We start from the raw sequence: 113306 nt of genomic DNA, 5'->3' as shown, positions 1-113306 counted from the left end.
GTGCGACGATGGGAATTATGGGGGACAGGGCAACTCTGTTGGAGACAGGGCGGTTTGTGCAGCGGCACGCCGAAAGCGCCGCGGACGTGATGAGTGACGCTGCCATGGAGACCACCGCCATGGACAGCACCGAGACCAGCGACGCCGTCGAGACCGAGGAGCGTCACCGCCGCGCCGCCGAGAACGGCGACACCGCCGCCATGAGCGTCCTCGGTGCCCTGCTGCTGCGCCGCGGCGACCTCGACGGCGCCGAGCCCTACCTCCGCGCCGCCACCGCCGACGGCGACCGCGCCGCCGCCAACAACCTGGGCGTCCTCCTCCACCAGCGTGGATACGCCGACGAGGCCGCCGGCTGGTGGCGTATCGCCGCCGTGGCCGGTTCCGCGGCCGCCGCCCACGCCCTGGGCCGCCACTACCGCGAGCGCGGCGACGAGCCGGCGGCCGAGTACTGGCTGCGCCAGTCCGCCGAGCAGGGCCACGCCCTCGGCGCGTACGCCCTCGCCGACCTGCTGGAGCACCGCAGCGACGTCGGCGCCGAGCGGTGGCTGCGCGCCGCCGCCGAGCAGGGGCACCGCGAAGCCGCCTACCGCCTCGCCCGCGCCCTGGAGCGGAAGGCGGACGCCAAGACCGCCGACGACACCGCCGCCACCACCGGCGGCGAAACCGCCGAGCAGTGGTACCGGCAGGCGGCCGCCCGTGGCCACCGCCGCGCCGCCCTGCACCTCGGGGCCATCCTCGAACGGCGCGGCGAGCTCAAGGAGGCCGGCCGCTGGTACCTGACGTCCGCCAAGGACGGCGAGTCCCGCGCCGCGTGCGCGCTCGGGTTCCTGCTCCGTGACGCCGGCGACGAGGAGAGCGCCGCCGTCTGGTGGCTGCGCGCCGCCCAGGACGGCGACGGCAACGCCGCCAACGCGCTGGGCGCCCTGCACGCCGCCCGTGGCGAGCACCAGACGGCCGAGCGCTGGTACCGCGCGGCCACCGACGCGGGCGATGTGAACGGCGCGTACAACCTCGGGCTCCTGTTCGCCGCCCAGAACCGCGTCTCCCAGGCCGAGCAGTGGTACCGGCGCGCCGCCTACGCGGGTCACCGCGAGGCCGCGAACGCCCTGGCCATCCTGCTCCTCCAGAGCGGCGACCCGAACGGCGCCGAGCCGTGGTTCTCCAAGGCCGCCGAGGCGGGCAGCGTCGACGCCGCCTTCAACCTGGGCATCCTCTACGCGGGTCGCGACGACGACGAGACGGCGCTGCGCTGGTACGAGCGGGCCGCCGCGGCCGGCCACACCGAGGCCGCGCTCCAGGTCGGCATCGCCCGCCTCCGGGACGGCGACGAGCAGGAGGCCGAGCGCCACCTGCGGTGCGCGGCCGGCGGCGGCAGCGCCGAGGCCGCGTTCCGCCTCGCCACCGTGCTGGACGCCCGCCAGGCGCCCACCGGGCCGCCCGCGCTCGGTGAGCCGCAGGCGCCGAAGAGCGAGTGCGAGGAGTGGTACGAGCGGGCGGCCGAGCAGGGCCACCGCCGCGCCCAGGTACGGGTCGGCATGCTGGCCGCCGCCCGGGGGGACACCGCCGAGGCGGCCCGCTGGTACCGGGAGGCCGCCGAGGCGGGCAGCCGCAACGGCGCCTTCAACCTGGGCCTGCTGCTCGCCCGGGACGGCAACGAACGCGAGGCGTCGCTCTGGTGGACCCGCGCCGCCCGGGCGGGACACGGGCGGGCCGCCCTGCGCCTGGCGCTGCTCGCCGCCCGCCGGGGCGAGCTGACCGAGGGCCGCCGCTGGTGCGCCCGCGCGGTCGAGCTGGGCCCCGCCGAGGTCGCCGAGCGGGCCGCCCGGCTCAGCGAGGCACTGCACCAGGAGCTCACGGCGTAGGCACGTGGCCGCCCGCAGCCCAAGGCTCGCTTATGGATTTGCGCTGGTCCACACGGTCCCGTAAGGTTGTGTTCACCGACGCGGGGTGGAGCAGCTCGGTAGCTCGCTGGGCTCATAACCCAGAGGTCGCAGGTTCAAATCCTGTCCCCGCTACTGAAACCGAAGGCCCGGATCCATCAGGATCCGGGCCTTCGGTGTTCCCGGCGCGAGCCGGCCCGTACGAGGAAGCCCCCGGCGCTGATGCGTCCGGGGGCTTCGTCGACGAGCTGCGTCAGGCGGACGCGCAGTCCGGGCAGACGCCGCGGTAGGTGACTTCCACGTCGGAGATCGTGAAGCCGAAGCGCTCGGTGGCCGGCAGGTCGGCCAGCGGGTTGCCCGTCGGGTGGACGTCGCGGATCGCGCCGCAGCGGGCGCACACCAGGTGGTGGTGCGGGCGGTGGGCGTTCGGGTCGTACCGCTTGGCGCGGCGGTCCGTGGACACCTCCAGGACCTCACCCAGCGTCACCAGCTCACCCAGCGTGTTGTACACCGTCGCGCGGGAGATCTCGGGAAGCCGCTCCACCGCGCGGGCGTGCACCTCATCGGCGGTCAGATGAACGTGGTCCCCATCGAGGACCTCGGCCACGACACGTCGCTGGGCGGTCATCCGCCAGCCGCGTCCACGCAGTCGTTCCAACAGGTCACTCATGAAAACCAGCCTAACAGCAGGGGACCTAAGTCCCGAATCGGTGTGGCTTTGGAAGCAGGCTTGACTTAGACAATGTCCATTGTAGGATCGGGGACGGCATTAGCCAAGGGACAGGACTTGCAGGACAACGCAGGACTCACGCAGGAGGCGCACGTGACGCAGGGACCGCTCACCACGGAGGCCGGCGCGCCGGTCGCCGACAACCAGAACAGCGAGACCGCGGGCGTCGGTGGTCCGGTTCTCGTCCAGGACCAACTGCTGCTGGAGAAGCTCGCGCACTTCAACCGCGAGCGCATCCCGGAGCGCGTCGTTCACGCGCGCGGTGCCGGTGCGTACGGCACCTTCACGGTGACCGCCGACGTCACGAAGTACACCCGGGCGAAGTTCCTCTCCGAGGTCGGCAAGCAGACGGAGACGTTCCTCCGCTTCTCGACCGTGGCGGGCAACCTCGGTGCGGCCGACGCGGTCCGTGACCCGCGCGGCTTCGCGCTGAAGTTCTACACCGAAGAGGGCAACTACGACCTCGTCGGCAACAACACCCCGGTGTTCTTCATCAAGGACGCCATCAAGTTCCCCGACTTCATCCACACCCAGAAGCGCGACCCGTACACCGGCTCGCAGGAGGCGGACAACGTCTGGGACTTCTGGGGGCTGTCGCCCGAGTCGACGCACCAGGTGACCTGGCTGTTCGGTGACCGCGGCATCCCGGCGAGCTACCGCCACATGGACGGCTTCGGTTCCCACACCTTCCAGTGGAACAACGAGGCCGGCGAGGTCTTCTGGGTCAAGTACCACTTCAAGACCGACCAGGGCATCAAGTGCCTCACGCAGGAAGAGGCCAACAAGCTCGCGGGTGAGGACCCGGACTCCCACCAGCGCGACCTGCGCGAGGCGATCGAGCGCGGCGACTACCCGTCCTGGACCGTCGGTGTGCAGATCATGCCCGCCGCCGAGGCGGCGACGTACCGCTTCAACCCGTTCGACCTCACCAAGGTGTGGCCGCACGCGGACTACCCGGTCATCGAGATCGGCAAGCTGGAGCTCAACCGCAACCCGCAGAACATCTTCGCCGAGGTCGAGCAGTCGATCTTCTCCCCGGCGCACTTCGTGCCCGGTATCGGCCCCTCGCCCGACAAGATGCTCCAGGGCCGGCTCTTCGCCTACGGCGACGCCCACCGCTACCGCGTCGGCATCAACGCCGACCACCTGCCGGTGAACCGTCCGCACGCCACCGAGGCGCGGACGAACAGCCGAGACGGCTTCCTGTACGACGGCCGCCACGCCGGCGCCAAGAACTACGAGCCCAACAGCTTCGGCGGCCCGAACCAGACCGGCCGTCCGCTGTGGCAGCCGGTTCCGGTGACGGGTGTGACCGGCGACCACGAGGCGCCCGTCCACGCCGAGGACAACGACTTCGTGCAGGCGGGGAACCTCTACCGCCTGATGTCGGAGGACGAGAAGGCCCGTCTGATCGACAACCTGGCGGGCTTCATCGCCAAGGTGTCGCGCGACGACATCGCCGAGCGCGCGATCAACAACTTCCGCCAGGCGGACGAGGACTACGGCAAGCGGCTGGAGGCCGCGGTCCAGGCCCTGCGCGGCTGACAGCACTGGATCGCTTGTCGTAAGCAGAGGGCCGGCTCCCGTCGCGGGGGCCGGCCCTCTCGCTCGTCCGCTAGCCCGCGGTCAGTGTGGCCGCGCGCAGCCGTACGGGCGCCCAGCAGCGGATGATGTCGCGTACGGAGACGATGCCGACCGGCCCGTTGCCGTCCAGCACGATCAGGTGCCGGAAGCCGCCATGTGCCATGGCCTGTGCGGCTTCCTCCAGGGTCCAGCCGGGTGCGGCGAAGACGACGTCGGTGGTGGTGTGCGCGCCGGCCGTCTCCAGGTCGGGGTTCTGGCCGGCTCCCACGGAGACGAGGATGTCGCGCTCGGTGAGAATGCCGAGGCCGCTGGTGTCCTGGTCCAGGACGACGGCAGCGCCGACGCGGCGCGCCGCCATCAGCGCGGCTGCCTGGCGCAGGGTGTGTGCGGGGCCGATGGTGAGGACGACCGTGCTCATGGCGTCACGTACGAGCATGTGCGGAGCCACCTCCTTGGTGAATCCCCATGAGAAAGGATTCACAAGTTCACAAGCGGGGGGACTCTTACAGTGGCAGCCCGCCGGGGCCTCAACAAGAGGGCGTGCACCACCTGGCACCCGGACGCCACAACGGACGGTGGGCGCCGGGAGCCTGACTCCGGCTCAGTACCGCTGGTTCAGGTAACCCAGCAACTCCTCGTGCAGCAGCCCGTTCGACGCCGCCGCGTTGCCGCCGTGCGGGCCGGGCTTCCCGTCGAGGTCGGTGTACGAACCACCCGCCTCCTGGACCACGATCGCGGGCGCCGCCATGTCCCAGAGGGACAGCTCCGGCTCCGCGCAGATGTCCACCGAGCCCTCCGCGACCATCATGTACGGCCAGAAGTCGCCGTAGCCGCGCGTCCGCCAGCACGCGCGCGTGAGGTCCAGGAAACCGTCCAGCCGCCCCTGCTCCTCCCAGCCGCTGAGCGAGGAGTACGCGAACGAGGCGTCCGAAAGCTCCGCCACCTTGGACACCTGGACGCGCGTGGCCGACGTCAGGCTGCGTCCGGTGTACGCGCCCAGCCCCTTCGCCGCCCACCAGCGGCGGCCCAGCGCGGGCGCCGACACCACGCCCACCACCGGCTGGAAGCCGCCCGGCCCGGCCTCCATCAGCGCGATCAGCGTCGCCCACACGGGCACCCCGCGCACGTAGTTCTTGGTGCCGTCGATCGGGTCGATCACCCAGCGGCGCGGGCCGGTGCCCTCCACGCCGTACTCCTCGCCCAGGATCGCGTCACGCGGCCGGGCGCGCTGCAAATGGCCCCGGATCAGCTCCTCGGCCGCCTTGTCCGCCTCGCTCACCGGCGTCATGTCGGGCTTGGTCTCGACCTTCAGGTCCAGGGCCCGGAACCGGTCCATGGTGGCGGCGTCGGCGGCATCCGCGAGGACGTGGGCGAGACGCAGATCATCGTGGTAATCGGCCATGGGGCGACTCTATCCCGGGGGATCGGCTGCTTCAGCAGGGCCTATTGACAGTGCGTGGCCGCCCGTCAACTCTGAGCGCAGAGCCGAGGCGACGGCCCGGGAGGCGACGGCCTGGGAGGCGACGATGCCCACCGCCCGAGAAGCACTGCTCAACGCCGCCATGGCGGCCCTCGGGGGACTGCCCTGGTCGGCGGTCCGGATGGTCGACGTGGCGTCCGCGGCGGGCGTCTCCCGGCAGACCCTCTACAACGAGTTCGGCAGCAAGGAGGGGCTCGCCCGCGCCCTGGTGCGGCGCGAGGCGGACGCCTATCTGTACGGGGTCGAAGGCGTCCTCCAGGAGCGGACGGACGCCGTCGAGCGGCTCGTATCGGTCGCCGAGTGGACCGTCGGCGAGGCGGCCGCGCGGCCGCTGCTGCGCGCCCTGCTCACCGGCTGCTGGGGCGACCGGCTGCCCGCGCCGCGCTCCGCGCCCGCCCGCTTCCGGGCGCCGGCCGGGCCCCCGGCGCAGCGCCGCGCCGACGCCGGGGCGCCGGGCCCCGGCGAGCTGGTGGCGGCCGTACGGGAGCGGTCGCGGGCCGCGCTGGAGCAGGGCCACCCCGGCGGCGGGCACACGGACCGGGCGGCATCCGAGGCGGCATCCGCGGCGGCGGACGGGGGCGCGTACGGCGACGCGTACGGCGACGTGCGTGAGGAGGGTCGTGTGGACGCCCGTGAGGCGGCGTGCGAACTGGCGGTGCGGCTGGCGCTCTCGTACGTGATCGCACCGGGGCCCGGGGACGTGGGCTCCCTGCTGCGCCGGGCGCTCAGTGCGGTGACGAGCCCGACAACTGCAGACCGATGACCCCGACGATCACCAGCGAGATCGAGATGATCTTCAGCGTGGACACCAGGTCACCCAGGAAGATCATCCCGTAGACCGCCGTGCCCGCCGCGCCGATGCCCGTCCACACCGCGTACGCCGGGCCGACGTCCAGCTTCCGCAGCGACAGCGTCAGCAGACCGAAGCTGCCCATCGCGAAGCAGGCGAACGCGACGGTCGGCCACAGCCGGGTGAACCCGTGGGACAGCTTGAGGCAGACCGCGAAGCCCGTCTCCAGAAAACCGGCGATAATCACCAGCAGCCACGCCATCGTCAGTGCCTCCCGCGTCGGTGACCTCGGTGAGTGATGTCGGTGACTGCTTCGTGTCACTTGGTGCGATTATGCACTTACCGGTCCGAGCTATCCGCAAACGTGCGCGGCTCAGTCGCCTTCGCGTCGCTCACGCGTGGCGAGGAGCCGCCGGAGCGAGTACAGCCGCGCCGGATCGGCGTGGCCCTCCGCGACCCACGCGTCCAGGGCGCAGTCCGGCTCGTCGTGGCTGCACGCGCGCGGGCAGCTCTCCGTACCCGGTACGAGATCCGGGAAGGCGTTGATGACCCGGGACGGGTCCACGTGGTTCAGCCCGAAGGACCGCACGCCCGGGGTGTCGATCACCCAACCCTCGGCGCGGTCCAGCGGCAGGGCCAGCGCCGAGGTGGTGGTGTGCCGGCCGCGGCCGGTCACCGCGTTGACGTCGCCGGTCAGCCGCCGGCGGTCCTCCGGCACCAGCGCGTTCACCAGGGTCGTCTTGCCGACGCCCGAGTGGCCGACGAACGCGGTGGTGCGTCCCGCGAGGTACTCACGGACCCGGTCGGCGGCGGTGTGGCCGTCATACAGCTCGTCCTGGCTCGTCACGACGTACGGGATGTCGAGCGCGCCGTACAGCTCCAGGAGCTTCTCGGGCGGGGCCAGGTCCGACTTGGTGAGCACCAGCAGCGGCTCCAGGCCGCCGTCGTACGCCGCGACCAGGCACCGGTCGATCAGCCGGGGGCGCGGCTCGGGGTCGGCCAGGGCCGTGACGATGGCGAGCTGGTCGGCGTTGGCGACGACGACCCGCTCGTAGGGATCGTCGTCGTCGGCCGTACGGCGCAGGACGGAGCCGCGTGGCTCGATGCGGACGATCCGCGCGAGGGTGTCCTTCTTGCCGGACAGGTCGCCGACCAGGGAGACCCGGTCGCCGACGACGGCGGCCTTGCGGCCCAGCTCGCGGGCCTTCATCGCCATGACGACCCGGTCCTCGACGAGGCACGTCAGCCGGCCGCGGTCCACGGTGAGGACCATGCCCTCGGCGGCGTCCTCGTGCTTGGGGCGGATGTTGGTCCGGGGCCGGTTGCCCTTGGGGTTGGGACGGGAGCGGATGTCGTCCTCGTCGGGGTTCTTGCCGTAGCGGCGCATGTCGTATCAGGCCTCGAGCATTCCGAGCATTCCGGTCCACATCTGCGGGAAGTCCGGCAGGGTCTTCGCGGTCGTCGCGACGTTCTCGATCTCCACGCCGTCGACGGCGAGGCCGATGACCGTTCCGGCCGTCGCCATCCGGTGGTCGTCGTACGTGTGGAACACGCCGCCGTGCAGCGGGCGCGGGCGGATGTGCAGTCCGTCCGCCGTCTCGGTGACGTCACCGCCCAGCTCGTTGATCTCCTTGGTGAGCGCGGCCAGCCGGTCCGTCTCGTGCAGCCGCAAGTGGGCGACGCCGCGCAGCGTGGAGGGCGAGTCGGCGAGGGCCGCGACCGCCGCGATGCCGGGCGTCAGCTCGCCGACCTCGCCCAGGTCCACGTCGATGCCGTGGATGGTACCCGTGCCGGTGAAGGTCAGGCCCTGCTCGGTCAGCTCGCAGGAGCCACCCATCTCGGTGAAGATCTCCCGCAGCGCGTCACCGGGCTGGGTGGTGCGCTCGGGCCAGTCGGGGATGGTGACCCGCCCGCCGGTGACCAGCGCGGCGGCCAGGAACGGCTGGGCGTTGGACAGGTCCGGCTCGACGGTCAGGTCGCGGCCGAGGAGCGCGGAGGGGGAGACCCGCCACACGTTCGGCTCGCCGCCCGTCTCGGGCTCGTCGACCTGGGCGCCGACCGCCCGCAGCATGTCGACGGTCATCCGGATGTGCGGCATCGAGGGGAGCCTGGCGCCGGTGTGGCGTACCTCCACGCCCTGGTTGAAGCGCGGCGCGGACAGCAGCAGGGCGCTGACGAACTGGGACGACGACGAGGCGTCGATCTCCACCGGGCCGCCCTCCAGCGCCCCCGCCCCGTGCACGGTCATCGGCAGCGAGCCGCGCCCGTCGTCGTCGATCCGGGCGCCCAGGACGCGCAGGGCGTCGATCACCCCGTGCAGCGGCCGCTCGTAGGAGCGCGGGTCGCCGTCGAAGCGGACCGGGCCGGTGGCGAGCGCCGCCACGGGCGGGAGGAAGCGCATGACCGTTCCGGCATTGCCGACGTCGATCGTGGCCGGGCCGTGCAGGCCCGCCGGGATGACCCGCCACCGCTCGCCCGTGCCGTCGGGGCCCACGCCCTCCTCGATGCCGACGCCCATGGTGCGCAGGGCCTCCGCCATCAGCAGGGTGTCGCGCGAGCGCAGCGGGTGCCGCAGCCAGCCGGGCTCGGAGGCGAGGGCGGCGAGCACCAGGGCCCGGTTGGTGACCGACTTGGACCCGGGCACGGTGACGGTCGCGTCCACGGCTCCGCTTGCGTACGGGGCCGGCCAGAGATCGAGCTGCGCGGGGGTTTCGGTCATGCCCCTCACTTTAGACGGGGCAAGTGGTCACGGCCGATCACGGACCGAGCAGCCAGGGCCCCTATCGGTCCCTATCGGTTCACACGGGCGTGCGGCGGGGGCACGTACGGGCGCTCGGCGCCGCCCCCTGGTGTCACAGGCCGAGCAGCCAGCGACCGCCGCCGATCAGGGAGCAGAGCGAGACGGCGTGGAAGAGGAACAGCCACAGCGCCGCCGGGACGTGCGTGAGCCGCGAGAGCTGGTCGGCGTCCGAATCCGGGGCACCGCCGTGCCGCCGCTTGGCCTGGAGCTCGAAGACCGGCCGTACCCCGCCCAGGAGCAGGAACCACACGGCGCTGTACGCGAACGCCGACTGGACGTCCGGTTCCGTCAGCCACGACACCAGCAGGAACGCGGCCCCCGTCACGACGACGGTGAGCGCCCCGTAGGCGTTGCGGATCATCACCAGCATGGCCAGCAGCAGCGCCGTGGCGATCCACAGCAGCAGGGTGATCCGGTGCGCGGCGAGCAGCCAGGCGCCGCCCAGGCCGAGCAGGGACGGCGCGGTGTAACCGGCGGCCGCGGTCAGGATCATGCCGAGGCCGGTGGGTTTGCCACGGCTGACGGTGAGGCCGCTGGTGTCCGAGTGGAGCCGGATGCCGTCGAGGCGGCGGCCGGTGAGCAGGGCGATCAGCCCGTGGCCGCCCTCGTGGGCGATGGTGATGGCGTTGCGTGAGACCCGCCACACCCCGTGCGGGGTGGTCACGGCGAGGGCCGCCACGGCGGTGACGACGACGAGCCACAGGTCCGGGGCGGGCTGGGTACCGAGGATGTCGGTGCTGGCCATTTCTCGGACGGCTCCTCATGGTGTCAGTGGCACGTGGCAGTGTTGGCGAGTATGTGCGGACGTTATTCGGCGAGTCGTAAGCCCGAGGATCTGACCGGACTCTTCCAGATAGAGAAATGGGAGCCGGAGGAGGCCCTGGCCCCCGACTGGAACGTGGCCCCGACCAAAGAGGTGTACGCGGTCCTCGAACGCCCCCTCAAGGAAAAGGACGCGGATCACCGCCGTCCGGTTCGGCAGCTCCGCGTCCTGAAGTGGGGCCTCGTGCCGTCCTGGTCGAAGTCTCCGGAGGGCGCCGCCCGGATGATCAACGCCCGCGCGGAGACCGTCCACGAGAAGCCCTCCTTCCGGCAGGCGTTCGCCACGCGCCGGTGCATCCTGCCCGCCGACGGCTATTACGAGTGGGTCACCGGGGCCGACGAGCGGCAGTTGGAAGAGCAGGGCAAGAAGAAGCGCCCCCGCAAGCAGCCCTATTTCGTCACGCCCGCCGACGGATCGGTCTTCGCGATGGCGGGGCTGTACGAGTTCTGGCGCGACCCCACCCTGGCGCCCGACCACCCGCGGGCCTGGTGGGCCACCTGCTCGGTGATCACCACCGAGGCCGACACCGACCCCCTGGGCGTGGCCCCGGCGGAGGGCCCGCGCTCGCTGGCCGACATCCACCCGCGCATGCCGCTGATGCTGACCCCCGACCGGTGGGACGCCTGGCTGGACCCGGCCCGCACGGACCCGGACGAGCTGCGCTCCCTGCTCACCCCGCCGCCCGCGGGCCTGATGCGGGCCCACCCCGTCACGACCGCCGTCAGCAACGTCCGCAACAACGGCCCCGAGCTGCCGGTGGAAATCGCCGCCCCCGAGGAGGCAACCCTGTTCTGAGCCCGGCACACGGCAGGATGGCCGGGTGACCACCACCGAAACCGTTCCGACCGGCGTCGGGGACGCCCGTATCAGTTGGTACGAGGCCGAGGGCGCCGCCCGTCTCGTCGTGGCCCTGGGCCACGGCGCCGGAGGGGGCATCGAGGCCCGCGACCTCCAGGCGCTCGCGGCGAGCCTGCCCGCCGCCGGGGTGACCGTCGCGCTCGTCGAGCAGCCCTGGCGGGTCGCCGGCAAGAAGTTGGCACCCGCGCCCAAGCGGCTCGACGAGGGCTGGCGCGACCTGTGGCCGGCGCTGCGCGCACCCGGCGTGCCCGTGGTGGCCGGCGGGCGCAGCGCCGGCGCCCGCGTGGCCTGCCGTACCGCGCGCGAGCTGGGCGCCCACGCCGTGCTCGCGCTGTCGTTCCCGCTCCACCCGCCCGGCAAGCCGGAGAGCTCCCGGGCGGACGAGCTGCTCGGCGCCGGGGTGCCCACGCTCGTCGTCCAGGGCGGCAACGACCCGTTCGGCAGGCCGGAGGAGTTCCCGGCCGGGGACCACGAGCTGGTCGAGGTGCCCTACGGCGATCATGGGTTCGCCGTGCCCAAGCGGGCGCCCCTCACCCAGGACGAGGCCCTGAAGGTGATCACGGACGCGGTCGGGAAATGGGTGCGTGCCGTGCGGGAATGACGGAGGCCCCACCCGGTGTTGTGACGAGCGTCGGTGAGAGAGAAGAGCCAGGAGAGGGAGTCCGTCGCATGGGTTCGACCATCTGCCCGAGCCGGTCGCAGGCCGCCACCGAGCTGGACTGGACCGTGCTGCCGGCGGCCACGACCGCCCCTGGTCTGACGGGCCGCACACCGGGTGGGAAGAATCGGAAGGACCTGTCCCCGGAAGGTCGACTATTCTCCGATTCGAGCGGGTCCGCACTCGGTCTCGCCGCCGCAGCGCTGGAGGAGGTGGGTCCGGTCACTGGGACCGACACAGGGACCGACGACGGCCACGAGGAGACCACGGCCGAGCGTAACGCGCGCTTCGAGCGGGACGCCCTGGAGTACCTCGACCAGATGTACTCGGCGGCGCTGCGCATGACGCGCAACCCCGCCGACGCCGAGGACCTGGTGCAGGAGACGTACGCGAAGGCGTACGGGTCCTTCCACCAGTTCCGGGAGGGCACCAACCTCAAGGCGTGGCTGTACCGGATCCTCACGAACACCTTCATCAACTCGTACCGCAAGAAGCAGCGCGAGCCCCAGCGCAGCGCCGCCGAGGAGATCGAGGACTGGCAGCTCGCCCGCGCGGAGTCGCACATGTCCACCGGTCTGCGGTCGGCCGAGTCCCAGGCGCTGGACCACCTGCCCGACTCCGACGTGAAGGAAGCCCTCCAGGCGATCCCCGAGGAGTTCCGCATCGCCGTCTATCTGGCCGATGTCGAGGGCTTTGCGTACAAGGAGATCGCGGACATCATGGGTACACCCATCGGTACGGTGATGTCCCGACTGCACCGTGGGCGCCGCCAACTGCGCGGCATGCTCGAGGACTACGCCCGCGAACGCGGGCTGGTCCCCGCGGGCGCCGGAGAGTCGTCGAACAACGGGAAAGGCTCGGGCTCATGAGCTGCGGAGAGCCGCACGAGACGGACTGCTCGGAGGTCCTGGACCACCTCTACGAGTTCCTCGACCGCGAGATGCCCGACAGTGACTGCACCAAGTTCGAGGTGCACTTCGAGGAGTGCTCCCCGTGCCTGGAGAAGTACGGGCTGGAACAGGCCGTGAAGAAGCTGGTCAAGCGGTGCTGCGGACACGACGACGTTCCGGCGGACCTGCGGGCCAAGGTCATGGGCCGGATCGAGCTGATCCGGTCGGGTGAGACCGTGCCGGACCACGATGTGACGGCAGCCACCCAGGAGTAGCAGATCCCGGACAGAGGGGTGTGCCGCGTTCGTTCGCGGCGCACCCCTTCTCCGTTTTCCGCGCCGTATGCCTCCCATCACCCGAAGGTGCTAATCGGCTTTGTCCAGCCGCCACGCCGCGGCCAACTGGTTAGCCTGACGGTCCACTTGGCCGACAAGAGACCAAGCCGACAAAGAGACCGACGGGACGGCGGGGAGACGGTGGTGGCGATTCCGGCAGCGGCGCGCGCGTACATCGCCGGAGCCGTGTCGTGCGCCGTGGTGTGCGCGCTCCCGGCGCTCGCCCCGGACGCTTCGACCCCCTGGCGCGCACTGCTCCTCCTCGCCGCGCTCTACGCCCTGTGCGAGTGGCCCGCCCGCTGCCCGCTCCTGGGCAGGCTGCTCGGCGCCGAGTCCGTTCCGGTGGGTGCCGGATCGTTCTTTCCCGTGCTGCTCGCGGCCGCCCTGCTGCTGCCGCCCGCCGCGGCCGCCCTCGCCGCCGTGCCGGGCGCGCTGGTCTCCCACGTCGAGCAGCGGCCAGCCCTGCCGCGCCGGGTCTGGCGTTCCGCGCAGCTCGCCCTCGCCACGTGGGCGGCCGCGCACACGGCGGTGCTCCTCGGCGGGCCCGCCGATGTCGCCGCCTCCGACTTCCCGCACGTCCTGCTGCCCGCCGGCGCCGCCGCGCTCGCCTTCTGCCTGGTGGTCACCGCCCTCGACGGCGGCATCCTGGCCACCGCCGAACGCGTCCCGCTGCCCGCCGCCTGGCGCGGCCTGCTGCCCCGCTCACTCGCCCCGCACGCCCTGCACGGGCTCGCCGGGCTGATGATGGCGGTGCTGTGGCGCAGCCCGTACGGCTGGCCGGCCGCGCTGTTCGTCATGCTGCCCATGTACATCTCCTGCTGGATGTACGCCCAGTACCACCGGGAGCGCGCCGCCCACCAGGCCACGATCCGGGCGCTGGTGCAGGCCGTCGACATCAAGGACGCCTACACCCGGGGACACAGCGAACGGGTCGGGCACGCCTCGGTGCTCATCGCCCGCGAACTGGGCATGGACGAGGCGCGGCTCGATGTGATCCGGTTCGCCGGCATCCTGCACGACGTCGGCAAGCTCGGTGTCCCCACGCGCGTGCTGCGCAAGGACGGGCCGCTGACCCCGGAGGAGCGGCGGGTGATCGAGCTGCACCCGGAGTACGGGCACGAGATCGTGCGCGGCATCGGGTTCCTGGGCGAGGCGCGCGCCGCGATCCTCCACCACCACGAGCGGATGGACGGCAGCGGTTACCCCTACGGCCTGAGCGGCGACCGGATTCCGGAGGCGGCGCGCGTGGTCGCCGTCGCGGACGCGTTCGACGCGATGACGTCGACCCGCTCGTACCGGAGGGCCAGGCCCGTGGCGACGGCGGTGGCCGAGCTGGAGCGGTGCGCGGGGCGGCAGTTCGACCCCCGGATGGTCCGGGCGCTCGTGCGGGCGCTGGACCGGCACGGCTGGGGTACGCCGGTCACGGCGGACGAAACGCCCACCCCGGTCGCGCGCCCCGAACCCGCTCCCGGTGCCGCACCGGTCGCGGGCGCCGCGCCGGGCACCGCCCCATCCCGTTGTGCCACTGCGGAACGGCTGCCCACAACGGGGCAACCCGCCCGGGACGGGGCCCCGTGAAGGCGCGAGCACCCGCGGCCCCCGGCACGCCACGTGTCGTGGCCGTGCTGCTCCGGACCGCCGCCGTCACCGTCGCGGCGGCCGGGCTGGGGTGGACCCTGTGGCACGGGATCGCCGAGCCGGGCACCGCGCTGGCCTTCGGGGTGCTGATCACCGTCGGTGAACTCGCCCGCTGGGGCGCCCGGCCCAGGGTGGGGGCACCACCCGTGCTCGAAGAGCCACGGGGGAGGGAGCCCGCGCCCCTCGCGGCGGCCGGAGCCCTCGCGTACGCCCTGCTCGGCGAGTCCGCCGGGCGGCCCACCACCCACGGCATCGCCCAGATCGTCGCCGTCGTCGTCGCGGGCGCCCTGGTCGGCGCCGTGCCGCAAATCGCCCGGGGGCAGGGGCCGGCCTTCGACCACGTGGCCCGCCGGGTGCTCACGGTCGCCTTCGCCGCCGTCTGCTTCCAGCCCCTGTACAACTCGGGCGAGCTATTGCGGGCCGTTGGACGGGGGCACCATTACGCGCTGTTCCTGCTGGTCCTCCTCGTCCTGACCGCCCTGTGCGACGCGGTGCTCGCCGCCCTGCTGCTGCGCGCCCGCACCGGCCACCCCTACGGCCCGCTCCTCCGCGACGAGCTGCGCGCCCTGCTCGGCATCGGCTCGGCCGTGTGCGCCACCGGAGCCGTGATCGCCCTGGCCGTGGCCGTCGCGGGCCTGTGGGCGCTGCCCGTCTTCTGCGTACCGCTGCTGCTCACCCAGTTGTCCTTCCGCCGGTACGCCGCCGTCCGTGACACGTACCGCCAGACCATCGCCTCCCTCGCGCGTGCCACCGAGATCGCCGGGTACACGTCGCCCGGACACGCCCACCGGGTGGCGGCGCTCAGCCGCGCCGTCGGGCGCGAGCTGGGACTGTCGGGGCCCGATCTGACCGTTCTGGAGTACGCCGCACTGATGCACGACATCGGACAGCTCTCCCTGGTCGATCCCGTACCGGGAGGCGCCACTGCCCGCCTCCCGGAGGCCGAACAGCGCCGTATCGCGCTGCTCGGGGGCGCCGTGGTGCGCCAGACCGGCGTCGCGGCGGCCGTCGCGGTCGTCGTGGAACGGCAGGCCGACCCGTACCGCGAGCAGCCGCTGCCGGCGCGGATCGTCCGTGCGGTGAACGCGTACGACGAGCTGTCCCGGGAAAGCGGGGAGCACGCGGACGGGGCGCTGTGCGCGCTGGAGCGGCTTCGGCTGGGCACCGCGCGGGACTATCACCCGAAAGTGGTGGAGTCACTCGCCAGAGTCCTCGCCCGCGGCGGCGTCACGGGCCCGGCCCCTGGGTAACCCATGGGTAATGAGCGGGTGTGCGACCCGGCATGGTTGGATGCGAACAAGAGGGTGTCCGGGGGCAGAGACCTTCAGCGACCGGCAGACCGGCAGGCGGGAATCGTGAGGATCTTCGGGAAGGTACGGCATCGGCCCTCCGCCTCGTGGCGGCAGGCCACCGACCGCGCGTTCACGCTGATCGGGGACGGGCGGTACGAGGACGCGGGCGCGCTGCTGACGCGTGCGGCGGACCTGGAGCCCTGGCTCTCGGAGTCCTGGTTCAACCTGGCGCTGCTGCACAAGTTCCGGCACGACTGGGAGCAGGCGCGCACCGCGGGGCTGCGGGCCGTGGCCCTGCTCGACAAGGAGACCGGGGCGCCCGACTGGTGGAACGTCGGGATCGCCGCCACCGCGCTCCAGGACTGGCCGCTGGCCCGCCGCGCCTGGCAGGCGTACGGGCTGAAGGTGCCCGGAGCCGCCGCGGCCGGCGGGGAGCCGACCGGGATGGAGCTGGGCAGCGCCGCCGTGCGGCTGTCGCCGGAGGGCGAGGCCGAGGTGGTGTGGGGCCGCCGGCTCGACCCGGCCCGGATGGAGGTGCTCTCCATCCCGCTGCCGTCCTCGGGGCGGCGCTGGGGCGAGGTCGTGCTGCACGACGGGGTCCCCAACGGCGAGCGGACCACGTCGGCCGGGCACAGCTTCCCGGTGTTCGACGAGATCGAACTGTGGGCGCCGTCACCGGTGCCGACCTGGGTGGTGCTCCTGGAGGCGGCCACCGAGGACGACCGGGACGCCCTGGAGCGGCTGGCGGCCGACGCCGGGTTCGCCGCCGAGGACTGGTCGTCGTCGGTACGGCTGCTGTGCCGGGCCTGCTCCGAGTCGCGGATGCCCAGCGCCGAGGGCGAGGGCGAGCACCTGGACCCGCACGACCACAGCGAGCCGGGGCACCCGGGGCCGCTGGGCCACCGGTCGCCGGGCGAGCTGTGGGTGCCGGAGCGCGAGTGCGGCATCGCGGCGCCCGCCGGGCTGGTGCGGGGGCTGCTGGACGGCTGGGTCGCGGACAGCCCGGACAGCCGTGAGTGGCGGGATCTCGAAGAGGTCTGCTGACCCCTGTCACCGGCGGCCCGTAGGCTGTACGGGCACAACGCGGCGTGCTGCACGGGCACGGCACGGCATCGGGTACTCAGGAAGGCGCAGAAGCGGACATGGCGCAGCAGGAGACGGCTCAGCAGGTCGACGACGAGGGCTTCATCGTCGACACGGAGGACTGCGAGGAGCGCGAGCGCGCGTACCGCGAGCGCGGTACGTCCCGCCCGATCACGGTGGTCGGCAACCCGGTGCTGCACAAGGAGTGCAAGGACGTCACCGAGTTCGACGACGAGCTGGCGCGGCTCGTGGACGACATGTTCGCCAGCCAGCGGACGGCGGAGGGCGTGGGCCTGGCCGCCAACCAGATCGGTGTCGACCTGAAGGTCTTCGTCTACGACTGCATGGACGACGAGGGCGTCCGGCACGTGGGCGTGGTCTGCAACCCGGTGCTGGAGGAGCTGCCGGTGGAGGGCCGCGTCCTGGACGACTCCAACGAGGGGTGCCTGTCGGTGCCGGGCGCGTACGCCTCGCTGGCGCGGCCGGACTACGCGGTGGTGCGCGGCCAGGACGTGCACGGCAACCCCATCAAGGTGCGCGGGACGGGATACTTCGCCCGCTGCCTCCAGCACGAGACGGACCACCTGTACGGGTACCTGTACATCGACCGGCTCTCGAAGCGGGACCGCAAGGACGCGCTGAAGCAGATGGCCGAGGGCACCCCTCGCTACCCGGTCGTCCCCAACGACTGATCCGCTGTTCCGGAAGGCCCCGTTCCGGTGACCGGGACGGGGCTTTGGCGTTGCCGCCAATGGGCCGACAAATGACGGGTGTTCCGGCCCCGTTGACGCGCGTCGACCCGCCGGTCAGTCTCGTGGGCGGCGTTCCTTTCGGACATGGAGGCTCGATGCTCGGACGAACCGCACGACTCCTGCTGTCGGTTGTCATGCTCATGGCTGCAACGGTGACCGGGGTGGTCGCCACCGCCGGCACCGCCCACGCCGACGGCTGCTACACCTGGTCGCGCACCCTCTCCCAGGGCGCGTCCGGCGCCGACGTCACCCAGCTCCAGATCCGGGTCGCCGGATACCCCGGCTACGGCGGCGTCCTCGCCATCGACGGCGACTACGGCCCGGCGACCACGGCGGCGGTCAAGCGCTTCCAGGCCGCGTACGGCCTGACTGCCGACGGCATCGCCGGGTCCGCCACCTTCAGCAAGCTCTACGCCCTCCAGGACGACGACTGCACGCCCGTCCACTTCAGCTACAGCGAGCTGAACGACTGCAACACCACCTGGGCGGGCGGAGCGGTGGACGCCGCCACCGCCAAGGCCAACGCTCTGCGCACCATGTGGAAGCTGGAGGCCATGCGCCACGCGCTCGGTGACCAGCCCATCACCGTGACCAGCGGATTCCGGTCGTACGCCTGCAACGACGCCGTCGGCGGGGCGTCCGGCAGCCGCCATCTGTACGGGGACGCCGCCGACCTGGGGGCGGGCCCGCACTCCCTGTGCAAACTGGCCCAGCAGGCCCGCAACCACGGCTTCAACGGCATCCTCGGCCCCGGCTACCCCGGACACGGCGACCACACCCACGTCGACCACCGCGCGAGCCGCTACTGGTCCGCCTCCCAGTGCGGCATCTGACCGGTCACGCCGCCCGGCGGGCGAGCACCGCCCACCCGGCGCCCGCGCCGACCGCGTACCAGAGCAGGTCCGGGGCGTGGAACGACGTGCCGAGGACCAGCGGCGCGAGCCTGCTGTGAGCGGCCAGCGCGGCCGGGACGCCCGTCAACTGGAACAGCTCCACCGCGCACGAGAAACCTAAGCCGACCCCGGCCGCCACCACCGGCCGCAGCCGGGGCGCGGCCGCCACCACCAGCGCCACGACCAGCACCGTGTACAGCGCGTCCCCGGCGTACTTCGCCCACGCGCCCGTCGCCGCGGACCTGACACCCAGGCCCGCGGCGACGGTCAGCGCGGCGGCGGCACAGGCCGCGAGCCGCGCCCGCACCACGTCAGAAGTCCTCGTCCAGGTCGACGGAGCCCTCCACCGCCACCTGGTAGGCGGACACGCGGCGCTCGAAGAAGTTCGTCAGCTCCTGCACGCCCTGGAGCTCCATGAACGAGAACGGGTTCTCCGAGCCGTACACCGGGGCGAAGCCCAGGCGCGTCAGGCGCTGGTCGGCGACGCACTCCAGGTACTGGCGCATCGACTCGGTGTTCATGCCCGGCAGGCCGTCACCGCACAGGTCGCGCCCGAACTGGAGCTCCGCCTCCACGGCCTCCTTCAGCATGTCGGTGACCTGCTGCTGAAGCTCGTCGTCGAAGAGGTCCGGCTCCTCCTTGCGGACGGTGTCGACCACCTCGAACGCGAAGTTCATGTGCATCGTCTCGTCCCGGAACACCCAGTTGGTGCCGGTGGCAAGGCCGTGCAGCAGACCGCGCGAGCGGAACCAGTACACGTACGCGAAGGCGCCGTAGAAGAACAGGCCCTCGATGCAGGCGGCGAAGCAGATCAGGTTCAGCAGGAAGCGGCGGCGGTCGGCCTTCGTCTCCAGCCGGTCGATCTTCTCCACCGAGTCCATCCACCGGAAGCAGAACTGCGCCTTCTCACGGATGGAGGGGATGTTCTCGACGGCGGCGAACGCGGCCGCGCGGTCCTCCGGATCGGGGAGGTAGGTGTCGAGCAGCGTCAGATAGAACTGGACGTGCACGGCCTCCTCGAACAACTGACGCGACAGGTACAGCCGCGCCTCCGGGGAGTTGATGTGCTTGTAGAGCGTCAGCACCAGGTTGTTCGCCACGATCGAGTCGCCCGTGGCGAAGAACGCCACCAGCCGGCCGATCAGGTGCTGCTCGCCGGGCGTCAGCTTGGCGAGGTCGGTGACGTCGGAGTGGAGGTCGACCTCCTCCACGGTCCAGGTGTTCTTGATGGCGTCCCGGTAGCGCTCGTAGAAGTCCGGGTAGCGCATCGGGCGCAGGGTCAGCTCGAAGCCCGGGTCGAGAAGGTTCTTGAAAACAGGGGTGTCGGCACGCAGTGCCGTCGTTGAGGGGCGGTGGTCGGGAGACGGGTGGGCGGAGCTCATTACTGGCAGGCCTCGCAGGACTCGGGGTTTTCCAGGGAGCAGGCGACGGCCTCGGGGTCGGCGGCCTGCTGAACGGGGATGGACGCCTGGGCGGCACGCGCGATCCGGGTCGCCGGGCGCGAGCGCAGGTAGTACGTCGTCTTCAGGCCCTGCTTCCAGGCGTACGCGTACATCGACGACAGCTTGCCGATCGTCGGCGTCTCCATGAACAGGTTCAGCGACTGCGACTGGTCCAGGAACGGCGTACGGGCCGCCGCCATGTCGATCAGACCGCGCTGCGGGATCTCCCAGGCCGTCCGGTACAGCTCGCGCACCTCGGCCGGGATCCAGGTGAAGCCCTGCACCGAGCCGCTCGACTCGCGCAGCGCCTCACGGGTCTGGGCGTCCCACACGCCGAGCCGCTTCAGCTCCTCCACCAGGTAGGAGTTGACCTGGAGGAACTCGCCCGACAGCGTCTCGCGCTTGAAGAGGTTGGAGACCTGCGGCTCGACGCACTCGTACACGCCCGCGATCGAGGCGATCGTGGCGGTCGGAGCGATGGCGAGGAGCAGCGAGTTGCGCATGCCGACGGCGGCGATCCGCTCGCGCAGGGCCGCCCAGCGCTCCGGCCAGGTCAGCTCCACGTCGTAGTGGTCGGGGTGCAGCACCCCGCGCGCCGTCCGGGTCTTCTCCCAGGCGGGCAGCGGGCCGTTGCGCTCGGCGAGGTCGGCCGACGCCTCGTACGCGGCGAGCATGATCCGCTCGGCGATGCGCGTCGACAGGGCACGCGCCTCGGGGGAGTCGAACGGCAGTTGCAGCTTGAAGAAGACGTCCTGGAGGCCCATGGCGCCGAGGCCCACCGGCCGCCACTTGGCGTTGGACCGCCCGGCCTGCTCGGTCGGGTAGAAGTTGATGTCGACGACCCGGTCCAGGAACGTGACGGCCGTACGGACGGTCTCGTCAAGCCGCTCCCAGTCGATGTCCCCGCCGCTGACGAACGCGCCCAGGTTGACCGAGCCCAGGTTGCACACGGCCGTCTCGCCGTCGTCCGTGACCTCGAGGATCTCGGTGCACAGGTTGGAGGAGTGGACCGTGTGGCCCGGCTCGGCGGTCTGGTTGGCCGTACGGTTCGAGGCGTCCTTGAACGTCATCCAGCCGTTGCCGGTCTGCGCCAGGGTGCGCATCATCCGGCCGTACAGGTCACGGGCCGGCATGGTCTTCCGGGCCAGCCCCCTGGCCTCGGCGGCGCGGTAGGCGGCGTCGAACTCGTCGCCCCACAGGTCGACCAGCTCCGGCACGTCGACGGGCGAGAACAGCGACCACTCGGCGTCGGCGTTGACCCGGCGCATGAACTCGTCCGGAATCCAGTGCGCCAGGTTCAGGTTGTGCGTACGCCGGGCGTCCTCACCGGTGTTGTCGCGCAGCTCCAGGAACTCCTCGATGTCCGCGTGCCACGTCTCCAGGTACACGGCCGCCGCGCCCTTGCGCCGCCCGCCCTGGTTCACGGCCGCGACGGAGGCGTCCAGCGTCTTCAGGAACGGCACGATGCCGTTGGAGTGCCCGTTGGTGCCGCGGATCAGCGAACCGCGCGCCCGGATGCGGGAGTACGACAGGCCGATGCCGCCCGCGTGCTTCGACAGCCGCGCCACCTGGTGGTAGCGGTCGTAGATGGAGTCCAGCTCGTCCAGCGGCGAGTCCAGCAGGTAGCACGAGGACATCTGCGGGTGGCGCGTACCGGAGTTGAACAGCGTGGGGGAGGAGGGCAGGTAGTCGAGCCGGCTCATCAGCCCGTACAGGGACGCCACCTCGTCCAGGGCGCGCACCGAGTCGTCCTCGGCCAGCCCGGCCGCCACCCGCAGCATGAAGTGCTGCGGCGTCTCGATCACCTTGCGCGTGATCGGGTGCCGGAGCAGGTAGCGCGAGTACAGCGTCCGCAGCCCGAAGTATCCGAACCGGTCGTCGGCGGCCGAGTCGATCAGCGCGTCCATCCGGTCGGCGTGGGCCGTCACGAACGCGGCCGTACGGTCCGCGATCAGACCCTCCCGGTGCCCCACAGCCACCGACGCCGAGAACGACACCGCGCCCTGCCCGGCCGCCTCCTCCGTGATCGTCCGGGTCAGCAGCCGCGCCGCGAGCCGGGAGTACGCGGGGTCCTCGGAGATCAGCCCGGCGGCCGCCTCGGTGGCGAGCTCGCGCAGCTCCGCCTCGTCCGAACCGGCGTGGCGGCCCCGCAGCGCGGCGGCGGCGACCCGGCCCGGGTCGGTGTCGGGCAGGTCGGCGGTGAGGTCGGTCAGGGTCCGCAGCAGTACGGTCCCGGGTCCGTCCGTCTCCGTCGTGTCCGTGACTGCGACTGCTGAAACCGGATCGGCTGGCGCGATGGTCACGTGGGGGCTCTCCCTCGCTCGGCTCGGGGCCACCGCGGACGCGGGCAGGGGAGCGGGCGCACCCGGGCACAGGGTGCGGGGCACCGCGTCCACCGGCCCATTCCGCGAGGCCCGGACGTCTGGGCACCCGGGCCGGACGGTCCGGGCGCGCTGTCGGCAGGTCTTCGGACTCGTACGTACACAAAGGCACACCAACACACCGTTGCGGGACAGTTCCGGATTTCCACCGGATTCCCCTGCGGCGACAGCGAGGACGAGCATACATGTGGGGGGCGCGAGTTGAGGCACCCCCCACATGTTGTGTCGGTCGCAGCCTCAGAGGGCCAGCGCGTACGTGGGGAGGGTCACGCCCGGGACGGGCCGCACGTCCCTCTCCGGGGTGCGGACGAACCCCAGCCGCTCGTAGATCCGGTGCGCCGCCCGCATGGACGCCTGCGTGGACAGCACCAGCCGCGCGCACCCCTCCACCGCCCGCGCCCGCTCCACGCACGCCCGTACGAGCGCCTCGCCCGCGCCCCGCCGCCGTGCCTCCCGGGCCACCGCGAGCATCCGCAGCTCGGCCTCCCCGTCGCGGGCCAGGTCCGCCCACGGATCGCCGCCCCGCGCGACGAACGTCACCCCGCCCAGCACCCGTTCGTCCCGCTCCACGGCCACGAGCACCTCCGCCCCGGCGGCCCGCCGGGCCACGTCCCGCAGCTCGATCAGGTACTCGTCGCTCTCCCCGAAGGCCAGGAGCCCGTCCCCGAGGTACGCCTGGGCCGTGATGTCGGCGAGCGTCCCGTGTTCCTCGGGCCGTACCGCCCTGATGGTGATGTCCATGGTCCGAGTGTGGAGGGGTACGGCGACGGGCCGCCGCATTTCCGTCCCCGGAAACACGGCGGCCCGTCGTGCGGTCACCCGCTCAGCAGTACGTCAGCAGCACCTCAGCAGCAGCGGAACCCGTCGCGCGGGTCGGCCTCCCGCGCGTCGGTGCGCCTGCGCTCGAACTCGCGCCGGGTCATCACCTCGGCGCCCGGGTCGCAGCGCCGGGCGTGGGCGACGTACGCGTCGTACGCGCCCTCGCCGGACACCTCGCGGACGTACCAGCGCACCCACCTGACGGCGCGTCGCAGGCGGCCGTCCGGCCGTGCGGTCACGGGGGGCCTCACCGCGGTCCTCACCGGGAGCCGGTCCCGGCCGGCACCTCGTCACCGCTGCCACCGTCCTTGCGGATGCCGCCCTCGGGGCCGAGCCCGGCGGCCACCAGCTCGGCCTTCTCCTCCGCCGTGGGGAAGAGCCCGGCGGGCGCGACGAGCCTGGACGGGGTGTACGGGACCTCGGAGAGCTTCACACCGGCCGGGTTGGTGATGGCCTTGTAGCAGACCCGTCCGGCGTCGGCGATCACCACGACGATGAGGAGGGCGAACAGGGCGGAGAGGACGCCGTCGACCGTGGAGTTGGTGACGACGGTGTGCATGTCGTCCATCGACTTCGCGGGCGGCAGCACCTGCCCGGAGTCGATGCCCGCCTGGTACTTGTCCCGCTGGGCGAAGAAGCCCACCCGCGGGTCCGCCGAGAAGATCTTCTGCCAGCTCGCGGTGAGCGTGACCGCCACGTCCCAGGCGAGCGGCACGGCGGTGACCCAGGCCCACTTCAGGCGGCCCGACTTGACGAGCAGGGTCGTGCAGACGGCCAGCGCCACGGCGGCCAGGAGCTGGTTGGCGATGCCGAACAGCGGGAAGAGCTGGTTGATGCCGCCCAGCGGGTCGTGCACGCCCACCCAGAGGAAGTAGCCCCAGCCGCCGACGACGGCCGCGCTGGCGAACCAGACGCCCGGCTTCCAGCTCACCTGCTTGAAGGGCTTGTAGAGGTTGCCGAGCGTGTCCTGGAGCATGAAGCGGCCCACACGGGTGCCGGCGTCCAGCGTCGTCAGGATGAACAGCGCCTCGAACATGATGGCGAAGTGGTACCAGAACGCCTTCATGGTGGCGCCGCCGAACACCGCGGAGAAGATCTCCGACATGCCGAGCGCGAAGGTCGGCGCGCCTCCGGTCCGGGACAGCAGTGACGCCTCCTCGACGTCCGCCGCGGCCTTCGCGAGCTGGTCGGGGGAGATGGTGAAGCCGAAGTTGGACACGGCTTCGGCGGCGGACTGCACCGTGGTGCCGACCACGCCCGCCGGGGAGTTGACGGCGAAGAAGAGACCGGGGTCGATGATGCAGGCCGCGATCATCGCCATGACGGCGACGAAGGACTCGGTGAGCATGGACCCGTACCCGATCATCCGGATCTGGGTCTCCTTCTGGACCATCTTCGGGGTGGTGCCCGAGGAGACCAGGGAGTGGAAGCCGGACAGAGCGCCGCACGCGATGGTGATGAAGACGAACGGGAACATCGAGCCCGCGAAGACCGGACCGTCGCCACGGCTCGCGAAGTCGGTGACGGCCGGCATCTTCAGGGTCGGCATGGCGAGGAAGACGCCGGCGGCGAGGAGCGCGATCGTGCCGACCTTCATGAAGGTCGAGAGGTAGTCGCGCGGGGCGAGCAGCAGCCACACCGGCAGGACGGAGGCGAGGAAGCCGTATATCACCATCCAGATGACCAGGGTGCCCGGCTCCAGGGTGAAGGTGTCGGCGAGGGACGACTCGGCGACCCAGCCGCCCGCGACGATGGCCAGGAGCAGCAGCGCGACGCCGATGACGGAGACCTCGGTGACCCGGCCGGGCCGCAGCACCCGCAGGTAGACGCCCATGAACAGGGCGATCGGGATGGTCATGCCGATGGAGAAGACACCCCACGGCGAGTGCGCCAGGGCGTTGACGATGACCAGCGCCAGCACGGCCAGCAGGATGATCATGATGGCGAAGACCGCGATCAGCGCGGCCGCTCCGCCGAAGGGGCCGATCTCGTCACGGGCCATCTGGCCGAGCGAACGGCCATCGCGGCGGGTGGAGAAGAACAGCGTCACCATGTCCTGGACGGCGCCGGCGAAGATCACGCCGACGATGATCCAGATGGTGCCCGGCAGGTAGCCCATCTGCGCGGCGAGGACCGGGCCCACCAGCGGGCCCGCGCCGGCGACCGCCGCGAAGTGGTGGCCGAAGAGGACCCGGCGGTCGGTGGGGTGGAAGTCGACACCGTTGTCGAGCCGCTCGGCGGGCGTGGCGCGGGTCTTGTCGACCTTGAGCACCCGGTTCGCGATGAAGCGGGAGTAGAAGCGGTAGGCGATGGCATACGAGCCGAGCGCGGCCGCCAGCATCCAGGCGGCCGAGATCTCCTCACCGCGGGAGAGCGCGAGCATGGCCCACCCGGCCGCTCCCGCGAGGGCCACGAGCGACCAGATGACGATCGACCGCGGAGTGAGGCCCGTCCCTGAAGAGTTGGGTGGTGCCGACGGCTCTGGCATGGTGCACGTCCCCTCGCTGATCACCTGTAATGCGCAGGAAATCTAGGGGAGGGTTTCGCGCAGCGTCACCCCCCGTCCGCATATCGGTACGGCAACGCTTTACGGCCCGGCCGCCCGCCGGCACCCGGGGGACTCAGCCGTTCGGCCGCTTGAGCCTCGCCACGAACTTGTACCGGTCGCCCCGGTACACCGAGCGCACCCACTCCACCGGTTCGCCGTTCTCGTCCAGCGAGTGGCGGGAGAGCATCAGCATCGGCAGGCCCACGTCCGTGCCGAGCAGGCCCGCCTCCCTGGGGGTGGCCAGCGAGGTCTCGATCGTCTCCTCGGCCTCGGCGAGGTGGACGTCGTACACCTCCGCCAACGCCGTGTAGAGCGAGGTGTACTTCACCAGCGAACGCCGCAGCGCCGGGAAGCGCTTGGCGGACAGGTGCGTCGTCTCGATGGCCATCGGCTCACCGCTCGCCAGCCGCAGCCGCTCGATGCGCAGCACTCGTCCGCCGGGCGAGATGTCGAGCAGCCCGGCGAGGGTGTCGTCGGCCGTCACGTACCCGATGTCGAGGAGCTGCGAGGTGGGCTCCAGGCCCTGCGCGCGCATGTCCTCGGTGTACGAGGTGAGCTGGAGCGCCTGGGAGACCTTCGGCTTCGCGACGAACGTGCCCTTGCCCTGGATGCGCTCCAGGCGCCCCTCGACGACCAGTTCCTGCAGCGCCTGGCGCACGGTCGTGCGGGACGTGTCGAACTCGGCGGCGAGCGTGCGCTCCGGCGGTACCGGCGTACCCGGGGGCATGGTCTCCGTCATGTCCAGCAGGTGCCGCTTGAGCCGGTAGTACTTGGGCACGCGCGCGGTGCGGGTGGCTGCCCCGCCCTCGGTCTCGGTGCCGCCCCCATCCGTGGCCATGACCCGCCTTCCCGACTCCTGTGCTGTTGCCGTCACCGGCTCCTCCGTCTATTGCGGCTCACATGGTGGCACGGACCGGTCACGGGTCGTCGCCCTCCCTCAGGTGTCGGTCCGGTAACGGACCCGACTGCCCTTCTTATACACCCTTGACACCCCTAAAGGTCTAGGCCAAGCTCCGGGTTACTGGTCTAAACCATTAAAGATCAGGTCCCAGTCCCACGGGCAGCACGGGCAGTACACCGGTATGGCTTCGCGGTGGGGGCAGGGTTTGCAGGCATCCCTGAGGAGGGTGGCGTGAAGCGCAAGCTCATCGCGGCGATAGGCGTCGCGGGCATGATGGTCGGCATTGCCGCGTGTGGCTCGGACGACGGCAAGGGGGGCGGCGCCGGCGCGGACGGCAACAAGACCCTCACCGTCTGGGTGATGGACGGCTCGGCTCCGGACGCCTGGATCAAGAACGTCAACAAGGAGTTCGAGGCCAAGCACAAGGGCGTCAAGGTCAAGGTCGAGATCCAGCAGTGGAACGGCATCCAGGAGAAGGTCACCACGGCCCTCTCCGAGGACACCCCGCCGGACGTCATCGAGCTGGGTAACACCCAGACCGCGGGCTACGCGGCCACGGGCGGCCTCGCCGACCTGACCGAGGACAAGGCCAAGCTCGGCGCCGACGGCTGGAACAAGGGCATGCTCGCCTCCAACGAGCTGGACGGGAAGCTCTACTCCGCCCCCTGGTACGCCGCCAACCGCGTCGTCGTCTACGACAAGGCCGCCTTCAAGAAGGCCGGTGTGACCCCGCCGAAGACCCGCGCCGAGTGGATCGACGGCCTGAAGAAGCTCAAGGCGACCGACCCCAAGACGCAGCCCATCTACCTGCCCGGCCAGAGCTGGTACGTCTACGCCGGCTTCGTGTGGGACGAGGGCGGCGACCTCGCCGTCAAGGACGGCGACAAGTGGAAGGGCAACCTGTCCTCCCCCGAGGCCGTGGCCGCCATGAACTTCTACAAGGAGCTCCAGTCGTACTCGACCGCTCCCAAGGACAAGGACGAGGCGACCCCGCAGCAGTCGACCGACATCGTCCCCAAGGGCGGCGTCGCGTCCTGGATCGGCCTCGGCTGGGAGGCCGGCGGCGCGATCGACGCGATGAAGAAGGCCGGCAAGACCGCCGACTTCGGCTACTTCCCGATCCCGGGCAAGACCGCCGACAAGCCCGGCTCCGTCTTCTTCGGCGGCTCGAACCTCGCGGTGTCCGAGCGCTCGCAGAACAAGGACCTGGCCAAGGAGTGGCTGGCCCTGGCCGCCGGCAAGGAGCACATGGCCAAGTACGCCGAGGCCACCCAGGGCGCGCTGCTGCCGAACAACGACGCGGCGCAGTTCAAGCCCGCCGCCGGTTCGTTCGCCGAGGCGATGGCCAAGGCCGCGCCCGTCGGCAAGATCACCCCGGTCACCCCGGGCTGGGCGAACGTCGAGACCGCCCCGAACCCGATCAAGGACTACATGACCAAGGTGCTCAAGGGTGAGGACGCCAAGAAGGCCGGCGAGGCGGCCGACAAGGTGATCACCGAGCGCGTCAACCAGCAGTAGTCGTACCGGCCGCGGGGCGCCCCAGGGGTGCGACCCGCGGCCGGTCGCCACAGCCGCCCGGTGGTGCGACCGGTATCCCCACGCCGGTCGCACCACCGGGTCATGACCCGGTCAGCCCAGAACCGCGAGGAAGAAGACCATGACCGTGGACTCCCAGGGAGCGGTGAGCGCCGCTCCTCAGGCCGCGCCTCCTCAGGACGCGCCCGGGAGGGCGGCAGGGACGTCGAAGACCCCGCCACCCCCGTCCGGCCCGAACCAAGTCCTCCAGCCTCCTCGCGGCAGACGCTCCCTGCCCCGCGGGGTACTGCCCTACCTGCTGATAGCCCCTGCCGTCCTCTCCATGGCGGTGCTGCTGCTCTACCCGCTGGTCCGCAATGTGATCCTCTCCTTCCAGCAGGTGGGCCGGAGGGAACTGATCACCCGTAAGCCCGAGTGGATCGGCGCCGAGAACTACACACAGCTCCTGGGCGACTCGGAGTTCTGGACCGTCGTGGTCCGCAGCGTCGTCTTCACGGCCGCCAACGTCGTCCTGATCATGACCGCGGGCACCCTGATCGGTCTGCTGCTCAACCGGCTCGGCAAGAGGATGCGGCTGCTGCTGTCGCTGTCGCTGATGCTCGCCTGGGCCATGCCGATCGTCGCCTCCGTCACCGTCTTCCGGTGGCTGTTCGACGAGCAGTTCGGCGTCGTCAACTGGCTGTTGCGCACGCTCGGTTTCGCCGGCTACGAGCAGCACAACTGGTTCGAGACCGGCTTCTCCACCCTCGTCATCGTCACGCTCCTGGTGGTCTGGGGCTCCATCCCGTTCGTCGCGCTCAACATGTACGCCGGTCTGACCACCGTCGGCGGCGAGCTGTACGAGGCCGCCAAGATGGACGGCGCGAACGGCTGGCGGACCTTCTGGTCCGTGGTCTTCCCGAACCTCAAGCCCTTCTTCCTGATCACCACGTTCCTGGAGATCATCTGGGTCTTCAAGGCGTTCGCGCAGGTCTACGCGATGAACCTGGGCGGCCCCGACCGGGCCTCCGAGACCCTCCCCGTCTTCGCCTACATCGAGGGCCAGGGTCAGTTCCACTACGGCGTCGCCGCCGCCATCTCGGTACTGACCATCGTGATGCTGATCGCGGCCATGTCCTTCTACTTCCGCCTGATCCTGAAGCAGGAGGAGGAGCAGTGAGCACCACCACCACACCCGCCCGGGCCCCGCAGGTCCTGCGCCGCAGGAAGCCGCTGCGGCCCGGGACCGTCGCCAAGAACCTCGCCGCGCTCGTCCTCGCCGTGCTGTTCGTCTTCCCGGTCTACTGGATGCTCAGCTCGTCGCTGAAGCCGCAGTCCGAGATCCTCAGCAAGGACCCGGTGTTCCTCTTCGCCCCCACGTTCGAGAACTACCCGACCGCCACCGGCGTCGACCTGTTCTGGACGTACGTGGGCAACAGCCTCACCGTCACGATCGGCGCCGTGCTCCTCGCCCTGGTCGTCGCCCTGGCCGCGAGCTTCGCCATCGCCCGGATGAAGTTCCGCGGGCGCAAGGGCCTGGTGCTGGGCGTGATGATGGCCCAGATGGCCCCCTGGGAGGTCATGGTCATCGTGATGTACATGATCGCCCGCGACGGCGACATGCTGAACAGCATCCCGCTGCTGACCGCCGTCTACTTCGTCATGGTGCTCCCCTTCACCATCTGGACCCTGCGCGGCTTCATCGCCGCCGTCCCGGTGGAGCTGGAGGAGGCCGCCCAGATCGACGGCTGCACCCGGGGCCAGGCCTTCCGCAAGGTGATCTTCCCGCTCCTCGCGCCCGGCCTGATGTCCACCTCGCTGTTCGGGTTCATCACCGCCTGGAACGAGTTCGCGATGGTCCTGATCCTCAACAAGGACAAGGCCGCGCAGACGCTGCCCCTGTGGCTGACCCAGTTCCAGACGGCCTTCGGCAACGACTGGGGGGCCACCATGGCCGCCTCCTCGCTCTTCGCGCTCCCCGTCCTCATCGTCTTCCTCTTCCTCCAGCGCCGGGCCGTCGGCGGCATGACCGCCGGCGCAGTGAAGGGATAACGCCCCTCATGACGACTCTCGTACCGGGCAGCCCCACGCTGACGCGGGACGCCCTCGCCGTCCTCCAGCCCGGCTTCACCGGCACCACCGCCCCCGACTGGCTGCTGCGCCGCATCGGCGAAGGGCTCATGTCGGTGGGCCTGTTCGGGCGCAACATCGCCACGCCCGGGCAACTGACCGCGCTGACCGCCCGGCTGCGCGCCGAGCGGGACGACGTCCTGGTCGCGATCGACGAGGAGGGCGGCGACGTCACCCGCCTGGAGGTGCGCACCGGATCGTCCTTCCCCGGCAGCCTCGCGCTCGGCTCGGTCGACGACACCGGCCTGACCCGGGCCGTGGCCGCCGAACTCGGCCGCCGGCTCGCCGCCTGCGGAGTCGACTTCAACTGGGCGCCCTCCGCCGACGTCAACTCCGACCCGGGCAACCCGGTCATCGGCGTACGGTCCTTCGGCGCCGACCCCCAGCTCGTCGCGCGGCACACCGTGGCGTACGTCGAGGGCCTCCAGGGCGCCGGAGTCGCCGCGTGCACCAAGCACTTCCCCGGCCACGGCGACACCAACGTCGACTCCCACCACGCGATGCCCCGCATCGATGTGGACCTCGACACACTCCACGCGCGTGAGCTGGTACCTTTCCGCGCCGCGATCGCCGCGGGTTCCAAATCGGTGATGAGCGCGCATATCCTGCTTCCCGCGCTCGACCCGGACCGCCCGGCGACCCTGAGCCCGCGGATCCTCACCGGTCTGCTCCGCCAGGAGCTGGGCTTCGAGGGCCTGATCGTCACCGACGGCATGGAGATGCAGGCCATCGCCTCGGCGTACGGCATCGAGCGCGGCTCCGTCCTCGCGATCGCCGCGGGTGCCGACGCCCTGTGCGTCGGCGGCGGCCTGGCCGACGAGGAGACCGTACTGCGCCTGCGCGACGCGCTGGTCGACGCGGTACGGACCGGCGAACTGTCCGAGGAGCGGCTGGCCGACGCGGCGGCGCGGGTGCGCGCGCTGGCGTCGTGGACCCAGGCGCACCGGGCCAGGGGGGACCGGACGGAGCCGGGCGCGGCTTCAGAGGAGGGGACCGCGCCCGGCACCGACATCGGCCTGGTGGCCGCGCGGCGCGCGCTGAGCATCACCGGCTCGCGCGAGCCGTTCACGGCCCCCGCCCATGTCGCCGCCTTCACCCCGGTCGCCAACATCGCCGTCGGCGACGAGACCCCCTGGGGCGTCGGCCCCGAGCTGGCGCGGCTCCTGCCGGGGACGACGACGGGGGCGTACGCCTCCGACGCGGCCGTGGAGCGGGTGCTGCGGGACGCGGGGGAGCGGCGGATCGTCGCGGTCGTCCGGGACGTCCACCGCCACCCGTGGATGGCGGGTGCGCTGGACGCGCTGCTGGCGGCCCGCCCGGACACGGTGGTCGTCGAGATGGGCGTGAACCAGGCACCGCCGCGTGGGGCGCTGCACATCGCGACGCACGGGGCGGCGCGGGTGTGCGGGATCGCGGCGGCGGAGGTCATCGCGGGGGCGTGAGCACATATGCGCGAAGGGCCGGTACCCCGATGCGGGGTACCGGCCCTTTCGCGCGCGTGGCGCAGCGCTCAGATGCCCTGCCAGGAGGGCTTGTTGGCGTACGTGTGGCGGAAGTAGTCGGCGAGCTTCAGCTTGGAGGCGGCCGCCTCGTCGACGACGACCGTCGCGTGCGGGTGGAGCTGGAGCGCGGAGGCGGGTACGAGGGCGGCGACCGGGCCCTCCACGGTCTGGGCCACGGCCTCGGCCTTGCCCTCGCCGGTGGCGAGGAGGACGAGGTGGCGGGCCTCCAGGATGGTGCCGATGCCCTGGGTGATGACGTGGTGGGGCACCTGGTCGATGTCACCGTCGAAGAAGCGCGCGTTGTCGACGCGGGTCTGCTCGGTCAGCGTCTTGATGCGGGTGCGGGAGGCGAGCGAGGAGCACGGCTCGTTGAAGCCGATGTGCCCGTCGGTGCCGATGCCGAGTATCTGGAGGTCCACGCCGCCCGCCTCGGCCAGCGCCCTGTCGTACGCCTCGCACGCCGCCTGGACGTCCTCGGCGGAGCCGTCGGGGCCCATGAAGGCGTCGGGGCTCAGCCCGAGCGGCTCGACGACCTGGCGCAGCACGGTGGAGCGGTACGACTCGGGGTGCCCGGCCGGCAGCCCGACGTACTCGTCCAACTGGGCGACCCGGGCGCGCGAGACGTCCACGGCGCCCGCCCGGACCTTCGCGGTGAGCGCCTCGTAGATCGGCAGCGGGGTGGAGCCCGTGGCCACGCCGAGCAGCGCGTCGGGCTTGCGGCGCAGAAGGCCGGCGATGCCCTCGGCGATGAGCTCGCCGCCTGCCTTGGCGTCCTGGACGATGACAACTTCCACGCTGGGCCTGCCCATCTCGGAGTGACGTATGTGGTATAGACCAATCTAGCAGAATGGCCCTCCCGACTGGCGGCTTCTCGGGCGCCCGTGCTCGACTGTGCGCATGAGCGACCAGCCGGGCCGGATCATGTCCGGGGAGATGGCCGAGCAGCCCGCCGTGCTGCGCCGGATCCTGGAGCAGGGCGCGCCGGCCATCCGTACCGTCGCGGAGGCCGTCAAGGCGCGCGGACCCCGCTTCGTCCTGCTCACGGCACGCGGTACGTCGGACAACGCCGCCCTGTACGCCAAGTACCTGCTGGAGATCCGCCTCGGCCTGCCCTGCGGGCTGACGTCGATGTCGACGACCACCGCCTACGGCGCGAAGCCCGACCTCACCGACGTCCTCGTCATCACGGTCAGCCAGTCCGGCGGCTCACCGGACCTGGTCGCCTCCACCCAGGCGGCCCGGGAGGCGGGCGCGGTCACGCTCGCCGTCACCAACAACCCGGACTCGCCGCTCGCGGCGGTCTCCGAGCACCACATCGACATCCTGGCCGGCCCGGAGAAGGCGCTGCCCGCCACCAAGACCTACACCGCCTCGCTGCTCGCCCTCTACCTCTTCGTCGAGGGCCTGCGCGGCGACGGCGGGGCCGCCACCGCCCGCGCCGTCCCCGGTCTGGCGGCCCAGGTCCTGGACCGCCGCCCCGAGGTCCGCGCCCTGGCCGGCCGCTACCGGTTCGCCGAGCGCATGGTGATCACCTCTCGCGGATACGGCTACCCCACGGCCAAGGAAGCCGCGCTGAAGCTGATGGAGACCAGCTACATCCCCGCCCTCGCCTACTCGGGCGCCGACCTGCTGCACGGCCCGCTCGCCATGGTCGACAACATCTCGCCGGTCATCGCGGTCGTCCCCGACGGCAAGGGCGGCGCCGCGCTCCAGCCGGTACTCGACCGCCTCCGCGGCCGCGGCGCGGACCTCGTCGTCATCGGGCCCCGCCCGCAGGTCGCGGCCGCCTCGGCCGGTTTCGTGCTGCCCACGGAGGGGCTCCCCGAGGAGCTCCAGCCGATCCTGGAGATCCTGCCGCTCCAGCTCCTCGCCTACGAGGTCACCATCGCCCGTGGCCAGGACCCCGACGCCCCCCGCGCCCTCGCCAAGGTCACCGAGACGCACTGACGCCGGCGCGCACCCCGGAGAAAAGCGCCCGTGAAACACCCACGGGCCGCGGCGCCAGGACGGGACCCTCAACCCGTCCGGCACCGCAGCCCGGAGTTGCGCCGGCCGTCGGGTGTGCGGTCCCGCGGCCGTGTGGAGGACTCGGCGCAGTCAGGGCAGAGAGCGCCGGGTACCTCGATCCACCCTCCTGTGCGGGGAGGGCGGAAGCCTTACATGGTTACATGTTCACATCGTCATTGTGGACTAGACCAATCCGGTCTGTCCATGGAACTGAGCATGCGATCGATAATCCATCGCCCATACTCCCTCACCCACCGGCAGAACACCAGGCTCCCGTGCCCGGGTACGCTCGCACATGTGCCCTCCATGAACGACCTCGTACGCCAGCACACCGCTCTGAGTGAGTCCGACCTCGAGTGGCTCCACCTGCTGGTGTCGGAGTGGCAACTGCTCTCCGACCTCTCCTTCGCCGACCTCGTCCTGTGGGTCCCCACCCTGGACGGCACCCGGTACGTCTCCGTCGCCCAGATGCGGCCCAACACCGGCCCCACCTCCTACCAGGACGACATGGTCGGCCACCTCGTTCCGCGCGGCCGCCGCCCCCTGCTCGACGCCGCGCTCGACGAGGGCCGGATCGTGCGCGAGGGCGACCCGGAGTGGCGCGAGGAGGTCCCGGTACGGGTCGAGTCCATCCCCGTACGCCGCGAAGGCCGCGTCCTCGGAGTGATCGCCCGCAACACCAACCTGCTCACCGTCCGCACCCCCAGCCGGCTGGAGCTGACCTACCTCCAGTCGGCCTCGGACCTGGCGCAGATGATCGCCGCCGGCACCTTCCCCTTCCCGGGGCAACAAGTCGACATGGACGCCTCCCCGCGCGCCGGTGACGGACTGATCCGCCTCGACGCCGACGGCGTCGTCCAGTACGCCTCGCCCAACGCCCTCTCCGCGTACCACCGCCTCGGCCTCGCCGCCGACCTGGTCGGCCAGCACCTCGGCCAGATCACCGCCGAACTGGCCCCCTCCCGGGGCCCGGTCGACGAGGCCCTGGTCAAGCTGGCCAGCGGCTACGCCCCGCGCGAGACGGAGGTGGAGGGGAACGGCGGGGTGATCCAGCTCCGGGCGATCCCCCTCAAGCCCAAGGGCACGCGCATCGGTTCGCTCGTGCTGCTGCGCGACGTCACCGAACTGCGGCGGCGCGAGCGCGAGTTGATCACCAAGGACGCCACCATCCGGGAGATCCACCACCGGGTGAAGAACAACCTCCAGACCGTCGCCGCCCTGCTGCGGCTCCAGGCCCGCCGGATGGACTCCGACCGGGGCCGCGAGGCGCTCAACGAGGCGGTGCGGCGCGTCGGCTCCATCGCCATCGTGCACGAGACGCTGTCGCAGAACCTGGACGAGCGCGTCGAGTTCGACGAGATCGCCGACCGGGTCATCTCGATGGTCGCCGAGATCTCTCCCGGCAAGGTCACCTGCCGCCGCAACGGCCGTTTCGGCATCCTCGACGCCGAAGTCGCCACCCCGCTCTCGATGGTCCTCACCGAGATCCTCCAGAACGCCCTGGAGCACGCCTTCGCCCCGGCCGAACACGGCACGGTCGAGGTCTCGGCGGTACGCGGCGACACGCGCGCCCGTGACGCCCGTCTGCTGATCACCATTCAGGACGACGGCGGCGGCCTGCCCGAGGGCTTCGACCCGCAGCGCGCCGGCAACCTCGGCCTCCAGATCGTACGGACGCTGGTGGAGGGGGAGTTGGGCGGTACGTTCGACATGCAGCCCGCCCCCGGGCGCGGTACGCGGGTCGTGCTCGACATCCCGGTGACGCCCCAGAAATAGCAGCGAGCCCCGGACCGTGGGAGACGGTCCGGGGCTCGAACGCTTTGGGTTACTGCTGCGCGCTGCGGCTCGGGAGGCGGGTCAGTGCGTACACGCTGTACGCGCCGCCTGGCTTCAGGCTCGTAGCGGTGGCGTCGCTCAGGCGCTGGCGTTACGCGCCCGGTTCCGGGCGGCGCGGCGCTTCATCGCGCGGCGCTCGTCCTCGCTGAGGCCACCCCAGACGCCGGAGTCCTGGCCGGACTCGAGCGCCCACTGCAGGCACTGCTCCATGACGGGGCAGCGACGGCAGACAGCCTTGGCTTCCTCGATCTGCAGCAGCGCAGGACCGGTGTTGCCGATGGGGAAGAACAGCTCGGGGTCTTCCTCACGACAAACGGCGTTGTGACGCCAGTCCATGGCTGCTACCTCTCCTTGGTGTTGCATGCAGGTTGCTTGTGAATGTGAACGCTTTCACGAATCCCTCAACAAGTGAAGGGCCGACCGCCAGATGAACTGGTGTGGTCCTGGATTTGAGGAGGGGTTCTGGCTTTCACTGGAGGCCGGTGCTGCGGGCCGTCCCGATCGCCATGTAGAGATTCGCAAACCTCGGCGGCGGATACAACCCCTTCCGGAAAGTTTTTTTTGATTCCTCGGTGTCGGCTAGGTCACAGCCGTACTTCTATGGGGTGGACCCTGGCCCATACGTTCGAGATAAAGGACCAAGGGCCCTTCCACTCACACAATCACACGCAGTGCACGACGAACGCCTGTGAACGTCACGCTGCTGCGTAGCCCCAGGTGGTCTCCGTCCATCTGGAAGGGCAGCGGAACCTTCGAATGCAAGGCGAAGTCGGTCAGATCGTGCAGGGAGAGGGCGTGCTTGCCGTGCGGCCCGCGCTCCGGGCTGGACGTCAGGAGCTGGGTCGCGTACCGGGCCACGGAGGCGGTCGACAGCCGGCTCAGCGCGAGCACGTCGAGCGCGGTGTCGAAGGACGCCCGGGGTGACGCGTACACCGGACGATTGCCCAGGTAGGTCCAGGGCGCGGTGTTGCAGACTATCGACAGCGAAAGATCGTGGACCGGGTCGTGGCCGGGGCGCTCCAGCGTGATCACGCCGTTCCTGCGGTGCGGCTCGTCCAGGAACTGACGCATGGCCTGCCGGATGTAGAGCGCGTGCGTCGACCGCTTGCCGCGCTCGCGCTGCTGTTCGACCCGGCCGATCACGCCCGCGTCGAACCCGAAACCGGCACAGAACGTGAACCAGCGGGCGGGAACCGCCTCGTCCTCCGTGCCGGGCGTGCCCGCCGCGAGGCCGAGGCCGACCGTGCGGTCGCGCCGCTCACGCAGCGCGTCCAGCAGGGCGCCGGTCGCCTCGACGGCGTCGTTGGGCAGGCCGAGCGCGCGGGCGAAGACATTGGTGGACCCGCCGGGCACCACCGCGAGGTGCGGCAGCCGGTCGGGGTCGGGGCCGTGGTGCAGCAGACCGTTGACGACCTCGTTGACGGTGCCGTCACCCCCGAGGGCGACGACCAGCTCGACGTCCCGGGACTCGGCCGCCCGGCGGGCGAGGTCACGGGCATGGCCCCGGTACTCGGTCGTGACGGCCTCCAGCTTCATCTCGCTGGCCAGCGCGTGGATCAGCACGTCACGGGTGCGGGCACTGGTGGTGGTGGCTGCCGGATTGACCACGAGGAGTGCGCGCATGCCCGCCAGGTTACCTACCGCGCGGTACCGGAGCCCAGCCCCGGCCCGGTCCGTGGACGGGGCCGGCGGCTACCCTGCGAGGGTGAGCAGTACGCAGCAGACACCCGCCGAGCACCCCTCTTCCGCCTCGCGTCCCGTCCGGGTCACCGCCGCAGCGGCCGTGGCCGGTCTGGAGGCGCTCGCCCTGTTCGCCGGGGGCGCGTACCTGCTCGTGACGAGTCTCACGGGCCGGCCCGACGACCTCACGCAGGCCCTGACGGGCGGTGCCACGCTCGTGGCGCTCGGCCTCATCCCGCTGATCGCCGCGCGGGGACTGCTGCTGTGCCGTAGCTGGAGCCGCGGCCCGGCGATCATCACCCAGCTCATGGCCCTGCCCGTCGCCTGGACGCTCCTCCAGGCGGACAGCGCCGCGATCCCGGGCGGGATCGCCCTGGCGGCCGCCGCCGTGACGGCGCTCGTGCTGCTGGTGCACCCCGCGACGACGAGGGCCCTGGGGATCCGCGGCCGCGCGTGACGCGGGTTACTCCTCGACCAGGAGCTTCTCGCGGAGCTGCGCCAGCGTGCGGGCCAGCAGGCGCGAGACGTGCATCTGCGAGATGCCGACCTCCTGGGCGATCTGCGACTGGGTCATGTTGCCGAAGAAGCGCAGCAGCAGGATGCGCTTCTCGCGCGGCGGCAGGTCCTCCAGCAAGGGCTTGAGGGACTCGCGGTACTCGACGCCCTCCAGCGCCTCGTCCTCCGCGCCGAGGGTGTCCGCGACCGCCGGGGACTCGTCGTCCGTGTCCGGCACGTCCAGGGAGAGCGTCGAGTACGCGTTCGCGGACTCCAGGCCCTCCAGGACCTCCTCCTCCGAGATGCCGAGCCGCTCGGCCAGCTCGTGCACGGTCGGGGAGCGGCCGTGCATCTGGGAGAGCTCGGCGGTGGCCGTGGTCAGGGACAGGCGCAGCTCCTGGAGGCGGCGGGGGACCCGTACCGCCCAGCCCTTGTCGCGGAAGTGGCGCTTGATCTCGCCGACGACCGTGGGTGTCGCATAGGTCGAGAATTCGACGCCCCGGTCGGGGTCGAACCGGTCGACGGACTTGATCAGGCCGATGGTGGCGACCTGCGTCAGGTCGTCCAGCGGCTCCCCGCGGTTGCGGAACCGGCGCGCGAGATGCTCGACCAGCGGCAGGTGCATCCGCACGAGCCGGTTGCGCAGCTCGGCCCGCTCGGGCGAGCCGTCCGGCAGCCCGCGCAACTCGATGAACAGCGCCTTCGCGCCGCTGCGGTCGTGCGGATCGTGCTGGGTGTGCTGCTGCTCGTTCATCCGGTCCGCCCGCTCATCCAAAAGACCGTCCACCGGGTGCGGCCGCGCCTGCTGTTCCGGGATCGAGCTCAACGCCCGCGGGCCGCGCTCCTCGTCTCGCACCGGACCGTCCCCGTTCCTCACGCCGGCCCGGGTCCCGCGCCGCGCTGTTTGTACAGGCTGATGGAGACCGTCCGGTCGTCGGCGACGGACGAGTCGACCTTGCCGGCCAGTGCCGAGAGCACCGTCCAGGCGAACGTGTCGCGCTCCGGCGCCCTGCCGTCCGTCGTCGGCGCCGAGACCGTGACGTCCAGGGAGTCGTCGATGAGCCGGAACACGCAGCTCAGGACCGATCCCGGCACGGCTTGCTGGAGCAGGATCGCGCACGCCTCGTCGACCGCGATGCGCAGGTCCTCGATCTCGTCGAGGGTGAAGTCCAAACGCGCCGCCAGGCCGGCCGTGGCCGTACGCAGCACGGACAGGTAGGCACCCGCAGCGGGCAGCCGGACTTCCACGAAGTCCTGGGTCCCGGGCTCGCCTGCGATCTGGGACACCCTCACCTCCAAGGTGGCACAAGCTCTTTCGGGGGTCGGGAGGGGAAGATCCTCCCCCGAACCGGTGCGGTACGCAGGTATGCGTAGTCCGCGGTGACGCTATCGCGATCCATGGTGCCGTGTCGCCGTCGGCCCCCGGTCCGGCGGCTGTCACTCATGGTAGGCACATGAGTACGCACAGTGGCTAGAGGTCTGCGGGGCCCAATCGCGAGAAACCGGCGGAGGGTTGACGTACCCAGGCCTCACACGATCGAACCGTCGACAAAGCACCAACGCCACTTCTCACCGGGTTCGTAGGTCCGCATCACCGCGTGACCAGTGTCCTTGAAGTGCTGGGTGGCGTGCTGCCCCGCAGAGGAGTCGCAGCAGCCGACGTGCCCGCACAGCAGGCACAGCCGGAGCTGCACCGGGTGCGTACCGTCGGCGGCGCACTCCGGACAGGTCTCGGTCAGGGGGGTGGGCTCGGGCCGTGGCAGTTCGGCCACGTGCGGGCACTCGCGCATGATGGCCAGCGTACTGAGGCGCCGCCCTCGTGGCGCACCGAGGCAGGGGCCTCGGTGGTCGCCGGCCGTGGGTGGCAGGGGGCGGAACGCCTTGCATCCGACCGACCCGGAGTGGGGAGACGATGGACGCACTGCCGTTGGTGGCGCTGGTCGCGGTGAGCGCCGCGATCGCGGGCGCGGCGCGGAGGACGCCGGTGCCGGCACCGCTGCTGCTGGTGGCGGCCGGACTGGCGGCCTCCTACGTGCCGGGGGTGCCCGACTACACCCTGGACCCGCACATCGTGCTGCCGCTGGTCCTGCCGCCCCTGCTGCACACGGCCGCCCTGGACTCCTCGTACCTGGACCTGCGGGCCAATCTGCGGCCGGTCGCCCTGCTGTCGGTCGGGTACGTGCTCTTCGCGACGCTCGCGGTGGGGTACCTCGCGCACCTGATGGTGCCCGGCCTGCCGCTGACCGCCGCCCTGGTGCTGGGCGCGGTGATCGCGCCGCCGGACGCGGTGGCGGCCACCGCGATCGCCCGGCGGCTCGGGCTGCCCGGCCGGATCACCACGATCCTCCAGGGCGAGTCCCTGGTGAACGACGCCACCGCGATCACCGCCTACAAGGTGGCGCTCGCGGCGGCGGTCGGGGAGGGCGTGAGCTGGGCCGGCGGGATCGGCGAGTTCGCCCTCGCGGCGCTCGGGGGCATCGGCGTGGGCCTGGTGCTGATGGTGCCGATCCACTGGCTGCGCCGGTCCCTGCGCGAGCCGCTGCTCCAGAACACCCTCTCGCTGCTGATCCCGTTCGTCGCGTACGCGGCCGCCGAGCGCGTCCACGCCTCCGGTGTCCTCGCGGTCGTCGTGGTGGCCCTGTACCTGGGGCACCGCTCCTGGCAAGTCGACTTCGCCACCCGCCTCCAGGAGGAGGCCGTGTGGAAGATGGTCGCCTTCCTCCTGGAGACGTCCGTCTTCGCACTGATCGGGCTCCAGTTGCCGCACGTGGTGCGCGAGCTCGGTACGTACGGGATGGGGGAGGCCGCGCTGTACGCGGCGGGCGTCTTCCTCGCGGTCGTCGTCGTCCGGTTCGTGTGGGTCTTCCCGGCCACGTATCTGCCCCGCGCCCTGTCCCGCCGCGTGCGGGAGCGGGAGCCGGGCGTGGGGTGGACCTCGCCGGTGATCGTCGGCTGGGCGGGGATGCGGGGCGTGGTGTCGCTGGCGATCGCCTTCTCCATCCCGGTGACCACGGCGGGGGAGGCGTTCCCCGCGCGGAACCTGGTCCTGTTCCTGACGTTCACCACGGTGATCGGCACCCTGGTGGTGCAGGGCCTCACCCTGCCGCCGCTGATCCGGGCGCTGAAGCTGCCGGGGCGGGACGCGCAGGCCGAGACGCTGGCCGAGGCACAGGCGCAGAGCGAGGCCTCGCGCGCCGCCGAGCAGCGCCTGGAGGGGCTCCTCGCCGATGAGCGCAACGCGCTGCCGCAGCCTCTCGCCGACCGGCTGCGCACGGTCCTGGAACGGCGGCGCAACGCCGTCTGGGAGCGGCTGGGCGCGGCCAACCCGGTCACGGGCGAGTCGGCGGACGACACCTACCGGCGGCTCGCCCGGGAGATGATCGAAGCGGAACGCGAGGTGTTCGTCCGGCTCCGGGACGAGCGGCGCATCGACGACGAGATGATGCGGACCCTGCTGCGCCGGCTGGACCTGGAGGAGGCGGCCGCCTACCGGGAGGCCCCCGAGGGCTGACCGGGGTCCGGGTGGCCGGGGGCGTCGGGGCGGCCGGTGATCACCGCCGCGAGGGTGGTTCCGGGCGGGAAGGCGCCCTCCTCGGCGAGGGTGAGGAGCCCGTACAGCATTTTGGCGACATATATGCGCTCGATGGCGAGTCCGTGCCGTGCCTCGAAGTCGGTGGCGAACGCCTCCAGGGCCGGGGTGGTACGGGCGTAGCCGCCGAAGTGGAACCGCTCGTCGAGGCTCCAGTCGCCCCTCGGGCCGCCGAACGCCGCCTCCTGGAGGGTCCGTATCTCCGCGCCCAGGAACCCGCCCCTGAGGACCGGCACACCGATCGCGCGGCGGCCGGCGCCCAGCCCGGCCGCCAGCCCGGCGAGCGTGCCGCCCGTCCCGCACGCGACCGCCGCCACGTCCACGCCGCCGGCGCCGAGCTCCCGCCCCAGCTCCGTACAGCCGCGCACCGCGAGCGCGTTGCTGCCGCCCTCGGGGACGACGCGACTGCCGGGCGGAGCCTCCCGGAGGACGCGCGCCAGCACCTCCGGGTCGCCCTTCGCGCGGTACGTGGCGCGGTCCACGAACACCAGCCGCATCCCGTCCGCCGCGCACCGCGCGAGCGACGGGTTCAGCGGCCGGCCGGCGAGTTCCTCACCGCGTACGACCCCGGTGGTGGGGAAGCCCAGCAGACGGCCGGCGGCGGCCGTGGCCCGCAGGTGGTTGGAGTAGGCGCCGCCGAAGGTGAGGACCGGGCGCCCGGCGGCGGCGAGGAGGTTCGGGGCGAGTTTGCGCCACTTGTTGCCCGGCAGGCCGGGGTGGATCAGGTCGTCGCGCTTGAGCAGCAGCCGCACGCCGTGCCGGGTGAAGCGCTCGTCCTCGACCGGCTCCAGGGGGGAGGGGAGCAGCGGGCCGAGTGAGGACAGGTCGAGCGCGTTCACCCGGCCATTGTCACTTCAGCCTCTCCGCGATGCGTGCCCGCATCGTCTTCATGGAGAAGCCGCGCGGGTCGACCTTGCCCGGCTGCCACTCCAGGTGGCCGATCACCGAACGGGCGGTCCAGCCGTGCCGGCGGCAGATCGCGGCCGCCGCCTTCTCGATCGCCAGCAACTGCGCCTCGGGCCACGGGTCCTTCCCGTCGCCGAGGTTCTCGCACTCGAACCCGTAGAAATGGGTGTTGCCGTCGACGTTCGCCTGGTTGTCGTGCGGCAGCGCCTTCTCCGCGATCACGGCGCGCAGCACGTCGCGGTCGCCCCGGCCGGCGTGGTTGGCGCGGCCGTAGCCGACGAGGTGGACACAGCCGTCCTTGGTGATCACCCCGTGGCAGAGCGGGCCGGGCAGGCCGGGGCGGCCGTCCCGGCAGATGCGGACGGTGTGGTCCCTGCCCTTGGTGACGCTGTGGTGGATCATCACGCCGTGGACCGGCCCCCAAGGGCCCTTGTGGTTGCGGTTGTGGGTGCGCCAGTCGCCGACCTCGACGACGGTGAGGCCTTCGTCGCGCAGCGCGTCGAGAAAGCCGTTCGCGGACATGGGTGGGGCCACGCCGCCTCCTTCGTGTTGTGCCTGCCGAGGTCTTACCCCGGCCACGCGGAGCCGGCGCGGGCGGTCACGGTGTTCGGACGGCGTGCGAGCCGATCCGGACAGCGCCGACTGGGGCTGAGGGGGAGGGGGAAACGCATGTCATGCCCCGTGGGTGACGAAGCAGTCTCGCTCATTTGTGTAATGGCGCCGCCACGGACCGTGCTGAAAGGCTTTTCCTCAGAAGGTCAGTCCATGATCGAGAGGGATGTTCATGTCGGTTGGTCCGGTTGGCCAGGAGACCCGTTCCGAGCAGGCACAGCCGCAGCAGAGCCTCGGCACGGCCGCCGCGCGGAACCTGGCGACCACCACCAAGTCGGTTCCGCAGATGCAGGAGATCACCTCCCGGTGGCTGCTGCGGATGCTTCCGTGGGTGCAGGTGCAGGGCGGTACGTACCGGGTGAACCGGCGGCTCAGCTACTCGGTGGGCGACGGGCGCGTGACGTTCGTGCAGACCGGTGAGCGGGTCGCCGTGATCCCGAACGAGCTGCGGGAGCTGCCGGCACTGCGCACGTACGAGGACGACGCGGCGCTCACGGAGCTGGCGCAGCGGTGCACGCAGCGGGAGTTCGCGCCCGGTGAGGTGATCGTCGAGGCGGGCGCGGAGACCGACCGGGTGTTCCTGCTGGCGCACGGCCGGGTGGAGCAGGTCGGCACCGGGCCGTACGGCGACGAGGCGGTGCTCGGCGTCCTCGCCGACGGCGCGTACTTCGGCGACGGGTGCCTCGCCGACCGGGACGCCACCTGGGAGTGGACGGCCCGGGCCGCGACCGCGTGCACCGTGCTGGAGCTCACCCGCGCCGACGTGACGAACCTGGCGGAGCGCGCCGAGTCGCTGGCGGGCCACCTCCAGGCCCTGGCGTCCCTGCCGCAGCAGCGCACCAACAAGTACGGCGAGAAGGCCATCGACCTGTCGGCCGGCCACGTCGGCGAGGCGGTCGTCCCGCACACGTACGTCGACTACGAGGCCTCCCCGCGCGAGTACGAACTGAGCGTCGCCCAGACCGTGCTGAAGGTCCACAGCCGGGTCGCCGACCTGTACAACCAGCCGATGAACCAGACCGAGCAGCAGTTGCGGCTCACCGTCGAGGCGCTGCGCGAGCGCCAGGAGCACGAGCTCATCAACAACAAGGAGTTCGGCCTGCTGTCCAACTGCGACTACGGGCAGCGGCTCCAGCCGCACGACGGCGTGCCCAGCCCGGACGACATGGACGAGCTGCTCTCCCGCCGCCGCGGCAACAAGATGTTCCTCGCCCACCCGCGCGCCATCGCCGCGTTCGGCCGCGAGTGCAACAAGCGGGGCCTGGTCCCCGGCTCGGTCGAGGTGGCGGGCCACCAGATCCCCGCCTGGCGCGGCGTGCCGATCTTCCCGTGCAGCAAGATCCCGGTCTCCGAGGCCCGCACGACCTCGATCCTCTGCATGCGTACGGGCGAGGACGAGCAGGGCGTCATCGGCCTCCACCAGACCGGCATCCCCGACGAGATCGAGCCGAGCCTGTCGGTCCGGTTCATGGGCATCGACGAGCAGGCGATCATCTCGTACCTGGTCACCGCCTACTACTCGGCGGCGATCCTCGTGCCGGACGCGCTCGGGGTGCTGGAGAACGTGGAGGTCAGCCGCTGGCGGTGACGTCCCCGTGGCGGCGGGGGCGCGGGGCGGACCCGGCCGGCCGTGGACGTGCCCGTCCGGTGATTTCGACCGGGCGGGCACGTTCCCGTGCCCGTGTACGTCGAAAACACTTGCGTAACCACTTCAGTTGAAGCACTATGACTGTCGTGGTCGCGAGCTCCGCTGCCTCACCTGACACAGAGGACATGACGTGCGAAAACTGACCTACTTCGTCGCTTGTTCGATCGACGGCTTCATCGGCGACCCCGGTGGCGACGCCAGCTCCTTCATGCGGTACGTCGACGAGGAATTCCTGGAGTTCCTGAAGAGCGAGTACCCCGAGACCGTCTCGGCCGAGGGGCGCAAGGCCCTGGGGTTCGACGGCCTGGAGAACAAGCGGTTCGACACCGTCGTCCAGGGCCGTGGCAGCTACCAGCTCGGCCTCGACGCCGGCCTCCCCAGCCCGTACGGCCACCTGCGCGAGATCGTCGCCTCCTCCACGATCGAGGAGTCCCCGCACCCCAATGTGGAGATCGTCCGTGAGGGCCTCGTGGAGCGGATCCGGGAGCTGAAGGCCGAGGACGGTGACCTGGGCATCTGGCTGTGCGGCGGCTCTCGGATCGCCGGTGAGCTCGTCGACGAGATCGACGAGCTGGTGATCAAGACCTACCCGCAGGTGTACGGCTCCGGCATGCCGATGTTCGGCAGCGGCTTCGCCGTCGACGACTTCGGCCTGGACGCCGTGCGCGCCTTCGACAACGGGGTCGTGGTCCGCTGGTACAGCAGGAGGAGCTGACCGCCGCCTGTCCGGACCGCCGAAACCGCCATATCCTGGGGCCATGGGCAGCAGCGAAGGACGTGAGACCGTCCACCGCCCGCCGGCAGGGCCTGAGCGTCAGTGCCCGAGCTGCGGACAGCCTGTGGGCACGGTCCTCAAGCGACGCAAGATCCTCGGCGTGTGGGCCCCCGTGTGGGAGCCCGGGCCATGCCACAACCCCGAGTGCGAGCGGTACGCCGAGGCGCCGGAGGACGAGCCGGGCAAGAGCGCCAAGACCGGCTGAAGTCAGGCTCCGGGGGTGACCGGCCGCACGTCGGAGGCGGTCCTACCGCTACAGTCCGCGCCATGTCATCGGAGTCGACGGAAGTCTGGACCGGCTGGTACCGGGACCGCCGCGGTGCGGAAGCGATCACGATCGCGGCGGACGGGCGGCGCATCGCCACCCGCATCAGGGGCGTGGAGTACGCGGGCGCGAGCTTTGACGGGCTGCGCGCGGCGGAGGAGAACGGCGGCCTGCCCTTGGCCGGCTGCGTACTGGAGTGGGACCTGCCGCTGCCGGTTCTCACCGACGGCACCACCCAACACGCCACGCTGAGCTGCCTGTTGGCGCTGGGTGAAGCGCTGTCCGACGGCTCACCCGAGCGAGTGGATCTTCAGTTGACCCTGCACTGCGGGGGAGCGGCGTACGAATCGGGCCTCGCCGGCGGTGACTTCGACCAGGCCCTCGGCCGCATCCTGCGCCAGTTGCCGCCCGGCACCCGGTTCGGCCGCACGTTCCTGGAGGGCGCGGAGGCCGCGGCCTGACGCGTACCGCGCACGAACTGTGGCCTGACGCCCCGTGGGCCCGGTGGGCCGGTCGCGGCTCGCGGCCTGCCCACCGGACAGGTACCGCGCTAGGAGACCCTGGCCAGGGCGGCCGCGAGGCCGTTCTGCCACAGGTAGTCGACGCGGGCGCGCTCCTGGGCGTTCGGCTGGGCGTTCTGGCAGGACGGGCCGGGGCCGCCGCCGGACATCAGCTCACTGCACGGGCCGGAGTAGTGGTCGGGCAGGCCGAGGACGTGACCGGTCTCGTGGGCGGTGACGCGGGTGGAGTTGTAGATCTGGTTCTGCCGGTAGTCGAGGAAGATGTAGCCCCGGCCGTGACCGTCGGTGCTGGCGTACGAGCCACGCGAGTCGTTGCCCTCGTAGTACCGGAAGTCCGGATTGCTGCCCTCCTGGAGCTTCACGTTGCTGACCGAGCTGTTCCAGATCTGGGTGGAGCGGGCTATCTGGGTGCGGAAGCTCGGGGCGTTGGCCGCCGAGTAGACGACGGTGACGGCCTGCGCGCCCGGGTTGGCGGCGCGCTTCTCGGCGACCGACTCCATGACGGCCTCGAAGAACGCCCGGTTGGCCTTGGCGTCCTCGGCGGACCCGGCGTACGCGGCGTACGACGCACCAGTGGTGGGCGCAGGGGCGGCGGTGGCGGTCGCGGCCGGTACGGCGGTCAGGGCGGCGGCGAGGCCGAGGGCAGCGGCCAGCACGGCCTTGGGGTGTCTCATGGGGGGCTCCTCGTGATCCTGAACGGCTGGGTGGGCCGTTCGGTTGGGGAGAGTGTCGGGGAGCCCGCGTGCCGTACGGATGATGTCAACGGGGGATAGCACCGGCGCATCACCCGTCCCTCAACTCGCCTTCCCTCTCTAGTGGTTCGGCCGTCAACCGTCCTACCCTCGGCACATGGAGCTGGAGGTGAGGCACCTGCGGGCGCTGTGCGCCATCGCGGACACGGGCAGCCTGCACAAGGCGGCGCGCCTGCTCGGCGTCAGCCAGCCGTCCCTGACGACCCAGTTGCGGCGCATCGAACACGCCCTGGGCGCGGAGCTGTTCGTGCGCGAGCGCACCGGCTGCCGGCCCACCCCGCTGGGCCACGCCGTCCTCAGCCGTGCCCGCCCCCTCGTGGCCCAGATGGCCGTCCTCGTCACCGAGACCAGGGCGGCCGCCGCACGCGCCGACGGGGCCCGGCTGCGCGTCGGCTCCACCGCCAGCCGGGTGCTGGCGGGCTGGCTGCGGCGGCTGCGCGACCGGCTGCCCGGCACGGACATCACGCTGCACATGGACGTCTCGGCGGGCGCCCTGCTGCGGGCCCTGGCGGCGGGACAGCTCGACGTGGCGTTCGTCCACGAGGTGGAGGGCTGCCCGCTGCGCGTACCGGACGGGCTGGAGCGGCGCGTACTGGTCGAGCGGGAGCCGCAGTTCATTTCCATGGCGCGGGACCACCCGGCGGCCGCCGCGCCCGTCGTGGCCCTCACCGACCTGGCCGGCGACCGCTGGATGGTCGACCCCACCGTGGACGGCGAGTGGGACGGGCTGCGCCGGGTGCTCGCGGCGGCCGGGATCGACCCGCCGGTCCTGCACGGCGACTACCACACGGCCGCCTCGCTCATCGTGGCCGGCGAGGTGGTGGCGCCCTGCCAGCCGACGTCGGGGCCGCGCGACGACATGGCGATACGGCCGTTACGGGGCGACCCGCTGGCGGTGCGCCTGCTGCTCTACAGCCGCCCCGGGGCGGACGCCGGGTCGTCGTACGCGGAGTTGGCGTACGCGGACCTCACGGCCGCCTACCGCGAGGCGGCGCTGCGCACCTCGGCGTACCGGCAGTGGCTGCTGCGCCACGGAAGCCCGCTGGCGCGGGCGGCCTGACCCCCGTACCCCGGAAGGAACCATGGGCCCCCTCACCCTCACCGACGGCCACCTCGTCCTGCGCGAGTGGACCGACGCGGACGTCCCGGCCATGACCGAGCTGTTCGACGAACCCGCCGTCGCCTACCGCACGCCCCTCGCCTCCCCCTTCGACGAGGCGGCGGCGACCGCGTACCTGGCGATGATCCGCCGCACCCGCGCCGACGGCACCCGCCTCCACCTGGCGATCACCCGGGACGGCGGCGCACCCCTCGGCGAGGTCCTGCTGAGCCTCACCCACGGCGCCCTCGGATACGCGATCGGCGCCCCCCACCGCGGCCAGGGCCTCGCCTCCCGCGCCACCCGCCTGCTCACCGCCCACGCCCACGACGTCCTGGGCCTGCCACGCGTGATCCTCCAGATCGAGCCGGACAACACCGCCAGCAAGGCCGTCGCCCGCGCGGCCGGCTTCCGCCTCACCGACGAGCCCCCCGAGACGGCCCAGAGCAACGGCCGCACGTACACCCTGCTGACGTGGGCCCACGACGCCCCGGCGGACCTGACCCGCGGGCGCCGGTCACGATGTACGCCATGACACCTTCCCCTTCCCCGTCCGTCACCGTGCGCCACGCCCGCCCCGCCGACCTGCCCCGCGTCGCCGAACTGGCCGCCGAGCACGCGGCGTACGAGAAGGCCACCCCGCCCGCGCCCGGTCTCGCCGACCGGCTCGCCGCGCTGCTCTTCGCCACCCACGCCCCGCGCCTTCGCTGCCTGGTCGCCGAACGCCCCGGCGACGGCCGCCTCGTGGGCTACGCGACGTGCGCCCCCGAGCTGTCCACCTGGGACGGCCGCGAATACCTGCACCTGGACTGCCTGTTCCTTGAGGTCGGCCAACGGGGCCTCGGGGCGGGCCCGAAGCTGATGGACGCCGTCGTCGCGGAGGCCCGCGCCCTGGGCCTGCCGGAGGTCCAGTGGCAGACGCCCGCCTGGAACGAGGGCGCGATCCGCTTCTACGACCGCCTGGGCGCCCACGCCAAGGAAAAGGTCCGCTACACCCTCCCGGTCACGGACACCCCGTCCGCCCCGGCAGGATGACCGCATGGAGAACCCCGTGGTCACGAGAACCGAACCCGCCCCGCTCGCCGATGAGCGCACCACGCTGACCGGCATCCTTCAGTACCAGCGCGGCACTCTGGTCATGAAGGTCGCCGGCCTCACCGCCGACCAGCTCCGCACCCGGGCGGTCCCGCCGTCGTCCCTCTCCCTCCTCGGCCTCGTCCGGCACCTGGCCGAGGTCGAGCGCGGCTGGTTCGCCAACACGTTCAACGGCGAGAGCCGCCCCGCCCACTGGCCCCGCCGCCCGGACGGCGGCTAGAGGAGTACGCCCGCCACAACGGCCACGCCGACCTCCTCCGCGAGCGCCTGGACGGCACCACCGGCGAGTAGCCCCGGCATCGAGGGACGCACGGCAACGCACGGCGGCCCGGCCATGGCGGGTGCCGCATGGCCGGGCCGTCGTCGCTGCTGTGCTGCGTGGGTGGGCAGCTCAGGCCTTCTTGGTCTCCCAGAAGATCTTGTCGATCTGCGCGATGTAGTCCAGCGCCTTCTGGCCCGTCGCCGGGTCGGTCGACGCCTTGGCGGCCGAGAGGGCCTTCAGGGCGTCGTTGACGAGCTGGTGAAGCTCCGGGTACTTCTCGAAGTGCGGCGGCTTGAAGTAGTCGCTCCACAGCACCGAGACGTGGTGCTTGGCGAGCTCCGCGCGCTCTTCCTTGATGGTGGTCGCGCGGGCCTGGAAGTGCGGGTCGTCGTTCGCCTGCATCTTCTCCTGCGTGGCCTTGACCGACTCGGCCTCGATGCGGGCCTGGGCCGGGTCGTAGACACCGCAGGGGAGGTCGCAGTGCGCGCTGACCTTCACCTTCGGGGCAAACAGGCGGGAGAGCATTGAGCCGTCCTTCCTCGTGATCGTCTTCTCAGGTGGGACATTACTCCGTGACAGACGGGTTTTCGCGAGTGCCCCCATGGGCTTACGACAAAAGTCCAGGGTGACCATGGGACTCGTGGAGGAAGGTCCAGGAGGTGTGCCGGATGACGGAGCAGGAGGGGCGGGGACGCGAGCGGGGGCCGAGGGTGCCGTTCGGGGTCGCGGAGGTGTCGGGGCCGTCGATGGTGCCCACCCTGCACCACGGTGACCAACTGCTGGTGCACTACGGGGCGCCGCTGCGGGCCGGGCACGTGGCCGTGCTGCGGCATCCGTTGCAGCAGGACCTGCTCATCGTGAAGCGGCTGGTCGAGCGGCGGGACGGCGGCTGGTGGGTGCTGGGGGACAACGGGGCCGCCGAGGCCGTGGACAGCCGCGCCTTCGGCCCCGTACCGGAGGATCTGGTGCTCGGGAGGGTGCGGGCGCGGTACCGGGGGATACGGCCCGGGCGTCAGCGGTCGGTCAGGGTGGTGCTCTCCTGGCTGGTGTCGGCGGTGCGGCCGGTGCTCGCCGACCGTTCCGTCTCCAGGCGCTTGCGGGCCCGGTAGGCGGCGACGTTCGCGCGGGTGGCGCAGCGGTCCGAGCAGTAGCGGCGGGACCGGTTGGTGGAGGTGTCCAGGTACGCGTTGCGGCACGGGGCCGCCTGGCACAGGCCGAGCCGGTCGGCACCGAACTCGGTCAGGTGGAAGGCCAGGCCCATCGCGGCGATCGCGGCGTACCCGGCGGTCGCGTTGGAGGGGTGGTCGGCGAGGTGCATGTGCCAGCGCGGCCGGCCCTCGTCGTCGAGGAAATCGTGGCCGGAGATCTGCGGGCTGACCGGGAACTCCAGCAGCAGTGAGTTGAGCAGGTCCACGGCCCGCGTCTGGTCGCCGGCGTCGGCCGCGGTGAAGACCGCCCGCAGCCGCGCCCGTACCGAACGGAACCGGGTGACGTCCGCGTCGGTCGCGCGCCGCGCCATCTGCGAGGCCTCACCGAACAGGTCGCGGACCGCCTCCACCGAGGTGAGGGAGTCCTTGTTGCGCGCCGGCTCCTCGGTGTTCACCAGACGTACGGCGTAGTCCGAGTAATAGGCCAGTTCCACTTGTAGTCCTTACGGTGGTGGTCTACGGTCAGAGCACGGTCTTGTAACAGACAGGTCTGATACGAGGGTATTACGGAGGTCCTGGTGACGGAGACGACTGCGGCAACCGACTGGCGGGCCTGGCAGGAGAGCTGGGACCGCCAGCAGGAGTGGTACATGCCCGACCGCGAGGAGCGGTTCCGGGTCATGCTCGACATGGTCGAGGCCTTCACCGGCCCGGCGCCGAGGGTCCTCGACCTCGCATGCGGTACGGGGAGTATTACGGACCGGCTCCTGAAGAGGTTCCCGGACGCCGTCAGCACGGGCGTCGACCTCGACCCCGCGCTCCTCGCCATCGCCGAGGGGTACTTCGCCGGGGACGAGCGCGTGACCTTCGTACGGGCCGACCTCACGGACCCGGCGTGGGTGAAGGCGCTGCCGTACGACTCGTACGACGCCGTCCTGACCGCCACCGCCCTGCACTGGCTGCGCGTCGAGCCGCTGGCCGCGCTGTACGGGCAGCTCGGCGGGCTCGTCCGCGACGGCGGCGTCTTCATGAACGCCGACCACATGATCGACGAGACCACTCCGCGGATCAACGCCGCCGAGCGCGCCCACCGGCACGCCGCCATGGACCGCGCCAGGGACGCCGGCGCCCTCGACTGGGCCACCTGGTGGGAGGTGGCCGCCAAGGACCCGGTGCTGGCCGAGCCGACCGCCGAGCGGTTCGCGATCTACGGCGAGCACGCCGAGGGCGACACACCCTCCCTGGACTGGCACGCCCGCACCCTTACGGAGGCCGGTTTCGCGGAGGCGCGGGCGGTCTGGTCCTCGCCGTCGGACGCGCTGGTGCTCGCGCTGAAGTAGCGACCGGGCACGAAAGGGGCGGTACGGGACTCCTCCCGTACCGCCCCTTCGTGTGCGGACTACAGCACCTTCGACAGGAACGCCTTCGTGCGCTCGTGCTGCGGCTTGGTCAGGACGTCCTTCGGGTCGCCCGACTCCACCACCACACCGCCGTCCATGAACACCAGCGAGTCGCCGACCTCACGGGCGAAGCCCATCTCGTGCGTCACCACGACCATCGTCATGCCGGACTCGGCGAGGTCGCGCATGACGTCCAGGACGTCACCCACCAGCTCCGGGTCCAGCGCCGACGTCGGCTCGTCGAAGAGCATCAGCTTCGGCTCCATCGCCAGCGCGCGGGCGATCGCCACGCGCTGCTGCTGGCCGCCGGAGAGCTGCGAGGGGTAGTTGCCGGCCTTGTCGGCCAGGCCGACCCGGTCCAGCAGTTTGGCCGCCCGCTCCCGGGCCACGGCCTTCGACTCGCCCTTGACCTGGACCGGCGCCTCCATGACGTTCTCCAGCGCCGTCATGTGCGGGAACAGGTTGAAGCGCTGGAAGACCATGCCGATGTCCCGCCGCTTGAGCGCGACCTCGCTGTCCTTGAGCTCGTACAGCTTGTCGCCCTTCTGGCGGTAGCCGACCAGCTCGCCGTCGACGTACAGCCGGCCGGCGTTGATCTTCTCCAGGTGGTTGATGCACCGCAGGAACGTCGACTTGCCGGAGCCGGACGGGCCGATGAGGCAGAACACCTCGCCCGACTGCACCTCCAGGTCGATGCCCTTGAGGATGTGCGCTGCGCCGTAGGACTTGTGGACGCCTTCGGCCTTCACCATGGCGGTCATGCGGTACCTCCCGTGGCCGGTCGGTTGGACAGGGAGAGCACGTTGGCCTTGATCTTCTGGAACACCGTGGGCGGCAGTTGGCGCGAGGAGCCGCGTGCGTAGTACCTCTCAAGGTAGTACTGGCCCACGCTGAGGATCGAGGTCAGGATCAGGTACCAGGCGGCGGCGAGGAAGAGCATCTCCACCGGGGCGCCGGACGTCTGGCCGATGTCCTGGGCGTTGCGCAGCAGCTCGTAGTACTGCACGGCTGCCACCAGCGAGGTCGTCTTCAGCATGTTGATGACCTCGTTGCCCGTGGGCGGCACGATCACGCGCATCGCCTGCGGGATCACGATCCGGCGCAGGGTCTTGCCGTGGCTCATGCCGAGGGCGTGGGCGGCCTCGGTCTGGCCCTCGTCGACCGCGAGGAGACCCGCGCGGCAGATCTCGGCCATGTACGCGGCCTCGTTCAGGCCCAGGCCCAGCAGCGCCGTCAGGAACGGCGTCATGAAGTCGGCCCACTCGTCCTTGTAGACCGGGCCGAGGTTGATGTACTCGAAGACCAGGCCCAGGTTGAACCAGACGAAGAGCTGGACCAGGACCGGGGTGCCCCGGAAGAACCAGATGTAGAACCAGGCGATCGACGAGGTCACCGGGTTCTTCGACAGCCGCATCACCGCCAGGATGATGCCGCCGACGATGCCGATCGCCATCGACAGGACGGTCAGCAGGAGGGTCTGTCCCATGCCTTCGACGATCCGGTCGTCGAAGAAGTAGTCCGGGACGGCGCCCCAGTTGATCTTGCCCTGCGCGAAGGCGTAGATGATCGCGGCGAAGAGCGCGATGGCGACGACGGCGGTGACGTACCGGCCGTAGTGCCGGACCGGGATCGCCTTGATGGCTTCCGGTCCGGCGGGCGGCGTGGAGTCCTCCGGGCCCGTCTTCTTGATGTCAGTAGTCAAGGTGGTGCCTTTCAGGGGCCTACGTGGCGCTGGTGGCCGGGATTCAGGAACCGCCGTTGATCTTGGCTTCGGTCACCGCACCGGCGGCGACACCCCACTTGTCCAGGATCTTCTTGTAGTCGCCATTGGCGATGACGGCGTCCATCGCGGCCTTGATCGCGTCACGGAGCTGGGTGTTGCCCTTGGCCACGGCGATGCCGTACGGCGCGGCCTCGACCTGCGGGCCGACGATCTGGAAGTCGTTGCCGCCGCCCGAGGTCTTGACCGTGTACGCCGCGACCGGGAAGTCCGAGGAGCCGGCGTCGGCGCCACCGGCGCGCAGCCGGGTCTGGGCCTGCTGGTCGGTGTCGAAGGCCTCGATCGTGATCTTGCCCTTCTTCGCCTTCACGCACCGCGCGGACTCGGCCTTGGCCAGGTCCTCGGAGACGGTGCCGCGCTGCACGACCAGCTTCTTGCCGCACAGGTCGGCCCAGGTCTTGATGCCCTTGTCGGCGCCCTTCTTGGTGTAGATCGACACACCGGCGTTGAAGTAGTCGACGAAGTCGACGCCCTCGCCGACCTTCTTCTTGGTCTCCGAGTCGATGCCCTGCTGGCGGTCCTTGGTGTCCGTCATCGCCGACATCGCGATGTCGTAGCGCTTGGCGCGCAGACCCGTGATCAGGGTGTCGAAGGTGCCGTTCTCGAACACGAACCGCACGCCGAGCTGCTTGCTCATGGCGTCCGCGAGGTCCGGGTCGATACCGACGACCTTGCCGTCCTTGTCCTTGAATTCGACCGGGGCGTACGCGATGTCCGACCCGACCTTGATCTCCCCCTTGTCGCGGATGGCCTGGGGCAGCCGGTCCGCGAGCGGTGCGGGGATCGCGGGCTTGCCGGTGGCCTGGTCCGTCTTGACCGGCTTGTCGGTCTGGTCGCCGCACGCGGTCAGCAGCAGCGAGCCGGCGACCGCGATCGCGGCGACCGCGGCCACCCGGGACGTACCCGACGTCCGGGTCTTCGCGGCGGTCGTACAGCGGGTGGTGCTTGCGGTCATGGTCGGGTTCCTCCGGCGGGTAAGAGGGGGATCCAAAGAGGGGTCGGGCACGCACCTTCGGGTGTCGCGACCTCGTGTGATTCCGCATCTTGCCATTCGGACTGGCCCAAACAGGGGGCCGCGCATGTCAAAATCGGGTAACGGGAGACCCCCGAACCCCAACAGGCCGGTACATCAAGGCCGGACCTTCTACGGGGTTGCCTTCTTCCCGCCGGAAAATCTCCGGTTGATCTCGTCATTTGGACGCGATAGCAGTCGCAAACCAGGTCGCGTACGGATTTGTCCAGAAATCCGGCTATGAGTCATGTCACCGGGTCCCTGCTGTGGCCGGGGTCGAGCCGGACGCGATTTACGGACTCGTCGATGGAGCCGTCTGTCGGGTAAGAAGGACCTTTACACCCCTCATCCGGGGCTCAGGGCGCGTGTGCGGCGCGCCCGACGCGTACGTACCTCCCCCTGCAAGGGCGGGCCAACCGCCTCGCGCAGGCACGGACGCGGTGCCCGCCCACCCCTCCTCAACCAGGAGTGGCCACCCTCGAACGAAATGACTTAAGGGGTCAACAAATGGCAGCGGAGATCGTCAATCCTCGCAGCGACAGTGACAACAGTGCGGAGAGTGCCTCCGACGAGCCCTTCGATCCGGCGTTCGCGCTGCATCGGGGCGGCAAAATGGCCGTCCAGGCCACGGTGCCGGTGCGGGACAAGGACGACCTGTCCCTCGCCTACACGCCCGGCGTCGCCAAGGTGTGCAGCGCCATCGCCGAGCGGCCCGAGCTCGTGCACGACTACACCTGGAAGTCCCAGGTCGTCGCCGTCGTGACGGACGGCACGGCCGTGCTGGGACTCGGTGACATCGGCCCGGAGGCGTCCCTCCCGGTCATGGAGGGGAAGGCGATCCTCTTCAAGCAGTTCGGCGGCGTGGACGCGGTGCCCATCGCGCTCGCCACGACCGACACGGACGAGATCGTGGAGACCGTCGTCCGCCTCGCCCCGTCCTTCGGCGGAGTGAACCTGGAGGACATCTCGGCCCCCCGGTGCTTCGAGATCGAGCGCAAGCTCCAGGAGCGGCTCGACATCCCGGTCTTCCACGACGACCAGCACGGCACCGCCGTGGTCACCCTGGCCGCCCTCCGGAACGCCGCGAAGCTCACCGGCCGCGGCCTCGGCGACCTGCGCGCCGTGATCTCCGGCGCGGGCGCGGCCGGTGTGGCCATCGCCAAGTTCCTCCTGGAGGCCGGGCTCGGTGACGTGGCGGTCGCGGACCGCAAGGGCATCGTCAGCCGGGACCGCGAGGACCTCACGCCGGTCAAGCGCGAGCTCGCCGAGCTCACCAACCGCGCCGGGCTCTCCGGCTCCCTGGAGAGCGCGCTGGCGGGCGCCGACGTCTTCATCGGCGTCTCCGGCGGTACGGTGCCGGAGCCGGCGATCGCGTCGATGGCGCCGAACGCCTTCGTCTTCGCGATGGCCAACCCGAACCCGGAGGTCCACCCCGACGTCGCGCACAAGTACGCCTCCGTCGTGGCCACCGGCCGGTCCGACTACCCGAACCAGATCAACAACGTGCTCGCCTTCCCCGGCATCTTCGCGGGCGCGCTCCAGGTGCGGGCGTCCCGGATCACCGAGGGCATGAAGATCGCCGCCGCCAACGCGCTGGCCGACGTGGTCGGTGACCAGCTCGCCGCCGACTACGTGATCCCGTCGCCGTTCGACGAGCGGGTCGCCCCGGCCGTGACGGCCGCCGTGGCCGCCGCCGCGCGCGAGGAGGGCGTCGCCCGCCGCTGACGCGCCGGTCGGTCCGTCCGAAGGGCCCTGATCCGTCTTCCCAGGGGAGGCGGAACAGGGCCCTTCCGCGTACCCGGATCTTGGACTTTCCGCACAGGTCCTTGGACCGCCCGCGCAATGTTCGCCGCCGCTCTTCCGGAGGTTCACGTACGGCTGCTGTGATGCAGCGCGCCAAGCCACCCCACGGAACAACAGCACACAGGAGGCGCGAGTGAATCTGGTCGTCAACGGAGACGCCGAGAGCGGTCCCGGAGGTACCGCCGAGCCCGTCGGGACCGTCACCGGCTGGCAGGTCGTGCAGGGCGCGCCCGCCCTCATCGCGTACACCCTCGGCGGGGGCTACCCCACCGCCTCCGACCCCGGCCCGGCCCAGCGCGGGAGCCGGTTCTTCTCCGGCGGGAACTCGCCGCGCACCGCCCTCGTGCAGGACATCGCCCTGCCCGCGACCGGGCCCACCGGACACGCCGCCATCGACGCCGGGCAGGTGCGGTACGCCGTGGGCGCCTGGCTCGGCGGATACGCGTCGCAGGAGGACGGCGCCCGGCTGTCGGTGGAGTTCCGCGACGCCAAGGGCACGCCGGTCGCCCTGAGCGTGCTGGGTCCCGTGACGTCCGGGGAGCGCAAGGGGCGCACGGGACTGCTGGAGCGCAAGGCCGGGTCCCTCGTCCCGCCCGGCGCCCGCACCGCGCGCGTGCTGCTCGTTTTCACCCGGACCGGGGGCGGCACGTCGAACGACGGTTACGCGGACGGGATCACGCTCACGCTCACGGGGGTACAGAAATGACGCTCGACCGACGCAGCCTGCTCAAGGCCGCCGGCGCCGCCGGGGCCCTCAACGTCGTGTGGCCGCTCAGCGCCGGCCTCTCGCCCGCCCAGGCGCGCGAAGCCGCAGAGGCGCTCGGCGCCGACTACGACCCGGCGCCCTTCACCCTCGGCGTCGCCTCCGGTGACCCGCAGCCCACGAGCGTCGTGCTGTGGACGCGCCTCGCGCCCGAGCCGCTCGCCGCCGAGCAGAACCTCCCGGACGTCGTCGAGGTCGAGTGGGTGGTGGCCGAGGACCAGGCGCTCAGCCGGATCGTCGCCCGGGGCACCGCGCCCGCCTCCGCGACGCTCGGCCACAGCGTCCACGTACCCGTGGGCGGGCTGGGCGCGGGCCGCCACTACTGGTACGCGTTCAAGGCGCTGGGGAAGGCCAGCCGGGTGGGCCGGACGAAGACCGCGCCGGTCGGCAGCGTCTCGCGGGTACGGTTCGCCACCGCCAACTGCCAGGCGTTCCACGACGGCTACTACGCCGCCCACCGGGGCATCGCCCGCGAGAACGTCGACTTCGTCGTCCACCTGGGCGACTACATCTACGAGCACGGGCCGGTGGGCGGCGACCACGTGCGGGACCACGAGGGGCCCGCGGTGTTCACGCTCGCCGACTACCGGCGCCGCCACGCCCTCTACAAGGGCGACGCCTCCCTGCGCGAGGCCCACGCCGCGCACCCCTGGTTCCTGACCTGGGACGACCACGAGGTCGCCAACGACTACAGCGGTACGGGCGGTGGGGCGCCGTTCATGCAGCGGCGGGCGGCCGCGTACCAGGCCTGGTACGAGAACATGCCGCACCGGGACGGCGGGGAGTCCGCGCTGCCCGACCCGGTGATCCACCGAGCCCGCCGCTGGGGCGACCTGCTGGAGCTGACCGTCCTGGACCTGCGCTCCTACCGCTCCGCCCAGAACCTGGCCAACGGCACCATCCTGGGCGCCGGCCAGAAGTCCTGGCTCAAGACCGGCATCGACCGGGCGCCCGACTCCTGGCACGTGTGGGCCAACTCGATCATGCTGAGCCAACTGCGGGGCCGGCCGGGCGGCTCGTACATGTTCACCGACCAGTGGGACGGCTTCCTCGCCGAGCGCAAGGAGGTGCTGAACCATGTCCACTCCAGCGGCCTCGAAGACCTCGTCGTCGTCACCGGCGACTGGCACTCGGCGTTCGTCGACGACATCCGGGTGGACTTCGACGACACCTCCTCGCCGCTCGTCGGTACGGAGTTCACGGCCCACTCGGTGACCTCGGGCGCGTACTCCGCCGACTGGAACGCGACCAACGGCCCACTGATGGGCCAGGCCAACCCGCACCTGAAGTACTTCGAGGGCAACCGGTACGGCTACGACGTCTACGACGTGACGCCGCAGCGGCTCAGCGCCCACATGCGGGTGATCGCCGACCGCCGCGACCCGCTCTCCCCGGTCACCACGCTCACCACCTTCCACGTGGACCGGGGCAAGACGGGCTCGTACGAGGACCCGGCGACGAAGGGCTCGCCGGCCCAGTGGCGCCGGGACTGACGCACGTCACACCGGTGCGCGGTTCCGCCGCGCACCGGTGCCGCCCTAATCTCAACGTCATGTTCGCTGCCTACGCCGCCCGAATCGACCGCGACCAGCCGCTGAACGGCCTTGAGCTGGGCGAACGCCCGGCCCCCGAGGTACGCCCCGGCTGGACCACCGTCACCGTCAAGGCCGCCTCCCTCAACCACCACGACCTGTGGTCGCTGCGGGGCGTCGGGCTCGGCGAGGACAAGCTCCCGATGATCCTCGGCTGCGACGCCGCCGGCCTCGACGAGGACGGCAACGAGGTCGTCGTCCACTCCGTCATCGGGCAGACCGGCCACGGCGTCGGGCCCAACGAGCCGCGCTCCATCCTGACCGAGCGGTACCAGGGCACGTTCGCCGAGAAGGTCGCCGTCCCGGCCTGGAACGTACTGCCCAAGCCGAAGGAGCTGTCCTTCGAGGAGGCCGCCTGCCTGCCGACCGCGTGGCTCACCGCGTACCGCATGCTCTTCACCAACGCGGGCGTACGCCCCGGTGACTCGGTCCTCGTGCAGGGCGCGGGCGGCGGGGTCGCCACGGCCGCGATCGTCCTCGGCAAGGCCGCCGGGCTGCGGGTCTTCGCCACCAGCCGCGACGAGGCCAAGCGCAAGCGCGCGATCGAGCTGGGCGCGGTGGAGGCGTACGAGCCGGGCGCGCGGCTGCCGCAGCGGGTGGACGCGGTCATCGAGACCGTCGGCGCCGCCACCTGGTCGCACTCGGTCAAGTCGCTGCGGCCGGGCGGCACGCTGGTCATCTCGGGCGCGACGAGCGGCGACCGGCCCTCGCACGCCGAGCTGACCCGCATCTTCTTCCTGGAGCTGAAGGTCGTGGGCTCGACCATGGGCTCCAAGGACGAGCTGGAGGACCTGCTCGCGTTCTGCGCGGCGACGGGCGTGCGGCCGGTCATCGACGAGGTGCTGCCGCTGGACCGGGCGCGGGAGGGCTTCGAGAAGATGGCGGCCGGGGACCTCTTCGGAAAGATTGTCCTCAACCCCTCTTGATGGTCCGTCAGCTCCGCTGATGGGATCTCCGGCACTGTCCACCGTGCCGGAGGTCCCGTCATGCGCACCCTCGCCCTCGCACTCTCCGCCGCCCTGCTGGCCCTCGCCCCGCCCGCCCCGGCGGCCGCCGCCGAGCCCGGCATACCCCGCCTCACCGACGACCGGGGCCGCGTCCTCACGCTGCGCGGCTGGAACGTCGAGGACAAGAGGAACCGCGGCGAGGCGGCGCTGTCCGCCATCACCGAGAAGCACTTCCGCGACATGCGCGCGCGGGGCTTCAACTTCGCCCGGCTGCTGGTCTTCTGGGACGACCTGGAGCCCAGGCGCGGCCAGTACAGCGAGGCGTACCTCCGCAAGATCGAGCGGATCCTGGACTGGGCGGAGAAGCACGACGTCCACGTCCTGATCGACGCCCACCAGGACGTCTTCGGCCCCGCCTTCGGCCACCGGGGCATCCCGGAGTGGGCCACCCGCACCGACGGCCTGCCGTTCACCCCGCACCCGGACGACTGGTTCGCCGAGTACTTCGAACCGGCCGTGCAGCGGGCCTTCACGCACCTGTACGAGGACGAGGACCTCCGTCGCGCCCAGGCACGGATGTGGCGGGTACTCGCCGACCGCTTCGAGCACCACCCGGCGGTGCTCGGCTACGACCTCATCAACGAGCCGATGGGCGAACTGCGCGAGGGCGAGGACCTGCCGGCGGCCGCCCGCCGGATCGAGCACGACCACCTCACACCCATGTACAACCGGCTGGCGGACGCGGTCCGCTCGGTCGACGACGACAACTGGGTCTTCGTCGAGCCGACGCCGATCGTGGGCGAGGGCGTCCCCACGGGCCTGGGGAAGATCAAGGACCCGAAGGTCGTCTACGCCCCGCACTTCTACAACACCGCGATGGAGGCGGGCGCGGACTACGACCCCTCGGCCGGCTGGATCGAGGCGTACGAGGCGGCGGTGACGCGGTACCCGAAGGAGTACGGCGTGCCGATCATCGTGGGGGAGTGGGGCCCGCTGAACAACTCCCTGCCGAACATGGGCCGCTTCTACCGCGAGGCGCTGGCCTCCCTGAACCGCTACAGCTCCGGCTGGGCGGGCTACGTCTGGTGCTACGGCGGCGGGTACTGCGCGGTGGACGGCTCGGGTGCCTGGCGCACCAACAAGGAGCAGACGGCGGCGCCGTACGCGGAGGCGGTGGCGGGCCGGGTGGTCGAGCAGAGCCCGTCCCGGCTGGTGTACGTCGCGGGGCGCGGCGGCGCCACGGTCCTCTCGCTGCCGAGCCCGAGCGGCTGGCGGGTGACGGTGGAGGGGCGGGCGCGCGTGGTCCCGGGCCCGGCCGGGCGGGTGGTGGTACGGGCGGTACCGGGCGCGACGGTCACGGTGACTGTCAACCAGGGTTGACGTCCGGTCATTGTCAACGTAAGTTGACACCATGACCGAAGCGACCGATCTCGCCGCACGCGCGGGCGACCGTGACCCCCGGGTCGGCCTGCGAGCCGTGGCCGCGCTGCGGCGGCTGCTGGAGCAGTTGGAAGCCGTACAGGTCCGCAGCGCCCGGGCCCAGGGCTGGTCGTGGCAGGAGATCGCGGCCGAGCTGGGCGTCAGCCGGCAGGCCGTACACAAGAAGTACGGGAGGCATTGATGTTCGAGCGATTCACCGAGGCTGCCCGGGCCGTCGTCAAGGGCGCCGTCGCCCACGCGGAACGCCAGGACGCCGACTCCGTCACCGACGAGCACCTGCTCCTCGCCCTGCTCGACCTGGAGGGCACCCCGTCGGCCGCCGCCTTCGCCGCGCTCGGCATCTCAAGCCGGCGCGCCTCCATGGAGTCCGCCCTCGCCGAGGCCCGGCGGCGCGGCGGCCTGACCCGGGCGGACACGGACGCCCTGGCGGGCATCGGGATCGACGTGACCGAGATCGTCTCGAAGATCGAGGCGGCCCACGGGACGGGCGCCCTGGCGGGCGACCGCCCGGCGAAGCGCCGCCGGTCGGGCCACCGGCCCTTCACCCGCCCGGCCAAGGACGCGCTGGAGAAGTCCCTCCGCGTCGCCCTCGGCCGCGGCGACCGCCACATCGGCGACGAACACCTCCTGCTGGCCCTGGCGGCCCGCCCGGGCGTCGTCGCCGACGTCCTCGCCGAACACGGCGCGACGCACGGGGCGCTGGAGCGGGCGATGTCCGCGCCGGACGGCGACGCCAGGGCGAGCTGACCGGACGTGGGAGTTGGCGCCCCCACACCCCGGGCGCGGCAGTTGCGCGCCGCGTGGGCGCCCCGGCGGGCCCGCCCAGCCGGGACCGCAAACCGAGGCCTAGGGTCTTTCGTTTGGATCAGGCTGGATCAGCGAGTGGCGTCTGGCGCCGTGCATCGCAAGGCGGAGGAGGGAGCCACTGCGGTGGGGGCACCTCCCGTGCCCGAAGGGCTACGGGGGACATTGGCGACCGACGACCACGCCGCGAGGTGCGGTGTCCAGGCGTCACGAGCCCAGCAAGATCCGAACGAGAGGCCCTAGTCCCGCGCCCCCCGCAGCAGCGCGACGATGTGGGCCGCCGTCGTGGAGAGGTGGCGGCGGGCCTCGGTGAGCTGGGTGGGGGTGACGCCGTGGTCGCGGGCCGCGTCGCGGATGTCGTCGCGGAAGCGGTCCAGCAGGCGTTCCAGGTCGCGGGCCGGGTCGGCGGACGGGCCGGTGTCCTGTGCCCACTCCGGGGTGTCGGCCGGGGCGGGCTTGGTGTGCTGCGGTGCGCCGCCGAGCAGGCCGCCCAGCCTGCCGGCCAGGTCGGCGAGGCCCTGGGCGCCCTCGCCCCGCAGCACCTGGTCCTGGACCTGCTGGACGATCCGCTGCATCTGCTGGCGCGCCGCCTGGGCGTCCTCGCGGGCGCGGCGTGACTCGTCCTTGGCCCGCCGGGCCTGGTCCTTCCACTCCTGCTTGGCCCGGCGCCAGGCCGCCCAGTCGTCGTCAGGGGGCGGTGTGGTGCGCCGGGTCTCGCCCGCCGCCGCCCGCATCTCGCGCCGCAGGGTGCCCGCCGCGCCGCGCACGTCGTCGCGGATCTCGGCGGCGAGCTCGGAGACCGAGTCGCGGATCTCCAGCTCCAGGTCGGCCAGTTCGGCGCTGCGTCCGGCCAGTTCCTCGCGCCCGGCGTCGGTGATCGAGTACACCTTGCGGCCGCCCTCGGTGGCGTGCGTGACCAGGCCCTCGGCCTCCAGCTTGGCCAGGCGCGGGTACACGGTGCCGGCGGAGGGCGCGTACAGGCCGTGGAAGCGCTCCTCCAGCAGCCGGATCACCTCGTAGCCGTGGCGCGGCGCCTCGTCGAGGAGCTTGAGCAGGTAGAGGCGGAGCCGGCCGTGGGCGAAGACGGGGGGCATGTCAGAGCGCCTTTCCGGTGGGGGCTTCCTCGGGCCGGCGGAGCAGTGCGATCGAGCCGGAGACCGTGGTGGCCTTCAGCGTGCCCCTGCCTTCGCCGAGCGTGCCGGTGATCTTCTTGGCGCCCCATTGTCCGCTGACCCGCAGGTCGTCGAACGCGCTGGAGACGGCACCTCCCGTGGTGTGGGCCTCGACCTTCGCGTTCGCGGGGTGGGGCAGCCGGATGGCGACCTCGCCGGAGACGGTGGTGAGCCGGATGTCGGTGGGCTCCTCGGCGGGGTCGAGGTCGATGACCATGTCGCCGCTCACCGAATCCGCCCGTACGGAGGTGCCGGCGCCCTCGATGATCGTGAGGTCGCCCGACACGGAGTTGAAGCGGAGGTCGCCGGTGACCGCCTGGGACTCCACGTTGCCGGAGACGGTGTCGGCGCGGACCGGGCCCGAGAGGCCCACGAGCGTGGTGTCCCCCGTGACGCCGCGTACCTCCGTACGCCCCCGGACGCCCGACACCACGGCCTCGGCGCCGACCACGCCGACCTCGACGTCGGCGCCGGCCGGGACGGCGAGGGAGACGACGGCGCTGCGGTGCCACCCCTTGCGGTCGAGCCACTTGAGGAAGCCCTTCCAGGGCAGGTCCTCATAGGCGATGGTCACGGTGGAGCCCTGCTGCGTGATGATCAGCGGTGGGCCCTCGACCTCGGAGATCTCCACTCGCGTCGAGCGCTCGTCGGTGCCCACGACGTTGACCGTCCCATTGACGACGCGCACGTTGAGCGCCGTCACGGGCTCGTCGAGGGTCAGTTTCGTCGGCTCGTTGACGGACCACTCCGGCATGGGGCCTCCCCGGTACGTGACGCAACATATCGCGTCTCCTGTCGATACACGATATATCGCGGTGCGGTGAAGTCAAGTGCGCCGAAACCGGGCAAATTGGCCTAGCGTAAGGCCCATGAACGCGACTTCCCCGGGCGTGCTGCTGTTCTGCCGGGCCGACACGGCGTCCGTACGGCCCCCGGCCCTGCTGCTGCGCGAGCGGCTGCTCCTCGCCCCGGCCGGCCCCGACTGGAGCGTGCTGGTCCCCGAGGGAAAGCCCTGGCGGGACGGCGCCGAACCGGTCGACCGGGTCGCCGCGGGCTGGGCCGGCGCCCTGACCGTCGGCGTGACGTGGCCCGTGGTCGCCCTGTGGTGGGACGCCGACCGCGCGGGCTGCGTCCTGGCGACCGGCTTCCGCCGCCCCGTCGGCTACACCTGGCTCGCGGACGGCACCCCCGCCGGCGAGGACGAGGCCATGCACACCTTCGCCGCCCGCCTCGGGCTCGACCCCGTCCTGGACATCCGGGACCTCGAACCCCTCACCCGCCCCGACAAGCACGCCGACGCCCCGGCCCGCCTGCTGGGCCTGGCGGCCGTCCTGTCCCGGCACGGCCTCACCCTCCCGCCGGGGCTCACCCCCGGCGAACCCGCCGCGCGCCTGTGGGCCGCCGCCGAGGGACAGGGTGCGGAGGCCGTCGAATGGCACGGCTGGCTCGACGCCGTACGCACCGAACTGGACGCCGTCGAGGAGGGCCCGCTCGGCCCCTGGATCTGCGGCCCGCGCGCCCGCGCCCTCGGCACCGCCCAACTGGCGGCGGGCGTACCCCTGCTCGCCTGGGCGCTCATCCGCCGCAGCCCCGGCTGGGCGGCGGCCGGCGCGCTCCTGATCGCCCAGGGCGCGCTGGGCCTCGCCTACGACCGCCTGCGCGGCCCCCGCCCGCCGACCACCGCTGACTACCGCTGACTACTCGTCGTCGTCCTCGTCGTCCAGCCGCGCCAGCCAGGTGGCCAGACGCTCGACGGGGACCTCGAAGTCGGGGTTGAGGTCGACGAACGTACGCAACTGCTCGGCGAGCCACTCGAAGGTGACCTCCTCCTCGCCGCGCCGCTTCTCCAGCTCCTCGATGCCACGGTCGGTGAAGTACAAGACGTGCTCCCGGGTTCCTGCTCGGTGTTCCCCCTCAGGGTATGGCGTCCCCCGGAGCTCCCCCGCCCCCGGACCTGTCCGGATTTCGGCGCTCCGTGCTCTCGCCCGCGCCTGCCCCCGGCCAGTAGCCTCGATCTTCGGATCGTTTCGGCCCGGGACGGGGCCGACAGGGCCAGACACGGGGGGAGCCGGCGATGGACGGACAGATCCGCAGAATCGAGCTGGACAACGGCGAGGTCGTGTACGCCCGGGTCAGTGCCGCCGCCGGAGGTTACGGCGCGGCCGACCGCGACGTCGGCGTCGGCGACCGGGCGGCGGCGAAGCTGGAGGAGCTGACCGAGCTGATCCAGCGGGTCGGCGGCACCGTGCTGGACGCCGCGTCCGCCGTGAAGCCGCACGAGGCGTCGATCTCGTTCGGCGTGGAGCTGACCGTCAAGTCGGGCAAGGCGATCGCGGTCCTCGCGGAGGGTGAGGCCAAGGCGTCCCTCCAGGTCACGCTCACCTGGCAGCTCGGCGACGGCGACGGTGCCGCGCCCGCCGCCGCGCCCGCGCCCACGAATGGCTGACGCCCACACCGACCTCGACGCACTCGTCCGGGAAGCCACCGTCCGCTTCCTGCCCGCGGACCCGGCCGACCCGCGCATGTGGGGCAGCGGCTTCCTGGTGGCGCCCGGGTGGGTGCTGACCTGCGCCCACGTCCTGCTGCCGTACCTGCGGGACGACCCCGGCCAGGAGTTCCGGGTCGCGGGCTCACCGGCGTACTACGGCATCGACCCCGTACCGGCCAAGCTGGAGCGCTGGCTGGTCAAGGACCCGTGGAGCGAGACGGTACCGGCGGCCCAGGACCTGGCGCTTGTCCGGCTGTCGTCCGGCGACGGCGTCGAGCACCGGTGCGTCTGGCTCAGCGACCAGGCCGTACTGCCCGTCGGCGAGCGCCGGGTGTACGGCTTCCGGCCCGCGGACGACCCGGAGCAGCCCTACGAGATGTGGACCGGGCACATCGCCGACAACGTGTCCGACGGCCGCTGCTCGATCCGGTTCACGCCCATGGCCGAGTTCCCGCCCGGCGTCTCCGGCGGACCCGTCCTCGACCCCGTCTCCGGCGCGGTCGTCGCCGTCACCAAGTTCGGCCGGTACGGCAAGGACGGCGGCGGGGCCGTCCCCGTCGCCGCGCTGCGCGCCTTCGGGACGCTGTACCGGGACGTCATGGCGGAACACGACCTCTGGCACGCCCGCCACGCGGACAGTTTCGGGAGCTGGCTCCACCACCAGGAACTCCTCCTCGGCCAGGAACCCGGCAACGCCGACCTGTGGTCACCGGGCGACCAGGTCACCTCGCTGCGGCTGCTGGCCGGGCTGGCCGACCCGCCCCCGCAGGGTGCCGTCGAGCGGCTCGCGCAGCGCGTGCGCAACGACCGGGCGCCGCTCGCCTACCCGCCGCCCACCGCCTGGCGCGACGGCCACGGCCTGCTGTACGGGCCGCACGGCCGGCCGTTCCCCGCCATCGCGTTCCTGCACTATCTGCGCCTGGTGTCGCTGCTGGTCAAGGACATGGGGGGCAAGGACGCCGCCACCGGGGCCGTGGAGGAGCTGGACGCCTGGATCGTCACGCGCACCCGGCGCGTGACGCCGTTCCAGCACCATCTGGTGACGGAGGCCAGGCTGCCCGACCTGGCGCCGAGCCCGCGCACCGGGCAAGCCGCCGTGGGCGCCGCCCAGATGCCGGACCGGGTCGTCATCCCGTACCCCGCCTCCGGCGACCGGGCCAGCGTGGTGGTGGTCGAGATCGAGCCCTTGCCGTACCGGAACCTGCACTGGCAGATCCGCATCGACGACGGCAGTGGCGACGGCGAGATCTTCGACTCGGAGAAGGACCCGGACGGGGTCGAACAGGCCAGGCTGCTGGAGCGGCTGCGGCGGCCCCTCGACGAGGCGTTCCAGATCGCCGACGCGGCCAACGGCCACCCGGCCGCGTGCGAAGTGGTCCTGCCGGCCGCCGACTTCGACACCCCGGTGCACCGCTGGCAGCTCGCGGAGATGGCCCGGCTCGGCGACGAGGCGCACCTGCCGATGGGCGTGCGCCGCCGCGTCGTCCTCCGTGACCTGGGCCGCCGGGGCCGCACGGACGAGGCGTGGACGCGGCGCTGGGAGGCGGTGGTGTCCGCCGGGCGGCTGTCCGCCGTTCGTACGCCGCCGGGCGGACAGTCGCCGAGGCGGCGGCACTTCACGGACATGGCGGCGTGCGACATCCCGGTGCTGTGCCGCCCGGCGGGCCGGGGCGCCGGGCGCAGAGCCATGGAGATGGCGCTCGAAACCGGCCACGGGATCGTCCTGTGGCACATCGAGGGGCACGCCAGGTCCACCGCGTGCGCCGGCGACTGCGACACCTTCCACCAGCGCGCCGCCGAGCTGCTCGGCGAGACGGCCGCCGCCCATGAACTCCCCGACCGGCTGCGCCGTATCAGAGAAGAGATACACGAAGGCCACGACCAGGAGCACTGGGCCGAAGGGGTCGCGGTCCTCTACGACGACCCCGGCCGGCCGGTGCCCGCGGGACCCCTGGGACTGTGGAGCTCACCGGCATGAAACAGACAGGTAGTTGGCCGGAAATCGGCCATGAGTGGCCGCTCGGCGGGTACGTTTTCAGGGGCCCGCTGTGGGCGCGCCTCGCCCCCGTCGGCCGGAACGCGGGTACCCACCGAACGCCGACGAGGAGCAGGTCATGGACGACTGGCTGATTTACCGGGGGCAGGGTCAGCCGGACCCGGAGCGCATCGGCCGGCTCCCCGACCCGCCGCGCTGGCGCCGCTTCAGCGGCGAACCGCTGCCGCACGAGGCGCCCCCCATCGACCACAGCAGCACCCGGCGGCTGGGCACCCGCGCCCCGCTGCCGATCCAGGACGAGGAAGCCCTCCAGCTCATCAACGCCGCCCTCTACCTGCGGCGCCCGCTGCTGGTGACCGGCGAACCCGGCTCCGGCAAGAGCACCCTCGCCCACGCCGTCGCCCACGAACTGGGCCTCGGCCGCGTCCTCCAGTGGCCGATCGTCTCCCGCAGCGAACTGCGCGACGGGCTGTACGCGTACGACGCCATCGGCCGCCTCCACGACGCCCAGCTCTCCCGGGAACGGGACGACGACGGCCCGGAGGACGACGGCGGCATCGGGCGCTACATCAGGCTCGGGCCCCTCGGCACCGCCCTGCTGCCCGGCCGCCGGCCACGCGTGCTCCTCATCGACGAGCTGGACAAGAGCGACATCGACCTGCCCAACGACCTCCTCAACGTGCTGGAGGAGGGCGAGTTCCGCATCCCCGAACTGGAGCGCATCGCCGACCGCCCCGGGCAGCGCACCGTCCACGTCCTCGACGAGGACGGCAGCCGCGTCCCGGTCACCGAGGGCCGGGTGACGTGCCACGCCTTCCCGTTCGTCGTGATGACCAGCAACGGCGAGCGCGACTTCCCCGCCCCGCTGCTGCGGCGCTGCATCCACCTCAAGCTGGAGCCGCCGCGCAACGAACGCCTCGCCGCCCTCGTCCAGGCCCACTTCGGGGAGGGCGCGGAGGAGGACCACCGCGATCTTCTGGAGAGCTTCGCCGAAGGCGACCACAACGGCGAACTGCGCCTGACCGACCAGCTCCTCAACGCGATCTTCCTCACCCAGTTCGCGGCCCGCGAGGACCACGTCCGGCGCGAGGAGATCGCCGACCTGCTGATGCGCCCCCTCGACCAGCGCCCCCGGCGGTGACCCCGCCGTGCCCGCCGCTCCCTCCCCCGCACCCGGCTCGGCGAGCGGCCTGCTCACCGAGCTGGTCGCGCGGCTGAGGGAGGCCGACCTCGGCCCCACCTGCGAAGAGGTCGCCGACGCGCTCTGGCTCGCCCAGTGGGTCACCCCCACCGGCCGCTCCGGCTCCACCGGCGCCGGCACGGAGCCCGCCCCCCACCCCCCGCCGCCCGGCCCGTCCGGCGACGCCCACCCCCGCCCCGCGCCCCTCCCGCCCGCGCAGCCGCACGAGGAGGCCCCCGGCGGCGCACCGCGCGAGGGCCGCGCCGGGCTGTCCGCCCCGGGCGGCTCGGCCACTCCCGGCGACAGCGGCGACGGCGCCGACGGCGGCGCCCGGGTGTGGGTGCCCACCGCCGCCACCCTGCCCGACCCGATCGCCCTCCAGCGCGCGTTACGCCCCCTGCAACGGTTCCAGGCGCCCCGCGCGCCCGTCCGCCGCGTACTCGACGAACGCGCCACCGCCGACCGGGCCGCCGACACCGGGCTCACCGTCCCGGTGCTGCGCCGCGAACGCCGCCGCGAGGCGCGCGTCCAACTGCTCATGGACGTCTCGTCGTCCACCGTCGTCTGGCAGCAGACCCTGGAGGAGCTGCGCACCGTCTGCGAACGCGCCGGGGCCTTCCGCGACGTCAGCCTCCTGTACCTGCACGCCCACGCCGACGGCACCCCCGGCGTCGCCACCACACCCACCAGGCCCGCCACCCCGCTGCGCTCGCCCGCCCAGCTCGCCGACCCCACAGGACGCAAGCTGACCCTGCTGCTCAGCGACTGCGCCGGGCCCATGTGGCGCACCGGCGAACTGCACCGGCTGCTGCACCGGTGGGCGGCGACCGCACCCGTCGCGGTCGTGCAGCCGCTGCCCCAGCGGATGTGGCGCAACGCGCAACTGCCCGCCTGGCCCGGCGTCCTCCGCCGCCCCGAAGGGGCCGGCGGGCGGCTGACCTTCACCACCCGCGCCGCCCGGCCGCCCGGGGCCGTCCCCGTGCCCGTCCTGGCACCCAACCGGATCGCCCTGGAGACCTGGGCCCGGCTGGTCTCGGCCACCGGACAGCTCTCGCTGCCGGGCGCCGCCGGATGGGTCGGCGCCGGCCCGCCGCCCGCCCCGCCCGGCCCGGCCGCGCGCCCGCACGTGACCCCCGCCGAGCGGGTGCGGGCCTTCCGCTGCCACGCCTCGCCGTCGGCGGTACGGCTCGCCGAGTACCTCTCCCTGGTCCCGCTGGTGCTGCCGGTCATGCAGCTCGTCCAGCGGGCCATGCTGGTCGGCAGCGGACCCGACGTCCTCGCGGAGGTGCTGCTCGGCGGGCTGCTCAGGCGCAGCGACGAGGACCACGAGGGCGACGACGCGACGGAGCCCGCGTACGAGTTCCTCCCCGGCGTACGGGAGGAGCTGATGGCGCGCCAGGAGGCCGGGGACGCCCACCTCGTACTGAAGAAGTGCTCCCAGTACCTGGAACAGCGCTTCGGCACCGGCGTGCGCAACTTCCCCGCCATGGCCGCCGCCTACCTCGCGGGCACCGTGGAGTCGCAGGGCGGGGCCGACGACCCGAGGCTGCGCCGGTTCGCGGTGGTCTCCACCCAGGTGCTGCGCCACTTCCTGGTGCCGCCCCCGGTGTCCACCGCCGCGTCCGGCCCCGCCGACCTGGCCGCCCGCGCCCGCGAGAGCCTGGCCCGGTTCCGCCGCCAGAACACCGCCCGGGACCTCGACGCCGCCGTCCAGCTCCTGTCCGCCGCCGCACGGGCCACCACCGGCCGCGCCGAACAGGCGCCGCTGTACGCGGAGCTGGCCGAGGCCCTGCTGGAGCGCTGGCGGGCCCGCGCCCTCGGCGAGGACCTCCGGGACGCGCTGGCGGCGGCGGAGCGGGCCGTGCCGGAGGCGCCGGGGGCGTACGGGACCCTGGCCCGGGTGCTGCGGCACATGGAGCAGGAGGTGGACGCGGCCGGCGCGGACACGGACGCGGTGCCCGACCGGTTCCGGGAGGAAGCGGGCCGCGCTTCCCAGGGCCGCGCTTCCGGGGGCGGTGCCTCCGGGGACCGCGCTTCCGAGGGCGGCGAGGCGGAGGGCGGCGCGGCCGAGCCCGAGGCGGTGCGCTTCCTGCTGCTGACGTACGCCGAGGAGTGCCTGCGCGAGGCGTACGCCACGGCTCCCGGGAGGGCCGGGAGGACGGCGCTCGCCCATGTCCGGCTCCTCCAGCGGCTGGCCGTCGAGTTCGCCGAGCAGGCCGTCCGGCTGCTCGACCCCGCCCCGGAGGGGCCGGACCAGTGGGCCGCCGGCCTGATCAGCCGGGCCCTCGACGTACTGGACGCGGCCGATCCGCTGCGCCCCCCGGAGGCCGTGCGGTACTTCCGCGGGCTGCTGTTCCTCCACCTGGCCCGCCGGCGCGGGGCCGTCCGCCCCGAAGCCGTCCCCGACCTGGCGCGCACCGCGGCCGACGAACTGAACCACGCGCTCACCGCCCTGGAGCACACGCTCGCGCACCAGGGGGCGGAGAACGGAGAACCGGACTGGACGCCACAGCCCGTGGACCTGTTCACGGGCTGGATGGCGGTCGCCTCCGCCGAGGAGCTCACCGCTTCCGGCGCCACGGTCCTCATGCGGGTGCGGCGCGCCCTGGAACGGGCGCGGGCGGTCGCCGAGCGGTACCCGGCCTGGGAGGGCCGGGACGAGCAGTTGGCGGACTGCCTCCAGCAGACGGTACGGGTCTGGCTCCAGCTCTACGGGCCGGACGACGGGCACGAGCCCGTGGACGAGACGATCGCCATCCTGGAGGAGGCGCTGCGGCTCGCCCCCTCCGGCACCCCGCTGCACCGGGAGGTACTGATCAAGTACGGCAGTACGCTCCTCGTCCGCAAGCCGGCCGAGCTGGAGGAGGTGGAGGCGGTCGTCCGCATCTTCCGCGAGGCGGTCGACTTCGCCTCCGAGGCGTCGGAGGAGCTGGCCACGTACCGCGTCCAGCTCGGCCACGCCCTCTACCAGCGCTTCCGGCTGCGCGGTGCGCTCACCGACCTGCACGAGGCCGACTGGATACTCGGCGCCGGGGCGCGGGGCACCGACGACCCCGGGATCTCCGGCCTCGCCTGGATGCTCCGCGGGGACGTCGCCGTCGAGCTCCAGCGCACGACCGGCGCCACCGTACGGCTGACGGAGGCGGCCGGCCACTTCCACCGAGCGGCCGAGGACGCGCTGGCGACGGGCAACGCCGCCCTGGCCGCGGCCGCGCTGCGCAAGCGGGCCACCTGCCTGGAGGACACGGCGGGGCCGGCACGCGCCCTCGCCGAGTACCGCAAGGCCCTCCGGCTGCTGGAGGGCACCCCCGACGCGGAGGTCCTCACCTCGGCGCTCCAGCACGACATCGCGCGGCTCCGGGCCGGTGAGGCGGAGGAATGAGCGCAGCCCGCGTACCGGGTGACGCACCGCTGCCCGAATTCCCCGCGCTCGCCGCGATGACCGGTGACGACGGACCGGTGACCGGCCACCCGGTACTGGACGCGGTCCTGGCCGTCGTACGGGAGCGGGCCGGTCAGTCCGTCGTCGCCTACTACGACGACGCACCCGACGCCGCGCCATGACCGCCCCCGTACCGGCCGCCACCGAGCCGCTCTGGCCGCACCGGGCGCTGGACACCTCCCGCCTCCGCCCCGTGCCGCTGCGGCAGTTCGTGCTGAAGGTCCACAGCCGCTGCAACCTCGCCTGCACCTACTGCTACATCTACCGCGGCCCCGACACGAGCTGGCGCGAGCGCCCGGCCCGGGTGGACGCCCGGACCATGCGGCAGACCGCCCGGCGCATCGCCGAGCACGCCGCCGCCCACCGACTGGACCGCATCCGGGTCGACCTGCACGGCGGCGAGCCGCTCCTCGGCGGGCCCGGCACGGTCCTCGCCTACGCCCGAGCCGTCCGCGACGCGCTGCCCGGCCACTGCGCGGCGAGCGTCTGCGTACAGACCAACGGCACGCTGCTGACCGAACGGACCCTGGACCGGCTGGCCGCCGACGGCATCCGCGTCGGGCTCAGCCTCGACGGCGGGACCCGGGCCCACAACAGGCGCCGCGTCGACCACGCCGGCCGCCCCTCCTGGCCCGCCGCCGCCCGCGCCGCCCGCCTCCTGGCCCGCCGGGGCGACAGCTACGCCGGGGTGCTGTGCACGGTCGACGTCACGGCCCCGCCCGCCGAGGTGTACGCGTCCCTCGTCGCGCTCGGCGCGCCCCGCGTCGACTTCCTCCTGCCGCACGCCAACTGGGCCTCACCGCCGCCCGCCGTGCCGCCCGCCCGGCCCGGCAGACGGCCCCGCCCGACGCCGTACGGCGACTGGCTGGCCGAGGTGTTCGACCTGTGGTGGCACGGAGGCCGGATGGTCACCCAGGTCAGGGTCTTCGGCGAGATCCTGGCCCTGCTGCTGGGCGCCCCCAGTGCCACCGAATCCGTCGGCCTGTCGCCGATGACCGCCGTCGTCGTCGACACGGACGGCTCCATCGAGCAGGCCGACTCGCTCAAGTCGGCCTACCCCGGCGCCCCCGTCACCGGCCTCGACGTCTTCCGCCACGGTTTCGACCGGGCGCTGCGCCACCCCGGCATCGCCGCCCGGCAGCTCGGCGCGGCCGGGCTCGCCGCCGAGTGCCGGGCCTGCCCGGTGGTGCGGGTGTGCGGCGGCGGCAACTACGCCCACCGGTACGCCCCGCGCACCGGATTCCTGCACCCCAGCGTCTACTGCGCCGACCTCGAACGCCTCGTACGTCATGTGGCGGACCGGCTGTGTGAGCTGGAAGACACCCGTCACTGTTCGCGAACCGGCCCTCACTGACCGGAAACTGACGCACAATCGAATGACTCCAATCAAGACTCGCGCACGAGGCTGACTCATTGAGGGAGACCTCCGCATGACCGAAGACTCCCAGCACATCACGGTGGTCTTCGCCGGACAGAGCGAACGCTGGGCCGCCTGGGTCGACGAGGAACTCCTGACCGCGGGCTTCCGCACCGAACTGGTCCGCTGGGACCCGCTGCGCCGCCCGCCGGAAGGCTCCGCGCTCACCGGGCTGCTCGCCGCGCCGGGCCGCGTCCTGCTCATGCTGGACGACTGGTACCTCCGCTTCGACTCCGGCCGCTACCGCGCCTGGGCCGACGTCCTGCGCGACGTCGTCCCCGCCCACCGCGACCGGTTCGCCGCGCTCAGCGTCACCGCCCGCCCGCTGCCCGAGGCCGCCCGGGCACTCGACCCGGTGGAGCTGCGCGGCGTGGGCCGCGACGAGGCCAGGCGCCGGCTGCTCGGCCTGTTCGGCGTCACCGTGCCCCGCACCACCGGAGTCGCCCTCGAACGCCGGCGCCGCTTCCCCGACGACCTGCCGCCCGTGTGGAACGTCCCCCGCCGCAACCGCGGCTTCACCGGCCGCCGGGAGACCCTGGAGCGGCTCCGCGCCCTGCTCACCGAGGGCCGGGGCGGCGGCACGTCGATCGTCGCCGTGCACGGGCCGGGCGGCGTCGGCAAAACGCAGATCGCCATGGAGTACGCGCACCGGTACGCGGGCGAGTACGACATCGTCTGGTGGGTCCGCGCCGCCTCCAGCACCACCGCCCGGGAGAACCTCGCCGCCCTCGCCGGCGAACTCGGCATCCGGGACGGCGGCGAACTCGGGCCCCTCATCGACGCCGTGCACCGCGCCCTGCGCGCCACCGACCAGCGCTGGCTGCTCGTCCTCGACGCGGCCGAGGACCCCGACCGGCTGGCCGGCCTGCTCCCCGAGGGCGACGGCCACGTCCTCATCACCAGCCACCGGCAGTCCTGGTCGTCCCACGGGGCCGAGCTGATCGAGGTCCCCCGCTTCGAGCGGGTCGAGAGCGTCGCCTACGCCTGCCGGCGCGCCACCCGGCTGACCGAGCAGGAGGCCGACCGGCTCGCCGACGCCCTGGAGGACCTGCCGCTGCTCATCGACCAGATGGCCGCCTGGCTGGACGCCCACCCGACGACCCCGGTGAGCCGGTACGTGGCGGAGATCCGCGACGGCAGCCCCAGCGTCTTCGGTGTCGTGGCGGGCGGCGACGAACCACGGCCCTTCCAGGCCGTGTGGGCCATGGCCGTCAACACCCTCCACGAGGACGCCCCCGAGGCCCACGAGCTGCTGAAGCTGCTCGCCTACTTCTCCGCCGACGTCGTCCCCGTACGCCTCCTCCAGTCCGCGCGCTCCGCCGACCTGCCGCCGCACCTGGCCCGCATGGCGTCCGAGCCCAGTAGCTGGAACTCCGCCCTGCGCACCCTGTCCGAGTCCACCGCCATGTGGCTGGAGTACGAGACCGGCCCGCAGGCCGACACGCTCACCGTCGGCACGCTGCGCATGCACCGCCTCTTCCACCGCTTCGTCCGCGACAGTCTGCCGCCCGAGGACCGCAAGTACGCCTCCCAGACCGCCTGCCGCGTCCTGGTGGCCGCCGACCCGCGCGAGCCCACCCAGCCCCAGCACTGGACCCGGTACGCCGAGCTCATCCCGCACCTGGAGCCCTCCGGCGCGCTGGAGTCCGACGACGAGGACGTCCGCACGCTGGTCCTCAACTGCGTGGAGTACCTGCGGATGCGCGGCGAGGCCGAGGAGGGCCTGCGCATCACCGGCAAGGCGCTCGGGCACTGGTCCGCCGCCTCCGGCCCCACCGACGGCAAGGTGCTGGTCATGGCCCTCCAGCACGCCAACATGCTGCGCGTCATGGGCCGTTACGCCGACGCCGAGGACACCGGCCGGGCCATCCTGCGCGACCTCGCCGCCGCCGGGGCCGACGGGCGGGGCGTCGAGACGCTGCGCGCCGTCAACGGCCTGGGCGGCACCCTGATGGCGCTCGGCAAGTACGACGAGGCGAGCGGCCTGTACCAGCGCTCAGCGGACGACGCGGCCGGGCTCCTCGGCGACCGGGTACCCCTCACCCTGCGGCTGCGCACCAACCTGGCCACCGCCCTGGGGCTCCAGGGCCGGTACGAGGAGTCCCTCGCCCTGCACCGCGAGGTCCTCCGGGCCCGGGTCGCCGTGCACGGCGGAAAGAACCAGCTCACCCTGCTCTCCGCCCTGAACACCGCCTGGGTGCTGCGGCTGCTCGGCCGGTACGGTGAGGCGCTCGCCATCCAGGAGCAGAACAGCCGGCTGCACCGCCAGGTGCTCGACCGCGACCACTCCCAGACCCTCCAGGCCGAACACAACCTCGCGCTGTGCATGCGCCGGGAGGGCCACCTGCCCTACGCCCGCGCCATGATGCGCTCGGTGCTGGAGCGGCTGGTCCGCAGGCGGGGCCGGCACCACCCGGAGACGCTGCTGGTCTCCTCCGACTACGCGATGCTGCTGCGGGGCGCGGGCGAGCCGGAGCAGGCCCTCGCCCTGGCGGAGCGGACGGCCAAGCTGTACGCCGCCCAGCTCGGCAAGGGCCACCCGTACGCGATCGGGGCGCGTGACAACCGCGCGCTCGTCCTCCGCGACCTGGGCGAGCACCGGGCGGCGCACGCGCTTGCGGAGGAGACCCTGGCGCGGATGAACCGGGCGCTCGGCCCGGACCACGTGTGGAGCCTCGGCTGCGCGATGAACACCGCCGGGGCGCGCGCCGCCACCGGCGACGTGGCGGGCGCGGTGGCGCTCGGCCGGGACGCCCTGGAACGGGCCCGGGCGCGAGTGGGGGAGGACCACGTCCTGACGGTCAACCTCCAGGCCGGGCTGGCGCTGGACCTCAGGGCGGCCGGCGCCGCGGAGGAGGCCGGCCGGCTGGAGCGGGACGCGCTGCGGCGGCTCACCGCCACCCTCGGCGACGACCACCCGCAGACCCGGTACATGCGCGACGGCCTCCGCCCGTACTGGGACTTCGAGCCGCAGCCGTACTGACGGCGCGTGTACGCCGGAGGGCCCGGCCCGCGTCACAGGGACGCGGGCCGGGCCCTCCGGTTCGTACGACCGCCGGTCAGGCGTCGAAGACCTCGTTGACGAGCTGGACCTGCTCGGCCTGGTGGCGCTTGGCCGAGCCGACCGCCGGGGACGAGCTGTGCGGCCGCGAGATGCGGCGCAGGCGCTCACCGTGCGGGATGTCGGCGCCGACCGCCAGGTCGAGGTGGTCGATCAGGTTGAGCGCGATGAACGGCCAGGCACCCTGGTTCGCCGGCTCCTCCTGGGCCCAGATGTACTTCTCGGCGTTCGGGTACTTGGCGATCTCGGCCTGGAGCTCCGCACCCGGCAGCGGGTACAGGCGCTCCAGGCGGATGATCGCCGTGTCCGTGACACCGCGCTTGACCCGCTCGGCCTCCAGGTCGTAGTACACCTTGCCGGAGCAGAAGACGACCTTGCGGACCGCGTTCGCGTCCACCGAGTCGTCGCCGATCACCGGACGGAAGCCGCCGGTGGTGAACTCCTCCGCCTTCGACGCGGCCGCCTTCAGACGCAGCATCGACTTCGGGGTGAAGACGATCAGCGGCTTGTGGTGCGGGTTGTGCACCTGCCACCGCAGGAGGTGGAAGTAGTTCGACGGCAGGGTCGGCATGACGACCGTCATGTTGTTCTGCGCGCAGAGCTGGAGGAAGCGCTCCGGGCGGGCCGAGGAGTGGTCCGGGCCCTGGCCCTCGTAACCGTGCGGCAGCAGCAGCGTGACGCCGGAGGTCTGGCCCCACTTCTGCTCGGCCGAGGAGATGAACTCGTCCACGACGGTCTGCGCGCCGTTGACGAAGTCACCGAACTGGGCCTCCCACATGACCAGCGACTCGGGCCGCGCGAGGGAGTAGCCGTACTCGAAGCCCATCGCCGCGTACTCGCTGAGCAGCGAGTCGTAGACGTTGTAGCGGGCCTGGTCGTCGGAGAGGTACTGGAGCGGGGTGTAGTCCTCGCCGGTCTCCTGGTCCACCAGCACCGCGTGGCGCTGGCCGAAGGTGCCGCGGCGGGTGTCCTGGCCGGCGAGCCGGACCGGGGTGCCCTCCATCAGCAGCGAGCCGATGGCGAGGGTCTCGCCCATGCCCCAGTCGATCGTGCCGTCGTCGATGGAGGCGGCACGGCGCTGGAGCTGCGGCATCAGGCGCGGGTGCACCTTGATGCGGTCGGGGATGTTGACCTGCGACTCGGCGATCCGCTTCACGACCTCCTGGGAGACCGCGGTGGTGACGGCGACCGGGAACTCGGCCCGGGCGTCCGGCACGTGCGCCGGGCCGGGCTGCGAGGTGGCCTCGCGGACCTCCGCGAACACCTTTTCGAGCTGGCCCTGGAAGTCCTGGAGCGCCTGCTCCGCCTCTTCCAGCGTGATGTCGCCGCGACCGATCAGCGACTCGGTGTAGAGCTTGCGCACCGAGCGCTTCTTGTCGATCAGGTTGTACATCTGCGGGTTGGTGAACTGCGGGTTGTCGCCCTCGTTGTGACCGCGGCGGCGGTAGCAGATGAGGTCGATCACGACGTCCTTGTTGAACGTCTGGCGGAACTCGAAGGCGAGCCGCGCCACGCGGACCACGGCCTCCGGGTCGTCGCCGTTCACGTGGAAGATCGGCGCCTCGATCATGCGGGCCACGTCGGTCGCGTACATCGACGAACGCGACGACTCCGGGGCGGCGGTGAAGCCGACCTGGTTGTTGATGACGATGTGGACCGTGCCGCCGGTGCGGTAGCCGCGGAGCTGCGACATGTTGAGCGTCTCGGCGACGACACCCTGGCCCGCGAAGGCCGCGTCACCGTGCAGGGCGACGGGCAGGACGGTGAAGTCCGTGCCGCCCTTGTTGATGACGTCCTGCTTGGCGCGGACGACACCCTCCAGGACCGGGTCGACCGCCTCCAGGTGGGAGGGGTTGGCGACCAGCGAGACCTTGATCTGCTCGCCGTCCAGGCCGGTGAAGGTGCCCTCGGCGCCCAGGTGGTACTTCACGTCGCCGGAGCCGTGCATCGACTTCGGGTCGAGGTTGCCCTCGAACTCGCGGAAGATCTGCGCGTACGACTTGCCGACGATGTTCGCCAGGACGTTGAGCCGGCCGCGGTGGGCCATGCCGATGACGACCTCGTCCAGGCGCGACTCGGCCGCGGAGTCGATGACCGCGTCCAGCAGCGGGATGACGGACTCGCCGCCCTCCAGCGAGAACCGCTTCTGGCCGACGTACTTGGTCTGGAGGAACGTCTCGAACGCCTCGGCGGCGTTCAGCCTGCGCAGGATGCGGAGCTGCTCCTCGCGCTCCGGCTTGGAGTGCGGACGCTCGACGCGGTCCTGGATCCACTTGCGCTGCTTGGGGTCCTGGATGTGCATGAACTCGATGCCGGTGGTGCGGCAGTACGAGTCGCGCAGCACGCCGAGGATGTCGCGCAGCTTCATCATGGACTTGCCGCCGAAGCCGCCGACCGCGAACTCCCGCTCCAGGTCCCAGAGCGTCAGGCCGTGCTCGGTGATGTCCAGGTCGGGGTGCTTGCGCTGGCGGTACTCCAGCGGGTCGGTGTCGGCCATGACGTGGCCGCGGACCCGGTAGGAGTGGATCAGCTCGAAGACGCGCGCGGCCTTGGTGACGTCGTCGTCGTGGGACGCGTCGATGTCCTTGAGCCAGCGGACCGGCTCGTAGGGGATGCGCAGCGACTCGAAGACGTCGTCGTAGAAGCCGTTCTCACCGAGGAGGAGGTTCGCGACGATACGGAGGAACTCGCCCGACGCGGCACCCTGGATGACCCGGTGGTCGTACGTCGAGGTGAGGGTCATCACCTTGGAGATGCCCAGCTTGTTCAGCGTGTCCTGGGAGGTGCCCTGGAACTCGGCGGGGTAGTCCATCGAGCCGACGCCCATGATGACCGACTGACCGGGCATCAGACGCGGCACGGAGTGGACGGTGCCGAGGCCGCCGGGGTTGGTCAGCGAGACGGTGACGCCGGTGAAGTCGTCCATCGTCAGCTTGTTGTTGCGGGCGCGGCGGACGATGTCCTCGTACGCCTGCCAGAACTCGAAGAAGCCGAGCGTCTCGGCCTTCTTGATGCCCGCGACGACCAACTGGCGCTCGCCGTTCGGCTTCACCAGGTCGATCGCCAGGCCGAAGTTGACGTGCTCCGGCTTGACCAGGACCGGCTTGCCGTCCTTCTCCCCGTAGGAGTAGTTCATCGACGGCATGGCCTTGATGGCCTGCACCATCGCGTACCCGATGAGGTGCGTGAAGGAGATCTTCCCGCCGCGGGCGCGCTTGAGGTGGTTGTTGATGACGATGCGGTTGTCGAACAGCAGCTTCACCGGGACGGCGCGGACGGACGTGGCCGTCGGCAGCTCCAGCGAGGCGTTCATGTTCTTCGCGACCGCGGCGGCCGGGCCGCGCAGCGGCACGTACTCCGGACCGGAGGGGGCCTCCGCGGCAGGCGTTCGCGCGGCGTCAGCCGCTCCGGTGGAGCCGGTGCTTGCACCGGGCTTGGCGGCGGGCTTGGCGGGCGCGGCGGCCGGAGCCGGAGCGGCGGCGGGCGCGGGCTGCGCGGCGGGGGCCTGGGCCGGGGCCTGGGCGGCGGGGGCGGCAGCGGCCTGTGCGGGTGCCGCTGCTGCCGGCTTCGCCGGGGCCGGGGCCTGGGGCGCGGGCTGCGCCGCAGCCCCCGCGGCTACGGCACCCTCGCCCGCGGGCTTGTCCGCCGAGCCGGACGCGGCGCCCGGCTTGTAGTCGGCGAAGAAGTCCCACCAGGCACGGTCGACCGAATTCGGGTCCTGGAGGTACTGCTGGTAGATCTCGTCGACGAGCCACTCATTGGCACCGAACGCGGCGGCGGGGTTCGAAGGCCCCTGCCCGTCTTGGTCGGTCGAGACGCTTGGGTTACTGGGGGACTGAGACGACACGGCGGCAACCGCCCTCTTCCGCTTCACAAGGTGATGGACAGCGGAAATAAAGGCTACGCCTCCCCGGCCGGGACGTGCAGACCGGGCGTGCCATCGTCGCGTAGATCACATCCGGAGACGTGTTTCGGCGCAGGAAATGGCGGGAAACAAGCGTGGTTGCCTTGCGTATGGGTAGGGGGCAGCGCGGCTGCGCCCCTCGATGGTGCACACCCCTTGACCGGCAACACGCAGAACGCGTGCTTCCGGTTCGAACCCTACGTCAACCGCGCGGCTGAGGGATCCCTGGAAGGGTGACCTGAATGCGGCATCCACGTGCGGATTCGGCCACCCCGATGCGCCCGCCGTGCAGATCGACCGCCCAGCGGGCGATCGCCAGCCCCAGTCCCGTACCGCCGTCGCTGTCCGGGCCGTGCGGCGAGGGGACGCTGCCCCGGTTGAACCGCTCGAAGACCTTGTGCCGCTCCGACTCCGGGATGCCCGGCCCCTCGTCCAGCACTTCCAGGTCCAGTGACTCCGGCAGCGGCCCGCGCCGGGCCCGCACCGTCACGCGGCCGTGCGGCGGGGAGTGCTTCACGGCGTTGTCGATCAGGTTCGCCACCACCTGGTGCAGCCGCTCGCTGTCCGCGTGGGCGGTCAGCTCGGGCGGCGATACGTCCAGGTGGAGGTGGACGTCCGTACGGCTGTGGCTGCCCGACCCGGAGCTGAGCCCGCGCTGCGCGGCGGCCAGGTTGGCCTCCTTCAGCACCCCGGACAGGTACGGCCACACCTCGAAGCGCCGCGACCGGAGCGGTACGACACCGTTGTCGAGCCGTGACAGATCCAGCAGCGTCTCGACCAGCCGGCCCAGCCGCTCGGTCTGCTTCAGGGCGGTGCGCATGGTCTCGGGGTCGGCGGCGGAGACGCCGTCCACCACGTTCTCCAGCACCGCGCGCAGCGCCGCGATCGGCGTGCGCAGCTCGTGCGAGACGTTGGCCACCAGCTCCTTGCGGTGCCGGTCCACCGCCTCCAGGTCGTCCGCCATGCGGTTGATCGTGGAAGCCAGGTCGCCCAGCTCGTCGCGGCGGTCGGCGCCACGGACGCGGCGCGTGTAGTCACCGTGCGAGATGGCCTTGGCGACCGTGTTCATCTCATCCAGCGGCGCGGTCAGGCCGTGCGCCACGAACTGGGTGATCAGCAGTGTGGCGATCACCGAGAAGACGGTGATGAAGCGCAGCTCGGTCTCCGTGCGCAGGGCCACCATCAGCAGGCCGGTCGTGATGAAGACCGACACGACGACGAGGGTGCCCAGTTTGGTCTTGATCGAGATCGAGACCGAGCGCAGCCGGGACCGGAGCGATCTCATGGCGCGGGCGTCTCCAGTGCGTAGCCGACGCCGTGCACCGTACGGATCCGCTCGGCGCCGATCTTGCGGCGCAGCGCCTTGATGTGGCTGTCCACGGTCCGGGTGCCCGACGCGTCCGCCCAGTCCCACACCTCGGCGAGGAGCTGCTCGCGGGAGAGGACCGCGCGGGGCGTGTTCGCCAGGCAGACCAGCAGGTCGAACTCCGTCGGCGTGAGGTGGACGTCGTCGCCCTTGACGCGTACGCGCCGCTGGGCGTGGTCGATCTCCAGCTCGCCGAGGCGCAGGATCCCGCTGCGGGGCGTGACGGCGGCCAGCGCCGCCCGCTCCACCCGGCGCAGCAGCACGTGCACCCGGGCCGCGAGCTCCCGCATCGAGAACGGCTTGGTCATGTAGTCGTCGGCGCCGACCCCGAGGCCGACCAGCATGTCGGTCTCGTCGTCGCGGGCCGTCAGCATCAGCACCGGCACCGGCCGCTGGGCCTGGACCCGGCGGCACACCTCAAGGCCGTCGAAGCCCGGCAGCATGACGTCGAGCACCATCAGGTCGGGCTGCCACGCCTCGGCGGCGTCCACGGCCGCCGGGCCGTCGGTGGCCGTCTGCACCAGGAAGCCCTCGGCCCGCAACCGGGCGGAGATGGCCTCGACGATGGTGGTGTCGTCCTCGACGACCAGCACTCGGCGCTGTGTACCCGGCGCGACCGCCGTACCGGTGTGGCTGGTGTGTGTCTGCTCCATCGCCCCGCCCCTGTCGCGTCCTGCGCGAGCGTGTAGATCCGTGTGTTCGGTCAGCAGCGTAAAGGCACCGACCGGGTCCCGGCTACGCAGGGCGAACGGCGAGGTGGACCACGTCCGGTACGCCCCGGGCAACCGGGACCTCTTCGGTTCTTACCCCGCTGAACCCGGCATTCCGCAATGACTCTTCGAAATCGGCGGACGGCTGGGCGGACCAGACGGCGAGGACTCCGCCGGGGTTCAGCCGGGCCGCGCAGGCCGCCAGCCCGGCCGGTGAGTAGAGGCTGTCGTTGTCCTCCGTGACGGTCCAGTCGGGGCCGTTGTCGATGTCCAGGCAGAGCGCGTCGAAGGTGTCGGGGGAGCTGCGGACGTACTCGACCAGGTCGCCGTGGACCAGCACCGTGCGCGGATCGGCGAGCGCCTCGCCGGAGATCCGGGCCAGCGGCCCCTCGCGGTGCCAGTCGATGATCGCCTGTTCCCGCTCGACGACCGCGATGCGCCCCCAGGCCGGCTCGGCGGCCGCGTGCGCGAGCGAGAACCCGACCCCGAGCCCGCCGACGAGCACGGCGGGGTGCGGGCGCGCCCCGAGCGCCGAGAGCGCGGCGTCGATCAGCAGCCGCTCGGACCGGCCGTCGGAGGTGTCCATCAGGAAGGTGCCGTTGGCGATGATCTCGAAGTCCTCACCGCGCCGGCGCAGCACCACCTCGCCGTACGGTCCCTCGCGGCGGTCGAGCGTCACGGGCGTTGTCGCGGGCGCGGTCACGGGTGTCGTCACAGCCATGATCCTCAGCCTAGCGAGGAGCGGGCCGGTCGCTGTGACCTATGTCATGGACGTGATCGCACATGATCGCGTTGGGTGGGAGCAGGGTTGATCCGGGGGTGTTGTGCAGGGGGTTTGTCGACAGGGAAGGGCGGCCTCGCGGTGCACCAGCTCCGGACGCGCGGGACGAGTGACGGCGTCGAGCTGCTGAAGGGCATCCCGAGCCAGCGCACGGCCACCGCCTCCGTGGCCCCCGCGGTGTCCGCTCCCGCCCGTACGCCCGCTCCGTGGCGGCGGGCCGCGCGGCTGCTGCCCACGCCCACCGGCACGCCGTTCACTTTCGGTTACGCCCTGGTCCTGGTCGCCACCTCGCTCTTCGCCGAGTACGGCGACCCCGGGACCGTCGCGGAACTGCTGCACGCCTCCAGTACCGACGTCGCCCACCTCTCGCGTACGCCGCTGCTGGTGCTGGTCGCCAGCGCGCTGTGGGTGGCGGGCGGGCTGTTCTCGCCGTACGCGATCGGGTTCGTGTTCGTGCTGACGGCGCTGGAGCGCCGGATCGGGGCGTGGCGGGCGGCCGCCGTGTTCCTGGTGGGACATGTGGTGGCGACGCTCGCGACGGAGATCCCGGTCGCGCTGTCCGTGCTGGCCGGGCACCTGCCGGACACGTCCCTGCACCGGCTCGACTACGGCATCAGTTTCGGGCTGATGGCGTCCGTCGGCGCGCTGGCCGGGCTGCTGAACCCGGTGGCGCGCGGGATCGTGCTGGCGTGGGTGTCGGTGATGCTGCTCCAGGACCTGGTGGCGTTCGAGGACCCGCTCACCAATTGGGGGCACCCGCTGGCGCTGGCGATCGGCGTCGGCTGCTGGCCGCTGCTGCGGCGCACGGGGTGGCCGCGCTCCTGAGCCCGTACGCCTCGTACGCCTCGAACGCCTCGTGCGTCCCGTGCGGTCGGCCCCACCCGCTTGCCTCGCCAAAGTGTGACAAATAGTGCATATGTGGTCACGCGCTGCTTCACTGACGCCGGGTGGCCGGTCGCGGCGCCCTCTTCGCCCGAAGGAGAGAGAACACAGCATGAAGATCACGAGCAGCACCCTGAAGCGGCTGGCCATCCCGGCCGTGGTCGCGGGTCTGGCACTTCCCCTGGTGGTCGCCTCACCGGCGTCCGCGCAGCCGGCCGCCTCCACGGTGGTCCGGAGCTTCGGCACGGTATCGGTCAGCGCGCGCGACGGCGGGAACACGGGGGACGTGGCGAACGACGTCCGCTTCTTCGCGTCGGGAACCTTCCTGCACGTCGAGGACGACAACGGCATCACCGCCGGTCCGGGGTGCAGTCAGCTGAGCCCCACGGTCGCCAGGTGCGGCACGCTCTCAGGTGTGACCCGGCTCAGCGCCACCCTTCGCGACGGTGACGACGAGGTGGACGTGGAGGTCGCCCGCAACGCCACGATCGACGCCGGTTCCGGCAGCGACGACGTGACGACCAGCTCCGGCAGCGACACGATCAACATCAGGGACGGTGGCGGCGGCGACGTGGTCGAGAGCTGCGGCGGCGGGTCGGACACCGTCTTCATGGACTCCGTGGGCGACCAGGCCGCGGCGAACTGCGAGTTCGTGAACGACCAGGACTGAGCCCGCTCCATACTTCCGGCTCGCCGCCCCCGCCCGGGGCGGCGAGCCGGAGGCGTTTCGGGGTCGGGGAAGCTTCGCGCGGCTCGCGGGCCCGCTCCGGGGTGCGAAGAGGTGATCGCTCACAGCGAACAGGGTCGGGGAACACTTCGGCTGTCATAAGCATTGAGTGTGTACAGCTCAACTTGACTGCCGAAGGGGAGATCATGGCTTCGACGTCCACACCGCTCACCCTGCCCGTGCTGCCCCTCGACGACGAGGTCGTGCTGCCCGGGATGGTGGTGCCGCTGGACCTGTCCGACACCGAGGTGCGCGCCGCGGTGGAGGCCGCCCAGGCGGCCGCCCGGTCCTCCGGGACGCAAGGGGGCAAGCCCAAGGTGCTGCTGGTGCCGCGCATCGACGGGACGTACGCGGGCATCGGCGTCCTCGGCACCGTCGAGCAGGTCGGGCGGCTCTCCGACGGCGACCCCGGCGCGCTCATCCGCGGCCGTGGCCGGGTGAAGATCGGCGCCGGAACGACCGGCCCCGGCGCCGCCCTGTGGGTCGAGGGCGCGACGGTCGAGGAGACCGTCCCCGACCCGCTGCCCGGCGCGGTCACCGAACTCGTCAAGGAGTACAAGGCGCTGGCCACGAGCTGGCTCAAGAAGCGCGGCGCCTGGCAGGTCGTGGACCGCGTCCAGCAGATCGACGGCGTCTCCGCCCTCGCCGACAACTCCGGCTACTCGCCCTTCCTGACCGTGGCCCAGAAGGTCGAGCTGCTGGAGACCGAGGACCCCGTCGCCCGGCTGAAGCTCGCCACCGAGCAGTTGCGCGACCACCTCGCCGAGCAGGACGTCGCCGAGTCCATCGCCAAGGACGTCCAGGAAGGCGTCGACAAGCAGCAGCGGGAGTTCCTGCTGCGCCGCCAGCTCGAAGCCGTCCGCAAGGAGCTGCGCGAGCTCAACGGTGAGAAGGAGGGCGAGGAGTCCGACGACTACCGCGCCCGCGTCGAGGCCGCCGACCTCCCCGAGAAGGTGCGCGAAGCCGCCCTCAAGGAAGTCGACAAGCTGGAGCGGTCCAGCGACCAGAACCCCGAGACCGCCTGGATCCGCACCTGGCTCGACACGGTCCTGGAAATGCCGTGGAACGAGCGCACCGAGGACAGTTACGACATCAAGGGCGCCAAGGAGGTCCTGGACGCCGAACACGCGGGCCTGGAGGACGTCAAGGAGCGCATCACCGAGTACCTGGCCGTGCGCAAGCGGCGCGCCGACCGCGGCCTGGGCGTCGTCGGCGGGCGGCGCGGCGGCGCCGTGCTCGCGCTGGTCGGCCCGCCTGGCGTCGGCAAGACGTCGCTGGGCGAGTCGGTCGCGCACGCGATGGGGCGGAAGTTCGTGCGGGTCGCCCTCGGCGGCGTACGCGACGAGGCGGAGATCCGGGGCCACCGGCGTACGTACGTGGGCGCCCTGCCGGGCCGGATCGTGCGGGCGATCAAGGAGGCCGGGTCGATGAACCCGGTGGTCCTGCTCGACGAGATCGACAAGGTCGGCTCCGACTTCCGGGGCGACCCGGCGGCCGCACTCCTCGAGGTCCTCGACCCGGCGCAGAACCACACCTTCCGCGACCACTACCTGGAGGTCGAACTCGACCTGTCCGACGTGGTCTTCCTCGCCACCGCCAACGTCCTGGAAGCCATCCCCGAGGCGCTGGCCGACCGGATGGAGATCGTCCGCCTCGACGGCTACACCGAGGACGAGAAGGTCGTCATCGCCCGCGACCACCTCCTGCCCCGCCAGTTGGAGCGGGCGGGCCTGGAGAGCGGCGAGGTGACGCTGGACGAGCCGGCGCTGCGCAAGCTCGCGGGCGAGTACACCCGTGAGGCGGGCGTGCGGAACCTGGAGCGGTCCATCGCCCGGCTGCTGCGCAAGGTCGCCGCCCAGCACGAACTGGGCGAGCGGGAACTGCCCGCCACCATCGGCGAGGGCGACCTGCGCGGACTGATCGGGCGCCCGCACCACGTGCCCGAGTCCGCCCAGGACCCGGCCGAGCGCCGCACCGCCGTGCCCGGTGTCGCCACCGGACTCGCGGTCACCGGCGCGGGCGGCGACGTCCTGTTCGTCGAGGCGTCGCTGGCCGACCCGGAGACCGGCGCGGCCGGGCTGACGCTGACCGGCCAGCTCGGTGACGTGATGAAGGAGTCCGCGCAGATCGCCCTGAGCTTCCTGCGCTCCCACGGCGCCGAACTGGAGCTGCCCGTCACCGGCCTGAAGGAGCGGGGCGTGCACATCCACTTCCCGGCGGGCGCGGTGCCCAAGGACGGCCCGAGCGCGGGCATTACGATGACGACCGCGCTGGCGTCGCTGCTGTCCGGGCGGCTGGTCCGTACGGACGTGGCGATGACCGGCGAGGTGTCACTGACCGGGCGGGTGCTGCCCATCGGCGGCGTGAAGCAGAAGCTGCTGGCCGCGCACCGGGCGGGCATCACGACCGTGATCATCCCCAAGCGGAACGAGGCGGACCTGGACGACGTCCCGGCCGAGATCCTCGACAAGCTGGAGGTCCACCCGGTCACGGACGTCCGCCAAGTCCTGGAGCTCGCCCTCTCCCCGGCGACGACGGCCGCGTCCGCCGAACCCCTGGCGGCCTGACCCGCCACGCGGCCGTATCGGCCGGCCCGCCGCCCGGAACCCCGCCGCGCCCCGCTCGCACGGCGGGGCTCCGGCGCGCCGCGGTGCCTGGCGCCGCCTGCGCCGGGGGCCCCGCCCACTGAGGCGTTACGCGCCCGAGGCCTTCACCGCGCGGTCGTACAGCGTGCGCGCCGCCGCGTCGAAGAGGACCGCCGTCGACTCCGTGTCCGTGTCGCCGCCGCTGAGGACGCCGATCAGGCGGCCGTCCGCGAGCCAGGGGCTGCCGCTGGTGCCGTCGAAGAAGCCGGCGCACTCCATCACCATCGAGCCGGCCAGGTCAGGGTCCCGCCGGGTGTCCGTGGTGCACGAGATGGGGCCGTCGGCCGGATTGTGGTCCTTGTTCGGGTAGCCGGTCACCGTCACGCGCCGCTCCGGGCCCGACGCCCAGTCGGGGCGCGCCGCGCCCACGACCTGCTGCACCTGGCGGCCACGGGCGTCCGGCTCCAGCGTGAGGAAGGCGTAGTCGTGGGCGTCCGCGTCGTCGCCGGCGGCCTTCCACGCGTCGGCCACCTGCACCGTACCGACCTTCCACGTCCCGTACGGGCGGGCGTCCCCGCGGAACCCGGGCGCGAACGAGAAGTCCGTGCTCGCCGCCCCGTCCGCGTACACACAGTGCGCGGCGGTCGCGACGACATTGCCCTTCGGGCTGTCCACCACGCTGGCGGTGCACCAGTGGCCGTCCTCGTCGAGGAGCACCCCGACCGACGGCAGCCCCGGGGACGGCGCCGCCGAGCGCTGCGGTGCCGCCGACGGGGCCGGCGCGGCCGCGCCGTCGGCCACCGCCTCCGGGCGCGGGGCGGAATGGGACGGCCCCCCGCACGCGGTGGCGGTGGTCACGACGGCGGCGATCCACAGCAACGGTCTCTTGCAGCGCATAGGGCCCATCCTTGCCCACGGGTGCGCCGCTCAGTCATCCAGCCATCCCCGCGACGACGCCTGGGCTCCCGCCTGGAACCGCGTGCGGGCGTTCAGCGACTCCAGCAGCCGGCTGATCCGCCGCCGCGCCGTGTGCACATGGACGCCCAGGCGGCGGGCGATCGCCTCGTCCTTCAAGCCCGCCGCCAGCAGCGCCAGCAGCTCCCGTTGCGGTCCGGGCAACACACCGGGCCCGTCCCTCTCCACGCCCAGCGGCGCGGCCCGTTCCCACACCGCCTCGAACAGCGGCACCAGCGCGCCGCACAGCAGCCCGTCGCCGATCACGAGCGCGGACGCCCGCGGACCGGCGGCGTCCACCGGCGGCAGCAGCGTGACGCGCCGGTCCACCGCGACCAGTTGCGCCGGAACGCCCCCGGCGACCCGTACCCGCAGTCCGCGCTCCACCAGGCCGGTCAGCGCCCGCGTCCGCCCCGGGTCGGTGAGCCCGGCCCGGTCCAACACCGCGCGCACCTCCACGCCACGGGCCAGCAGCGACTCGACGTCCAGCGCGGTGAAGGGCGGCCCCTCCAGGCTCCGGTCCAGGATGAGCACCTCCCGTCCGGCGCCGTCCAGCAGTTGCCCGGCCCGCTCGGTGAGGGCCCGGCGCCCCGTCACCACCTCGACGCGCCCGCGCCCGTCCCCCTGGGCGCCGGCGTCCCCCGCGAGCCGGTCGGCGGCCAGCCGTAACCGTGCCAGCTCGGCCGACTTCAGGTGCAGTTCCGCCTGCCGGCGGTGGATGAGCGTGCGGATCGCGGCGGCCGGCGCCGCCGGGTGCGGCAACGCGCCCTCGTGGGACGGATCGGGCGGCCGGGCGAAACCGTGCTCGACGAGCCGGTCCAGCGCCGCGTCCAGCCGCTCGCGCGGCAGGTCCAGCAGTCGCGCCAACTCGTCCGCCCCGTCCGCCTGTTCCTTCAGCAGCGCCTCGTAGGCGCGCTCCTCGGTCCTGCCCAGGCCGAGAGTGGTCAGTTCTCCCTGGATCATGCGTCGGATTCTCACTCCGTCTTCACAGGCCACACAAGTGTGCGTGTCCACTTCTCAACCCCCCTCATCCGTTGCCGCGTTCGACCCGGCACGGCTTGCATGGCCATGACCACCTGAACGGCTGACCAGCACGTGGGAGGGGTACGGACTGTGCGTAAACCCAGCACGCCCGGCACGACCGGCCGGCATCCGGCGAGATCCGGCATACGGGCGGGGGCCCGGGCGGCGGCACTGCTCGCCGCCGCCGGGCTCCTGATCACCGCGGTTCCGGCCTCGGCGGCGACCCCGCCGGCCGCCGAACCGCCCGCCGACGTCATCCCGGGGGCGCGCACCGCGACCCCCGCGCTCGTCGACGGCATCCGGGAGGCGGCGGACGCCAAGGCGAGCCCGGCCGACGCGGCGCGGAAGCACCTGGCCGCCAAGGAGAGCCGCTACAAGATCGCCGAACCGGGGCGTGATCTCGCCCCCGTACACACGCTGAAGCGCGGCGCGGAGGAGACCGTACGGCTCCAGCAGAAGCACCGGGGCGTGCCCGTGCTCGGCGGGCAGTACGTGGTCCGGATGGAGACCAAGGGCGGCGAACGGGTCGTCACCGGCACCTCCGGCAAGTACTTCACGGGCCTGACGACCGGGGTGCGGCCGACCGTGGCCAAGGACGTGGCGGTACGCCGCGCGGTCGCCGCGACCCTGGAACGGCTCGGCGGCCACCGGCTGGCGCTCAAGGACGCCGAAAAGGCCACGCCGCTGCGCGGCACCGCCGGGGACCTGGTGGTCATCCCGCGCGGCGAGGGCGTGCTCACGTACCACGTGACCGTACGCGGTACCCACCCGGTGACCGGCGCACCGGTGCTCCAGCACGTGTACATGGACGCGCGGGCCGGTTTCCCGGTGCTCCAGTTCAGCGGCATCAAGACGATCGCGCCGCCGAAGGCCGGGACGGGAACGGCCGCGAAACAGGCGGGTGACGCCCCGCACCCCGGGACCGCCGGCAGCGGCACGCTGCTCAACGGCGCCCAGGTGGACCTCAACGTCCGCCAGGCGGCGGCCGACCGGTACGTGCTGGCGGACCACGCCCGGATGGCGGCGGGCAGCAAGAACGCCCTCACCACCTGGGACGCCCGCGACAAGGACGTCTTCGAGGTGGTGGGCGGCTGGCCGGCCGACCTCAAGGAGTTCGGCTCGCCGACCGCGCGGTTCGGCAAGGAGGCCACCGACGCGGGCGCGGTCGACGCGCACTGGGCGGCCGGGCAGGTCTACGACTACTACAAGGAGCGCCACGGCAGGGACGGCCTCGACGGGCGCGGCTCGGCCGTCAACTCGCTGGTGGGCGTGACGGAGATGGGCCTGCCGTACGTCAACGCCTTCTGGGACGGCACCAAGATGGTGTACGGCTCCGGCGACGCGGACTACAAGCCGCTCTCCGCCGACCTCGACGTGGTCGGCCACGAGATGACGCACGGCGTCGTCGAGAACAGCGCCAACCTGGTGTACGCGGGCCAGTCCGGCGCCCTCAACGAGGCCGTCGCCGACTACTTCGGCAACGCCATCGACGTCACGCGGTCCGGCATGGCGATGGACCACCCCGACGCGGGCCTGATCGGCGAGGACCTGTGCCGCGCGACGGCGCCCCGTGCCTGTGCGTTCCGCGACCTCAACGACGGCGCCACGACGTCCAAGAGCTTCCTCGGGGCCACCTTCGGCACCGACAACGGCGGCGTGCACCTCAACTCGACCATCTTCTCCGGCGCCCTGTGGGACATGCGCCAGGACCTGGGCGCAGAGCTGGCCGACAAGATCGTGTACAAGGCGCTGACCGAGTACATGACCCCGCTGGACGGCTTCACCGATGGCCGCAACGCGGTCCTCGCCGCGGCGAAGGACCTGGGCGTCACCGGCCAGCGGATGAACACCGCCAAGCGGTCCTTCAACGCCCACGGCATCGTCGCGGGCTGGGAGGAAGCCCTGGGCGTCGACTCCGACGAGCTGTTCGGCAAGCTGAACATCGCCGGCACCGGTGTGCAGGCGGGCGGCGGCTGGTGGACGGTCTCCAAGTCCAACGACGACGGCACCGAGCCGTACTCCGTCTACGCGGGCCGCGCCGACGGCAAGGGCAGCCCGAGGCTGATGAGCCCCAACGACGGCCGCTACCACGTCTACCCGGCGACGGACGGCAAGACCGTCGTCTGGGCGGCGTACGGCGCGACGAGCGTGGACATCCTGTCCCGGCCGATCGCGGGCGGGCCCATCAAGACGCTGTACTCGTCCACCACCTCCGACGTCGCCGGACTGCGGACCGAGAACGGCGTGACGGTCTTCGAGACGCTCGGGCTGTTCTCCCGCCACGTCGTCCACCTGCGCGCGGGTGACCGCGAGCCCACGTACGTGGACGGTGGCGGCGAGGACGTCCTGACCGGGCTCCCGTCGATCTCGCACGGCAGGATCGCGTACGCCAAGCTCTACCCGGAGGGCGGCGAGTACCGGCTCGGCGTGGAACTCCTGGACCTGAAGACCGGGAAGAAGACCATGACCGAGCGGCTGGACGAGCCGCAGACCCTGGGGCAGACCGCCCTCAACGGCAGCCACGTCTTCTGGCTCACCGACGAGAACATCGCCGACGACGGCCAGATGGGCATCCGCCGCGCGAACGTCGACGGCACCGGCTCGTACGACATCAGCGGCGAGGGCAAGCCGGGCGCCCTGATCGCCAACGAGCTGACGGTCTCCGAGTCGGCGGTCACGGTCAACGCCTCCCTGCCGGACACCGCGTACCGCAATGAGACCCTGCCGAAGAACTGGCAGCTCACCACCGACGGCACCCGCAAGGAACGCGTCTCCTGCAACCGCGGCGAGCAGCTCTCCCCGGCGGCGCTCGAAGGTACCCGGGTCGTCTGGATCGACGGCACGACGGGCTGGACGAACCTCGTGACCCGCTCCCGCCCGGCCGGCCTCTGCGGCTGAGACCACTTCCCCTGGGGAACCCTCCGGCGCCCGTCCGCGCCGGGGGGTTCCCGTACTCGTCGGGCGGTCAGCCGTTGGCGAGGGCCTGGAGGCGGTCGTAGGCGCCGTTGAACTTGTTGTGGTCACCGACGATCGGGCCCGTGGAGGTGTACTGCCACATCGTGTAGTACGTCCAGCCGGCCGGCAGTTCGCCCACCGTCGTGTTGTAGCGGGCCACCCACAGCGGGCTGGAGGCGCCGAAGCCGCTGTAATTGCCCGTGCACTGCTTCCACCAGCTCGTGGCCGTGTAGATCACCGCGTCCCGGCCCGTGCGGTACTTGTAGCGGTTCAGGAAGTCGCGGAGCCAGCTCACCATCGCCGACTGGCTCTTGCCGTAGCAGGCCGCCCCGTACGGGTTCCACTCGATGTCCAGCGCGCCGGGCAGGGTCTTGCCGTCGCGCGACCAGCCGCCGCCGTTGTTGACGAAGAAGTCCGCCTGGGCGGCTCCCGTCGTGGTGTCCGGTGTGGCGAAGTGGTACGCGCCCCGGATCATGCCGATGTTGTAGGAGCCGTTGTACTGCTGGGGGAAGTACGGGTTCTTGTAGTACGTCCCCTCGGTGGCCTTGACGTAGGCCCATTTCACGCCGCTGTTCCACAGGGCGGCCCAGTCGACGTTGCCCTGGTGGCTGGAGACGTCCACGCCTTCGGTCTGGACGGCACGGTTGTCGGGCGGCAGGCCGCCGACGCCGTCGTGGGCGGCGACGCCCATGCCCATGTACGCGGTGCCCCGGGCGGGTGGGGCGGGCGGCTTGCGGGCGGCGGTCGCCGCTCCCGGGAGGGCGAGCGTGAGCAGGAGCGGGAGGAGGGCCAGGGTCGCGAGGAGCGTGACGGATCTGTGCACGGGCATGGCGTGCCTCCGAAGGCCTCGGTGGGGGTGGAGCGCGGGGATGGCGGCATGTGTGGCGTGAACATGCCATGCATGACGCTACGCACGTAGAACCGGCCCGTGGAAGAGGGGCTCCGTGCCGCCGTTGGTCTATGCCTGCGAAATACTGGGCGAGCTGCGGCAATGGCCCGCCGCCGAACACAACTTTCAGAGCCGGGAAAGCGCGCGAGGGGTGCTGACGTGCAGGAAAGCCGTACGGGGAATGACGCCGAAGTCGACGAGGAATTCCTCGCCCTGGAGCGTGAATTGGCGGTCTTCCTGCGCCGCGCCCGCGCCTCGTCCGGCGAAATGGCCCGCGAGGTCCACCCCGAACTCGAACCCGCCGCCTACGGTCTCCTGGTCCGCCTGGAGGAGGCCGGCACCCAGCGCGCCACCGAACTCGCCGCGTACTTCGGCGTCGGCAAGGCCACCATGAGCCGCCAACTGCGCGCCCTGGCGGACCTCGGGCTCGTCGCCCGCGACCCCGACCCCGCCGACGGCCGCGCCTCCCTCGTACGCCTGACCGACGAGGGCCGCGGCCGCTTCCGCCGTGTGCGCGACGCCCGCCGCGCCCGCTACGTACGCAAGCTCGCGGGCTGGGACCGCGCCGAGGTCGCCGAGCTGGCCCGGCTGCTGCACCAGCTCAACACCTCGGCCGAGAGCTGACCACATTTTGCGAAGTCGATAACCGGCCGACGGTGGCCGGAAGCGCACCCTCCCCTTCATCATCGACCGATGATCAAGAACGTTCTCGGCGCCACCCTCGCGGGGGCCGTCCTCCTCACGTCCGCCACAGCCGCCCATGCCCGTGATCACGAGACCGACTGGCAGCGCGTCGGCGACGGCATCACCTCGGGCATCAGCGGGATCGCCGTCGACGGCGTACACCACGGCACGGCGGACCTGCTCGCCGTACGCGACAACAAGAAGCCCGGCGAGAACCGGCTCGTCGCCCTGCGCCACCGCCCGGGCGCCCAGCCGCGGCAGCGGCCCGTCGCCTGGGCCGGGGAGCCGGCGGTGGACCTGGAGGCGATCGACGCCGTACCCGGCCGACCGCACGAGTACGTCGCGCTCGCCAGCCGTGGAACGGCGTACCGCATCCACTGGGAGCAGGGGCAGGACACCGCGCGGGTCCTGGCCGCCTTCGCCGTGCCCGGCGGCTCCCCGGACGACAACTACGAGGGGTTCGCCCTCACCGCCACCCGGGGCGGGGAGATCATCGCCGTATGGGCCGACCGGGGCCAGGACGACCGGCCCGCGACGCTGTCCGCGGCGGAATGGGACCCGCGCGACAACACCTTCGGCGAGCGGACCGCCGCGGAGTTCCGCGTGCCCTACCCCGCCCAGGACGTCCGGCACATATCGGATGTGGAGGTGTCGGCCACCGGCCGCGTGACGGTCTCCTCCGCGTCGGACCCGGGCGACGACGGCCCCTACGACTCGGCCCTCTTCGACGCGGGCCGGGTGACGGCTGGCCACGGTGGCCGCGTCCACCTCGCCGTCCACCGCTCACCGCACCGGCTCGCCACGTTCCCCGGCCACAAGATCGAGGCCCTGGCGTGCCTGCCCGGCTCCCGCGAGGGCGTCGTGGGCACCGACGACGAGAACGACGGCGGTGCGGTCACCACCACGGACATCTGCCGCCCGTGACCGAGTGACCGGGGGGCGGCGCCCTCAGAGCCCTCAGAGCTCGACGTGCACCACCGTCGCGTCGTCGTGCCGCTTCCAGCGGTACGCGTACGAGGGCGACGCCTCCAGCTCCCGCACCCGGGAGATCAGCCCGCGCGGGCCCTCCTCGCTCACCACCGCGAAACAGTCGGCCCAGTCGCCCCTCTTGAACACCTCGGTCCAGCGCGTCGCCCCGTCCGTCATGGCGACCAGCGCCCGCACCTCGGCCGACGGGACGCTGCCGGTGACCGCGCGGGCCGCCACCGACGGATCGGCCGCGGCCGTGAAGAAGCCGCCCTCCCTGTTCCGCACGGTCGCGTCCGTGACCGCGTGCGACGCCAGCGAGCCGGGCGGCAACCGGTCGAGCCGGTCGTCCAGCACCGCTCGCACCGCCCCCTCCGGCGACCGGAGCAGCAGCACCGAGTCGGCCAGCACCAGGTACTCGACGCTTTCCGCGTCCCAGCGCGCCACGACCACCGTCGCCTGAGGCGTACGTACGTGAGAAAGGTCACACGTGTCGCGGTGGGCATCCGCGGTGCGCCGAATTGCCTCCGACAGAATCTCGGCCATCGTCAGGTCGGGCCGGGAACCGGACAGTTCGGTCAAGGCGCCACCGAGCCTCGCCGTGAACCAGGGGACCGAGTGCACACAACCGTCATCGTCGAGCGGGGGTGTCACCCCGTCCAGCACCACCAGAGTGCCGCCCTGGCCGGACGCGGGAACCGCCACGGAAGCCCAGTCCTCGTTGGGGCGTTGCGGTGTGCCCGGCACGGAGGAGATCTCGCTGCGCATGCGCCCCAGTCTGCATGACTCCTTCACGCGGCCCACAAAGGGCCGGAATTGGCCTGTACCAGCAGGCCGGAAGGGGGTAGGAGCCGGAATCCGGCCCTCCGGCAAGGTGCGGGCGCGCATCCTGCCAAAGCCCGCGTGGATCTTTCAACCCGTCCCCCCGCGCGCTCATGAGGCATGCGCCCGGGAGAGTTGTTCGCCAACTCAGGATTGTTGTTCACTCGTTCGGGTGGCGGAGTGGCCGACGTGTGCCTCCTTCAACAACAGCGCTGGAATGGTCGAGGCCGTACCAGGGGTTGGAGGGCTGATCGCATATGTGACCGGTCGTCACCTCTGCTTCATGGGCGGACGAGTTCAAGAATGTGAGCACCGGTGCAGAAGCGCAGTGAGACTCCCGGCGATCCCCAGGCACCGGGCGGCCGCGGCGTACGGGTACGCAGCCGGCTCGTCGTCGGGGTCGCCCTGGTCGGGATCACCGTCCTGGGGGCCGGCGCCCCCGCCGTCCTCACCGCCTCCGGCGACCTCACCGACTCCCAGCGACTGGTGACCCTCGCCGAGCTCAACCGGCAGGCGGTCACCCTCGCGCACTCCCTCGCCGACGAGCGCGACGAGGTCACCGCGTACATCGCCGCCGGACGGGCCGCCGCCAAGGGCGGCGAGGAGGGCGGCGAGGAGGGCGGCAGCGGCAAGGGCGCCCCGCCCGCCGTCGACGCCGCCCACCGCGCCCGCGTCGACCGGCAGATCGACGAGATCCACGCCGAGGCGCCCGCCGACCTCCGCCGCGACCTCGCGGGCCTCCCCGCCATCCGGCGCTCCGCCCTCACCGGCAAGGGCACCGCCATGGAGGCCCACCGGGCGTACACCGACGTCATCGCCAAGCTCCACGCCCTGTCCGCCCAGCTCGCCGACAAGACCCCCGCCCGCGCCGCCGACGCGGGCGCCGGCACCCGCGCCCTCGCCGAGCTCGGCCGGGCCGTCGACCAGGCCTCCGCCACCCGGGGCCTGCTCCTCGGCGCGCTCGCCGTCCCCGGCAAGAAGAACACCGGCCTCGTCTACGACCCCGTCACCGGGCAGTACGTCGAGCCGGAGGACCCCGCCGGCGACGAGGCCGACCGCACGCGCGGCCTGCTGAGCGCCGCCGCCCAGCAGGCCCGGGTCCGCGAACAGGCCGCCCTCGCCGACTTCGACCAGGCCGCCCCGCCCGCCGCCCGCGACTCCCTCGCCGCCACGGTCACCGGCCCCGAGGTCAAGAGCGCCGAAACCTCCCTCGCGCGCCTCACCGACCGGCCCGAGCTGTCCAAGGACGAGCGCAAGACCGACCAGGAGAAGCTGCGCGCCACCCTCACCGCCCGCATCGAGCAGATGCGCGGTGTCGAATCCTCCCTCGCCACCGGCGAGGTGCGGCGCATGGAGCAGCTCCGCGACGACGACGTCACCGCGCTCGAACTGCGCATCGCGCTCCTCGGCGGCTGCCTGCTCATCGCGATCGGCGTCTCCACCGCCGTCGCCCGCACCCTCACCCAGCCGCTCGCCGTCCTCCGCATCGGCGCCGCCCGCCTGGCCGGAGCGCCCGAGACGGAGGAACCGGTCCGGTACACCGGCCGCAACGACGAGTTCGCCCAGGTCGTACGCTCCCTCAACACCCTGCACGGCAAGCTCCTCGACCTCGGCGCCCGCGCCGAGCGGCTCGACGCCGAGCGCACCGACGCCGTCGCCGCCCGCGAGGCCCTCACCGCCGAACTGGCGGGGCAGCGCGCCGAGCTGCGCGAGCGGACCGAAAGGATCAGTGCCGAGCTGGAGGCGCTGCGCGGCAGCGTCCACCACACGTTCGTCAACCTCTCCCTCCGTACGCTCGGACTCGTCGAACGGCAGCTCGCCGTCATCGAGAAGCTGGAGGAGCGCGAGCAGGACCCGGAGCGGCTCGCCACGCTCTTCAAGCTCGACCACATGGCCACGGTCATGCGCCGCCACAGCGAGAACCTCCTCGTCCTCGCCGGCCACGAGCACAACCACGCCCACCAGGGCCCGGTCCCGCTGGTCGACGTGCTGCGCGCCGCCGTCAGCGAGATCGAGCGGTACGAGCGGGTCACCATCCAGTCGCTGCCGCCGCACGCCTACGTGGCCGGGTTCGCCGCCGACGACCTGAGCCACCTGCTCGCCGAGCTGCTGGAGAACGCCACGTCCTTCTCGCCGCCGGACGCCAAGGTGCAGCTCTCCGGCTGGCTGCTGGAGAGCGGCGAGGTGATGCTCTCCGTCGAGGACGAGGGCATAGGGATGACGGAGGGCCGGCTCGCCGAGCTGAACGCCCGCCTGGCCGACCCGGAGGCGGAGTCCGCGTCCGCCGCCGACCGGGACGGCGAGGGCCTCGGCATCCGGGTGGCCGCGCTGCTCGCGTCGCGGCACGGCGTACGCGTCCAACTGCGGGAGCACAAGCAGGGCGGCGTGACGGCGGTCGTGGTCCTCCCGCCCGCGCTGCTCCCGGACGCGCCGCCGACCGCCCTGCCCCCGTCGGTCACCGTCGCGGGCACGGCCCCCACGCTGAACCTCCCCGGCTCGGTCGCCGAGGCCAACTCCAACACCCTCCCCGGCGCCCGCACGGCCCGCGACCCGCTGGTCGCCGCCGCCGAAGCGACGCTCGCCGCGACCACGGACGACGCTCCTACGGACGACGCGCCCGAGGAGCCGGAGCCCGAAGAGCCCGACACCGAGCCCGAGCCGGGGGAGACCGAGCCCGACACCGAGCCCGACACCGAGCCCGAGCCCGAGCCCGAGGCTCACGAGCGCGCGGAGGACCCCGAGGGCGACGAGGCCCAGCCGCGCGCCCGCGAGCCCAAGTGGGAGCGCGTCACCGACAAGGGGCTGCCCAAGCGGACGCCCAAGGTGGTGGAGCCGACCGCGCCGGCCGCCGGGCGCAAGGGCGGGGTGGACGCCGAGGCGCTGCGGCGCCGGCTCGGCGGGTTCCACCAGGGCGCCCAGGCCGGCCGCCGCGACGCCGAGGCCGAGATCGCGGAGAGCACCCAGCAGTTGGAAGCGGTACGTACCGAAGAGACGGGGGACACAGTCGAGGAGGCACGCAGTTGACTGCGAGGACCGGCAGTACCACCGGCACCGCAACGTTCGGACTGAGCAGCGAGGCCAAGAACCTGCACTGGCTGCTCGGCAACCTCGTCGAGGAGGTGCCGGGGGTCCGTTCCGTAGCCGTCGTCTCGTCCGACGGGCTGATGCTGCTCTCCTCCGACCCGGCGGACCGCAAGGCCAAAGCCCCGGCCGACCGCCCCCGGTCCGACGGGCCACGCGGGTCGAGCGCCGACCTCGCCACCATCGTCTCCGGCATCGGCAGCCTCACCATCGGCGCCGCCAAGCTCATGGACGGCGGCGGCGTCAAGCAGACGATGGTCGCGATGGAGGAGGGCAGCGTCTTCGTCATGTCGATCAGCGACGGCTCGCTCCTCGGCGTGCACGCCACCCCCGACTGCGACATGAGCGTCGTCGCGTACCACATGGCGCTCTTCGTCGGCCGCGCCGGACACGTACTCACGCCCGAACTCCGCAGGGAGCTGCGCCAGTCGATGGAGAGTGCCGAATGACCTCCGCATCCGCCGCCGGCCGGCTGCCGGTCCGGGGCGGTGGGCGGCGGCCCGCCCGCGTCCGCCCCTACTCGCTCACCGGCGGCCGCACCCGCTTCGGCCACGTCCTGCTCGTCGAGACGTTCGTCGCCGCGCTGGAGGCGCCCGAGGAGCGCAAGGAGCTGACCAACGGCACGCTCGTCTCCCGGGTCATGCCGGAGATGCGGGCCATCGTCGAGATCTGCCGCCGCATGCGTACGGTGGCCGAGATCTCCGCGCTGCTGAAGATGCCGCTGGGCGTCGTCCGGGTGCTGCTCAGCGACCTGGCCGACCAGGGGAGGATCCGCGTGTACGGCACCGGTCACGGCACCGGCCAGCCCGACCGCGCACTGCTCGAAAGGGTGCTGAGTGGTCTCCGTCGTCTCTGAGGCAACTGTCGAGGAAGGCCGGCCGCAGGAAGACGTCCAGTCCTGGCAGCTCGACCACACCCGCGCCCCCATAGCGACGAAGGTCGTCGTCGCGGGCGGCTTCGGCGTCGGCAAGACGACCTTCGTCGGATCGGTCTCGGAGATCACGCCGCTCCGGACCGAGGCGCTGATGACGCAGGCGAGCGAGGACACCGACGACCTGTCCGCGACGCCCGAGAAGCTCACCACGACCGTCGCCATGGACTTCGGGCGCATCACGCTCGACGACGACCTCGTGCTGTACCTCTTCGGTACGCCGGGGCAGCAGCGGTTCTGGTTCATGTGGGACGACCTGGTGCGCGGTGCGATCGGCGCCATCGTGATGGCCGACACCCGGCGGCTGACGGACTGCTTCCCGGCGCTGGACTACTTCGAGAGCTGCGGCCTGCCGTACATCGTGGCGGTCAACCACTTCGAGGGAACCGAGCTGTTCGAGGCCGAGGACGTGCGCGAGGCGCTCACGGTGCCCAAGGACGTACCGATCGTGATCATGGATGCCCGGAAGCGGATCACGGTGGTCGACTCGCTGCTGGCGCTCGTCGCCCGTGCCCTCGAAACCACCCCTGAGTAAGGAAAAGAGACCTTCGATGCGGAAGATACTCATCGTCGGAGCCGGGCAGTCCGGTCTCCAGCTCGCCCTCGGCCTCCAGTCGCAGGGGTACGAGGTCACCCTGATGTCCAACCGCACGGCGGATGAGATCCGGGCCGGCCGGGTCATGTCCACGCAGTGCATGTTCGACACGGCGCTCCAGCACGAGCGGGACCTCGGCATCAACTTCTGGGAGTCCCAGGCCCCGCGCATCGAGGGCCTCGGCGTCTCCGTCGGCGCGCCCGACGCTTCCCGCCCGGTCGACTGGGTCGCCGAACTGGACGGGTACGCCCAGTCCGTCGACCAGCGCGTGAAGATGGCGGGCTGGATGGAGACCTTCGCACAGCGCGGCGGCCAGCTCGTCATCCATGGCGCGGCGGTCTCCGACCTGGACTACTTCTCGCGCACCTACGACCTGGTGCTCGTCTCGGCGGGCAAGGGCGAGCTGGTGTCGATGTTCGGCCGGGACGCCTCCCGTTCCCCGTACAGCGAGCCGCAGCGCGCGCTGGCCGTCGCGTACGTGCACGGGCTCGGCCCGCGCCCCGAGCACCCGGACATGGAGGCGGTGCGCTGCAACCTGGTGCCGGGGGTCGGCGAGCTGTTCGTGATGCCGACGCTGACCACCAGCGGCCGGGCGGACATCCTGTTCTGGGAGGGCATCCCGGGTGGCCCGCTGGACGTCTTCCAGGGCGTCAAGGACCCCTCCGAGCACCTGGCGCTGACGCTGGAGCTGATGGAGAGGTTCACGCCCTGGGAGTACGCGCGGGCCACCAAGGTCGAGCTGACCGATGCCAACGGCACCCTTTCCGGCCGGTACGCCCCGACCGTCCGCAACCCCATCGGGCGCCTGCCCGGCGGAGGCCTGGTCCTGGGCGTCGCGGACGTGGTCGTCGCCAATGACCCGATCACCGGCCAGGGCTCCAACTCGGCCTCCAAGTGCGCCGCCTCCTACCTCGCGTCGATCACCGAGCACGGCGACAAGCCGTTCGACGAGGCCTGGATGCAGCAGACGTTCGACCGCTACTGGGAGACCGCCCAGCACGTCACCAAGTGGACCAACGCCATGCTGGGCGTCCCGCCGGAGCACGTCCTGAACCTCATCGGAGGCGCCGGCCAGCTCCCGCCCGTGGCGCACCGGATCGCGAACGGCTTCAACGACCCGTCCGACTTCGAGAACTTCTTCTACGACCCGGACAAGGCGGGGGCCTACCTGGCGTCCGTCGCGGGGGCGTGACCGGCGGTCAGCCGGTGAGCCATCCGGCCGTGAGGTGCTCGACGGTGGGCGCCACGGTGCCGAAGAGGTCGGCGATGGTCGTCAGGCTCGCCGTCTTCAGCGCGGCGGCGGGCACGGTGCTGCCGTCGGGTGCGGCCAGCGAGCGGGTGGCCGTCGCCTCGGCCACCACGGTGGGCCGGTAGCCGAGGTTGAAGGCGCCCTGGGCGGTGGAGGCCACGCACATGTGGGTCATGAACCCGGCCAGTACCAGGTCGGGCCCGGCGTCCAGGGCGCGCAGCGTCTCCTCCAGATCCGTCTGGTGGAAGGAGTTGGGGAACCCCTTCACCACGACCGGTTCGCCGTCGACGGGCGCCACTTCGGCGCTGATGGCACCGATCTCGGCGCGGATGTCGTACGGCGTGCCCTCGCCCCCGTCGTGGATGACGTGGACGACCGGTGTGCCGGCCGAGCGGGCGGCGGCGAGCAGGCGCGCCCCGGCGGCCAGCGCGGGCCCGGCGCCGTCGAGGGCCATGACGCCCGTGCGGTAGGTGTTCTGGAAGTCGATCAGTATCAGGGTGGTTTCGCCGAGGCGGGGCAGTGTGTTGTCGAGGCCGGTGACGTCGCGCAGCGTCGGGGAGACATTCATGGGTGAACGGTGCCTTTCGGTCGGTCAGGAAGCGGTACGGAAGCGGCGGCGGTAGGCGGCCGGGGTGGTGCTGATCTGCTTGCGGAAGGCGCGGTGCAGCGTTTCCACCGAGCCCATGCCGGTCGCCGCAGCGATCCGCTCCAGCGGCTCGTCGGTGGTCTCCAGCAGGCGGCGGGCGGTTTCGACCCGGGCGGCCTCCACGTAGGCGGCCGGGCTGGTGCCGGTCTCCTGGCGGAAGACCCGGGCGAAATGGCGCTCACTCAGGCACATGCGCTCGGCCAGCGCGGGCACGGACAGGTCGCCGTCGAGGTGCTCGGTGATGAACACGCGCAGCTCGTCGATGTCCCGGCGGGCGGGCGCGGGCCGGCTGAGCGGCACGCTGAACTGGCTCTGGCCGCCCTGCCGCCTGAGGTACATCACCAACTGCCGGGCCACGGCCAGGGCGGGCTCCTCGCCGTGGTCCTCGGCGACCAGGGCGAGCGCCAGGTCCATGCAGGTGCTGATGCCCGCCCCGGTCCACACCCGGCCGGAGCGGACGAAGATCGGGTCGGCGTCGACCCGCACCCGCGGGTACTCGGCCGCCAGTTGTGCCGCGGTCGACCAGTGCGTGGTCGCCCGCCGCCCGTCCAGGAGCCCGGCGGCCGCGAGCACGTGCGCGCCCACGCACACCGACGCGATCCGCCGCGCGTACGGCGCCGTCGCCCTCACCCACTCCACCACGGTGTCGTCGACCCGGGCCACCGGGCCGTCCGGGGAGGGGTCCACCGCGCCGGGCACCACCAGGGTGTCCACCGCGGCCCCCACCTCGGCGAAGGTCAGGTCCGTCACCAGACGCACGCCGGCCGATGTGACGACCGGCCCGGCCTCGGGGCCCGCCAGGCGCACCTCGTACCCCGCCCGGCCGTCGGTCACCCGGTTGGCCAGGGTGAACACCTCGGCCGGGCCGGTGACATCGAGCAGGTCGACATCCGGGAAGACCGCGATGACGACGCGGTGGGAAGTGGGCATGCGTCCATGGTCACGGCGGCGCCCGATGGCCGCAATGACGGCTCTCTGTCACATTCGGCCACCCGCCGCGCCGGGGCTCAGCCCTGGTCGTAGCCCTCGTCGGAGCCGCCCGCCGCGCCCGGGGGCAGTCGCGGCGGGGTGTAGGCGCGCAGGGAGCGGGCCGTGGGGTCGGGGCGTACCGCGCCGAGGAGGGGGTTGGCGGCGATGGGGGAGACCTTGACGCGGGCGCCGGGGCGGGGCGCCTGGATGACGAGCCCGTCGCCCAGGTAGATGGCGACGTGGGTGGCCTTGGGGAAGTAGACCACCAGGTCGCCGGGGCGCAGGGCGCGCAGGGGCACCTTGGGGAGGGTGCGCCACTGTTCCTGGCTGGTGCGGGGGATGGGGCGGCCCGCCTTGGCCCACGCCTGGGAGGTGAGGCCCGAGCAGTCGAAGGACTCGGGCCCCTCGGCGCCCCACACGTACGGTTTGCCGATCTGTCCGGCGGCGTACTCCAGGGCCTCGTCGCCCAGTTCGGAGGGGGTACGGGTGCCGGTCAGCTTGCCGGTGGCGAGGAGTTCGCGCTGGGCGTCCGCCGTTTCGGCCTCCTCCAGGGCGGCCAGCTCCTCGACCTCGTCGTCCGACAGCGCGGCGAGGGTCTCCTCCACCTCCTTGAGGCGGGCGGTGACCTCGTCGCGGGCCTTCTTCTGCTTCTCGGCCAGCGTCTGTTCCCGGTCCAGCGCCTTGCGGGAGGCCGTGGCCAGCTCGTCCGCCCGCTTCTCGCCCTTCTCCAGCCGGGCCACGGTGGCGGCCCGTTCGCGCGCGGCGCGCCGGAGCAGGCGGTGCTGGTCGAGGGCGTGGTCGGGGTCGCGGGCGAGCAGCAGGCGCAGGGAGGAGGAGAAGTCGGTACGGCCCTGGTACTGGGCGCGGGCCAGCCGTCCGGCGTCGACCCGGGCGCGGGCGAGGGAGTCGCGGGTGCGGCTCAGGTCGCCGGTGAGCTTCTTCGTCTCGGCGGCGAGCGCCTTCAGCTCCTCCTCGGTGGCGTTGTACGTCTCGGTCGCCTCCTCCGCCTGCTGGTACAGGGTGCGGAGCTGGGCGAGCAGCTCCGGCACCGTGGACTCCGGTGACTCGGGCGCGGCGGTCGCGGGGCCGGCGGGCAGCGTCGCCAGCAGCGCGGCCACGCACACGGTCCGCAGCAGCCTTCCTGACATGACATCACCTCCGCCCCCATCGTGAAGCGGTGGATGATACGACTAGCGCATAAAATGCATGACTAGGCGGATCGGCCCAATACGGTCACCCGTCCCGGTCACTCCACCGGCAGCGCGTAGAACGTCCGGTCGCGGCGCACGACGACGCCGGCCGCGCCCGCCGCCAGGGCGGTGTACGGGGCCGACGTCTCCTTGCCGCCCGGGTCCTGGACCCCGGCGTCCTGGAACTTCCACAGCCGCCGCCCGTCGCCCGCCCCGAACGCGGTGACCTGCGAGCCGTCCGCCGCGAGCAGGGTGCGGCCGCTCGCGCTCACGGTCACGCCCGGCACGTCACCGCCCGCCGCCGCCTCCGTCCCGCGCCGCCACCGCGCCCTGCCGGTCGCCGGATCGACCGCGTACACCGCCTGGGAGCGGTCCGCGACGTACAGCGTGCCGCCGCGCACCTCGGCGCGCCCGAAGACACCGCCGCCCGCCAACTGCCACAGCGGCCTTCGGGTACGGGTGTCGAACCCGTGCAGGGCGTTGCCGACCGCCGTGTAGAGCCGCCCCGACTCGTCCCCGGACACCGTGGCGCCCGGCCGCGCCCCGCCGAACGGCCGGAACCACTGGCGTGCCCCGGTGGCCCGGTCGTGCGCGTAGAAGATCGCGAGCCCCTTGGCGGCCTTGACCTGCGCGGCCGTGAGCGACCGCGGGTCCTGGCGCACGACGAGGGCGTCCGGCCGCAGCGCGAGCACCTCGTAGGCGGGGGTGTACGGCGGACGGCCGTTGGGGACCTGGACGCGCCACAGCTCCTTGGAGCGCGCGACGTCGTACGCGAAGAGGTACGTGCGGGCCGCCACCGTGCCGGTGAACCACACGACGTCGCCCGCGTGTCCGGCGACCGCCGACAGGCGCAGGCCGCCGGGGAACGGCGTCCGCCCCTCGACCGTGCCGTCCTTCGGCGAGAGCAGCCGGAACCCGTCGGCGCCGACGACGAGCAGCCGGTCGCCACCGACGGTCAGGGCGCGGTGCCCGGAGGCGGCGTCGGCGCGCTGCCAGAGGCGCCGGCCGGTGGCGAGGTCGACGCCCGTGGTGTGGGCGTCGGAGGTCAGGACGAGGGTGCGGTCCCGCCAGACGGCGGCGTTCAGCGTGGAGCGCTCGGTGGCGGGGTGGACGTACGCCCAGCGCGGCTGGGGCGGCACCCCGGACACGGCGGGGCGGGGGCGGGCCGCGGGCCTGGCGTCGGTACGCGGCTCCTCGCCGTCGCCGGACGTGAACGCCAGCACGCCGCCGCCCCCGAGGACGGCTCCCGCCACACCCGCGGCCAGGCCGGTGAACAGCCCGCGGCGGGAGAGCGCGGGGGACGGGGAGGCGGGCGCGGGCGCCGGGACCCGGACCGGTAGCGGGACCGGCAGGGCGGGCGCCGGGGCCTGTGCCTGGACCGGCGGGGCGGGCGGGAGGAGCACCTGCGGCGGCCGGGCCGCCGGCACGAGTTCGGTCGCCGGCGGCTCCCGCCGCACCTGCCGCCCCACCCGCACGGTCCGCCCGTCGAGGTCGGCACCGGGGGAGCCCGCGCCGGGGGAGTCCGCGCCGGCGGAGGCCGCGTCGCCGACACCTGCGCCGTCGGGCCCCACGCCACCGGCACCCGCGTCCGCGGGCCCCACGCCACCGGAACCCGTGCCATCGGGCCCCGCGTCGCCGACCCCCGCGTCGCCGACCCCCGCGTCCGCGGGGCCCGCATCCCCGTCGGCGGCCGCGTCCGTGAGGGCCGTGTCGTTTCCGGGCGTTCCGTGGAGCGGTGCCTCCAGCGCCGCCACCCGTGCCGCCTGGGCGGCGATGGCCGTGGCCAACCGGTCCGGCAGCCAACTGCCTCGGGCCAGGGCGGCCGCGCCCTCCAGGGCCAGCGTCGCGGCGACGCGGCCGGCCGTGGGGCGGTCGTCCGGGGACTTGGCGAGGCACTGGGCGATCAGCGGCCGCAGGTCCTCCGGCACGGCACCGAGGTCCGGTTCGGCGTCCGCGATGGCCGCAGCGTCCGCCAGCGGAGGGGTGCCGGCCGCGGCGTACGCCAGTAGCAGGCCCAGCACGAAAACGTCCGACGGCGGGCCCGGCTCGTGCCCGGCGAGCTGCTCGGGGGTGAGGTAGCCGAGCCGTACCGACAACTGCCCGCCCGCGCGGGCCTCCGCCGACCCCGCCGCGCCCAGCGCGCCGAACGCGGTCAGCCGTGGCCCGTCGGCCGCCAGCAGCACCGTGCCGGGGGCCAGCCCGTGCAGCACCGCCCCGGTCGCGTGCACCCGCGACAGCGTCTCGGCGAGCCCGGCGCCCAGCACCCGTACCGCCTTCTCGGGCAACGGCCCGGCGAGGGCGACCGCTTCGCCGAGGGGCAGCGCGGGTTCGTAGGGCGTCGCCGTCCACAGCCGTGGCCCGTCGACGTCGGCGGCCAGCGGCCGCGGCACCCACCCGCCGGCCAGCCTCTCCGCCGTACGCGCCTCCGCCGCGAAGCGCCGCCGGAACGCGGGCAGTTCCGCGAGCCGGGCCGGCGCCACGGTGACGACGGCCGTCGTACCGTCGTCGGCCCGCGCGAGGTACCGCACCGCGCTCGCGGACTCGCCGAGGCGGGCCAGCACGGTGTACGGCCCGCAGCGGTGGGGGTCACCGTCCCGCAGAGGCTCGATCGGCTGAAGAGGCGACGACGGTTCCATGCGGAAACTCCCCCTTTGGCGGCACGGCGGCGCGAATGCCCGTGATCCTACGACTTCCGGGACCAGGGCCAGTTCAGCTCGCGCCGCTCGCGCCCCTCGGGGGCGTACTCGTACTTCCAGCCGCGCCGGAGCCCGAGCCGCCTGGTGTAGCCGGAGGGGACGCGGCGGTAGGCGTGGACGGTCGGCGGGCCGCCGTCCTCGGCCGGGACGGGGACCGTGTACCACTTGGGCGGGTGGCCGGTGATGCCGGTGAGGACCGGCAGGACCCGGCCGTCCAGGGGGCCGCCGTAGAAGGGGGTGTTCTCGCTTCGCACGACAGCCAGTGTCACAGGAGGTGCGCGGCCTCGCTCACCACGGGGATCACGCGGCGCGCCAGGGTGCCCACCGGGCCCTCGGCCGTCTCCTGCGCCAGCAGCCCCGCCACCGCGCCGGCCGTCTGCTCGTCCGTCGCGGCGGTCGCCGTCAGCAGGGCGACCAGGTGGTCGACCAGCCAGGCGCGCAGTTCGGCGGCGGGCGGCCGCTTGTCCTCGTCCAGCCAGATGAGCGACGCCGCCTCGACCGCCGCGATCCACGTGCGCACCATCATCCGCAGCCTCGGCCCCGGCTCCGGCACGCCCAGGTGGAGCAGGATCTGCTCGGCGGCGGCGCGCCGCACCTCGTCGACGATCGCGGTCGTACGGGACGTCTCGGCGACGCTGCCGCCCTGGAGCAGGGCGCTGAACCCGGCGTCGTGCTCGTCGACGAAGGCCAGGTACCGGTCGAGGACGCGGGCGAGCCGCTCGGTGGGCGGGCCGACGGCCGGTTCGGCGAAGCACAGTTCCAGCTCGTCGGCGGCCGACCGCAGCGCGGCCTCGTACAACTCCTGCTTGCCGCCCGCGAAGTAGCGGTACACCAGCGGCCGCGACACCCCGGCCGCCTCGGCGACGTCGTCGAGCGAGACGTCCTCCGGTGCCCGGTGCGCGAAGAGCGAGAGGGCGACGCCGAGGAGCTGCGTACGGCGCTCCTCGACGCTGAGCCGTCGGTACGCGGGTGCGGGCGTGGCGGCACTGGTCATGCCCGCAGCGTAACTCCGCCCCATCCTCCGTGGTGGGGGGCTTCAGGCGAGGAGGCCGGAACTCTTCCAGAGCCTGCGCCCCACGCCCCGCAGCACGCCGATGTCGTCGAGGAAGTCCGTCAGCCGCTTGGCGCCGGACTGCATGACCTCGCGGCGGTGGCCGCTGGCCCTGACCTGGGCGACCGCCTCGCGCCGGTCGAGGCCGACGTTCTCGTACACCTGGGGGTTGACGAAGCAGACGGAGAAGACCCGGGCTGCCTCGCCGCAGCTCAGCCGGGTGAACTCCTGCTCCCAGCGCGGCGCGGTGACCATCTGGCGGCGCAACTCCTCGCGCGCGTACCGGACGTGCCGGGCCTCCTCCACCACATGGATGCGGGTCACACCGCGCACCAGGGTCTGGACGCGCTCGTCGGGGAAGGTCAGGCGCTGCATCCAGTCGAGGATCTCCTCACCGAGCAGCGTGGCCGCGAACGAACCGGGGGTCGTCGACACGGTCTTCAGGACGCGCGCCATGTTGTGGTAGACGCGCGGCACCTGGTACGCCGGGGCCTGGCCCTTCTGGATCATCCTCGCGAACATCATCGAGTGGCGGCACTCGTCCGCGATCTCGGTGAGCGCGTACCGGACGTGGTTGCTGGTGACCGACTTGTCGTAGATGTGCCGGACCAGGAGCTGCATCAGGATGATCTCGAACCAGATGCCGAGCGAGGCGAGCGACGCGGCCTCGTGCCGGGCCAGGTCCATCCGCTGCTCCTCGGACATCTTCCGCCACAGCGGGGTGTCGTAGAGGGAGACCAGCTCCGGCGGCCAGAACCACTTGCCGTCCTCGATGGGGGCGTCCCAGTCGAGTTCCTTGTCAGGGTCGAAGGAGTGCTTGGCGGACGATTCGAGCAGGCGCTCGGCGACCTGTTCGCGGTCCCGGAGCGGGCCGAGCGCGTCGCTGAGCAGACGTATGTCGCGTTCGGTCACGGTCGTCATGAGCGGGGCACCTCGCGCAGTTGGTGTTACTGGGGGTCATCCCTTATAAGACTGCGTGTCAGCAAGGCCGTCAATCCCCTGTGCCCGACTTGTTGACCCGGCGTCTACCAACGTGTGAGCCTGCCAACTACCCGTCAGCGCACAGGCGAAGGAGCCGTCCGTGTCGACGCATGACCTCTACAGCAGGGACCCGGGAGACTCGATCTGGCAGGTGCCGGCCACCGGATCGGCCCGCTTCAGTTGGGAGTACGACGACGGCCGCGACCGGTTGCTCGCCCTCTACCAGAAGGGCAAGGACAAGCAGTGGGACGGCGCCAGGCGTATCGACTGGGACCTGGAGGTCGACCCGTACGACCCGCTCGGCACCCCCGACGAGGCCCTGACGCTGTACGGGACGCGCCACTGGGCCAAGCTCACCGACAAGGACAAGGGTGAGCTGCGCAAGCACTACGCCTCCTGGCAGTTCAGCCAGTTCCTCCACGGCGAGCAGGGCGCCATGATCTGCGCGGCCCGGATCGTGGAGTCCGTCCCCGACATGGACGCCAAGTTCTACTCCGCCACCCAGACCATGGACGAGGCCCGCCACGCCGAGATCTACGGGCGCTTCCTGCACGAGAAGATCGGGATGCTCTACCCGATCAACGACAACCTCCAGGGCCTGCTGGGCGACACCCTCCGTGACTCCCGCTGGGACATGCCCTACCTCGGCATGCAGGTCCTCATCGAGGGCCTCGCACTCGCCGCGTTCGGGATGATCCGGGACACGACGGACAAGCCGCTGCCGAAGCAGATACTGGCGTACGTCATGCAGGACGAGGCCCGGCACGTCGCCTTCGGCCGGATGGCGCTGCGCGACTACTACAAGCAGCTCACCGACGCCGAACTGCGCGAACGCGAGGAGTTCGTCATCGAGGGCTGCTACCTGATGCGCGACCGGCTGCGCGGCGTGGAAGTGCTGGAGAACTTCGGCATCTCCAGGAAGGAAGCCGAGGAGTTCTCCGAACAGTCCGAATTCCTCCACCTCTTCCGCAAGCTCCTCTTCAGCCGGATCGTCCCCTGCGTCAAGGACATCGGCCTGTGGGGTGAACGCCTCCAGAAGGCCTATGTCGACATGGGCGTCTTCGAACTGGGCGACTCCAACCTGGACCTGCTCATGACCCAGGACGAGGAGATCGCCGAGCAGCTCGACCGCGAACGCTTCGCGGCCGAGGAGGCCGAGCGGGTCGCGGAGGTCACCGAGGCGATAGCCGAGGGCGGAGCAGGGGCTTCGCACCCGTGACGTAGCCTGGCGGGCATGACCATGCCGCCTCCGCCCCAGCAGCCGCCCGGCCCGTACGCGGGCCCGTACCAGCAGCAGCCAGGCCCCTACCAGCAGCCGCAGCAGCCCGGTTTCCCGCAGCAGTACCCCGGGCCGTACGGGGCACCGATGCCCCCGCAACCGCCGCGGAAGAAGAACACCGGCCTGGTCATCGGCATCGTCGCCGGGTCGCTGGTCCTGCTCGGCTGCCTCGGCTTCGGCGTCAAGATGGTCATCGACGGCGCCGGGGACGACACCCCCTTCCCGGCCGCCACGCACAAGCTCACCGTCCCCAAGACGCTGGTGGACGGCCAGTACACGCTCGCCCAGGACATGTCCGGCACCGAGGGCAAGAAGGTCCTGGACGAGTCGCACGACAGCAGCGTGCGCGCCGGCGGCGCGGCCGTGGCCCAGTACACCGCCCAGTCCGGCGACCAGGTCAAGGCGCTGGTCGTCTCCGGGTACTACGGCCAGATCAAGAACCCCGACCACCAGCGCAGAAGCGTGCTGCACGGTGCCGGCACCGCCCAGAACGCCAAGATCGAGACACCGGCCAAGGACGTCACGCCCGCCGGGTCGGACGTCAAGGTCGAGTGCGAGGTGCTCACCAACACCGAGGGCGGCAACCAGGTCACCTTCCCGATGTGCGCCTGGGGCGACGGCAACACCGCCGCCGGTGTCGGCGTCGTCGACTCGGCGTCCCTCGGCCAGAAGCCCGAGGACATCGACCTGGCCGAGGCCGCGGAGCTGACGCTGAAGGTCCGCGCGGAGATGCGCAAGCCGATCGGCTGACCCCTCACAGCGCCCCGTTTCGCGGACCGAGACGCTCGGCGCTGCGCCGCTCCTCCTCGCGCAGCGCCTCCTCCATCACCGAACGGGCGATCGGCGCCGCGCTGCCGCCGCCGCTGATGTCCTCCCGGTTCGCCGACGCGTCCTCCACGACCACCGCCACCGCGACCGCCGGCCGTCCCGTGTCCGCAGCCTGCGCCCAGCCGATGAACCAGGCGTACGGCGTGCCGATGTTGCCCACGCCGTGCTGCGCCGTGCCGGTCTTGCCGCCGACCTTCGCGCCGGGGATCGCCGCGTTGCTGCCCGAGCCGCCGTCGACGACGCCCACCATCAGTTGCTGGAGCCGCAGCGCGGTCGGCGGCAGCATCGCCTGGCGGTAGGTGCGGCGGACGTGCTGCGCCACGGTGTCGCCGTCGGACGTCGTCGTCCGGTCCACCAGGTGCGGGTGGGCGATCTCGCCGCCGTTGGCGACGGCGGCGGCGACCATCGCCATCTGGAGCGGGGTGGCCCGCGTGTCGTACTGGCCGATGGCGGAGAGCGCGAGCCGGTCCACGGTCATCTCGGTGTCGAAGTTGGACCTGGCCACCGCCGACGGGACGCGCAGCGAGGAGTCGTTGAAGCCGAACCGCGCCACCGCGTCGAGCATCCCGGCGGCCCCCACCTTCACCCCGAGGTGGGCCATCACCGTGTTGCAGGACCAGCGGATCGCGTACGCCAGTGAGGCGTTGCCGCAGCCCTTCGCCTCGTTGGGGAGGACGGTGCGGGTGCCCGGCAGCAGGTACGGATCGGGTGCGTCGGTCGGGGCGTCGACGTCCGTGACGATCCCGGCGTCCATCGCCGCCGCCGCGGTCACGATCTTGAACGTGGAGCCGGGCGGATACGTCTCCAGCAGGGCCCGGTTGAGCATCGGCCGGCCCGGTGCCGCGTTCAGTTCGGCCCACGTGGCGGCCACCTCGCGGCCGGTGCCGGACAGCAGCCCGGGGTCGTACGAGGGGCTGCTCACCAGGGCCAGGATGCGTCCGCTGTACGGCTCGATGGCGGCGACCGCGCCGCGCCGGCCCCGGAGCCCGTCGTACGCGAGGCGTTGGAGCGGCTCGCTGATGGTGGTGACGACGTCGCCGCCCGGCGGGCGGGTGCGGCTGAGGTCGTGCCAGAACGGGAAGGGCGCGAGCATGGGACTGGTCCCGGACAGCAGGGGGTCCTCCGCGTGTTCCAGGAGCGTGGTGCCGTATGTCTGCGAGGCGTACCCGGTCACCGGTGCGTACAGCGGGCCGTCGGTGTACGTGCGCTCGTGGCGCAGCGGCTGGCCGGTGTCCTTGGAGCCGGTGACCGGCGCGCCGTCCACGACGATGTCGCCGCGCGGCTCGGCGTAACGGGCCAGGACCGGGCGCCGGTTGGCGGGGTTCCTGTCCAGCGACGGCGCCTCGAAGACCTGCACGCGGGCGGCGTTGACCAGCAGGGCCGCCAGGAGCAGCAGGCACAGCACGGCGGCGTGCCGGATGCAGGGGATCACCGGACCTCCTCCGCCACCGGGACGATGGCACCGGGCTCCACGCCCTGGGGCTCCGGTGCGCGGGCGGAGTCGCTGACGCGGATCAGCAGGGCGACGATGATCCAGTTGGTGACGACCGACGAACCGCCCTGTGCCAGAAAGGGCATGGCCATGCCGGTCAGCGGGATCAGGCCCATGACTCCCCCGGCGATGACGAAGACCTGAAGCGCCGGGATGGAGGCGAGACCGGTGGCCAGGAGCCTGCCGAACGGATCCCGCAGAGCGAGCCCGGTCCGGAAACCGCGGGCCACCAACAGCGCGTACAGCAGGAAGACGGCCGTCAGCCCGGCCAGGCCCAGCTCCTCGCCGGCCGTGGCCAGGATGAAGTCGGACTTGGCGGCGAAGCCGATCAGGACCGATTCGCCCAGTCCCAGGCCGGT

At 72.2% G+C, this 113306-nt stretch carries 105 protein-coding genes, 1 tRNA gene, 1 pseudogene and 1 riboswitch (1 of these 108 running past the window's edge); of the genes and pseudogenes, 59 read left to right on the top strand and 48 right to left on the bottom strand.

What is annotated here, in order from left to right; translation table 11 throughout:
- Window positions 1–8 precede the first annotated feature (8 nt).
- Entirely contained in the window at window positions 9–1862 is a 1854-nt protein-coding gene (locus AB0J57_RS10015; protein ID WP_366127550.1) for a tetratricopeptide repeat protein, read from the top strand.
- A 79-nt stretch (window positions 1863–1941) separates the two neighbouring features.
- Window positions 1942–2015: transfer RNA gene (locus AB0J57_RS10010), tRNA-Met, on the top strand.
- A 118-nt stretch (window positions 2016–2133) separates the two neighbouring features.
- On the opposite strand, the gene AB0J57_RS10005 is transcribed toward AB0J57_RS10010, so the two are convergent.
- Window positions 2134–2550, bottom strand: coding sequence for a Fur family transcriptional regulator (locus tag AB0J57_RS10005; RefSeq protein WP_366127549.1), 417 nt, complete (start codon window positions 2548–2550; stop codon window positions 2134–2136).
- Between the two features lie 153 nt (window positions 2551–2703).
- On the opposite strand from AB0J57_RS10005, the gene AB0J57_RS10000 reads away from it, so the two are divergent.
- Window positions 2704–4155, top strand: coding sequence for a catalase (locus tag AB0J57_RS10000; protein WP_366127548.1), 1452 nt, complete (start codon window positions 2704–2706; stop codon window positions 4153–4155).
- Between the two features lie 70 nt (window positions 4156–4225).
- Here the strand turns inward: AB0J57_RS10000 and AB0J57_RS09995 are convergent, their stop codons facing one another.
- Both AB0J57_RS09995 and hisN read right to left on the bottom strand, forming a co-directional pair.
- Window positions 4226–4630, bottom strand: coding sequence for a CBS domain-containing protein (locus tag AB0J57_RS09995; RefSeq protein ID WP_366127547.1), 405 nt, complete (start codon window positions 4628–4630; stop codon window positions 4226–4228).
- A gap of 165 nt (window positions 4631–4795) precedes the next feature.
- A complete protein-coding gene (gene hisN / locus AB0J57_RS09990; RefSeq protein ID WP_366127546.1) occupies window positions 4796–5596 on the bottom strand; it encodes a histidinol-phosphatase in 801 nt (266 codons plus the stop codon).
- A gap of 124 nt (window positions 5597–5720) precedes the next feature.
- Here hisN and AB0J57_RS09985 point away from each other — a divergent pair, with 124 nt between their 5' ends.
- On the top strand, window positions 5721–6437 hold the full coding sequence (locus AB0J57_RS09985) for a TetR/AcrR family transcriptional regulator (protein WP_366127545.1): 717 nt from the start codon (window positions 5721–5723) through the stop codon (window positions 6435–6437).
- Here AB0J57_RS09985 and AB0J57_RS09980 read toward each other — a convergent pair.
- The 4 genes from AB0J57_RS09980 to AB0J57_RS09965 form a co-directional block, all read right to left on the bottom strand.
- Complete coding sequence (locus AB0J57_RS09980) at window positions 6400–6726, bottom strand: multidrug efflux SMR transporter (RefSeq protein WP_366127544.1); 327 nt, start codon at window positions 6724–6726, stop codon at window positions 6400–6402. The two genes, AB0J57_RS09985 and AB0J57_RS09980, sit on opposite strands and share 38 nt — an antisense overlap.
- Window positions 6727–6837: 111 nt before the next feature.
- Window positions 6838–7851 (bottom strand): ribosome small subunit-dependent GTPase A, encoded by a 1014-nt coding sequence (rsgA, locus tag AB0J57_RS09975; RefSeq protein ID WP_366127543.1) that lies wholly within the window; start codon window positions 7849–7851, stop codon window positions 6838–6840.
- A gap of 6 nt (window positions 7852–7857) precedes the next feature.
- A complete protein-coding gene (gene aroA / locus AB0J57_RS09970; protein ID WP_366127542.1) occupies window positions 7858–9183 on the bottom strand; it encodes a 3-phosphoshikimate 1-carboxyvinyltransferase in 1326 nt (441 codons plus the stop codon).
- Between the two features lie 133 nt (window positions 9184–9316).
- Window positions 9317–10009: a M50 family metallopeptidase gene (locus tag AB0J57_RS09965; RefSeq protein WP_366127541.1), complete on the bottom strand. Its 693-nt coding sequence runs from the start codon at window positions 10007–10009 to the stop codon at window positions 9317–9319.
- Between the two features lie 51 nt (window positions 10010–10060).
- On the opposite strand from AB0J57_RS09965, the gene AB0J57_RS09960 reads away from it, so the two are divergent.
- The 9 genes from AB0J57_RS09960 to AB0J57_RS09920 all read left to right on the top strand — a co-directional run bounded on the left by AB0J57_RS09960 (window position 10061) and on the right by AB0J57_RS09920 (window position 18426).
- Window positions 10061–10882: an SOS response-associated peptidase gene (locus AB0J57_RS09960; protein ID WP_366127540.1), complete on the top strand. Its 822-nt coding sequence runs from the start codon at window positions 10061–10063 to the stop codon at window positions 10880–10882.
- Between the two features lie 25 nt (window positions 10883–10907).
- Window positions 10908–11546, top strand: a complete 639-nt coding sequence (locus AB0J57_RS09955) for an alpha/beta family hydrolase (protein WP_366127539.1) — start codon at window positions 10908–10910, stop codon at window positions 11544–11546.
- Window positions 11547–11815: 269 nt separating this feature from the next.
- Entirely contained in the window at window positions 11816–12472 is a 657-nt protein-coding gene (locus tag AB0J57_RS09950; RefSeq protein WP_198944053.1) for a sigma-70 family RNA polymerase sigma factor, read from the top strand.
- On the top strand, window positions 12469–12768 hold the full coding sequence (gene rsrA / locus AB0J57_RS09945) for a mycothiol system anti-sigma-R factor (protein ID WP_366127538.1): 300 nt from the start codon (window positions 12469–12471) through the stop codon (window positions 12766–12768). Before AB0J57_RS09950 ends, rsrA begins: the two co-directional genes overlap by 4 nt.
- Before the next feature lie 201 nt (window positions 12769–12969).
- Complete coding sequence (locus AB0J57_RS09940; protein ID WP_366127537.1) at window positions 12970–14406, top strand: HD-GYP domain-containing protein; 1437 nt, start codon at window positions 12970–12972, stop codon at window positions 14404–14406.
- A 38-nt stretch (window positions 14407–14444) separates the two neighbouring features.
- A complete protein-coding gene (locus tag AB0J57_RS09935) occupies window positions 14445–15716 on the top strand; it encodes an HD domain-containing protein (protein WP_366127536.1) in 1272 nt (423 codons plus the stop codon).
- 105 nt (window positions 15717–15821) lie between these two features.
- On the top strand, window positions 15822–16802 hold the full coding sequence (locus AB0J57_RS09930; RefSeq protein WP_126883765.1) for a hypothetical protein: 981 nt from the start codon (window positions 15822–15824) through the stop codon (window positions 16800–16802).
- A gap of 98 nt (window positions 16803–16900) precedes the next feature.
- The gene (def, locus tag AB0J57_RS09925; RefSeq protein ID WP_366127535.1) at window positions 16901–17533 is read left to right on the top strand and encodes a peptide deformylase; all 633 of its coding nucleotides are present in this window, start codon (window positions 16901–16903) and stop codon (window positions 17531–17533) included.
- A 155-nt stretch (window positions 17534–17688) separates the two neighbouring features.
- Window positions 17689–18426 carry a D-Ala-D-Ala carboxypeptidase family metallohydrolase gene (locus tag AB0J57_RS09920; RefSeq protein WP_366127534.1) on the top strand — a complete coding sequence of 246 codons (738 nt, stop codon included), beginning with the start codon at window positions 17689–17691 and terminating at the stop codon, window positions 18424–18426.
- Window positions 18427–18430: 4 nt separating this feature from the next.
- Here the strand turns inward: AB0J57_RS09920 and AB0J57_RS09915 are convergent, their stop codons facing one another.
- From AB0J57_RS09915 to AB0J57_RS09885, 7 genes are all read right to left on the bottom strand, one after another.
- Window positions 18431–18796, bottom strand: a complete 366-nt coding sequence (locus tag AB0J57_RS09915) for a DUF2809 domain-containing protein (protein WP_366127533.1) — start codon at window positions 18794–18796, stop codon at window positions 18431–18433.
- Between the two features lies 1 nt (window position 18797).
- Window positions 18798–19868 (bottom strand): ribonucleotide-diphosphate reductase subunit beta, encoded by a 1071-nt coding sequence (locus AB0J57_RS09910; protein ID WP_366127532.1) that lies wholly within the window; start codon window positions 19866–19868, stop codon window positions 18798–18800.
- Window positions 19868–22231, bottom strand: a complete 2364-nt coding sequence (locus AB0J57_RS09905) for a ribonucleoside-diphosphate reductase subunit alpha (RefSeq protein ID WP_366127531.1) — start codon at window positions 22229–22231, stop codon at window positions 19868–19870. Before AB0J57_RS09905 ends, AB0J57_RS09910 begins: the two co-directional genes overlap by 1 nt.
- 137 nt (window positions 22232–22368) lie before the next feature.
- Window positions 22369–22509, bottom strand: a riboswitch (cobalamin riboswitch).
- A 37-nt stretch (window positions 22510–22546) separates the two neighbouring features.
- Window positions 22547–23050, bottom strand: coding sequence for a GNAT family N-acetyltransferase (locus tag AB0J57_RS09900; RefSeq protein WP_366127530.1), 504 nt, complete (start codon window positions 23048–23050; stop codon window positions 22547–22549).
- A 104-nt stretch (window positions 23051–23154) separates the two neighbouring features.
- Entirely contained in the window at window positions 23155–23367 is a 213-nt protein-coding gene (locus tag AB0J57_RS09895; protein WP_366127529.1) for a YbdD/YjiX family protein, read from the bottom strand.
- A gap of 20 nt (window positions 23368–23387) precedes the next feature.
- Window positions 23388–25616 (bottom strand): carbon starvation CstA family protein, encoded by a 2229-nt coding sequence (locus AB0J57_RS09890; RefSeq protein ID WP_366127528.1) that lies wholly within the window; start codon window positions 25614–25616, stop codon window positions 23388–23390.
- 133 nt (window positions 25617–25749) lie between these two features.
- Window positions 25750–26514 carry a GntR family transcriptional regulator gene (locus tag AB0J57_RS09885; protein WP_366127527.1) on the bottom strand — a complete coding sequence of 255 codons (765 nt, stop codon included), beginning with the start codon at window positions 26512–26514 and terminating at the stop codon, window positions 25750–25752.
- 294 nt (window positions 26515–26808) lie between these two features.
- Between AB0J57_RS09885 and AB0J57_RS09880 the strand changes: the two genes are divergently transcribed.
- The 4 genes from AB0J57_RS09880 to AB0J57_RS09865 all read left to right on the top strand — a co-directional run bounded on the left by AB0J57_RS09880 (window position 26809) and on the right by AB0J57_RS09865 (window position 31664).
- A complete protein-coding gene (locus AB0J57_RS09880) occupies window positions 26809–28095 on the top strand; it encodes an extracellular solute-binding protein (protein ID WP_366127526.1) in 1287 nt (428 codons plus the stop codon).
- A 139-nt stretch (window positions 28096–28234) separates the two neighbouring features.
- Entirely contained in the window at window positions 28235–29272 is a 1038-nt protein-coding gene (locus AB0J57_RS09875) for an ABC transporter permease subunit (RefSeq protein ID WP_366127525.1), read from the top strand.
- 35 nt (window positions 29273–29307) lie between these two features.
- Window positions 29308–30144 carry a carbohydrate ABC transporter permease gene (locus AB0J57_RS09870; protein WP_366127822.1) on the top strand — a complete coding sequence of 279 codons (837 nt, stop codon included), beginning with the start codon at window positions 29308–29310 and terminating at the stop codon, window positions 30142–30144.
- Window positions 30145–30152: 8 nt separating this feature from the next.
- Window positions 30153–31664: a glycoside hydrolase family 3 protein gene (locus tag AB0J57_RS09865; RefSeq protein WP_366127524.1), complete on the top strand. Its 1512-nt coding sequence runs from the start codon at window positions 30153–30155 to the stop codon at window positions 31662–31664.
- 68 nt (window positions 31665–31732) lie between these two features.
- On the opposite strand, the gene nagB is transcribed toward AB0J57_RS09865, so the two are convergent.
- Complete coding sequence (gene nagB / locus AB0J57_RS09860; RefSeq protein WP_366127523.1) at window positions 31733–32518, bottom strand: glucosamine-6-phosphate deaminase; 786 nt, start codon at window positions 32516–32518, stop codon at window positions 31733–31735.
- A gap of 103 nt (window positions 32519–32621) precedes the next feature.
- Between nagB and AB0J57_RS09855 the strand changes: the two genes are divergently transcribed.
- Complete coding sequence (locus AB0J57_RS09855) at window positions 32622–33671, top strand: SIS domain-containing protein (RefSeq protein ID WP_366127522.1); 1050 nt, start codon at window positions 32622–32624, stop codon at window positions 33669–33671.
- Between the two features lie 366 nt (window positions 33672–34037).
- Entirely contained in the window at window positions 34038–35507 is a 1470-nt protein-coding gene (locus AB0J57_RS09850) for a PAS domain-containing sensor histidine kinase (protein ID WP_366127821.1), read from the top strand.
- A gap of 138 nt (window positions 35508–35645) precedes the next feature.
- On the opposite strand, the gene AB0J57_RS09845 is transcribed toward AB0J57_RS09850, so the two are convergent.
- Complete coding sequence (locus tag AB0J57_RS09845) at window positions 35646–35903, bottom strand: WhiB family transcriptional regulator (protein ID WP_003953983.1); 258 nt, start codon at window positions 35901–35903, stop codon at window positions 35646–35648.
- Between the two features lie 318 nt (window positions 35904–36221).
- Complete coding sequence (locus AB0J57_RS09840; RefSeq protein WP_366127521.1) at window positions 36222–37190, bottom strand: diacylglycerol kinase family protein; 969 nt, start codon at window positions 37188–37190, stop codon at window positions 36222–36224.
- A gap of 82 nt (window positions 37191–37272) precedes the next feature.
- On the opposite strand from AB0J57_RS09840, the gene AB0J57_RS09835 reads away from it, so the two are divergent.
- Window positions 37273–37704 carry a hypothetical protein gene (locus AB0J57_RS09835; RefSeq protein ID WP_366127520.1) on the top strand — a complete coding sequence of 144 codons (432 nt, stop codon included), beginning with the start codon at window positions 37273–37275 and terminating at the stop codon, window positions 37702–37704.
- Window positions 37705–37710: 6 nt separating this feature from the next.
- Here the strand turns inward: AB0J57_RS09835 and AB0J57_RS09830 are convergent, their stop codons facing one another.
- The 3 genes from AB0J57_RS09830 to AB0J57_RS09820 all read right to left on the bottom strand — a co-directional run bounded on the left by AB0J57_RS09830 (window position 37711) and on the right by AB0J57_RS09820 (window position 39532).
- Window positions 37711–38619: an RNA polymerase sigma factor SigF gene (locus AB0J57_RS09830; protein WP_366127519.1), complete on the bottom strand. Its 909-nt coding sequence runs from the start codon at window positions 38617–38619 to the stop codon at window positions 37711–37713.
- The gene (locus tag AB0J57_RS09825; RefSeq protein ID WP_073754203.1) at window positions 38616–39029 is read right to left on the bottom strand and encodes an anti-sigma regulatory factor; all 414 of its coding nucleotides are present in this window, start codon (window positions 39027–39029) and stop codon (window positions 38616–38618) included. The genes AB0J57_RS09830 and AB0J57_RS09825 overlap by 4 nt, the downstream gene beginning before the upstream one ends.
- 242 nt (window positions 39030–39271) lie before the next feature.
- A complete protein-coding gene (locus tag AB0J57_RS09820) occupies window positions 39272–39532 on the bottom strand; it encodes a UBP-type zinc finger domain-containing protein (protein WP_366127518.1) in 261 nt (86 codons plus the stop codon).
- Between the two features lie 122 nt (window positions 39533–39654).
- Here AB0J57_RS09820 and AB0J57_RS09815 point away from each other — a divergent pair, with 122 nt between their 5' ends.
- Entirely contained in the window at window positions 39655–41253 is a 1599-nt protein-coding gene (locus AB0J57_RS09815) for a Na+/H+ antiporter (protein WP_366127517.1), read from the top strand.
- Here AB0J57_RS09815 and AB0J57_RS09810 read toward each other — a convergent pair.
- Window positions 41229–42170 carry a pyridoxal-phosphate dependent enzyme gene (locus AB0J57_RS09810; RefSeq protein ID WP_366127516.1) on the bottom strand — a complete coding sequence of 314 codons (942 nt, stop codon included), beginning with the start codon at window positions 42168–42170 and terminating at the stop codon, window positions 41229–41231. The two genes, AB0J57_RS09815 and AB0J57_RS09810, sit on opposite strands and share 25 nt — an antisense overlap.
- A gap of 10 nt (window positions 42171–42180) precedes the next feature.
- Window positions 42181–42771: an N-acetylmuramoyl-L-alanine amidase gene (locus AB0J57_RS09805; RefSeq protein ID WP_366127515.1), complete on the bottom strand. Its 591-nt coding sequence runs from the start codon at window positions 42769–42771 to the stop codon at window positions 42181–42183.
- A gap of 250 nt (window positions 42772–43021) precedes the next feature.
- On the opposite strand from AB0J57_RS09805, the gene AB0J57_RS09800 reads away from it, so the two are divergent.
- The 4 genes from AB0J57_RS09800 (at window position 43022) to AB0J57_RS09785 (ending at window position 45998) form a co-directional block, all read left to right on the top strand.
- The gene (locus AB0J57_RS09800; RefSeq protein WP_366127514.1) at window positions 43022–44437 is read left to right on the top strand and encodes a family 2B encapsulin nanocompartment shell protein; all 1416 of its coding nucleotides are present in this window, start codon (window positions 43022–43024) and stop codon (window positions 44435–44437) included.
- 190 nt (window positions 44438–44627) lie between these two features.
- Window positions 44628–45212, top strand: a complete 585-nt coding sequence (locus AB0J57_RS09795; RefSeq protein WP_366127513.1) for a dihydrofolate reductase — start codon at window positions 44628–44630, stop codon at window positions 45210–45212.
- A 43-nt stretch (window positions 45213–45255) separates the two neighbouring features.
- Complete coding sequence (locus AB0J57_RS09790; RefSeq protein ID WP_366127512.1) at window positions 45256–45477, top strand: hypothetical protein; 222 nt, start codon at window positions 45256–45258, stop codon at window positions 45475–45477.
- 62 nt (window positions 45478–45539) lie between these two features.
- A complete protein-coding gene (locus AB0J57_RS09785; RefSeq protein ID WP_366127511.1) occupies window positions 45540–45998 on the top strand; it encodes a DUF6304 family protein in 459 nt (152 codons plus the stop codon).
- An 89-nt stretch (window positions 45999–46087) separates the two neighbouring features.
- Here the strand turns inward: AB0J57_RS09785 and snpA are convergent, their stop codons facing one another.
- Window positions 46088–46732 (bottom strand): snapalysin, encoded by a 645-nt coding sequence (gene snpA, locus AB0J57_RS09780; protein ID WP_366127510.1) that lies wholly within the window; start codon window positions 46730–46732, stop codon window positions 46088–46090.
- A 175-nt stretch (window positions 46733–46907) separates the two neighbouring features.
- Between snpA and AB0J57_RS09775 the strand changes: the two genes are divergently transcribed.
- The 4 genes and pseudogenes from AB0J57_RS09775 (at window position 46908) to AB0J57_RS09760 (ending at window position 49295) form a co-directional block, all read left to right on the top strand.
- Window positions 46908–47870, top strand: a complete 963-nt coding sequence (locus AB0J57_RS09775) for a LysR family transcriptional regulator (protein ID WP_366127509.1) — start codon at window positions 46908–46910, stop codon at window positions 47868–47870.
- 22 nt (window positions 47871–47892) lie between these two features.
- On the top strand, window positions 47893–48444 hold the full coding sequence (locus AB0J57_RS09770; protein ID WP_366127508.1) for a GNAT family N-acetyltransferase: 552 nt from the start codon (window positions 47893–47895) through the stop codon (window positions 48442–48444).
- On the top strand, window positions 48441–48944 hold the full coding sequence (locus tag AB0J57_RS09765; RefSeq protein ID WP_366127507.1) for a GNAT family N-acetyltransferase: 504 nt from the start codon (window positions 48441–48443) through the stop codon (window positions 48942–48944). The genes AB0J57_RS09770 and AB0J57_RS09765 overlap by 4 nt, the downstream gene beginning before the upstream one ends.
- Window positions 48945–48948: 4 nt before the next feature.
- A pseudogene (locus AB0J57_RS09760) lies at window positions 48949–49295 on the top strand (DUF664 domain-containing protein).
- A gap of 100 nt (window positions 49296–49395) precedes the next feature.
- Here AB0J57_RS09760 and sodN read toward each other — a convergent pair.
- Window positions 49396–49791 (bottom strand): superoxide dismutase, Ni, encoded by a 396-nt coding sequence (gene sodN, locus AB0J57_RS09755; protein WP_084895967.1) that lies wholly within the window; start codon window positions 49789–49791, stop codon window positions 49396–49398.
- 143 nt (window positions 49792–49934) lie between these two features.
- On the opposite strand from sodN, the gene sodX reads away from it, so the two are divergent.
- Window positions 49935–50375: a nickel-type superoxide dismutase maturation protease gene (sodX, locus tag AB0J57_RS09750; protein WP_366127506.1), complete on the top strand. Its 441-nt coding sequence runs from the start codon at window positions 49935–49937 to the stop codon at window positions 50373–50375.
- Here the strand turns inward: sodX and AB0J57_RS09745 are convergent.
- Window positions 50279–50908: a CGNR zinc finger domain-containing protein gene (locus AB0J57_RS09745; protein WP_366127505.1), complete on the bottom strand. Its 630-nt coding sequence runs from the start codon at window positions 50906–50908 to the stop codon at window positions 50279–50281. The two genes, sodX and AB0J57_RS09745, sit on opposite strands and share 97 nt — an antisense overlap.
- 84 nt (window positions 50909–50992) lie before the next feature.
- Here AB0J57_RS09745 and AB0J57_RS09740 point away from each other — a divergent pair, with 84 nt between their 5' ends.
- Window positions 50993–51754 (top strand): class I SAM-dependent methyltransferase, encoded by a 762-nt coding sequence (locus tag AB0J57_RS09740; RefSeq protein ID WP_366127504.1) that lies wholly within the window; start codon window positions 50993–50995, stop codon window positions 51752–51754.
- A 59-nt stretch (window positions 51755–51813) separates the two neighbouring features.
- Here AB0J57_RS09740 and AB0J57_RS09735 read toward each other — a convergent pair whose 3' ends face one another.
- Genes AB0J57_RS09735 through AB0J57_RS09725 form a run of 3 tightly spaced genes read right to left on the bottom strand, consistent with a single transcriptional unit; the run spans window position 51814 to window position 54549 of the window.
- Window positions 51814–52575 (bottom strand): amino acid ABC transporter ATP-binding protein, encoded by a 762-nt coding sequence (locus AB0J57_RS09735; RefSeq protein WP_366127503.1) that lies wholly within the window; start codon window positions 52573–52575, stop codon window positions 51814–51816.
- Window positions 52572–53516, bottom strand: a complete 945-nt coding sequence (locus AB0J57_RS09730) for an amino acid ABC transporter permease (RefSeq protein WP_366127502.1) — start codon at window positions 53514–53516, stop codon at window positions 52572–52574. The genes AB0J57_RS09735 and AB0J57_RS09730 overlap by 4 nt, the downstream gene beginning before the upstream one ends.
- Before the next feature lie 43 nt (window positions 53517–53559).
- Window positions 53560–54549 (bottom strand): ABC transporter substrate-binding protein, encoded by a 990-nt coding sequence (locus AB0J57_RS09725; RefSeq protein WP_366127501.1) that lies wholly within the window; start codon window positions 54547–54549, stop codon window positions 53560–53562.
- Between the two features lie 564 nt (window positions 54550–55113).
- On the opposite strand from AB0J57_RS09725, the gene AB0J57_RS09720 reads away from it, so the two are divergent.
- The 7 genes from AB0J57_RS09720 (at window position 55114) to AB0J57_RS09690 (ending at window position 61898) form a co-directional block, all read left to right on the top strand.
- Window positions 55114–56331, top strand: coding sequence for an NADP-dependent malic enzyme (locus tag AB0J57_RS09720; RefSeq protein WP_366127500.1), 1218 nt, complete (start codon window positions 55114–55116; stop codon window positions 56329–56331).
- Between the two features lie 211 nt (window positions 56332–56542).
- Window positions 56543–57115 carry a phosphoesterase gene (locus AB0J57_RS09715; protein WP_366127499.1) on the top strand — a complete coding sequence of 191 codons (573 nt, stop codon included), beginning with the start codon at window positions 56543–56545 and terminating at the stop codon, window positions 57113–57115.
- Complete coding sequence (locus AB0J57_RS09710) at window positions 57112–58665, top strand: alkaline phosphatase D family protein (protein WP_366127498.1); 1554 nt, start codon at window positions 57112–57114, stop codon at window positions 58663–58665. Before AB0J57_RS09715 ends, AB0J57_RS09710 begins: the two co-directional genes overlap by 4 nt.
- Window positions 58666–58724: 59 nt before the next feature.
- Window positions 58725–59690, top strand: coding sequence for a zinc-binding dehydrogenase (locus AB0J57_RS09705; RefSeq protein WP_366127497.1), 966 nt, complete (start codon window positions 58725–58727; stop codon window positions 59688–59690).
- 60 nt (window positions 59691–59750) lie between these two features.
- The gene (locus AB0J57_RS09700; RefSeq protein ID WP_366127496.1) at window positions 59751–61091 is read left to right on the top strand and encodes a cellulase family glycosylhydrolase; all 1341 of its coding nucleotides are present in this window, start codon (window positions 59751–59753) and stop codon (window positions 61089–61091) included.
- A 31-nt stretch (window positions 61092–61122) separates the two neighbouring features.
- Complete coding sequence (locus AB0J57_RS09695; protein ID WP_056794174.1) at window positions 61123–61332, top strand: helix-turn-helix domain-containing protein; 210 nt, start codon at window positions 61123–61125, stop codon at window positions 61330–61332.
- Window positions 61332–61898: a Clp protease N-terminal domain-containing protein gene (locus AB0J57_RS09690; protein ID WP_366127495.1), complete on the top strand. Its 567-nt coding sequence runs from the start codon at window positions 61332–61334 to the stop codon at window positions 61896–61898. Before AB0J57_RS09695 ends, AB0J57_RS09690 begins: the two co-directional genes overlap by 1 nt.
- 296 nt (window positions 61899–62194) lie before the next feature.
- Here the strand turns inward: AB0J57_RS09690 and AB0J57_RS09685 are convergent, their stop codons facing one another.
- Together AB0J57_RS09685 and AB0J57_RS09680 are read right to left on the bottom strand one after the other, a co-directional pair.
- The gene (locus AB0J57_RS09685) at window positions 62195–63049 is read right to left on the bottom strand and encodes a PadR family transcriptional regulator (protein ID WP_366127494.1); all 855 of its coding nucleotides are present in this window, start codon (window positions 63047–63049) and stop codon (window positions 62195–62197) included.
- A gap of 1 nt (window position 63050) precedes the next feature.
- Window positions 63051–63881, bottom strand: coding sequence for a DUF4097 family beta strand repeat-containing protein (locus AB0J57_RS09680; RefSeq protein ID WP_366127493.1), 831 nt, complete (start codon window positions 63879–63881; stop codon window positions 63051–63053).
- Between the two features lie 115 nt (window positions 63882–63996).
- On the opposite strand from AB0J57_RS09680, the gene AB0J57_RS09675 reads away from it, so the two are divergent.
- Window positions 63997–64824: a hypothetical protein gene (locus tag AB0J57_RS09675; protein ID WP_366127492.1), complete on the top strand. Its 828-nt coding sequence runs from the start codon at window positions 63997–63999 to the stop codon at window positions 64822–64824.
- Here AB0J57_RS09675 and AB0J57_RS09670 read toward each other — a convergent pair whose 3' ends face one another.
- Window positions 64825–65007, bottom strand: a complete 183-nt coding sequence (locus AB0J57_RS09670) for a DUF6104 family protein (protein ID WP_019075209.1) — start codon at window positions 65005–65007, stop codon at window positions 64825–64827.
- Between the two features lie 194 nt (window positions 65008–65201).
- Between AB0J57_RS09670 and AB0J57_RS09665 the strand changes: the two genes are divergently transcribed.
- The 7 genes from AB0J57_RS09665 to fxsT all read left to right on the top strand — a co-directional run bounded on the left by AB0J57_RS09665 (window position 65202) and on the right by fxsT (window position 76633).
- Window positions 65202–65573, top strand: a complete 372-nt coding sequence (locus AB0J57_RS09665) for a CU044_2847 family protein (protein ID WP_366127491.1) — start codon at window positions 65202–65204, stop codon at window positions 65571–65573.
- On the top strand, window positions 65566–67593 hold the full coding sequence (locus AB0J57_RS09660) for a trypsin-like peptidase domain-containing protein (RefSeq protein WP_366127490.1): 2028 nt from the start codon (window positions 65566–65568) through the stop codon (window positions 67591–67593). The genes AB0J57_RS09665 and AB0J57_RS09660 overlap by 8 nt, the downstream gene beginning before the upstream one ends.
- Window positions 67594–67729: 136 nt before the next feature.
- A complete protein-coding gene (locus AB0J57_RS09655) occupies window positions 67730–68752 on the top strand; it encodes a MoxR family ATPase (protein WP_366127489.1) in 1023 nt (340 codons plus the stop codon).
- 7 nt (window positions 68753–68759) lie between these two features.
- Window positions 68760–72173, top strand: a complete 3414-nt coding sequence (locus AB0J57_RS09650; protein WP_366127488.1) for an SAV_2336 N-terminal domain-related protein — start codon at window positions 68760–68762, stop codon at window positions 72171–72173.
- Entirely contained in the window at window positions 72170–72355 is a 186-nt protein-coding gene (locus AB0J57_RS09645) for a hypothetical protein (protein WP_366127487.1), read from the top strand. Before AB0J57_RS09650 ends, AB0J57_RS09645 begins: the two co-directional genes overlap by 4 nt.
- Window positions 72352–73587 (top strand): FxsB family cyclophane-forming radical SAM/SPASM peptide maturase, encoded by a 1236-nt coding sequence (locus tag AB0J57_RS09640; protein ID WP_366127486.1) that lies wholly within the window; start codon window positions 72352–72354, stop codon window positions 73585–73587. The genes AB0J57_RS09645 and AB0J57_RS09640 overlap by 4 nt, the downstream gene beginning before the upstream one ends.
- Before the next feature lie 76 nt (window positions 73588–73663).
- Window positions 73664–76633 carry an FxSxx-COOH system tetratricopeptide repeat protein gene (gene fxsT / locus AB0J57_RS09635; protein WP_366127485.1) on the top strand — a complete coding sequence of 990 codons (2970 nt, stop codon included), beginning with the start codon at window positions 73664–73666 and terminating at the stop codon, window positions 76631–76633.
- Between the two features lie 76 nt (window positions 76634–76709).
- Here the strand turns inward: fxsT and AB0J57_RS09630 are convergent, their stop codons facing one another.
- The 4 genes from AB0J57_RS09630 to AB0J57_RS09615 all read right to left on the bottom strand — a co-directional run bounded on the left by AB0J57_RS09630 (window position 76710) and on the right by AB0J57_RS09615 (window position 83412).
- Window positions 76710–80558 (bottom strand): multifunctional oxoglutarate decarboxylase/oxoglutarate dehydrogenase thiamine pyrophosphate-binding subunit/dihydrolipoyllysine-residue succinyltransferase subunit, encoded by a 3849-nt coding sequence (locus AB0J57_RS09630; RefSeq protein ID WP_366127484.1) that lies wholly within the window; start codon window positions 80556–80558, stop codon window positions 76710–76712.
- 259 nt (window positions 80559–80817) lie between these two features.
- A complete protein-coding gene (locus AB0J57_RS09625) occupies window positions 80818–81900 on the bottom strand; it encodes an ATP-binding protein (protein ID WP_366127483.1) in 1083 nt (360 codons plus the stop codon).
- Window positions 81897–82634, bottom strand: a complete 738-nt coding sequence (locus tag AB0J57_RS09620; protein WP_366127482.1) for a response regulator transcription factor — start codon at window positions 82632–82634, stop codon at window positions 81897–81899. The genes AB0J57_RS09625 and AB0J57_RS09620 overlap by 4 nt, the downstream gene beginning before the upstream one ends.
- Before the next feature lie 82 nt (window positions 82635–82716).
- On the bottom strand, window positions 82717–83412 hold the full coding sequence (locus AB0J57_RS09615) for a spermidine synthase (RefSeq protein WP_366127481.1): 696 nt from the start codon (window positions 83410–83412) through the stop codon (window positions 82717–82719).
- 225 nt (window positions 83413–83637) lie between these two features.
- Here AB0J57_RS09615 and AB0J57_RS09610 point away from each other — a divergent pair, with 225 nt between their 5' ends.
- The 3 genes from AB0J57_RS09610 (at window position 83638) to lon (ending at window position 87648) form a co-directional block, all read left to right on the top strand.
- The gene (locus AB0J57_RS09610; RefSeq protein WP_366127820.1) at window positions 83638–84297 is read left to right on the top strand and encodes a rhomboid-like protein; all 660 of its coding nucleotides are present in this window, start codon (window positions 83638–83640) and stop codon (window positions 84295–84297) included.
- Between the two features lie 169 nt (window positions 84298–84466).
- Complete coding sequence (locus tag AB0J57_RS09605; protein WP_366127480.1) at window positions 84467–85024, top strand: hypothetical protein; 558 nt, start codon at window positions 84467–84469, stop codon at window positions 85022–85024.
- Between the two features lie 203 nt (window positions 85025–85227).
- Complete coding sequence (gene lon / locus AB0J57_RS09600; RefSeq protein ID WP_366127479.1) at window positions 85228–87648, top strand: endopeptidase La; 2421 nt, start codon at window positions 85228–85230, stop codon at window positions 87646–87648.
- Window positions 87649–87774: 126 nt separating this feature from the next.
- Here the strand turns inward: lon and AB0J57_RS09595 are convergent, their stop codons facing one another.
- Window positions 87775–88563, bottom strand: a complete 789-nt coding sequence (locus AB0J57_RS09595; protein WP_366127478.1) for a trypsin-like serine protease — start codon at window positions 88561–88563, stop codon at window positions 87775–87777.
- 30 nt (window positions 88564–88593) lie between these two features.
- Window positions 88594–89583: a helix-turn-helix domain-containing protein gene (locus AB0J57_RS09590; RefSeq protein WP_366127477.1), complete on the bottom strand. Its 990-nt coding sequence runs from the start codon at window positions 89581–89583 to the stop codon at window positions 88594–88596.
- Between the two features lie 150 nt (window positions 89584–89733).
- Here AB0J57_RS09590 and AB0J57_RS09585 point away from each other — a divergent pair, with 150 nt between their 5' ends.
- The gene (locus AB0J57_RS09585; RefSeq protein WP_366127476.1) at window positions 89734–92541 is read left to right on the top strand and encodes a M4 family metallopeptidase; all 2808 of its coding nucleotides are present in this window, start codon (window positions 89734–89736) and stop codon (window positions 92539–92541) included.
- A 67-nt stretch (window positions 92542–92608) separates the two neighbouring features.
- On the opposite strand, the gene AB0J57_RS09580 is transcribed toward AB0J57_RS09585, so the two are convergent.
- A complete protein-coding gene (locus AB0J57_RS09580; protein WP_366127475.1) occupies window positions 92609–93427 on the bottom strand; it encodes a lysozyme in 819 nt (272 codons plus the stop codon).
- 219 nt (window positions 93428–93646) lie between these two features.
- On the opposite strand from AB0J57_RS09580, the gene AB0J57_RS09575 reads away from it, so the two are divergent.
- Together AB0J57_RS09575 and AB0J57_RS09570 are read left to right on the top strand one after the other, a co-directional pair.
- Window positions 93647–94111 carry a MarR family transcriptional regulator gene (locus AB0J57_RS09575; RefSeq protein WP_366127474.1) on the top strand — a complete coding sequence of 155 codons (465 nt, stop codon included), beginning with the start codon at window positions 93647–93649 and terminating at the stop codon, window positions 94109–94111.
- 69 nt (window positions 94112–94180) lie between these two features.
- The gene (locus AB0J57_RS09570) at window positions 94181–95095 is read left to right on the top strand and encodes a hypothetical protein (RefSeq protein ID WP_366127473.1); all 915 of its coding nucleotides are present in this window, start codon (window positions 94181–94183) and stop codon (window positions 95093–95095) included.
- A 33-nt stretch (window positions 95096–95128) separates the two neighbouring features.
- Here AB0J57_RS09570 and AB0J57_RS09565 read toward each other — a convergent pair whose 3' ends face one another.
- The gene (locus AB0J57_RS09565; RefSeq protein WP_366127472.1) at window positions 95129–95905 is read right to left on the bottom strand and encodes a hypothetical protein; all 777 of its coding nucleotides are present in this window, start codon (window positions 95903–95905) and stop codon (window positions 95129–95131) included.
- 369 nt (window positions 95906–96274) lie between these two features.
- Here AB0J57_RS09565 and AB0J57_RS09560 point away from each other — a divergent pair, with 369 nt between their 5' ends.
- Genes AB0J57_RS09560 through AB0J57_RS09540 form a run of 5 tightly spaced genes read left to right on the top strand, consistent with a single transcriptional unit; the run spans window position 96275 to window position 101758 of the window.
- Complete coding sequence (locus AB0J57_RS09560; protein WP_366127471.1) at window positions 96275–98983, top strand: nitrate- and nitrite sensing domain-containing protein; 2709 nt, start codon at window positions 96275–96277, stop codon at window positions 98981–98983.
- On the top strand, window positions 98980–99489 hold the full coding sequence (locus AB0J57_RS09555) for a roadblock/LC7 domain-containing protein (protein ID WP_366127470.1): 510 nt from the start codon (window positions 98980–98982) through the stop codon (window positions 99487–99489). The genes AB0J57_RS09560 and AB0J57_RS09555 overlap by 4 nt, the downstream gene beginning before the upstream one ends.
- On the top strand, window positions 99486–99896 hold the full coding sequence (locus AB0J57_RS09550; RefSeq protein ID WP_366127469.1) for a DUF742 domain-containing protein: 411 nt from the start codon (window positions 99486–99488) through the stop codon (window positions 99894–99896). Before AB0J57_RS09555 ends, AB0J57_RS09550 begins: the two co-directional genes overlap by 4 nt.
- Window positions 99877–100506, top strand: a complete 630-nt coding sequence (locus AB0J57_RS09545; protein ID WP_366127468.1) for an ATP/GTP-binding protein — start codon at window positions 99877–99879, stop codon at window positions 100504–100506. Before AB0J57_RS09550 ends, AB0J57_RS09545 begins: the two co-directional genes overlap by 20 nt.
- Before the next feature lie 16 nt (window positions 100507–100522).
- Window positions 100523–101758: a styrene monooxygenase/indole monooxygenase family protein gene (locus tag AB0J57_RS09540; RefSeq protein WP_366127467.1), complete on the top strand. Its 1236-nt coding sequence runs from the start codon at window positions 100523–100525 to the stop codon at window positions 101756–101758.
- Between the two features lie 7 nt (window positions 101759–101765).
- Here AB0J57_RS09540 and AB0J57_RS09535 read toward each other — a convergent pair whose 3' ends face one another.
- From AB0J57_RS09535 to AB0J57_RS09505, 7 genes are all read right to left on the bottom strand, one after another.
- Window positions 101766–102383: an isochorismatase family protein gene (locus tag AB0J57_RS09535; protein WP_366127466.1), complete on the bottom strand. Its 618-nt coding sequence runs from the start codon at window positions 102381–102383 to the stop codon at window positions 101766–101768.
- A 24-nt stretch (window positions 102384–102407) separates the two neighbouring features.
- A complete protein-coding gene (locus AB0J57_RS09530) occupies window positions 102408–103391 on the bottom strand; it encodes a GlxA family transcriptional regulator (protein ID WP_366127465.1) in 984 nt (327 codons plus the stop codon).
- A 77-nt stretch (window positions 103392–103468) separates the two neighbouring features.
- Window positions 103469–104578 carry an NlpC/P60 family protein gene (locus tag AB0J57_RS09525; RefSeq protein WP_366127464.1) on the bottom strand — a complete coding sequence of 370 codons (1110 nt, stop codon included), beginning with the start codon at window positions 104576–104578 and terminating at the stop codon, window positions 103469–103471.
- 98 nt (window positions 104579–104676) lie between these two features.
- A complete protein-coding gene (locus AB0J57_RS09520) occupies window positions 104677–107256 on the bottom strand; it encodes a PQQ-binding-like beta-propeller repeat protein (protein WP_366127463.1) in 2580 nt (859 codons plus the stop codon).
- Window positions 107257–107303: 47 nt separating this feature from the next.
- Entirely contained in the window at window positions 107304–107570 is a 267-nt protein-coding gene (locus AB0J57_RS09515) for a hypothetical protein (RefSeq protein ID WP_366127462.1), read from the bottom strand.
- A gap of 11 nt (window positions 107571–107581) precedes the next feature.
- Window positions 107582–108310 carry a TetR/AcrR family transcriptional regulator gene (locus tag AB0J57_RS09510; RefSeq protein WP_366127461.1) on the bottom strand — a complete coding sequence of 243 codons (729 nt, stop codon included), beginning with the start codon at window positions 108308–108310 and terminating at the stop codon, window positions 107582–107584.
- A gap of 42 nt (window positions 108311–108352) precedes the next feature.
- Window positions 108353–109288, bottom strand: coding sequence for a diiron oxygenase (locus AB0J57_RS09505; RefSeq protein ID WP_366127460.1), 936 nt, complete (start codon window positions 109286–109288; stop codon window positions 108353–108355).
- Between the two features lie 160 nt (window positions 109289–109448).
- Between AB0J57_RS09505 and AB0J57_RS09500 the strand changes: the two genes are divergently transcribed.
- Both AB0J57_RS09500 and AB0J57_RS09495 read left to right on the top strand, forming a co-directional pair.
- Complete coding sequence (locus tag AB0J57_RS09500; RefSeq protein ID WP_366127459.1) at window positions 109449–110567, top strand: ferritin-like domain-containing protein; 1119 nt, start codon at window positions 109449–109451, stop codon at window positions 110565–110567.
- A 15-nt stretch (window positions 110568–110582) separates the two neighbouring features.
- Complete coding sequence (locus AB0J57_RS09495; protein WP_366127458.1) at window positions 110583–111377, top strand: hypothetical protein; 795 nt, start codon at window positions 110583–110585, stop codon at window positions 111375–111377.
- Window positions 111378–111381: 4 nt separating this feature from the next.
- Here AB0J57_RS09495 and AB0J57_RS09490 read toward each other — a convergent pair whose 3' ends face one another.
- Both AB0J57_RS09490 and AB0J57_RS09485 read right to left on the bottom strand, forming a co-directional pair.
- Window positions 111382–112887: a penicillin-binding transpeptidase domain-containing protein gene (locus AB0J57_RS09490; RefSeq protein ID WP_366127457.1), complete on the bottom strand. Its 1506-nt coding sequence runs from the start codon at window positions 112885–112887 to the stop codon at window positions 111382–111384.
- Window positions 112884–113306, bottom strand: the 3' end of a protein-coding gene (locus AB0J57_RS09485) for an FtsW/RodA/SpoVE family cell cycle protein (protein ID WP_366127456.1). Its footprint extends 930 nt past the window's final position; only the last 423 of its 1353 coding nucleotides appear in the window; its start codon lies off the right edge, out of view; it ends in the stop codon at window positions 112884–112886. Before AB0J57_RS09485 ends, AB0J57_RS09490 begins: the two co-directional genes overlap by 4 nt.

The sequence above is a fragment of the Streptomyces sp. NPDC049837 genome (assembly GCF_040674455.1).
Lineage (GTDB): Bacteria > Actinomycetota > Actinomycetes > Streptomycetales > Streptomycetaceae > Streptomyces.
The sequence above is the reverse complement of the archived record's forward strand: the minus strand, read 5'-3'. Positions and strand labels throughout refer to the sequence as shown.

Bases quoted from the DNA above. Each gene is read 5' to 3' on its own strand.
- AB0J57_RS09605 (WP_366127480.1), top strand. From the start codon at position 84,467: ATGAAGATCACGAGCAGCACCCTGAAGCGGCTGGCCATCCCGGCCGTG.
- AB0J57_RS09520 (WP_366127463.1), bottom strand. From the start codon at position 107,256: ATGGAACCGTCGTCGCCTCTTCAGCCGATCGAGCCTCTGCGGGACGGT.
- AB0J57_RS09985 (WP_366127545.1), top strand. From the start codon at position 5,721: ATGCCCACCGCCCGAGAAGCACTGCTCAACGCCGCCATGGCGGCCCTC.
- snpA (WP_366127510.1), bottom strand. From the start codon at position 46,732: ATGAGACACCCCAAGGCCGTGCTGGCCGCTGCCCTCGGCCTCGCCGCC.
- AB0J57_RS09720 (WP_366127500.1), top strand. From the start codon at position 55,114: ATGGCAGCGGAGATCGTCAATCCTCGCAGCGACAGTGACAACAGTGCG.
- AB0J57_RS10015 (WP_366127550.1), top strand. From the start codon at position 9: ATGGGAATTATGGGGGACAGGGCAACTCTGTTGGAGACAGGGCGGTTT.
- AB0J57_RS09705 (WP_366127497.1), top strand. From the start codon at position 58,725: ATGTTCGCTGCCTACGCCGCCCGAATCGACCGCGACCAGCCGCTGAAC.
- AB0J57_RS09685 (WP_366127494.1), bottom strand. From the start codon at position 63,049: ATGCCCCCCGTCTTCGCCCACGGCCGGCTCCGCCTCTACCTGCTCAAG.
- AB0J57_RS09725 (WP_366127501.1), bottom strand. From the start codon at position 54,549: ATGACCGCAAGCACCACCCGCTGTACGACCGCCGCGAAGACCCGGACG.
- AB0J57_RS09900 (WP_366127530.1), bottom strand. From the start codon at position 23,050: ATGGACATCACCATCAGGGCGGTACGGCCCGAGGAACACGGGACGCTC.
- AB0J57_RS09570 (WP_366127473.1), top strand. From the start codon at position 94,181: ATGATCAAGAACGTTCTCGGCGCCACCCTCGCGGGGGCCGTCCTCCTC.
- AB0J57_RS09580 (WP_366127475.1), bottom strand. From the start codon at position 93,427: ATGCCCGTGCACAGATCCGTCACGCTCCTCGCGACCCTGGCCCTCCTC.
- AB0J57_RS09800 (WP_366127514.1), top strand. From the start codon at position 43,022: ATGTCGGTTGGTCCGGTTGGCCAGGAGACCCGTTCCGAGCAGGCACAG.
- AB0J57_RS09565 (WP_366127472.1), bottom strand. From the start codon at position 95,905: ATGCGCAGCGAGATCTCCTCCGTGCCGGGCACACCGCAACGCCCCAAC.
- AB0J57_RS09815 (WP_366127517.1), top strand. From the start codon at position 39,655: ATGGACGCACTGCCGTTGGTGGCGCTGGTCGCGGTGAGCGCCGCGATC.
- AB0J57_RS09645 (WP_366127487.1), top strand. From the start codon at position 72,170: ATGAGCGCAGCCCGCGTACCGGGTGACGCACCGCTGCCCGAATTCCCC.
- AB0J57_RS09625 (WP_366127483.1), bottom strand. From the start codon at position 81,900: ATGAGATCGCTCCGGTCCCGGCTGCGCTCGGTCTCGATCTCGATCAAG.
- AB0J57_RS09510 (WP_366127461.1), bottom strand. From the start codon at position 108,310: ATGACCAGTGCCGCCACGCCCGCACCCGCGTACCGACGGCTCAGCGTC.
- rsrA (WP_366127538.1), top strand. From the start codon at position 12,469: ATGAGCTGCGGAGAGCCGCACGAGACGGACTGCTCGGAGGTCCTGGAC.
- AB0J57_RS09735 (WP_366127503.1), bottom strand. From the start codon at position 52,575: ATGACCGCCATGGTGAAGGCCGAAGGCGTCCACAAGTCCTACGGCGCA.
- AB0J57_RS09865 (WP_366127524.1), top strand. From the start codon at position 30,153: ATGACGACTCTCGTACCGGGCAGCCCCACGCTGACGCGGGACGCCCTC.
- AB0J57_RS09770 (WP_366127508.1), top strand. From the start codon at position 47,893: ATGGGCCCCCTCACCCTCACCGACGGCCACCTCGTCCTGCGCGAGTGG.
- AB0J57_RS09665 (WP_366127491.1), top strand. From the start codon at position 65,202: ATGGACGGACAGATCCGCAGAATCGAGCTGGACAACGGCGAGGTCGTG.
- AB0J57_RS09675 (WP_366127492.1), top strand. From the start codon at position 63,997: ATGAACGCGACTTCCCCGGGCGTGCTGCTGTTCTGCCGGGCCGACACG.
- AB0J57_RS09695 (WP_056794174.1), top strand. From the start codon at position 61,123: ATGACCGAAGCGACCGATCTCGCCGCACGCGCGGGCGACCGTGACCCC.
- AB0J57_RS09890 (WP_366127528.1), bottom strand. From the start codon at position 25,616: ATGCCAGAGCCGTCGGCACCACCCAACTCTTCAGGGACGGGCCTCACT.
- AB0J57_RS09660 (WP_366127490.1), top strand. From the start codon at position 65,566: ATGGCTGACGCCCACACCGACCTCGACGCACTCGTCCGGGAAGCCACC.
- AB0J57_RS09535 (WP_366127466.1), bottom strand. From the start codon at position 102,383: ATGAATGTCTCCCCGACGCTGCGCGACGTCACCGGCCTCGACAACACA.
- AB0J57_RS09505 (WP_366127460.1), bottom strand. From the start codon at position 109,288: ATGACGACCGTGACCGAACGCGACATACGTCTGCTCAGCGACGCGCTC.
- def (WP_366127535.1), top strand. From the start codon at position 16,901: ATGGCGCAGCAGGAGACGGCTCAGCAGGTCGACGACGAGGGCTTCATC.
- AB0J57_RS09855 (WP_366127522.1), top strand. From the start codon at position 32,622: ATGAGCGACCAGCCGGGCCGGATCATGTCCGGGGAGATGGCCGAGCAG.
- fxsT (WP_366127485.1), top strand. From the start codon at position 73,664: ATGACCGAAGACTCCCAGCACATCACGGTGGTCTTCGCCGGACAGAGC.
- AB0J57_RS09495 (WP_366127458.1), top strand. From the start codon at position 110,583: ATGACCATGCCGCCTCCGCCCCAGCAGCCGCCCGGCCCGTACGCGGGC.
- hisN (WP_366127546.1), bottom strand. From the start codon at position 5,596: ATGGCCGATTACCACGATGATCTGCGTCTCGCCCACGTCCTCGCGGAT.
- AB0J57_RS09615 (WP_366127481.1), bottom strand. From the start codon at position 83,412: ATGGCTGTGACGACACCCGTGACCGCGCCCGCGACAACGCCCGTGACG.
- AB0J57_RS09980 (WP_366127544.1), bottom strand. From the start codon at position 6,726: ATGGCGTGGCTGCTGGTGATTATCGCCGGTTTTCTGGAGACGGGCTTC.
- AB0J57_RS09785 (WP_366127511.1), top strand. From the start codon at position 45,540: ATGTCATCGGAGTCGACGGAAGTCTGGACCGGCTGGTACCGGGACCGC.
- sodX (WP_366127506.1), top strand. From the start codon at position 49,935: ATGACGGAGCAGGAGGGGCGGGGACGCGAGCGGGGGCCGAGGGTGCCG.
- AB0J57_RS09540 (WP_366127467.1), top strand. From the start codon at position 100,523: ATGCGGAAGATACTCATCGTCGGAGCCGGGCAGTCCGGTCTCCAGCTC.
- aroA (WP_366127542.1), bottom strand. From the start codon at position 9,183: ATGACCGAAACCCCCGCGCAGCTCGATCTCTGGCCGGCCCCGTACGCA.
- AB0J57_RS09590 (WP_366127477.1), bottom strand. From the start codon at position 89,583: ATGATCCAGGGAGAACTGACCACTCTCGGCCTGGGCAGGACCGAGGAG.
- AB0J57_RS09790 (WP_366127512.1), top strand. From the start codon at position 45,256: ATGGGCAGCAGCGAAGGACGTGAGACCGTCCACCGCCCGCCGGCAGGG.
- AB0J57_RS09680 (WP_366127493.1), bottom strand. From the start codon at position 63,881: ATGCCGGAGTGGTCCGTCAACGAGCCGACGAAACTGACCCTCGACGAG.
- AB0J57_RS09885 (WP_366127527.1), bottom strand. From the start codon at position 26,514: ATGGCCACGGATGGGGGCGGCACCGAGACCGAGGGCGGGGCAGCCACC.
- AB0J57_RS09920 (WP_366127534.1), top strand. From the start codon at position 17,689: ATGCTCGGACGAACCGCACGACTCCTGCTGTCGGTTGTCATGCTCATG.
- AB0J57_RS09595 (WP_366127478.1), bottom strand. From the start codon at position 88,563: ATGCGCTGCAAGAGACCGTTGCTGTGGATCGCCGCCGTCGTGACCACC.
- AB0J57_RS09875 (WP_366127525.1), top strand. From the start codon at position 28,235: ATGACCGTGGACTCCCAGGGAGCGGTGAGCGCCGCTCCTCAGGCCGCG.
- AB0J57_RS09525 (WP_366127464.1), bottom strand. From the start codon at position 104,578: ATGTCAGGAAGGCTGCTGCGGACCGTGTGCGTGGCCGCGCTGCTGGCG.
- AB0J57_RS10005 (WP_366127549.1), bottom strand. From the start codon at position 2,550: ATGAGTGACCTGTTGGAACGACTGCGTGGACGCGGCTGGCGGATGACC.
- sodN (WP_084895967.1), bottom strand. From the start codon at position 49,791: ATGCTCTCCCGCCTGTTTGCCCCGAAGGTGAAGGTCAGCGCGCACTGC.
- AB0J57_RS09620 (WP_366127482.1), bottom strand. From the start codon at position 82,634: ATGGAGCAGACACACACCAGCCACACCGGTACGGCGGTCGCGCCGGGT.
- AB0J57_RS09845 (WP_003953983.1), bottom strand. From the start codon at position 35,903: ATGGACTGGCGTCACAACGCCGTTTGTCGTGAGGAAGACCCCGAGCTG.
- AB0J57_RS09550 (WP_366127469.1), top strand. From the start codon at position 99,486: ATGACCTCCGCATCCGCCGCCGGCCGGCTGCCGGTCCGGGGCGGTGGG.
- AB0J57_RS09710 (WP_366127498.1), top strand. From the start codon at position 57,112: ATGACGCTCGACCGACGCAGCCTGCTCAAGGCCGCCGGCGCCGCCGGG.
- AB0J57_RS09655 (WP_366127489.1), top strand. From the start codon at position 67,730: ATGGACGACTGGCTGATTTACCGGGGGCAGGGTCAGCCGGACCCGGAG.
- AB0J57_RS09640 (WP_366127486.1), top strand. From the start codon at position 72,352: ATGACCGCCCCCGTACCGGCCGCCACCGAGCCGCTCTGGCCGCACCGG.
- AB0J57_RS09690 (WP_366127495.1), top strand. From the start codon at position 61,332: ATGTTCGAGCGATTCACCGAGGCTGCCCGGGCCGTCGTCAAGGGCGCC.
- rsgA (WP_366127543.1), bottom strand. From the start codon at position 7,851: ATGCGCCGCTACGGCAAGAACCCCGACGAGGACGACATCCGCTCCCGT.
- AB0J57_RS09765 (WP_366127507.1), top strand. From the start codon at position 48,441: ATGACACCTTCCCCTTCCCCGTCCGTCACCGTGCGCCACGCCCGCCCC.
- AB0J57_RS09840 (WP_366127521.1), bottom strand. From the start codon at position 37,190: ATGCGCGCACTCCTCGTGGTCAATCCGGCAGCCACCACCACCAGTGCC.
- AB0J57_RS09530 (WP_366127465.1), bottom strand. From the start codon at position 103,391: ATGCCCACTTCCCACCGCGTCGTCATCGCGGTCTTCCCGGATGTCGAC.
- lon (WP_366127479.1), top strand. From the start codon at position 85,228: ATGGCTTCGACGTCCACACCGCTCACCCTGCCCGTGCTGCCCCTCGAC.
- AB0J57_RS09910 (WP_366127532.1), bottom strand. From the start codon at position 19,868: ATGAGCTCCGCCCACCCGTCTCCCGACCACCGCCCCTCAACGACGGCA.
- AB0J57_RS09995 (WP_366127547.1), bottom strand. From the start codon at position 4,630: ATGCTCGTACGTGACGCCATGAGCACGGTCGTCCTCACCATCGGCCCC.
- AB0J57_RS09960 (WP_366127540.1), top strand. From the start codon at position 10,061: ATGTGCGGACGTTATTCGGCGAGTCGTAAGCCCGAGGATCTGACCGGA.
- AB0J57_RS09965 (WP_366127541.1), bottom strand. From the start codon at position 10,009: ATGGCCAGCACCGACATCCTCGGTACCCAGCCCGCCCCGGACCTGTGG.
- AB0J57_RS09700 (WP_366127496.1), top strand. From the start codon at position 59,751: ATGCGCACCCTCGCCCTCGCACTCTCCGCCGCCCTGCTGGCCCTCGCC.
- AB0J57_RS09850 (WP_366127821.1), top strand. From the start codon at position 34,038: ATGAACGACCTCGTACGCCAGCACACCGCTCTGAGTGAGTCCGACCTC.
- AB0J57_RS09775 (WP_366127509.1), top strand. From the start codon at position 46,908: ATGGAGCTGGAGGTGAGGCACCTGCGGGCGCTGTGCGCCATCGCGGAC.
- AB0J57_RS09820 (WP_366127518.1), bottom strand. From the start codon at position 39,532: ATGCGCGAGTGCCCGCACGTGGCCGAACTGCCACGGCCCGAGCCCACC.